The 115,343-nt window shown below is 45.6% G+C and carries 106 protein-coding genes and 1 tRNA gene (1 of these 107 running past the window's edge); 31 read left to right on the top strand and 76 right to left on the bottom strand.

What is annotated here, in order from left to right:
- The 5 genes from ASG89_RS38430 to ASG89_RS06745 all read left to right on the top strand — a co-directional run.
- Positions 1–105, top strand: partial view of an aminotransferase class IV gene (locus ASG89_RS38430; protein WP_321166480.1) — the 3' portion only. Its footprint begins 285 nt before the window's first position; 105 of the gene's 390 nt are visible here — the last part of the coding sequence; its start codon lies off the left edge, out of view; its stop codon occupies positions 103–105.
- 17 nt (positions 106–122) lie between these two features.
- Positions 123–521, top strand: coding sequence for an aminotransferase class IV (locus ASG89_RS38425; RefSeq protein WP_321166479.1), 399 nt, complete (start codon positions 123–125; stop codon positions 519–521).
- A 360-nt stretch (positions 522–881) separates the two neighbouring features.
- On the top strand, positions 882–1,892 hold the full coding sequence (locus ASG89_RS06755) for an ABC transporter substrate-binding protein (RefSeq protein WP_082592806.1): 1,011 nt from the start codon (positions 882–884) through the stop codon (positions 1,890–1,892).
- 75 nt (positions 1,893–1,967) lie between these two features.
- A complete protein-coding gene (locus ASG89_RS06750) occupies positions 1,968–2,882 on the top strand; it encodes an ABC transporter permease (RefSeq protein WP_057309837.1) in 915 nt (304 codons plus the stop codon).
- Positions 2,882–3,676: an ABC transporter ATP-binding protein gene (locus ASG89_RS06745; RefSeq protein WP_057309836.1), complete on the top strand. Its 795-nt coding sequence runs from the start codon at positions 2,882–2,884 to the stop codon at positions 3,674–3,676. Before ASG89_RS06750 ends, ASG89_RS06745 begins: the two co-directional genes overlap by 1 nt.
- 128 nt (positions 3,677–3,804) lie before the next feature.
- On the opposite strand, the gene ASG89_RS06740 is transcribed toward ASG89_RS06745, so the two are convergent.
- Positions 3,805–4,644 (bottom strand): biotin/lipoate A/B protein ligase family protein, encoded by an 840-nt coding sequence (locus ASG89_RS06740; RefSeq protein WP_057309835.1) that lies wholly within the window; start codon positions 4,642–4,644, stop codon positions 3,805–3,807.
- Positions 4,645–4,858: 214 nt separating this feature from the next.
- On the opposite strand from ASG89_RS06740, the gene ASG89_RS06735 reads away from it, so the two are divergent.
- From ASG89_RS06735 to ASG89_RS06725, 3 genes are all read left to right on the top strand, one after another.
- Positions 4,859–6,649: a DEAD/DEAH box helicase gene (locus tag ASG89_RS06735; RefSeq protein WP_057309834.1), complete on the top strand. Its 1,791-nt coding sequence runs from the start codon at positions 4,859–4,861 to the stop codon at positions 6,647–6,649.
- Positions 6,646–7,647 (top strand): YqhG family protein, encoded by a 1,002-nt coding sequence (locus ASG89_RS06730; protein ID WP_057309833.1) that lies wholly within the window; start codon positions 6,646–6,648, stop codon positions 7,645–7,647. The genes ASG89_RS06735 and ASG89_RS06730 overlap by 4 nt, the downstream gene beginning before the upstream one ends.
- A gap of 116 nt (positions 7,648–7,763) precedes the next feature.
- Positions 7,764–8,708 (top strand): hypothetical protein, encoded by a 945-nt coding sequence (locus ASG89_RS06725; protein ID WP_057309832.1) that lies wholly within the window; start codon positions 7,764–7,766, stop codon positions 8,706–8,708.
- 107 nt (positions 8,709–8,815) lie between these two features.
- Here the strand turns inward: ASG89_RS06725 and ASG89_RS06720 are convergent, their stop codons facing one another.
- Together ASG89_RS06720 and ASG89_RS06715 are read right to left on the bottom strand one after the other, a co-directional pair.
- The gene (locus tag ASG89_RS06720; RefSeq protein ID WP_057309831.1) at positions 8,816–9,007 is read right to left on the bottom strand and encodes a YqzE family protein; all 192 of its coding nucleotides are present in this window, start codon (positions 9,005–9,007) and stop codon (positions 8,816–8,818) included.
- 89 nt (positions 9,008–9,096) lie between these two features.
- Entirely contained in the window at positions 9,097–9,378 is a 282-nt protein-coding gene (locus tag ASG89_RS06715; protein WP_057309830.1) for a hypothetical protein, read from the bottom strand.
- Positions 9,379–9,545: 167 nt separating this feature from the next.
- Between ASG89_RS06715 and ASG89_RS06710 the strand changes: the two genes are divergently transcribed.
- Positions 9,546–9,770, top strand: a complete 225-nt coding sequence (locus ASG89_RS06710; protein WP_057309829.1) for a hypothetical protein — start codon at positions 9,546–9,548, stop codon at positions 9,768–9,770.
- 112 nt (positions 9,771–9,882) lie between these two features.
- Here the strand turns inward: ASG89_RS06710 and ASG89_RS06705 are convergent, their stop codons facing one another.
- Positions 9,883–10,536, bottom strand: a complete 654-nt coding sequence (locus tag ASG89_RS06705) for a Bax inhibitor-1 family protein (RefSeq protein WP_056615922.1) — start codon at positions 10,534–10,536, stop codon at positions 9,883–9,885.
- Between the two features lie 140 nt (positions 10,537–10,676).
- Positions 10,677–10,760, bottom strand: a tRNA-Leu gene (locus ASG89_RS06700).
- A 112-nt stretch (positions 10,761–10,872) separates the two neighbouring features.
- Between ASG89_RS06700 and ASG89_RS06695 the strand changes: the two genes are divergently transcribed.
- Positions 10,873–11,058 (top strand): hypothetical protein, encoded by a 186-nt coding sequence (locus tag ASG89_RS06695; RefSeq protein WP_057309828.1) that lies wholly within the window; start codon positions 10,873–10,875, stop codon positions 11,056–11,058.
- Between the two features lie 252 nt (positions 11,059–11,310).
- Here ASG89_RS06695 and ASG89_RS06690 read toward each other — a convergent pair whose 3' ends face one another.
- Positions 11,311–12,096, bottom strand: coding sequence for an adenosylcobinamide amidohydrolase (locus tag ASG89_RS06690; RefSeq protein ID WP_235549643.1), 786 nt, complete (start codon positions 12,094–12,096; stop codon positions 11,311–11,313).
- Entirely contained in the window at positions 12,083–12,346 is a 264-nt protein-coding gene (locus tag ASG89_RS06685; protein WP_057309826.1) for a hypothetical protein, read from the bottom strand. The genes ASG89_RS06690 and ASG89_RS06685 overlap by 14 nt, the downstream gene beginning before the upstream one ends.
- Positions 12,347–12,520: 174 nt before the next feature.
- Between ASG89_RS06685 and ASG89_RS06680 the strand changes: the two genes are divergently transcribed.
- The gene (locus tag ASG89_RS06680; protein WP_057309825.1) at positions 12,521–12,838 is read left to right on the top strand and encodes a hypothetical protein; all 318 of its coding nucleotides are present in this window, start codon (positions 12,521–12,523) and stop codon (positions 12,836–12,838) included.
- Positions 12,839–12,913: 75 nt separating this feature from the next.
- Here the strand turns inward: ASG89_RS06680 and ASG89_RS06675 are convergent, their stop codons facing one another.
- Both ASG89_RS06675 and ASG89_RS06670 read right to left on the bottom strand, forming a co-directional pair.
- Positions 12,914–13,240, bottom strand: coding sequence for a hypothetical protein (locus ASG89_RS06675; protein WP_057309824.1), 327 nt, complete (start codon positions 13,238–13,240; stop codon positions 12,914–12,916).
- A gap of 80 nt (positions 13,241–13,320) precedes the next feature.
- Complete coding sequence (locus ASG89_RS06670; RefSeq protein ID WP_057309823.1) at positions 13,321–13,890, bottom strand: xanthine phosphoribosyltransferase; 570 nt, start codon at positions 13,888–13,890, stop codon at positions 13,321–13,323.
- Positions 13,891–14,276: 386 nt separating this feature from the next.
- Between ASG89_RS06670 and ASG89_RS06665 the strand changes: the two genes are divergently transcribed.
- Entirely contained in the window at positions 14,277–14,993 is a 717-nt protein-coding gene (locus tag ASG89_RS06665) for a hypothetical protein (RefSeq protein ID WP_057309822.1), read from the top strand.
- Positions 14,994–15,044: 51 nt separating this feature from the next.
- On the opposite strand, the gene ASG89_RS06660 is transcribed toward ASG89_RS06665, so the two are convergent.
- A complete protein-coding gene (locus ASG89_RS06660; protein WP_057309821.1) occupies positions 15,045–15,677 on the bottom strand; it encodes a DedA family protein in 633 nt (210 codons plus the stop codon).
- A gap of 147 nt (positions 15,678–15,824) precedes the next feature.
- On the opposite strand from ASG89_RS06660, the gene ASG89_RS06655 reads away from it, so the two are divergent.
- Positions 15,825–16,865: a hypothetical protein gene (locus tag ASG89_RS06655; RefSeq protein WP_057309820.1), complete on the top strand. Its 1,041-nt coding sequence runs from the start codon at positions 15,825–15,827 to the stop codon at positions 16,863–16,865.
- Here the strand turns inward: ASG89_RS06655 and ASG89_RS06650 are convergent.
- The 5 genes from ASG89_RS06650 to ASG89_RS06630 all read right to left on the bottom strand — a co-directional run bounded on the left by ASG89_RS06650 (position 16,797) and on the right by ASG89_RS06630 (position 23,319).
- Positions 16,797–17,234, bottom strand: a complete 438-nt coding sequence (locus ASG89_RS06650) for a hypothetical protein (protein ID WP_057309819.1) — start codon at positions 17,232–17,234, stop codon at positions 16,797–16,799. The two genes, ASG89_RS06655 and ASG89_RS06650, sit on opposite strands and share 69 nt — an antisense overlap.
- A gap of 62 nt (positions 17,235–17,296) precedes the next feature.
- A complete protein-coding gene (locus ASG89_RS06645) occupies positions 17,297–17,572 on the bottom strand; it encodes a hypothetical protein (protein ID WP_057309818.1) in 276 nt (91 codons plus the stop codon).
- A 61-nt stretch (positions 17,573–17,633) separates the two neighbouring features.
- A complete protein-coding gene (locus ASG89_RS06640; protein ID WP_057309817.1) occupies positions 17,634–20,855 on the bottom strand; it encodes an AAA family ATPase in 3,222 nt (1,073 codons plus the stop codon).
- Positions 20,852–22,129, bottom strand: coding sequence for a metallophosphoesterase family protein (locus tag ASG89_RS06635; protein ID WP_057309816.1), 1,278 nt, complete (start codon positions 22,127–22,129; stop codon positions 20,852–20,854). Before ASG89_RS06635 ends, ASG89_RS06640 begins: the two co-directional genes overlap by 4 nt.
- A 26-nt stretch (positions 22,130–22,155) precedes the next feature.
- Complete coding sequence (locus tag ASG89_RS06630; protein ID WP_057309815.1) at positions 22,156–23,319, bottom strand: glycosyltransferase family 4 protein; 1,164 nt, start codon at positions 23,317–23,319, stop codon at positions 22,156–22,158.
- Positions 23,320–23,491: 172 nt separating this feature from the next.
- Between ASG89_RS06630 and ASG89_RS06625 the strand changes: the two genes are divergently transcribed.
- A complete protein-coding gene (locus ASG89_RS06625; RefSeq protein WP_063867743.1) occupies positions 23,492–24,628 on the top strand; it encodes a GGDEF domain-containing protein in 1,137 nt (378 codons plus the stop codon).
- A 339-nt stretch (positions 24,629–24,967) separates the two neighbouring features.
- Complete coding sequence (locus ASG89_RS06620) at positions 24,968–25,924, top strand: sigma-70 family RNA polymerase sigma factor (protein WP_057309814.1); 957 nt, start codon at positions 24,968–24,970, stop codon at positions 25,922–25,924.
- A 140-nt stretch (positions 25,925–26,064) separates the two neighbouring features.
- Here ASG89_RS06620 and ASG89_RS06615 read toward each other — a convergent pair whose 3' ends face one another.
- Positions 26,065–26,481, bottom strand: coding sequence for a VOC family protein (locus tag ASG89_RS06615; RefSeq protein ID WP_057309813.1), 417 nt, complete (start codon positions 26,479–26,481; stop codon positions 26,065–26,067).
- Between the two features lie 276 nt (positions 26,482–26,757).
- Here ASG89_RS06615 and ASG89_RS06610 point away from each other — a divergent pair, with 276 nt between their 5' ends.
- Both ASG89_RS06610 and ASG89_RS06605 read left to right on the top strand, forming a co-directional pair.
- Positions 26,758–27,699, top strand: a complete 942-nt coding sequence (locus ASG89_RS06610) for an aldo/keto reductase family protein (protein ID WP_057309812.1) — start codon at positions 26,758–26,760, stop codon at positions 27,697–27,699.
- Positions 27,700–28,077: 378 nt separating this feature from the next.
- The gene (locus ASG89_RS06605; RefSeq protein WP_057309811.1) at positions 28,078–28,326 is read left to right on the top strand and encodes a hypothetical protein; all 249 of its coding nucleotides are present in this window, start codon (positions 28,078–28,080) and stop codon (positions 28,324–28,326) included.
- An 11-nt stretch (positions 28,327–28,337) separates the two neighbouring features.
- On the opposite strand, the gene ASG89_RS06600 is transcribed toward ASG89_RS06605, so the two are convergent.
- The 12 genes from ASG89_RS06600 to ASG89_RS06545 form a co-directional block, all read right to left on the bottom strand.
- On the bottom strand, positions 28,338–28,634 hold the full coding sequence (locus tag ASG89_RS06600) for a DUF6509 family protein (RefSeq protein WP_057309810.1): 297 nt from the start codon (positions 28,632–28,634) through the stop codon (positions 28,338–28,340).
- A gap of 123 nt (positions 28,635–28,757) precedes the next feature.
- Complete coding sequence (locus tag ASG89_RS06595) at positions 28,758–29,231, bottom strand: DinB family protein (RefSeq protein WP_057309809.1); 474 nt, start codon at positions 29,229–29,231, stop codon at positions 28,758–28,760.
- A 3-nt stretch (positions 29,232–29,234) separates the two neighbouring features.
- Positions 29,235–30,404 carry a CaiB/BaiF CoA transferase family protein gene (locus ASG89_RS06590; RefSeq protein WP_057309808.1) on the bottom strand — a complete coding sequence of 390 codons (1,170 nt, stop codon included), beginning with the start codon at positions 30,402–30,404 and terminating at the stop codon, positions 29,235–29,237.
- Between the two features lie 48 nt (positions 30,405–30,452).
- Positions 30,453–31,040 (bottom strand): cysteine dioxygenase family protein, encoded by a 588-nt coding sequence (locus tag ASG89_RS06585; protein ID WP_057309807.1) that lies wholly within the window; start codon positions 31,038–31,040, stop codon positions 30,453–30,455.
- A gap of 14 nt (positions 31,041–31,054) precedes the next feature.
- Positions 31,055–31,840, bottom strand: coding sequence for a CoA-transferase (locus tag ASG89_RS06580; RefSeq protein ID WP_057309806.1), 786 nt, complete (start codon positions 31,838–31,840; stop codon positions 31,055–31,057).
- A gap of 15 nt (positions 31,841–31,855) precedes the next feature.
- Entirely contained in the window at positions 31,856–32,665 is an 810-nt protein-coding gene (locus ASG89_RS06575; protein ID WP_057309805.1) for a CoA transferase subunit A, read from the bottom strand.
- Between the two features lie 66 nt (positions 32,666–32,731).
- Complete coding sequence (locus ASG89_RS06570; RefSeq protein ID WP_057309804.1) at positions 32,732–34,768, bottom strand: ABC transporter ATP-binding protein; 2,037 nt, start codon at positions 34,766–34,768, stop codon at positions 32,732–32,734.
- 3 nt (positions 34,769–34,771) lie between these two features.
- Positions 34,772–35,668 (bottom strand): ABC transporter permease, encoded by an 897-nt coding sequence (locus tag ASG89_RS06565; protein ID WP_057309803.1) that lies wholly within the window; start codon positions 35,666–35,668, stop codon positions 34,772–34,774.
- Positions 35,669–35,689: 21 nt separating this feature from the next.
- On the bottom strand, positions 35,690–36,613 hold the full coding sequence (locus ASG89_RS06560) for an ABC transporter permease (RefSeq protein ID WP_057309802.1): 924 nt from the start codon (positions 36,611–36,613) through the stop codon (positions 35,690–35,692).
- A gap of 21 nt (positions 36,614–36,634) precedes the next feature.
- Positions 36,635–38,278: an ABC transporter substrate-binding protein gene (locus ASG89_RS06555; protein ID WP_057309801.1), complete on the bottom strand. Its 1,644-nt coding sequence runs from the start codon at positions 38,276–38,278 to the stop codon at positions 36,635–36,637.
- A 20-nt stretch (positions 38,279–38,298) separates the two neighbouring features.
- Positions 38,299–39,630, bottom strand: a complete 1,332-nt coding sequence (locus ASG89_RS06550; RefSeq protein ID WP_057309800.1) for an LLM class flavin-dependent oxidoreductase — start codon at positions 39,628–39,630, stop codon at positions 38,299–38,301.
- Between the two features lie 13 nt (positions 39,631–39,643).
- Positions 39,644–40,975 (bottom strand): LLM class flavin-dependent oxidoreductase, encoded by a 1,332-nt coding sequence (locus ASG89_RS06545; protein ID WP_057309799.1) that lies wholly within the window; start codon positions 40,973–40,975, stop codon positions 39,644–39,646.
- A 251-nt stretch (positions 40,976–41,226) separates the two neighbouring features.
- Here ASG89_RS06545 and ASG89_RS06540 point away from each other — a divergent pair, with 251 nt between their 5' ends.
- Positions 41,227–42,126 (top strand): LysR family transcriptional regulator, encoded by a 900-nt coding sequence (locus ASG89_RS06540; RefSeq protein WP_057309798.1) that lies wholly within the window; start codon positions 41,227–41,229, stop codon positions 42,124–42,126.
- Positions 42,127–42,175: 49 nt separating this feature from the next.
- Here ASG89_RS06540 and ASG89_RS06535 read toward each other — a convergent pair whose 3' ends face one another.
- On the bottom strand, positions 42,176–42,451 hold the full coding sequence (locus ASG89_RS06535; RefSeq protein ID WP_057309797.1) for a transporter suffix domain-containing protein: 276 nt from the start codon (positions 42,449–42,451) through the stop codon (positions 42,176–42,178).
- A 12-nt stretch (positions 42,452–42,463) separates the two neighbouring features.
- Entirely contained in the window at positions 42,464–43,426 is a 963-nt protein-coding gene (locus tag ASG89_RS06530) for a helix-turn-helix transcriptional regulator (protein ID WP_057309796.1), read from the bottom strand.
- Between the two features lie 165 nt (positions 43,427–43,591).
- Here ASG89_RS06530 and modA point away from each other — a divergent pair, with 165 nt between their 5' ends.
- Positions 43,592–44,380 carry a molybdate ABC transporter substrate-binding protein gene (modA, locus tag ASG89_RS06525; RefSeq protein WP_057309795.1) on the top strand — a complete coding sequence of 263 codons (789 nt, stop codon included), beginning with the start codon at positions 43,592–43,594 and terminating at the stop codon, positions 44,378–44,380.
- A gap of 2 nt (positions 44,381–44,382) precedes the next feature.
- Entirely contained in the window at positions 44,383–45,060 is a 678-nt protein-coding gene (gene modB, locus ASG89_RS06520; protein ID WP_057309794.1) for a molybdate ABC transporter permease subunit, read from the top strand.
- Between the two features lie 465 nt (positions 45,061–45,525).
- Here modB and ASG89_RS06515 read toward each other — a convergent pair whose 3' ends face one another.
- The 21 genes from ASG89_RS06515 to ASG89_RS06415 form a co-directional block, all read right to left on the bottom strand.
- Positions 45,526–46,500 (bottom strand): formylglycine-generating enzyme family protein, encoded by a 975-nt coding sequence (locus ASG89_RS06515; protein WP_057309793.1) that lies wholly within the window; start codon positions 46,498–46,500, stop codon positions 45,526–45,528.
- Between the two features lie 41 nt (positions 46,501–46,541).
- Entirely contained in the window at positions 46,542–47,078 is a 537-nt protein-coding gene (locus ASG89_RS06510; RefSeq protein WP_057309792.1) for a chromate transporter, read from the bottom strand.
- A 20-nt stretch (positions 47,079–47,098) separates the two neighbouring features.
- Positions 47,099–47,746: a chromate transporter gene (locus tag ASG89_RS06505; protein WP_057309791.1), complete on the bottom strand. Its 648-nt coding sequence runs from the start codon at positions 47,744–47,746 to the stop codon at positions 47,099–47,101.
- Positions 47,747–48,464: 718 nt separating this feature from the next.
- Positions 48,465–49,220 (bottom strand): MgtC/SapB family protein, encoded by a 756-nt coding sequence (locus tag ASG89_RS06500; RefSeq protein ID WP_057309790.1) that lies wholly within the window; start codon positions 49,218–49,220, stop codon positions 48,465–48,467.
- Entirely contained in the window at positions 49,217–51,457 is a 2,241-nt protein-coding gene (locus ASG89_RS06495) for a glycoside hydrolase family 105 protein (RefSeq protein WP_057309789.1), read from the bottom strand. Before ASG89_RS06495 ends, ASG89_RS06500 begins: the two co-directional genes overlap by 4 nt.
- Before the next feature lie 14 nt (positions 51,458–51,471).
- A complete protein-coding gene (locus ASG89_RS06490) occupies positions 51,472–53,241 on the bottom strand; it encodes a hypothetical protein (protein WP_321166478.1) in 1,770 nt (589 codons plus the stop codon).
- Between the two features lie 148 nt (positions 53,242–53,389).
- On the bottom strand, positions 53,390–54,409 hold the full coding sequence (locus tag ASG89_RS06485; protein WP_057309788.1) for a Gfo/Idh/MocA family protein: 1,020 nt from the start codon (positions 54,407–54,409) through the stop codon (positions 53,390–53,392).
- A gap of 28 nt (positions 54,410–54,437) precedes the next feature.
- A complete protein-coding gene (locus ASG89_RS06480; protein ID WP_057309787.1) occupies positions 54,438–55,517 on the bottom strand; it encodes a Gfo/Idh/MocA family protein in 1,080 nt (359 codons plus the stop codon).
- 119 nt (positions 55,518–55,636) lie between these two features.
- Positions 55,637–57,313 carry an extracellular solute-binding protein gene (locus ASG89_RS06475; protein ID WP_057309786.1) on the bottom strand — a complete coding sequence of 559 codons (1,677 nt, stop codon included), beginning with the start codon at positions 57,311–57,313 and terminating at the stop codon, positions 55,637–55,639.
- 64 nt (positions 57,314–57,377) lie between these two features.
- Complete coding sequence (locus ASG89_RS06470) at positions 57,378–58,250, bottom strand: carbohydrate ABC transporter permease (RefSeq protein WP_057309785.1); 873 nt, start codon at positions 58,248–58,250, stop codon at positions 57,378–57,380.
- Positions 58,251–58,295: 45 nt separating this feature from the next.
- On the bottom strand, positions 58,296–59,261 hold the full coding sequence (locus ASG89_RS06465; protein ID WP_414813247.1) for an ABC transporter permease: 966 nt from the start codon (positions 59,259–59,261) through the stop codon (positions 58,296–58,298).
- A 240-nt stretch (positions 59,262–59,501) separates the two neighbouring features.
- On the bottom strand, positions 59,502–61,898 hold the full coding sequence (locus ASG89_RS06460) for a glycosyl hydrolase family 95 catalytic domain-containing protein (protein ID WP_057309784.1): 2,397 nt from the start codon (positions 61,896–61,898) through the stop codon (positions 59,502–59,504).
- Between the two features lie 122 nt (positions 61,899–62,020).
- Entirely contained in the window at positions 62,021–63,034 is a 1,014-nt protein-coding gene (locus ASG89_RS06455; RefSeq protein ID WP_057309783.1) for a LacI family DNA-binding transcriptional regulator, read from the bottom strand.
- 74 nt (positions 63,035–63,108) lie between these two features.
- Positions 63,109–63,927, bottom strand: a complete 819-nt coding sequence (gene iolB / locus ASG89_RS06450) for a 5-deoxy-glucuronate isomerase (RefSeq protein WP_057309782.1) — start codon at positions 63,925–63,927, stop codon at positions 63,109–63,111.
- A 21-nt stretch (positions 63,928–63,948) separates the two neighbouring features.
- Entirely contained in the window at positions 63,949–64,989 is a 1,041-nt protein-coding gene (gene iolG / locus ASG89_RS06445) for an inositol 2-dehydrogenase (protein WP_057309781.1), read from the bottom strand.
- Positions 64,986–65,864, bottom strand: coding sequence for a class II fructose-1,6-bisphosphate aldolase (fba, locus tag ASG89_RS06440; RefSeq protein WP_057309780.1), 879 nt, complete (start codon positions 65,862–65,864; stop codon positions 64,986–64,988). The genes iolG and fba overlap by 4 nt, the downstream gene beginning before the upstream one ends.
- Before the next feature lie 32 nt (positions 65,865–65,896).
- A complete protein-coding gene (locus ASG89_RS06435; protein WP_057309779.1) occupies positions 65,897–67,342 on the bottom strand; it encodes a CoA-acylating methylmalonate-semialdehyde dehydrogenase in 1,446 nt (481 codons plus the stop codon).
- Positions 67,343–67,373: 31 nt separating this feature from the next.
- Positions 67,374–68,384, bottom strand: a complete 1,011-nt coding sequence (gene iolC, locus ASG89_RS06430; RefSeq protein WP_057309778.1) for a 5-dehydro-2-deoxygluconokinase — start codon at positions 68,382–68,384, stop codon at positions 67,374–67,376.
- Positions 68,385–68,391: 7 nt separating this feature from the next.
- Positions 68,392–69,300, bottom strand: coding sequence for a myo-inosose-2 dehydratase (iolE, locus tag ASG89_RS06425; protein ID WP_057309777.1), 909 nt, complete (start codon positions 69,298–69,300; stop codon positions 68,392–68,394).
- Between the two features lie 21 nt (positions 69,301–69,321).
- Positions 69,322–71,187 carry a 3D-(3,5/4)-trihydroxycyclohexane-1,2-dione acylhydrolase (decyclizing) gene (gene iolD / locus ASG89_RS06420; RefSeq protein ID WP_057309776.1) on the bottom strand — a complete coding sequence of 622 codons (1,866 nt, stop codon included), beginning with the start codon at positions 71,185–71,187 and terminating at the stop codon, positions 69,322–69,324.
- A gap of 142 nt (positions 71,188–71,329) precedes the next feature.
- Complete coding sequence (locus ASG89_RS06415; protein ID WP_057309775.1) at positions 71,330–72,319, bottom strand: LacI family DNA-binding transcriptional regulator; 990 nt, start codon at positions 72,317–72,319, stop codon at positions 71,330–71,332.
- 130 nt (positions 72,320–72,449) lie between these two features.
- Between ASG89_RS06415 and ASG89_RS06410 the strand changes: the two genes are divergently transcribed.
- A complete protein-coding gene (locus ASG89_RS06410) occupies positions 72,450–74,756 on the top strand; it encodes an FAD-dependent oxidoreductase (RefSeq protein WP_057309774.1) in 2,307 nt (768 codons plus the stop codon).
- Between the two features lie 377 nt (positions 74,757–75,133).
- On the opposite strand, the gene ASG89_RS06405 is transcribed toward ASG89_RS06410, so the two are convergent.
- From ASG89_RS06405 to ASG89_RS06370, 8 genes are all read right to left on the bottom strand, one after another.
- Positions 75,134–76,681: a response regulator gene (locus tag ASG89_RS06405; protein ID WP_057309773.1), complete on the bottom strand. Its 1,548-nt coding sequence runs from the start codon at positions 76,679–76,681 to the stop codon at positions 75,134–75,136.
- Positions 76,678–78,474, bottom strand: coding sequence for a sensor histidine kinase (locus tag ASG89_RS06400; RefSeq protein ID WP_057309772.1), 1,797 nt, complete (start codon positions 78,472–78,474; stop codon positions 76,678–76,680). The genes ASG89_RS06405 and ASG89_RS06400 overlap by 4 nt, the downstream gene beginning before the upstream one ends.
- 155 nt (positions 78,475–78,629) lie before the next feature.
- Positions 78,630–80,381: a hypothetical protein gene (locus ASG89_RS06395; RefSeq protein WP_057309771.1), complete on the bottom strand. Its 1,752-nt coding sequence runs from the start codon at positions 80,379–80,381 to the stop codon at positions 78,630–78,632.
- 27 nt (positions 80,382–80,408) lie between these two features.
- Entirely contained in the window at positions 80,409–81,668 is a 1,260-nt protein-coding gene (locus ASG89_RS06390) for an efflux RND transporter periplasmic adaptor subunit (protein WP_057309770.1), read from the bottom strand.
- Positions 81,669–81,694: 26 nt separating this feature from the next.
- A complete protein-coding gene (locus ASG89_RS06385) occupies positions 81,695–84,802 on the bottom strand; it encodes an efflux RND transporter permease subunit (RefSeq protein WP_057309769.1) in 3,108 nt (1,035 codons plus the stop codon).
- A gap of 306 nt (positions 84,803–85,108) precedes the next feature.
- Positions 85,109–86,356 (bottom strand): DUF4153 domain-containing protein, encoded by a 1,248-nt coding sequence (locus ASG89_RS06380; RefSeq protein ID WP_057309768.1) that lies wholly within the window; start codon positions 86,354–86,356, stop codon positions 85,109–85,111.
- Positions 86,357–86,372: 16 nt separating this feature from the next.
- On the bottom strand, positions 86,373–86,588 hold the full coding sequence (locus tag ASG89_RS06375; protein WP_057309767.1) for a helix-turn-helix domain-containing protein: 216 nt from the start codon (positions 86,586–86,588) through the stop codon (positions 86,373–86,375).
- Positions 86,589–86,598: 10 nt separating this feature from the next.
- Positions 86,599–87,081 carry a DUF2975 domain-containing protein gene (locus ASG89_RS06370; protein ID WP_057309766.1) on the bottom strand — a complete coding sequence of 161 codons (483 nt, stop codon included), beginning with the start codon at positions 87,079–87,081 and terminating at the stop codon, positions 86,599–86,601.
- Between the two features lie 359 nt (positions 87,082–87,440).
- On the opposite strand from ASG89_RS06370, the gene ASG89_RS06365 reads away from it, so the two are divergent.
- The 3 genes from ASG89_RS06365 (at position 87,441) to ASG89_RS06355 (ending at position 90,699) form a co-directional block, all read left to right on the top strand.
- Positions 87,441–88,400, top strand: coding sequence for a carbohydrate ABC transporter permease (locus ASG89_RS06365; RefSeq protein ID WP_057309765.1), 960 nt, complete (start codon positions 87,441–87,443; stop codon positions 88,398–88,400).
- Positions 88,397–89,218, top strand: a complete 822-nt coding sequence (locus ASG89_RS06360) for a carbohydrate ABC transporter permease (RefSeq protein WP_057309764.1) — start codon at positions 88,397–88,399, stop codon at positions 89,216–89,218. Before ASG89_RS06365 ends, ASG89_RS06360 begins: the two co-directional genes overlap by 4 nt.
- Positions 89,219–89,307: 89 nt before the next feature.
- On the top strand, positions 89,308–90,699 hold the full coding sequence (locus tag ASG89_RS06355; RefSeq protein ID WP_057309763.1) for an ABC transporter substrate-binding protein: 1,392 nt from the start codon (positions 89,308–89,310) through the stop codon (positions 90,697–90,699).
- 105 nt (positions 90,700–90,804) lie between these two features.
- On the opposite strand, the gene ASG89_RS06350 is transcribed toward ASG89_RS06355, so the two are convergent.
- From ASG89_RS06350 to ASG89_RS06340, 3 genes are all read right to left on the bottom strand, one after another.
- Positions 90,805–91,404 carry a response regulator transcription factor gene (locus tag ASG89_RS06350; RefSeq protein WP_057309762.1) on the bottom strand — a complete coding sequence of 200 codons (600 nt, stop codon included), beginning with the start codon at positions 91,402–91,404 and terminating at the stop codon, positions 90,805–90,807.
- Positions 91,401–92,537: a sensor histidine kinase gene (locus ASG89_RS06345; RefSeq protein ID WP_057309761.1), complete on the bottom strand. Its 1,137-nt coding sequence runs from the start codon at positions 92,535–92,537 to the stop codon at positions 91,401–91,403. Before ASG89_RS06345 ends, ASG89_RS06350 begins: the two co-directional genes overlap by 4 nt.
- A gap of 69 nt (positions 92,538–92,606) precedes the next feature.
- The gene (locus ASG89_RS06340; RefSeq protein ID WP_057309760.1) at positions 92,607–93,677 is read right to left on the bottom strand and encodes a fatty acid desaturase; all 1,071 of its coding nucleotides are present in this window, start codon (positions 93,675–93,677) and stop codon (positions 92,607–92,609) included.
- A gap of 320 nt (positions 93,678–93,997) precedes the next feature.
- Here ASG89_RS06340 and ASG89_RS06335 point away from each other — a divergent pair, with 320 nt between their 5' ends.
- A complete protein-coding gene (locus tag ASG89_RS06335) occupies positions 93,998–94,198 on the top strand; it encodes a cold-shock protein (protein WP_056625586.1) in 201 nt (66 codons plus the stop codon).
- Positions 94,199–94,262: 64 nt separating this feature from the next.
- On the top strand, positions 94,263–94,493 hold the full coding sequence (locus tag ASG89_RS35450) for a cold-shock protein (protein WP_082592792.1): 231 nt from the start codon (positions 94,263–94,265) through the stop codon (positions 94,491–94,493).
- A 74-nt stretch (positions 94,494–94,567) separates the two neighbouring features.
- Here ASG89_RS35450 and ASG89_RS06325 read toward each other — a convergent pair whose 3' ends face one another.
- The gene (locus ASG89_RS06325) at positions 94,568–94,786 is read right to left on the bottom strand and encodes a helix-turn-helix domain-containing protein (protein WP_235549642.1); all 219 of its coding nucleotides are present in this window, start codon (positions 94,784–94,786) and stop codon (positions 94,568–94,570) included.
- Between the two features lie 215 nt (positions 94,787–95,001).
- Between ASG89_RS06325 and ASG89_RS06320 the strand changes: the two genes are divergently transcribed.
- On the top strand, positions 95,002–95,382 hold the full coding sequence (locus ASG89_RS06320; protein ID WP_057309758.1) for a helix-turn-helix domain-containing protein: 381 nt from the start codon (positions 95,002–95,004) through the stop codon (positions 95,380–95,382).
- A gap of 241 nt (positions 95,383–95,623) precedes the next feature.
- Here ASG89_RS06320 and ASG89_RS06315 read toward each other — a convergent pair whose 3' ends face one another.
- From ASG89_RS06315 to ASG89_RS06275, 9 genes are all read right to left on the bottom strand, one after another.
- Positions 95,624–96,223: a TetR/AcrR family transcriptional regulator gene (locus ASG89_RS06315; RefSeq protein ID WP_057309757.1), complete on the bottom strand. Its 600-nt coding sequence runs from the start codon at positions 96,221–96,223 to the stop codon at positions 95,624–95,626.
- Between the two features lie 14 nt (positions 96,224–96,237).
- Positions 96,238–97,683 carry an FAD-dependent oxidoreductase gene (locus tag ASG89_RS06310; RefSeq protein WP_063867741.1) on the bottom strand — a complete coding sequence of 482 codons (1,446 nt, stop codon included), beginning with the start codon at positions 97,681–97,683 and terminating at the stop codon, positions 96,238–96,240.
- Between the two features lie 272 nt (positions 97,684–97,955).
- The gene (locus ASG89_RS06305) at positions 97,956–98,645 is read right to left on the bottom strand and encodes a metal-dependent hydrolase (RefSeq protein ID WP_057309755.1); all 690 of its coding nucleotides are present in this window, start codon (positions 98,643–98,645) and stop codon (positions 97,956–97,958) included.
- A 128-nt stretch (positions 98,646–98,773) separates the two neighbouring features.
- Positions 98,774–100,066, bottom strand: coding sequence for an ABC transporter substrate-binding protein (locus ASG89_RS06300; RefSeq protein ID WP_057309754.1), 1,293 nt, complete (start codon positions 100,064–100,066; stop codon positions 98,774–98,776).
- 75 nt (positions 100,067–100,141) lie between these two features.
- Entirely contained in the window at positions 100,142–101,731 is a 1,590-nt protein-coding gene (locus ASG89_RS06295; RefSeq protein ID WP_057309753.1) for a response regulator, read from the bottom strand.
- Between the two features lie 9 nt (positions 101,732–101,740).
- On the bottom strand, positions 101,741–103,582 hold the full coding sequence (locus ASG89_RS06290; RefSeq protein ID WP_057309751.1) for a sensor histidine kinase: 1,842 nt from the start codon (positions 103,580–103,582) through the stop codon (positions 101,741–101,743).
- A 54-nt stretch (positions 103,583–103,636) separates the two neighbouring features.
- Positions 103,637–104,449 (bottom strand): carbohydrate ABC transporter permease, encoded by an 813-nt coding sequence (locus ASG89_RS06285; RefSeq protein ID WP_057309749.1) that lies wholly within the window; start codon positions 104,447–104,449, stop codon positions 103,637–103,639.
- A 16-nt stretch (positions 104,450–104,465) separates the two neighbouring features.
- Positions 104,466–105,386 (bottom strand): carbohydrate ABC transporter permease, encoded by a 921-nt coding sequence (locus ASG89_RS06280; protein ID WP_057309747.1) that lies wholly within the window; start codon positions 105,384–105,386, stop codon positions 104,466–104,468.
- Between the two features lie 89 nt (positions 105,387–105,475).
- Positions 105,476–106,792: an ABC transporter substrate-binding protein gene (locus ASG89_RS06275; protein WP_057309745.1), complete on the bottom strand. Its 1,317-nt coding sequence runs from the start codon at positions 106,790–106,792 to the stop codon at positions 105,476–105,478.
- Positions 106,793–107,165: 373 nt separating this feature from the next.
- On the opposite strand from ASG89_RS06275, the gene ASG89_RS06270 reads away from it, so the two are divergent.
- Positions 107,166–108,149 (top strand): 2-hydroxyacid dehydrogenase, encoded by a 984-nt coding sequence (locus tag ASG89_RS06270; RefSeq protein ID WP_057309743.1) that lies wholly within the window; start codon positions 107,166–107,168, stop codon positions 108,147–108,149.
- Positions 108,150–108,246: 97 nt separating this feature from the next.
- Here the strand turns inward: ASG89_RS06270 and ASG89_RS06265 are convergent, their stop codons facing one another.
- On the bottom strand, positions 108,247–109,332 hold the full coding sequence (locus ASG89_RS06265; RefSeq protein WP_057309741.1) for a threonine aldolase family protein: 1,086 nt from the start codon (positions 109,330–109,332) through the stop codon (positions 108,247–108,249).
- Positions 109,333–109,421: 89 nt separating this feature from the next.
- Between ASG89_RS06265 and ASG89_RS06260 the strand changes: the two genes are divergently transcribed.
- Positions 109,422–109,739: a Rieske (2Fe-2S) protein gene (locus ASG89_RS06260; protein ID WP_157276547.1), complete on the top strand. Its 318-nt coding sequence runs from the start codon at positions 109,422–109,424 to the stop codon at positions 109,737–109,739.
- Between the two features lie 69 nt (positions 109,740–109,808).
- Positions 109,809–110,570, top strand: coding sequence for a MerR family transcriptional regulator (locus ASG89_RS06255; protein WP_057309739.1), 762 nt, complete (start codon positions 109,809–109,811; stop codon positions 110,568–110,570).
- A 171-nt stretch (positions 110,571–110,741) separates the two neighbouring features.
- On the opposite strand, the gene ASG89_RS06250 is transcribed toward ASG89_RS06255, so the two are convergent.
- From ASG89_RS06250 to ASG89_RS06240, 3 genes are all read right to left on the bottom strand, one after another.
- Positions 110,742–112,124, bottom strand: coding sequence for an MATE family efflux transporter (locus ASG89_RS06250; protein WP_057309737.1), 1,383 nt, complete (start codon positions 112,122–112,124; stop codon positions 110,742–110,744).
- Positions 112,125–112,284: 160 nt separating this feature from the next.
- On the bottom strand, positions 112,285–113,304 hold the full coding sequence (locus tag ASG89_RS06245; RefSeq protein ID WP_057309735.1) for a Gfo/Idh/MocA family protein: 1,020 nt from the start codon (positions 113,302–113,304) through the stop codon (positions 112,285–112,287).
- Between the two features lie 2 nt (positions 113,305–113,306).
- Complete coding sequence (locus ASG89_RS06240) at positions 113,307–114,149, bottom strand: sugar phosphate isomerase/epimerase family protein (protein ID WP_057309733.1); 843 nt, start codon at positions 114,147–114,149, stop codon at positions 113,307–113,309.
- A 150-nt stretch (positions 114,150–114,299) separates the two neighbouring features.
- Here ASG89_RS06240 and ASG89_RS06235 point away from each other — a divergent pair, with 150 nt between their 5' ends.
- Positions 114,300–115,208 carry an AraC family transcriptional regulator gene (locus ASG89_RS06235; protein ID WP_057309731.1) on the top strand — a complete coding sequence of 303 codons (909 nt, stop codon included), beginning with the start codon at positions 114,300–114,302 and terminating at the stop codon, positions 115,206–115,208.
- Positions 115,209–115,343 lie beyond the last annotated feature (135 nt).

Raw genomic sequence — 115,343 nt, 5'->3', positions numbered from 1 at the left:
CCTCGCGCACATCCTTTTCCGACACAGGCTGCACCAATTTTACTAGCCTACTGCTCTGAGAGAATGGTATCCAAGCCGTTACACAACCTGATATTCGCTGGTTAAGATGTGATCTCAAGACCTTGAATTTGCTTCCAAATGTACTTGCCAAGCAAACAGCACTCGATCATGGGGTACAAGAAGTCGTACTTCATAGGGAAGGTACGGTAACTGAATGCAGTGCCTCTAATCTGATGATCGTGAAAGATCAGGTTCTCTACACGCATCCTGCTAATCACTTGATTCTGCATGGTATTACACGTGCTGTCGTACTCCGAATAGCTCATGCCTTACAAATACCAGTCAAGGAAGAAGCCTTCACAACGGAACAACTTCTGTATGCGGATGAGGCCTTTATCACAGGGACAACAGTGGAAATCACACCAATCCTTCAAGTAGACGGACTATCCATCGGGACTGGTGCACCTGGTCCAACAACCCAGAAGCTTCAAACTGAATTCGAAAGAACCTTCCTCAATTAGAAGGCTCACACTCCCCCCACTATGCAAGGGCAACCCTAGTCATCTCGAATGGCAACTATGGTTGTCCTCTTTTTTGCGTACAAGTCTTATCTCTTCATTCGTTATAATTTTTCATTCCCTCGGCATATCTTTACAAAAAAATCACAATTTCGGATAAAACAATTGACGGAAACCCACGAGCCAATTAAACTATGGTTAATTAAAAACGAATTTGGACACTCTGCCCACTAATACTTTGCCAAGCAAAAGCGTTAAAGTGGTAGGCGAGCAATACGTCCAAGCAATCATCTGGGAACATAGAGAGGGGTAATTTTGTTGAAAAAGAAAGCACTCGCATCCATCGTATTATCAGCAGCTATCATGTTAGTAGCAGGTTGTGGTCAAAAAGCTGAACCAACTCCAGCAACAGGTGGCGCAGCGTCGTCAGTAACGCCGGCAGCTACGGCAGCCGCATCCAAAACTTATAAGATTGCGATTTCACAAATTGTTGAACATCCTTCTTTGGATGCAACACGTCAAGGTTTCCTAGCTGCACTTAAAGATGCAGGCATCGTAGAAGGAACGAACTTGAAGGTAGACTTCAACAACGCACAAGGCGATCAACCCAATAACTTATCCATCGCTCAAAAAATAGCATCCGCTGACAACGATCTTGTACTAGGTATTGCAACGCCATCTGCACAAGCAGTCGTACAGCAAGTGAAGAAGGCTCCAATTCTTTTCGCAGCTGTTACAGACCCTCTTGCAGCTAAAATCGTAACCAACGTGGATAAGCCAGGTGGCAATGTCTCCGGAGCTTCTGACACGAACCCAATGGCTGTTGCCCAATTAATGGATTTCGTTGCTGCAAACATGCCGAAAGTGAAAACAGTTGGCCTAGTTCTTAATGAAGGCGAGCCCAATGCGGTTATTATGGCGAAAAATGCGGAACAATCTTTAACAAAGCACGGCATTAAGCTTATCAAAGCACCAGTAACGAACACATCAGAAGTGAAACAAGCTGCGCAATCTCTTGTAGGACGTGTAGATGCTTTCTTGATTACACTGGATAATACCGTAGTTAGCGGCGTGGATGGCATCATTCAAATTGCTAACGAGAAGAAAATTCCATTCTTCTCCAGTGACCGTGATACCGTTGAAAAAGGAGCTTTCGCAACAGTTGGCTTCAAGTATTATGATCATGGATACCAAGTAGGCCAAATGGCCGTCGACATTCTCAAGAATGGTAAGAAACCGGCTGACATGAAAGTAACGGTTCCTGACAAAATGGATCTTATCCTCAACCTTAAAGCAGCTAAAGCTCAAGGCATCGAAGTAACAGATGCGATGAAAGCCGCTGTTAAAGATAAAGAGAAAAACATCATTCAGTAAGATCGATGTAAAGACACAAAAGGGGTGAACGTCACTTTCGTTCATCCCTTTTTTTCAAAGTAAGGAGGATTATTCATGATGAGTTCAATGATTGGTGCCACCGAGCTAGGTCTGCTCTATGCCTTGATGGCGCTAGGTGTTTATATTACGTTTCGCATTCTTGATTTCCCCGATCTAACGGTAGACGGGAGTTTTACAACTGGTGGTGCCATTGCTGCGATTCTAATCGCAAATGGCTACTCACCGATTCTTGCTTGTGTAGCCGCTTTTGCAGGTGGACTTATTGCTGGCGCTTGCACAGGACTGCTTCATACGAAGGGTAAAATTAATGGGCTTCTGTCCGGGATTCTCATGATGATTGCCCTGTATTCGATTAATATGCGCATCATGGGCAAGCCGAACATTTCGCTTCTTGGTGTAGATACTTTGTTTACTTCCATGTCACCCATTGCTGTTGTGTTGATCATTGTAATTGTATTCAAATTGTTACTTGATGCTTTCTTGCATACCGACCTGGGTCTATCGCTCCGAGCTACAGGTGACAATGCACGAATGATTCGCAGCTTCGGTGCCAATACGGACCGAACAACGATTCTTGGCTTGAGCTTATCGAACGGGTTAGTGGCGCTATCCGGTGCGCTCATCGCTCAGCAATCTGGCTTTGCTGACATCTCGATGGGTATCGGGATGATCGTGGTCGGACTAGCTTCCGTTATTATTGGGGAAGCGATTTTTGGAGCTCGCTCGGTTTTCCAAGCGACACTAGCTGCTGTACTCGGTTCCATCGTATACCGAATTGTTGTCGCATTGGCGCTCAGAATCGAGTGGCTTAAAGCATCCGACTTGAAATTCATTACCGCGATTATCGTTATTATCGCGCTCGTCCTGCCTTACGTGCAGCGAGCGATTAATCAAAAAGCGAACGCCAAGCGCCGATCTGCTGAGCTCCTCGAGCTCGCGCTGAAAATGAACAAAGGAGGTGAGCGTTAATGCTGCAGCTCTCGAATGTTTCCAAGCTCTTCAATCCTGGTTCCGCCGATGAGAAGATTGCGCTCATCGGCATTAACCTAACCCTGAAGCCCGGTGACTTCGTCACGGTCATCGGCAGTAACGGCGCCGGTAAATCGACGCTGATGAACATCATCTCCGGCGTCATGACGCCAGACGCCGGCGAAGTGCGTATCGATGGTGAAGCCATTCACCATCTGCCAGAATACCAGCGCAGCCGCTGGATCGGCCGCGTCTTTCAAGATCCCATGGCGGGGACAGCTCCTCGAATGACCATCGAGGAGAATCTCGCCATGGCGCACGCCCGCGGCAAGACACGCGGGCTCAGCTTCGGCACCAACGCGCGGAAGCGCGAGCTGTTCCTCGAACAGCTGCAGCGCCTCGGCATCGGCCTGGAGGGCCGTCTGCGCGCGAAGGTCGGTCTGCTCTCCGGCGGCGAGCGCCAAGCTCTCAGCTTGCTGATGGCGACTTTCACCAAGCCGCAGATTCTGCTGCTTGATGAGCACACCGCCGCGCTCGATCCCGCGCGTGCTGAACTGATCACACGATTGACCGAGGAAATCGTGCGCGAAATGAAGCTGACCACACTCATGGTCACGCACAATATGGAGCAAGCGATTCGTCTTGGCAATCGACTGATTATGATGGATAAAGGTCGCATCATTCTAGATGTGAACGAGGAACGGAAGAAGGACCTCACGGTAGCGCAGCTGCTCGGTGAGTTTGAGCACATCAGCGGCAATAAGCTAGCGGATGACAGAGTCGTACTCGGCTAATTACAAAAGGACAGTCCTTTGAGTAGATTTTTCTACCTGCGGACTGTCCTTTATTTTGGATGATTCAGCTAACTGGATAAACTCCAGCTATTTTAGATCATTTTCGGCCAATTTCTCGAATAACTGGATTAACGCCGTAAATTCCACTCATCCGTGCCATATTTCTCAGCAACAAGTCGCTCCGTAAGCTCAATCTCATAGTCCGTCAACGTCGACTCAACAAGTTCAACTCCAAGCCCTAGTGCAATTTCACGTCGGAACGCTTCCTCCACTTCACCAATCATCACTTCCTTCTTCCCTTGTGCACGCAGCAATTCATTAATCGCCACCGCTTTCTTCAAGAAGCTTTGTTTCATACGATCGGCCACCTTCTCATTCGAGAAGCGCAGCATCCGAAATAACTGATCCGTATCCATGTCCAGCAAGATGGAACCATGCTGCAGGACCACATTTTTCTGACGTACTTGTGCGCTGCCAGCCACCTTACGACCTTCAACGACCAGCTCATACCACGATGGTGAATCGAAGCAAGCCGCAGAGCCAGCGGAGGCGTATTTCTCTTTTTCCTCATCGCTAGCGAGCTGCACCATTTCTGCTGCAAGGCCTAGCGCACGAAAACCTTGCAATAGCCCCTCACTCAACACGCGATAAGCTTCCGTCACATTCCGGGGGATGCCTGGATAATCCTCAGCCACGATGATGCTATACGTCAGCTCTTTATCGTGCAGCACAGCTCTTCCGCCAGTAGGCCGTCTCACAAAGCCAATTCCCTCGTTCGCTACCGCTTCCTGATCCACTTCAGCCGCCTTTTGAAAATAACCAATAGATAACGTAGCAGGATTCCATCCATAGAAACGCACCGTTGGTGGAACTTTACCTTCACTGTGGGCGGTAAGTATCGCTTCATCTAAAGCCATATTTTCAGCAGGAGAACGATCCCCTGTATGTATAAATCGCCAATCTGTCATCTCATTCGACTTCCTTTCGTGTATAACGTCACTTTTCCCCAAAAACTAACCTCTATCATATCATATTCAAGTTCCGCGTTCGACCTGTGACCGCAACCCCCAGTAAAACTCTTACATGGGAAAAGTTATGAAAGATTCTTCTCTGGACATACTAAGATGTACGCGACATTTGCGAGGATAAGCACAGTATCAGATCGTTTAGGAGGGCACTGCCATGCGTCAACATGATCAGCAAGAGAACATTCGCCCCATTCATAAACAGCTGGATATGCATTTTGAGAGGGACTGGTTTACCGAGCTGGACAATCGTGTACGTGGAGGAGGTCCCTGGGATGACTGGACCTTATATCAGCTTGCCTACGAATCGGAAGAATCGGGGCTTATTTCTACGTTTGATGATATGCAATGCCTTGCGCACTTAGGGACGCTAGAACCTATGGCGCACCAGATTGATACAGCGAAACGAGTACTCAACGAGATGCGTGGACGTGCTATTTTGGCCGATGAGGTTGGACTTGGGAAGACGATTGAAGCTGGTTTAATTTTAAAAGAATACATGATCCGTGGTCTTGTCCGCAAAACACTTATCCTTGTACCCGCTTCCCTTGTCTTGCAATGGGTTCGAGAATTGAATACCAAATTCGGCATTCCTGCTGTTGCGCATAAGAAAGCCTACATGTGGCAGCAAGCTGACATTATCGTGGCCTCGATGGATACGGCCAAAAGAGACCCACATCGCGAGATTGTGATGGGCCTTGAATACGATATGCTCATCGTCGATGAAGCGCACAAGCTGAAGAATAAGAAAACGACCAACTACACCTTCGTCAACGAGCTGCGCAAAAAATACTGCCTGCTCCTCACAGCTACGCCTGTGCAGAACGATCTCAAAGAGCTCTACAACCTGATTACCCTGCTGAAGCCAGGTCAGCTTGGCGGGCAGAACAGCTTCAAGAGCAACTTCGTTGTTGGCAAACGAACGCCGAAGAATGAGATTCAGCTGCAGCAAGAGCTTTCTAAGGTAATGATCCGCAACCGTCGGGGAGACGGGGGTGTTCACTATACGAAGCGTATTGTGCGTAATATCCCTCTCACTCTCTCGGATGATGAACAAGCGCTCTATGATGGGGTTACGAATTTCGTACGTACACGCTATTCCGAGAGTGGCGGCGATCTCAGCTCTATGCTTTCGATGATTACACTTCAGCGTGAGGTGTGCAGTTCGCGAGACGCTGTGTTTATTACGTTGGTGAATTTATTTAAAAAGACAGCCGAAGACTCGCCAGTTCGCCCCAAAATTTGGGAGCTCGTCGAGCTTATTCGCAGCATTAAGTCTAATAGTAAAGCGGAAACCACGATGCGTCTCATCCAAGATATCAATGATAAAGTCATTATTTTCACGGAGTATCGGGCATCGCAAGAGTATTTACTGAACTATCTCAAAGAACATAAGATTACGGCAGTCCCGTACCGAGGCGGCATGAATCGCGGCAAAAAAGACTGGATGATGGATTTATTCCGTAACCGTGTCCAAGTGCTTATTGCAACTGAGGCGGGTGGCGAGGGCATTAATCTCCAATTTTGCCACAACATGATCAACTTTGATCTCCCGTGGAATCCAATGCGCGTAGAACAACGGATCGGCCGGGTCCATCGGCTCGGACAAACACATGACGTGAACATTTATAACTTATCCACAAGGAATACCATTGAAGAACATATTCTTTCGTTATTGCATGAAAAGATTAATATGTTTGAACTAGTTATTGGGCAGCTGGATACGATTTTGGAGAAAATCGAAAAACGCGGCTCGCTTGAAACATCCCTATTCCGCATGGTGATGGAAGCCGGATCCGGTGAAGATATCCGTCGTAGAATCGATGAACTTGGTCATTCCATCAGCGAAGTAAGAGAAGAAATCGAACAAAACCCGCAATATGGCGCCAAGTTCCAAGACATCCTTGATGCTGTTGGCGGTTCCCAAGGTGTGGAGGTGGGCCCATGAATAAACGAAACATCCACTCGTTCGTGATGCGTTTTCTGGAAGCCTACGATTGTCAGATTCTAGAGAAAACACCTGCCTCTGTGACGGTCAAGCTCTCTCCCGATGCAGATCGGGAACTGACGGGCCGACCCTACTATTGGAGCTTCATTGAGCGAACCGGTGCTGCTGCGGAAACGATGACTTATAAATTCGTGTTCGATCCGGAGCAGATGAAGCTCGAAACGAAACCGAAGGCTGCAGCTGTGACCGCTGTCCAAAACCCTCCGTCCACTGGCTACGGGCCATCGGGTACAGGCGGTGCTGGTGCTCCTGCAGGGAGTGCGCCGGACAGTATACTCGGCCGTTATTTCGGTTTCGTTCCGACGACCATCACGGCGCGAGTTCCACAAGATGATGTCACCTTCGGGAGCCGGCGGCTTGACCAGATCTTCGGTATCGTTCGCGAGCGAGGAAGATTTATCCATTTATTCGAAGAGCCTTTCCCAACGGGGGCGACGTATCATGCTTCCCTCGTCTACAATACGTGGCTCTGTGTGAACTACAAGGTTGAGCTTCTCTGTGACCGTAAACGGACTGAAATTCATTCTCTTGCGATTCAGCTGGGCACCGGTGAAATTCGCGAGCATTTTCATAAGCAAATGCTTACGAAAAGTCTGTCACCGAAGCTCCCTGCGAATAGTCATATCTTACCGGACACGATCTCCATCCCGAAGGCGATTAATGCCCTGGAGATGATGCTCGAGCGTAAAGTCAGCACCTATGACCACCGCTGGGCCGATGAAGCGAATGCCCGTCATCGCAGTGAAATCGATCGTGTTGAGGGCTATTACAATGGCCTTTTACTTACAGCAGAACCTGACAAAAGAGATGAAATCGAAATCCAATGTCGGAATCGCTTAGAAGAGATCGATTGGCAGCATAAGCCGCGGATCGCTGTATCCGTCATCAATGGCGGACTATTTCACTTAAATGCAAGTCGAATCGCATCCAGGAACTGACGCAAGTCGCTAAAACCTCGCAAATAATCCGCAACAGGTTCTAACATTCTTTTTAAGGCATACGCATTACAATAGTCACATACACTAAGAGGTTAGCGAGAGGCAGGTGAACGAAGATGAAATCGTGGACCACTTGGACAGCCACTTGTATTATATTGTGCAGTATTGGCTTCATGCCCCTACACACTTCAGCTGTTGATAACATAGGCGGGACAAGCCCTACTCAGGCGCAAGTGAAGGAACCTACTAAAGCGACAGCCTCATCACCAGACTTGTCGAGTACATCAACTTTCAGTTCAACGATCGATAAGTGGCAGTCAACACTTGCGAAGGAAGATGGTTTCACAGGCTGGCTGCACGCACACTGGAACAGCTACCCACTCGGACCTGGCACTCATGGCTGGGCCGTCATCCTCACCGATCAAGGGCAAGAAGTGGGCTACATGATTGTGCATGCCGTTGATGGCGGCGGTTTCCGTTTGATCGAATATGGGACAGGCTCATCTCCGCTATTTAGTTTAGCTACGTTGTATCGTTCTTTGATACAACGAGAACTCATTCCTTCTACTATCCTTTACGACGAATTTGTGCAAAATGAAACGATTATTAAAGACCGCTTATATATGGATACACTTACTTCTGTTTGGAAAATCGCCCTAGATGACGAGACCTACTATCTCGATGCCAAATCCGGGGAATTGCTCCCGTTGACTGAGGATCCAACGCCACGAATGGCGTATGCTCTGAGTTTTCCCTCCGATTTATCGTATGGAACCGCTCAAACCCTGAAACGCCCCCCAGTCGATCCATATGAACGTATGCCATGGATTGAAGGCACACCGCTTCAAGTGACATCCTTGCCCGAGCTCAAGATTGCATTGGAGCAGCAAGGGGATCTAACCTACGTCACAGAGCTGTACGATGCTCAGGTGACGATGCCGTTAACCGTGTTAGGTTATCAACAATGGATATTTGGGGATAACTATCTCATCCTCGAGCACAATGGCCCGCGATATGTGCAGTTGGATGCTTCGCTTGGGCTTGGGGAGATTTATCCATAGTCAGAGGTAAACCGACTGTTACCCTGTTGCAAAATAAAAAGTGGCTGGTCACAAGTAGAAGATTCATTCTACAAGTGATCAGCCACTTTTCGCACATTGTACCACGCTCATTTTCTCGACTTCGTTCGGTCAAACAACATCCGCGTCGCTAATGGCAGCATCCCAAACCAACGTGTTTGCCAACCCTCGCGTTGTTCCTTCATCGTCGCTTTGGCTTGTTGACGAACTTCCTTCGGCGTGTCGATATAGGTAACGACTTGTTGAGTTATGTACTTCACAAGATCATCGCTTTTTGCCATACCCCCACCTGCCTTTACCCTTATTGTAACCAGAGCAACAGGGCTTTAAACTACTTGAAGACAGGTGGCAGGCGCTTACATATTGGCAGTTACCCTGGTCTTCCGCCGCTCTCCGCAATAATTTTATCAGCAAAGGATTTAATCGTGCCGCAGCCTAACAGCATTGGCTTATTATCACATTGCAACAGCAAAGTTTGAGCACTCGTATCCCAGGCATATTGGAAGCCAACATTCATGCTGACGACTGAAATCGTAAATTTGCCTGATGCTGTGCTCGGAATAGCAAACCCCTGCCTCCTGCCTACCTGCTGCAGTGCTCTGAATACGGAAGGCGAAATCCCTTTGTACATCCACGTGCTACAAGTTGCCATAGGTTTTCTCACCTCTTTCAATTAGGATCATTAAATTGTATGAGGCAAGAGCTGAATTCGTGCTTATTTCAATAAAAAGCCTATAGCCAGATCGTTGCATTTGCTTCTAATCTCGTCCAACCAACATAAGCTAGAGTAACTAGAGAGAGAAAGAGGTGTCCGTTTGAATGTGGGAACTAATGCTTACAACCGAGCAGCTTGACATTTATATGGATGAAGTCAATCTTAGACTCGAGATCCGATTAAAGTCAGAACGAGATTTAGCACCTTTGACCATTCGTATGAACCATACAGACTTGACTCAGTTAATCTATACCCTGTTGGAAATCAACCGAAGTTTTCGAGGAGATATTCCTTTTTTTCATACGAAAAAGCTCCCAGGTAGAGCCTAGCCAGACAGCAAAAAAGCACAATGTACTCCCCACCATCCCGTGGTTCGGAGCCATCGTGCTTTTTTGTATTTCATCGTGCTTTTTTGTATTTCATCGTGCGTAAAATCGATTGTTAGTTTCTGTTGATACCCGCGATTGAAGCTATAAAACGCAGGATATATAGGAACAAGTTAATAAAATCTAGATAAATATTCAAAGCTGCAAGTGGTACTGCTTCCGCTGCGACACCGTTGCGATATTGAGCTACATCGTAGAGAACCCAGCCACTGAAGATCAGAATCCCCACCATGGACCATACCAAATTCATCATGGATCCAAAATGTAAAAACATGCCGAGCACACTCATTAGCACAAGTCCTATTGTGCCTGCAAATAAGAACCCGCCTAAAAAGCTAAAATCGCGCTGAGAGCGGTGTGCGTAGAAAGCCAATGAACCGAAAATCGCTGCTGTTGCAAAAAAAGCGCCCGATACCACGCTAGCCCCAAGCTGACCGCCGTAAGCCATGATGACAGGATATAGCGTCACGCCTGAAATGGCTGTAAATGCGTAGAGAAAGCCGTAGCCAATATTTTTGCCGCGAATTCGAATCACAATAGCGGCTACCAGCATCGCCACCTCTGCAATAACGAAAAGCATAACCATAGATGGCGGCACTACCATCGCACCGATCAATGTTCCAAGAAATGAAACCAATAACGAAATGGCAAACGTTTGAAGCACATGTGCAAAGCTGCCGGATTGTGTGATCGTAACTGTTCTATCCATGAAATTCAGCTCCTTTAGATATAAAGAAATGTACAATCTATCCTATGTATTATACTTGTATTTCATGAAAACCGCTATAGCGGTGCGGTTGGACGTGAAAACACCCTTCTCTGAGAAATCAGAAAAGGGTGTTTCCGCGATGCGATCAAGAGGACTCGAACCTCCACGGGGGTAAGCCCACACGGACCTGAACCGTGCGCGTCTGCCAATTCCGCCATGATCGCGTTTACAAAATTAATATACCATGTGACGCAAAAGCTCGTCAATCAAACTTTTGCTGCTGAGGTATAATTCCCTCGCCACTTCCTAACCCTAATCCCAAAGGAGGGATGATCTATGGATGAAGAAGAAATCAAAGCATTAGAGCCGAAATATACGGGCAATCAGCGTCATTTAACCGAGGGTGAAGCACAGGGAATCGTGCACGATCCGAACTTCAAAAACGAGAATGAAGATGACGATATCTCTGATATCGACGCGCTAGCGGCCGGACTTGCCTACGGCGTGTTTCGCAGAACGTAAGTAGTGTCAACTTCGCAAAAGAGGAGGGTCCTAAGCCAGCAATGTGGCCGTGGACCCTCTTTTGGCTATCCTCCAAACCACTCTGTTTGTATCGCGAAAATAAGTGTGCATTTGCATCTTCGAGCGTTCATTCCGCTGGCAGAGTGGGTAGTCGCAGGAGATTATGCTCCTTCTCACTGCTGTAAGCGTGTTTTTCACGGTTACAGCGACTCAGATGGACGAGGCTCATCTTCGACAGCGTGTCTACGCACGTTATCCCTGTGAAGGCGTCGCTGTGCGCCTGCTCATTTCAAGCTCATATAACTGTCCAGATGCTAGAATAGCTTCATGAACCGTTCTGCCAATCAAGTACCCCAGCGTCGTCGCTGTGCCTGCATAACGGAATGTCGTTCCTCTGCCCGTTGCGGCAATCAACACAGCATCTGTCGATGTTCCTGTTGCAAATTGCCCATTGATCGTGATGTTCAATGCCTGAAGTGCAGCTGCTTTCGCTTCAGTAGCGGTAATAACCGCATTTACCATGGCCGCATCCGTCAAATGACCTTCAATGACAACAATTGTGTTAATCGTCCCTGGATAGAGCGAAGTGGCTGGCAATATGGCCCCTGCTCGTGCTTTATTCCCTAGTCCAACGGTCACCCAAGCAGCAACACGCAGTGATTCATCCTCTTTTACCATTTCTCCAGGCAGTTCACGACCTTCTTCCTCAAGTGGCCAAGCTAACTCCTTGAATCCAACATCATTCACCCATGCCGCGGTGAGCATCCCAGCCGTTTCTGCAGGCTCCAGCCCTTCTTGAGCGATGAAAGCCTCCATTTCAACCAATGGATCTGTCTCGTTGTACGTCTTGTCCACTTGTCGATTCATCAACACCCGATGGTGACCAAATCCACCTCCCCATGGAGAGGAATTCAACGTACGCAAGGGGTTTTCACTTGTAATCTGCATATACCGACCATATGGCGATACCACTAGCTTCATCCCCACACCAGCTATTAAACTTCTAGCCGAAACTCCCCCTCTCTCACTCTGCATCATCGGATAGATCATCCGGCGCTATCGTTTCCTGAGGCAACATAAACGCTGGCGGCCTTTCATTCTCATAAGGCTGATACACGTATCCGCGGGCCAGCTTGACGACTCTTCGGTTTTTTTTGCGAATAAGAACCGTCTCATCATCCCAAGCTACCACTATGCCACGAACATCGTTCACAGGGCTGACATCTCTAATAACTCGCAGCAGCGTACTATCTACGCGATATTGATCCAATTGTTCTTCTGTAATCATCTATGTAGCGCCTCCATCATTAATATCGCAAACTATATATACTTTGTTAGCATACACCAATTTGCGCTTCGTTGAAACTTTACATAATTCCAATCATCTTCGGTTAACTTAACGAGGACGAGGCACGCGATAAGGCAATGGCTAACTCATGCCTACCTTAGGGGGGACATTACAATGGAGAAGAGAACGTACTACATCAATGTAGGCACGGGAGAAGTACTCGAAGATAGCACAGCACTTGATTATGAATTTGAAATATCTGCAACCGAAGATGATATCGCCAAACTTCAAGAGCTTTTTGAGGAAACTGACAATTCGTCTCAAGGCAGCTACGCGACTTCTTGGCTCCCTTGGAAAGTATATTATTCCAATGAAACGAATCAGGAATATGATTACTATTTAACCGAAGTATATCGTACGCTGCACCGACTTGGCTCTGAACAAACCAAACGGCATATCGAAACCATGAACGTGTTAGAAAATGGCATCTAGCTATCGCTTACCAAAACAGTAAAAAGGCCAAGAATCCCTATGGAATTCATTGGCCTTTTGTCATTTATGGTTTATTTAACTTACATGCTCTTTCGAATCGTTCGTTTCAAACCAGAAATCAAGGACTTTGCTTGACATCACACGTTTCTTAATATAATCCGCTTGTGCAACAGAGAACTGCTGTTCCCACTCGATTGTTAGCTCCGTACAAAGCTTCACGATCGTTAACAACTCGGACCAGGCTACATAACGCTTATACCAGAAAAATTGCGGGTGTTCAATCATATACGGATACAGATCATCAAACTCTGTATGTTTACAATCAAGCGCACGTTCAAAGTGAGTCTTTGCTTCTCCTAGCTTTGTCATGAAATAGTCAATGGAACCATTTTCGATACCCATAGATGTCAGCCTCCTCTCTTACCTTGTAATCATTATAAAGGATAAATCGGATTCAGGGAAGTCATTGTCGAGATGTAAAATCAGTCAAAAGTAATCTTCCCGTTCGCGAGTGAAGCAATTCGAGCAAGTGACTCAACGCGGATACCGCGTTCACGAATGGATTTGCCGCCATTTTGAAAGGATTTCTCAACAACAATCCCAACACCGACAAGCTCTGCTTCTGCTTTCTCCACAATGCGAATTAAGCCGCGTGCAGCATCTCCATTGGCGATAAAATCATCAATCAACAGGATGCGCTCCCCTTTACCCAGCAAATGCGAGGACACCATAATATCGGTAACAATTCCTTTTGTAAAAGAAGGAACTCGTTCACTATACGTATCTTGATCCATCGTCAACGTCTTCTTGCGACGAGCAAATACCATGGGAACTTCAAGCTGCAGAGCCGTCGTATACGCAATAGGAATACCGGAAGATTCCACAGTCAACACTTTGTCTGGCTTCGTTTCTCTAAACAATCTTGCAAATTCCTTGCCCATCTCCATGATGAGAACAGGATCTACCTGGTGGTTCAAAATAGCATCAAGTTTAAGTACTTGATCTGAAGCAACGACGCCGACCTCTAAAATCCGCTGTTTTAATAACTCCATGAAACCTGCCCCCTATAGCTGTCTATTATGAGTAAGTTACCATATTGCTCCCGCCTCTTTCAAGTCCATTTAGAAAATAACAAAAAACACTGAAACTTTTTGGGCTTTCATGATGTCTATATATATATATGAGGTTTTCACTCAACTGGAATACGTTCTAGAATTGCTCACATTTGGGCACGAAGAGCTATTTGAAAACCTTTGATAAAACAGTATCATTAATCTTACTGATCTTTTTTACCACATAAGAATTTATAAGTTTCCGATTCACGGAAGAACAATTTCTTATTGGCGATAAAAACTACATTTAAAACGCGGTCGCGCATCCTCGAAGGACTTCGATAGAAGTTTTTCTCACTTCAACTACTCTTCGGAGGAAAGGATAGATGGCAATGAACAACCTAATTAGACCCATCGTTATAGGCTTTATGCCTGTTGCAATTGCATCATTCTTGGTGACTGGATGCCAAGAATCATCTGCTCCTGCTCCAAAGGCTACCATAGACGTAACATCAACGTATGCACCTTCACCAGTAACTGAGGAAACCACGCCTCCCATTATCGTCGTAACTCCGACGGCAACACCTGTGGTAGACGAAAGCATTAAACATGAGGCACAAGTAGCTGGTATTACCAATGTGGATACAAGCGATGCATCCTCATCGCAAGTTTTCACAAGCCCGAAACCCTCCGCTAAACCGAAGGTTAAAGCTGAGGATGCGTACCAGCAAGAAAAGCCTACCTTGATGGGCTTAAAGCTTGGCACTCCGAAATCTACGGTATTGGAACGCTTTGGTAAAGTGAAGAAGCAATTCCTGATGGAAGATGACAACATTGAGGTATACGATTTCAACGACTTTTCGGTTGGTTTCAATAGCAAAGGAATGCTTGAATTCGTAGATGTGCATTCAGTTGACATTGATCCAGGGTTGCATGGCTTGCGTTTAGGGCAAAGTGGGCAGGATGCGATCGCCATCTTAGGTAAACCTGATACGAAATCCACCTACGTATTGTCTTATAAAGCGCAAGGTACGCTGCTTAAGATCGATCTCGACCCCCATGATAATACAATCCAGTCTATTAAGCTTTTTGCAAATTCTTAAACTTGCATGAACTAAAAAAAAGACCATGAATTCACCCCTAGAGGTTGAATCTCATGGTCTTTTTTTCGGTTTACGTTTCAATACAACAATGTGATGGTTGCGAAAACGAAGGTAGATTAGTACACCAATTGCAGCGAGAATGACCAATATGAATAATGAAATCCCCATATAGGTATGCATCAACTGTAAAAAACTTTCATAATTGTTGCCGATAAAGCGGCCTAGTGTCAGAAAGGTTGTACACCAGAGCAGCGCCCCGGTTCCCGCATACAAAATATACTTATAAAACTTCACGCCGCTAACGCCGGACAAATAACAGGTGAAATGACGTACACCAGGTACGAAATAACCGAAGAAAACCGTCCATAGACCGTATTTCTTAAACCAGCCTTCCGCCTGCTCAATTCGCTTTGGTGTGAGTTTAACCCATTTGCCATAGCGTGTAAGAAAAGGCTTACCCACACGGTGCCCGATCAGATAGCTGATCGTCATGCCTGTCATCGTGCCTGCATAGGTAACCGCTAAGGTGGGAGCAAATTCGAAAGGACCTCCAGTTACGGTCAAAGAACCAATGAAAGTCATCAAGGTTTCATCTGGAAGAGGAAGCCCTATGAGTCCAGCTGACATCAAAATATAGATAGCTATATAGCCATATTGACTAACAAAATCAATCAGAGTTTCCATCTCAACCGACACACTCCCGTGCAAATCATCATCTAAGTTAATATCTGAAATAGGACATCATCTAGGGCTTGCCCCAAGTTACAGTCATGCAAGCTTACGTACAAACATACCTTGTACTATATCAAACGAAAGAAAGCGAGGCAATATATGCGAAATCATGCACAGATTGTCCGTGTCGCCTTCACCTACATCGGAACCGTCGTTGGGGCTGGCTTTGCTTCCGGGCAAGAAATCCTTCAATTTTTCACTCGCTATGGCTCGCTGGCAACATTAACCATCGCTTTATCAACCGTATTGTTCATATGGATTGGCATACAACTTATGCTTATGGCACATGACTTGAAAGCAGAATCCTATGAGGATTTGAATAAAGTGCTTTTTGGTGAAAAAATCGGAAAGTGGATCAGCTTGTTTATGATGGTTGTTCTGTTTGGCATTACAACCGTTATGTTAGCGGGTGCAGGGACGGTTTTTGAAGAACAGCTGCACCTCTCGTACACCACAGGGCTACTCATCACGCTCGTACTTTCTTATGTCGTTCTAACACGCGGGATCAAAGCCATCATGACTGTAAACTCCATCGTTGTACCGATTATGCTGCTCTTCAGCTTCGTCATTGTCGTGTACACCTGGCATTCACCAACGTCCGGCAACTGGCTGCGTATCTCAAGCGATGATTCTATGGTTCGTATCTGGTTTGCACCATTTCTGTACACGGCATTTAATTTGGCCATGGCACAAGCTGTGCTCGTTCCAATGGGAGGTGCGATTCGCGATCGCGCTGTGCTCTATTGGGGCGGTTTGCTTGGAGGTGCAGGCATTGGACTGCTTCTTCTATCCGCACATTATGCCCTATCCGCACAAATGCCAGGCATTGCACAGTTTGAAATTCCGATGGGAAATATTATGACAAAACTAGGCTATTTCCCGCAAGTCGCTTATTTACTCGTTATTTACGGTGAAATATTCACGACCTTTATCGGGGATGCCTATGGCTTATCCATGCAGCTCCAGCAACGAATCAAGATACCTCCCAAATTGTTGCTCATCGCCATTTTACTTCTCAGCTATGCCATCAGCCACATCGGCTTTAAAACGTTATTAACCGCTTTATATCCGCTATTTGGCGTAGTCAGTGTCGTTTGGTTGGTGCTGATGATCTGGCGTAACCGCCGAAGTACGTTGTAGTGCACTCGCTGGCAGGAAGCTGAGTACGATAATCAACCGTATGAACAATAACAGCATCCCCATCGCAGAAAGGATAATACCTGTAAGTAAATAAGCCCAATGGAAATTCGCAATTTCCGTCTGATCTCGACCCACAGCCACTAGCACTGCGATCATGAGTAGAAGACCTATGATAAATAAACCAATGACAGAGTAATCCATGATCGTCCATCTGGAGAAATAGGTAACCGCAATCTGGGCTTGGCCAATGGCTCTTGGCGAAGCTGCTTGCTGCCTCCATAACTGATGTACTGTCCATGCGGTATAGATGCCGGCACCTGTCACAAACAGACCGACCACCGCACCTAGAATAGCTAAAAATAAATTCATTCCTGACCCCTCCTTTCATCTGACCATGAAAGCATGAAACCTTGAGACCTTGAGACCTTGTGCTAGTGCTGACGTAATCCGTAAATGAGCAATAACGTGCAGCCAAAGCTAATGACTGGGAGCGCATAAAGCAACGGTAGAATCATTACGTGAGGAAGCTTCATCGCAGGAAACCATAGCAGCTGTAGACGCTTCCTTTCCGTCTCCCCGTCCTCCAGATTGTCCTGATGTGCTCGAAGTGCGTCTGTCGCGCTCTCATTCCACTGAATCTTGCCTTTTTTCCATCCGACTTGATAGGAAATTTCTCTGTGATCTTTCCGTTTCTCGTTTCCTTCCACGTTCCAGTCCCTCCCATCTCATGCCTTCTATAATTGCGTGTTCCAAACATCCGGTCAACCTCTATAATTGAATATACAAGTGATCAGGAATTATCTTAGCTGCCGCATCGCGTACATGACCATGGCAGGTAAATAGCAACACCTGATGACGCTGACTCAACTCAGCGAGGACACGCAAACAACTTTCCATCCGTTCCTCATCGAAATTCACCAGAATATCGTCCAAAACCAACGGTAGAATAGCTTTACCGCCATACTCTTCTACAAGGGCAAATCGCATGGATAAATACAATTGCTCAGCTGTCCCACGACTAAGATGATTCGTGTCGACCTGTTGACCATTTGCTCTTACCGCGAGTAATCGTTGTTCACCGAATGGTGCTTTTACAGCTTCAAATGCACCGTTCGTCATCATTGTGAAATACATAGATGCCCGCTGAAGCACGCCTGGCTGACGATCCTTTTCATATAGTTCACGCGCCTTTTTCAATAAAAGCGCAGCAAACGAAGCCACCGCATATTGATTCACTTGCTGAGATAACGTCGTTCGAATTCCTTCCGCCTGCAATCGCAAATTCGCCGCTTCTGCCCCTTGCTCCAGCTTCTCAATCTGCCCCGAAAGCTTGCCAATGACCTCTCTGTGCTCATTCGTTTGTGTGATGGTCTCCGACAGCTTCTGTTGCAGCGAAGCAGCAAGAAGTGCCAGATCTTCTTCTCCCTGTGATTCCATCAACTCCATAAAGCCCGCCATTAATGATCGGCTTACTAACGATTCAAAGGAGGCATGGAGTACCCTGCTTTCATCTTCCAACCTCTTGCGTTCCAGCAGTTCGCGATCCATAATTCGCAAGTGTTCACCGTCTTGCGCAGTGGCTTCTTGTAATAGTTGATGAAGACGTGTCTGTGTCCGATCCATATGTTGCTGAGCCAGTAACAGCGTTTGTTCCGTTTCTTCAATCAACTGTTCAGTTTGCCTGCGTTCCGCGATACGCACGTATTGGCGCTGCTCATCTTCTTTCCATCGCTTCAATGCAAATAAATAATCTTGGTTGGAAGGGGGCAATTCAAGCAGTTGACGAACCGTTTCTTCATAGGTATGAACAGTTTCAGTTAACATGTCTAACTTTGATGTTATTTTGTGAAGTTGCCGCAACCCTTCTTGTGCCAACTCGATGACCTGGATCGTTTCTAGCAAGGCATCTGTCGATAGATGTGTGCCAACCCCTAGACCTTGCAACCATTCCCCCCAGGCGGTGTAGATCTGAAGAGTGTCTTTCTTAACTTCTTCTGCATGGTGTATCCGCTGCTCGACTTGCTGCTGAAGCAGTTGCAAATTTTCCCGTGCATCCCTTAATTTCTCGAGCTTGCGGAGCTGCTCACTATGTACATGCTTACCTTTATCTATCTCACGGAACCAAGCATCCAGATGTGGTTGTAGGTCTTGAATCGACATACTTGCATTCCGATAAGATCCCTGCTTGATAAATTCTGTTGCAGCAGCAGCTTCTTGCTGGTTGAATTGCTGATCGTACACGTGCTCAAAATGGCGTAGCTGCCCCTGAATGCGGTGTTCCAGCTGCCCAAGCTCCTGCTCCAAACGATGATCATGAACAATCATGGGAGGCATGGCACGGGACGCTCTGCTCCCTTCCACATGACGCCCCATAAGCCAAATATAGCCAGTCACCCCAGCAAAAATAAGGAAAATGCATGCAGCTGCGAGCCAATTTCCCTGCCATCCGATAAATAACGGCAAGATAAGTGCTAGAATGCCAGCTGCTATCATCATACGTTGACGAAATGCACGCGTTGCATCTTTACCGGCTTTCGTCGCATCTTCGAGACTCTGCAAGTATAGATGCTGCTCGGCTTGACGTTCTTGTAGATGTGTAAATTGACTTGTTACTAGCTGCCATCGCGCATAATCCGAAGCTAATTTCTGTAATAAAATCAATGGATCAGCGCCTATCTGCTCCGAGCTTGCTTGTAATCCTTTGCATGCCGTTTCAAGATGACCTACCTGTTCTTGTCCTCGCGCAACCTGCGTATGCATGCTCTCTAACTCTGCTTGGATGCGCAACTCAAGCTCCGTTCGGTTCCGGAATTGCTCCTTATAAGTACGCACTTGTTCACGTAGTGAAATCGTCACGGCGAACGATGCAACATCAGTCTCATCCCATTGCACATCCAAATTGGATAGCAGTCTATCCACTTGAGCTCGTTGATGTGAAACCTCAACCTGAAGCTGCTCAATCTGGCGCTTATGCTCCTCATAGCTAGCCGCTTGCTCCAGCAAGTGGTTCAGCTCGATTCCATGAGTGAGTACTTTGGGCTCCAGCTGGAGCGCAGCCAGCTCTCCGCGCAAGCTCTGCACACGTAGTTGCAGCTTGTCGCATTCTGCTTGGAGGCGCTCCTGCTCCGCCTCGAGTGCCTCCAGCCTTGCCGTCGCCTGCTCCGGAAAGCCCGGCCGCGCCGGCAAGCTCTCCAGCTCGCGGCCGATTTGCCGCAAGCGGCGCCAGCCGCTGCGCGCCTTGCCGGCCAGGCCGAGCTTGTGCAGCTCCGCGCGCAGCGCCTCCTGCTGCCCCTCCAGGGCAGCAACGCGCGCCTCCGCGGCGCGGCGCTCTTCCTGCAGCCGATCGTAGTCGGCTGCCCCATCACGGCTGCGGCGCAGCGACTGCTCCAGACCCTCGAGCTCCTTCAGGAGACGATTCATCTCCTGATTGCGTCCGCGGGGTCTGTACAGGCCGTCGGCCTGCGCCGTCAGCTTACGCTCGGCCTCCATGATGGCCGAGCCGCTTACACCAAGCCCAGCGCTATACAGATAGCCGCTGAGCTCGTCCGTCTGCAGGGAGCGAAGCTCCTGCAGCTCGGTTAAACCAAAAGCGAACAAGCTGCGATAGAGGTCGGCCGAGAGGCCGCCTAGCAGCGTGTTCAGCAGTTCTTCGCCGCCGGTGGTGCCACCCTCGAGTGTGACCTTGACGAGCCCAGCAGAGGCTCGTTTGCCGCCGGTGGCGGGCGCGTCGTAGCGCTCGACGCGGATGCGCTGACCCTGCTCATCGAGCAGGGTTAGCGCGCCTCCGTGGGCGCCGCCGCCCAGCGGCTCGTAGCGCTCCGACCGGTTCGTTCGCGTCGGAAAGCCGAACAACACCGCTCGGACGAAGCCCATGAGCGTGCTCTTACCCGCTTCGTTGGCGCCGTAGAATACGGCCAAATTACTGTCTGTATGCAGCTGCCGATCACGCAAGCTGCCAAATCCATCGACTTGGATGGCGATAATTCTCATCCAGGTCCCCCTCCATCCGTCGTTAGCAAATCTGCAACTAGCACTTCTGCAGAGCGCAGCCATTCGCGCAGTTGTTCATACGTTGCTGCAGCTGGATTCCCAGCAGATTGAGGCATTCCCTGCAAAGCTGCAAGTGCCTCGCTTGCAAAGTCATCCAGAGCCTCCTCATCACTTTGCAGCACCGCCGCATACCTTAACAGATCGCCTAGGAAACTCTTCTCTTCCATAATACCTGCCAGATCAAGCTCACTGGCCGTTCGATCTTCGATCGATTCGATCCACACGAAGCTGCTCCGTTCCACTTCATCTTCTCTTAACTCATCTATCAATTCTTGTAAGGCCAGCCCTTTGCGCAGTCGTTCATGAATTCCACTACGACCTTCCAATACAATGCGTACAATCCCATCTCGGCCGTTAGCGTCTTGGCGAAGCCGATCCAATAGCTCGCCTAAGCTATCCTTTAATACTTGCTCCGATGTAATTGAGGTCACGGATAGTGTTTCTTGAAACCAACGAACTGTGTCTAACGCGCGAAATATAAGCTCTGCTCGTCCATTCTCATCGATGTCTACGAGATAACAACCGCGAGGCCCTGTTTCCCTAATACTCCGGCCTTGGATGTTGCCTGGGTACACAATCGCTGGCTGTAGGTTTATAACCTGTCTTGTATGTACATGTCCAAGAGCCCAGTAATGCATGCCAGCATCAATTAAATCCTGCTTGCTGCATGGGGCATAATTATCGTGATGAGGATCCCCATCGACATTCGTATGCAAAAGTCCAATCTGACAGACCCCAGCCTGTCCTCTTTTAAATCTCAAAGCAAGATTCTCTGTAACCGCTGAACTCCCGTAGGATATTCCGTGAATTTCTGCGATAATGCCACGATCTTCCTTCACAACCTGTAAGGTGTCCACATGCTCAGACGCAAAAAAATGAACGTCTGCCGGCCAAACCAACTTCGCGGCACGTCCATCCTCGGGGTCATGATTACCATGTATAATATAAACGGGAATGCTTTTTGTCGCCAATTGCTCTACTGCTTTCTGAAAACGAATTTGCGCCCGCAGTGAACGATCCGATACATCATAGACATCCCCGCTAATCAGTACAAAATCTACTTCTTCTTGTATCGCAAGCGCCACAAGCTCCTTCAACGCTTCGAACGTCGATTCTCGAACTCGCTCTCGAACCCGTTCAGGAAGCGCCGACATGCCTTTAAATGGGCTATCTAAGTGCAAATCGGCAGCATGTATAAACCGCAGTCGTTTCATGGCTCTAACGCCTTCCTTTATGAACTTTATTCCTGTTGACCTGTTTCTTCTTGACTTATATGTTCCTTCACTTGATAACGTTCATACACACTTTTCAACTGACGAAGCACACGATTTAATGAGTAGGTTTTTTTCGCCTTTTCCCATGCAGCTCGTGCTAAATTGTAGCGGAAGCTAGGATCTATGACGACTTTCTCCAAGGCATGGCTCAATGCCATGGCATCCCCGACAGGTACTAGCAAGCCATTGTGACCATGCTCGATTTGCTCAGCGATCCCACCCACATTCGTACCGATCAAAGCTAACCAACATAGCGCTGCTTCTGCGAATACAGACCCGAAGGCTTCCGCACGAGATGGCAGAACAAACACATCGAAGAATGGCATGAACTCTTCCGGATGAAGCATATATCCATAAAAAATCGTATCTTCATAAATATTATGCTCGATGGCTAATTTCTCAAGTTCTTCACGGCACGGTCCATCGCCAATGATATGCAGAACAAAAGGATGTCCACGTTTCTTCAGCTCGCCGCATGCAATGAGCAATGTATCCAAGCCCTTCGCGGGAACCAAACGACAAACCGTAATAAATTGCGTGACTTGATTTTCATGAGAAATCGGACGAAATCGCTTCTCATCAAAGCCATTTGGAATGACGCCAATGCGTTCACTGTCCTGAACATATTCAGCAATATACTGTTTAAATGAATTTGAAACCGTAATAATTTGATCGACCTTCGCCTCTAACTCCCCATAGATCTGGGTTAGAAATTGATGTTCCACACCATTTTCCACAATGCGCCCATTTAAAATTAGCTCTCGCTCAAAACTGGAGTGAATGGTCAAAATGACAGGTGTATCTGGATAAATTTGTTTCATAACCAGTGCAGCAATCGGATGATGGGCATGTATAATATCAAATTTCTTAGAAATTCTGAGCTTTGTCCACCATACATAATCTTTATAGGTTTGAATGTATTTATCAATAATTGGGTTCCCGGCATACTTCCGCCAATCAAATGTAGCGAATGACACGTCCTCGGTTCCTTTGCCGCGAATACGTTTAGGTAGCGAGAACAGTTCCATCTCCCAACCTTTTTTATTAAATCTTTCCAAAATATAGGGAACCATGGATGATACCCCTCCCGGTTGTTCCGGGGGAAAAAACAATGCTTGCAATATGTTCATTGCATGAGCCCCTCTCCCAAATCCTTGAGCTTACCTTACCTATTGTAACTTGTGTCAGTCGAATAGAAAAGAGAACACGACCTCTACAGCACAAATGTTCTACCCCTGCTCCGTTTTTTCCTTTATAATAGAGTCTACATCTGTGGAAAAATAGACCAACTTGGAGGAACTCATGGACATCATGGAATTACTTTTCGGTGAATTAGCTTCGTTTCTATCCCATGCCATGATCGTCGTTATGGTTGCGCTCATGTTCGTGATCTCACTTCGGTTGTTTCTAGACCGACGCAAAAAAGCGTATATGTCCATGACGATATCGCTCATCTTCGTTGGCATCCATGGCTTACTATCTATTTATTTCTTGCTTAGCGGGATCCACACGAGCCTCGCTGATTATTCGCAGATTATGCTCAAAATCATTTCATTTGTACTTATAAATATGGGAATTTATCAATTATATAATCGTACGAACCGCAAGCAATATATATTTTTCTATGGCTTGATCATCATGGGATTTGTCGTTTCTACGCTCCACTATATTGTTCCAAATATATACAGCGGGACTGCACATCAGGTTCGCCTTCTGCAAGATATTGGTCTTGAGTTATATGTATTCGTGCTCATTTTTCTCTGCTTCTATATGATTCCACCCTACATCGGTCAGCAAATGAAATATCAACTGGCTTTGACGGTTTACTTTTTATTCCAGACGTCTCACCTTCTAAATACGTATGTGTATGATAATGCGCAGCCAGTGCTTATCCTGGCAGTCAATCTACTGCCTGTCATCTATTACTTTCTCTTATTTATGATTCTCTTTGAACGTGTCGTTGAGCTCATGCAAGCCATCTACAATTCATCAATTACAGACGGTTTAACTCGACTCTATAATCGCAAATTTTTCTACAACCGTGTTACACAACACGTTCAGCGCCACTTGCCAGTTTACATTTTGTTCAGTGATATCGATAACTTCAAAAAGTTAAACGATACACAAGGACATCAAATGGGAGATAACGTGCTCAAGCAGGTCGCGCAAATTATGAAGGATGAAGCTGAGGAATGCGGGATTGCCGGCCGTTATGGCGGTGAAGAAATGGTTATCTTGGTGTCCGATCCCCACGTGAAAATGGATGCGTTCGCAGAGCGAATCCGCAGTCGCATTGAGAATGAAACGATTGTAACCGCGAGTATCGGGTACAGCAAATATAAGAACGGTTTAAGCGCGGAGGAACTCATTAAACAAGCTGATGAAGCCATGTATCGCGCCAAAACAACAGGCAAGAACAAGGTTGTGAAGTTTGCCTAATTCGCTAAGTGATCAAGGAAATAAAGTTCGTTAGTGGTCGTTCACTTTTGTGAACAACCACTTTTTTCTAGGTCTAGGGGTTCGTAATTAATGCGGATATAACTAAGTAGTAGTCACACCTCCTGCTCAAGGGCAGGATAGCTCCAGTATTCAGGTCCTGGCGTGAGGTATTGCGAATTATTTCTAAGTTAATTTATTGGTTATTGAATTATTAGTACGATCGTGCTAATTTTTATCCATGAGTACTAAATCCTGCCTATTTATTAGGATTGAGGCTGTCCGCTTCATTGCATATAATGAAGGTACCACCCTTCGGGGAGATTGTTAAGGGAGGCCGCGATGAACGAGACCGCATTTGACGAACCATTATTTGCAAGCTTGAAGCCGGGCTTAACCTCGTTCTGTTACCGAATGCTAGGCTCCATGGACGATGCGGACGATGCCGTTCAGGAGACGAGTATTCGGGTCTGGCAGAGCTGGAGCACGTTCAGACAGGATTCTTCGTTCAAAACTTGGGTCTATCGGATTGCCTCCAACCTGTGCTTGGACAAGCTGAGACAATCCAAACGCCGAGTGCTTCCCGTTGACCTGTTCGACCCGGCCGTCGCCATCGTAGAGCCGCGCGACACGCTGCCGGACTCTGCCTGGATCTGGCCGTCTCCCGACTTTGGGGGCAATCCGGAGGATCGGCTCGTCCGCAGAGATACCCTTCAACTGTGCTTCATCGCTCTCCTGCAGACCTTGCCTCCGCGGCAGCGCGCGGTACTCATTTTGAAGGATGTATTTGAATGGTCCTCCAAGCAGATCGCGGAAACGTTGGCGATGTCGCCGGCAGCGGTGAACAGCGCCTTGCAAAGAGCCCGAGAGACGATGGACCGGGCGCAGCTTCGCTCGGATGAGCTCAGCAGCATGGACGTTCAACCGGAGCAACAGCTGCTGTCCCGGTATGTGGAGGCCTTCGAGCAATTCGATATTGCTGCGCTCGTCGCGTTGTTCCACGAGGAAGGCTGCATGTCGATGCCGCCCTTCGAGATGTGGATCCGCGGCAAGGAAGATTTGTCCGCCTTCTATTCGCTTACTCGCTGGCATTGCGAAGGTTCGCGATTTGTGCCCATTACGGTGAATGGCGGTTATCCGGCGTTGGCCCAGTATATGCCGGACAAAGAGGGCTCTGGCCTGATACCCTGGGGCATCCACGTCATCGAAACCAAAGAAAATCAAATCCTGCACGTTCAAAACTTCATTCATACGCCATTATTTTCGCGATTTGGGCTGCCTGAGCGAATTGACCAATGAATTTCAAGCAGGCTGGCAAGCGATCATGGACAATTTCAAAGCCTATACCGAACAAAACTAATCATCGCGAAGAAGACGCCGGGGAAGATGCCCGGCGTCTTTCTTTTTGAACCCTAGTACGAGCGTGCTCTCCGTTAGCCTTAACCTTGTGCCGCATCCATGTTCATGTAGTTAATGGCCCACAGATGGCCGTCCAAGTCCACGAAGCCCCAATGATACATGAACCCATGATCTTCAGGTTCAGCGTGCAATTTCCCGCCCAAGGAGACCGCGGTATTCACGATTTCATCGACCTTTTCCCGGCTCTCGAAGGCCAATGCGATCGTCATCTGCGCATACTTTCTCGTATCGACGGATTCCTTCTCCGTGAGCGTATTAAAGAATGCTTGATTGATCAGCATGACCTGCAGATTGTCGCCGATCACGATGGCTACCGAATTCTCGTTATCTGGGAATTGCGGGTTGAGCTCGAATCCGAGTCCGGTGAAGAACGCTTTCGATTGTTCTACGTTTTTTACAGGCAGGTTGAAGCTCGTGAATGCGGACGTTAATGCCATTTTCAAAACACCTCTTCGTCAAATTAGTTTGTGTTCATTTATGCCTTCATTTATATAGACGACAGCCGATCCGGGAATTCATCGGTCTCATGGATTCGGAAGCGTAAATATCACTAACGAACTTTATTTTCCTGAATCATTAAGTTGTAAAGTATCGCACCTGGAGGTAAGTAACTCACTTGCATTTCAGTTCTTATGTCTTCTTGCTCCATGCTTTATAATAGACAAGTACAGACTATCCCGTACAAATTCATGTTTGGGCAGGAGGCAATTCAGATGCAATATCGTAAACTCGGTAATAGCGGTCTCAAAGTTAGTGAAATCAGCCTGGGCAGTTGGCTTACCTATGGCGGATATGTAGGGGAAGACCCTGCTGTGCGTTCCATCGAGCAAGCTTATGATCTAGGAGTTAACTTTTTCGATACAGCCAATGTATATGAACGCGGTGAAGCCGAGCAGGTTATGGGTAAAGTTCTAGCCGCATATCCTCGGGAATCCTACGTTCTAGCGACGAAAGTTTTTGGTAAAATGGGCGAAGGTCCTAACGATCGCGGACTCTCCCGCAAGCATATTAAAGAGCAAGCAGAAGCTAGTCTACGTCGACTGAATGCGGATTATATTGATCTCTACTACTGTCATAGATTTGATACTGAAACACCGCTGGAAGAAACGTTGCGCGCACTTGATGACTTGGTAACGCAAGGAAAGGTGCTTTACATTGGCGTTAGCGAATGGACTCCAGCTCAAATTGTGGAGGCTTATGCGCTTGCCGATAAGCTTCTACTCGATAAGCTAATCGTGAATCAGCCCGTGTACAATATGTTTAATCGTTATATTGAAAAAGATATCATTCCACTCGGCGAAACGAAGGGCTTTGGTCAAGTCGTATTTTCTCCTCTAGCACAAGGGCTCCTCACTGGCAAATACCGTGCAGGGCAGCCAATCGCCGCCGATAGTCGGGCCAGCAGCAAAAACTGGGATGAAAAGCAGCTGAACGAAGCTTCTTTACAGAAAGTAGCTCAACTATCCAGTATCGCGGATGAACTAGGCATTAAAGTATCCCAGTTGGCGATCGCTTGGATCCTGCGTCAAAACAACGTATCCAGCGCACTTGTTGGTGCGAGCCGACCGGAGCAGGTTATTGAGAATTGCGGCGCAAGCGGCATTCAATTGACAGATGATGTGCTGAGCAGCATTGAGACTATTCTGCAAGGGTAAGTGAAGCTATAGCTACTTTTGAATTTTGCGTGTTGCGTGAAATGAGAAACCTGCCATTGTGCAGGTTTTTTTCGTGTGTTTGGGTTGGTGGGGTTGGTTTTCGCAAGAGAATATGAAATAACTGGAAAATATACAGCTATTACTGGAAAATAACATCTCTAAATTGATTTAAATGGAAAATATGTAGTTAATTTCACCAAATATGCTCAAATCGATAAAAACTCCTAAAATTAAATGCAGAAAATCCATCTAATCAGAAAACGATGGCAAATTCAACAGAATTAGCTGTAGAAAATACAGCTATTCATTTAGAGCACTCAACTAGTTAAAATCTGACACTTTCAATTCCCGCGAAGCAGTTAGTAGTCGGGGTGTGGGATGCGATTTGTGGTTTGTGGTTTGTGGTTTGTGGTTTGTGGTTTCAGTGTACAGTTTCCGGGTTTCGGGTTTCGGGCTGTGGTTGTGTTTGTGTGTTGTGGGTTGCTCTTTGCTATTTGCGATCGATGGTTGCCTGCTAAGGTTGATATTGATGCTGTTGCTGTTGCTGTTGCTGTTGCTGTTGCTGTTGCTGTTGCTGTTACTCTTGGTGGTGAGCGATACGCAGTGGACAAAAAAAAGAAGAGCTAACTTCGCTCCCCTTATTCATTACCTTCCAAATAATGCTCTTTACAGAACGCTTCCACTACTGCGACTTCATCGTCCTCTAGGTCGAAATCCAGATAAAGCTCGGTCGTTTTTTCGTACAACTCGTACTTCATAAGTGCTGATGTTTCTTCGGTCACATTGTAGATTACTCGGATATATAGGCCGCTCTCGGAATATAACTCATCATCTTCCTCGACTTCGATATCGATGATAAATTCATAGCGTTGCCCTGTCAAAATCCCAAAAGGATCTCTAACCAATTCTACGGTGTAAGTTGTAATCGTAAACATAGTACCGCCCCTTTCTCTTCTGCACCTGTTAGTATAACCGAAATGCGGGCAAAAGAAAAAAGGCACCTCCAGATTGCTCCAGAAAATACCCCTTTTGGTATGCAACAAGAAATGAAACTGCCTTTACTTCACGCCTAAAGCGTCCAAATTACGCCCAATTTGCAGCAAGTGTGTCTCTACATGGCGAATAAAGCCTTGAAACAAATCGGCGATGGAGATTTCTTTGCCGTTATTATTCCCCTTACGTTCCCACTGCTCCTCCGTCAATCGTCCATAGAACAGCGCATTATAGGCAAGTATGGCATCGAACGCAAGTAGAATGTCATTCAGCTCTGTCTGGTTCGCTCGCGAGTCAGCAACCCATGCATCCTGATCATATAGGAGAAATTCTTTGCCATTTTCTGCAACAATTTTACGGATACGGATAGCATGCACGAAGCTAGCATCCACGAGATGTGCTACGACTTCTTTAATGCTCCACTTCTCGGGCGCAGGTTTCCATTCCAACTGTTCACGTGAAAGCTGGCTTATGCGTTGTTTAATTAAGTCCGAAGTTGCAAGGTAACTATCAATATGAAGCCTTGTTGTCTCACTCACGATCTAAACACCCCATTCTCGAAAAATTTCTTCTGTGTGCTCACCCTTAAGCGGCGGTTTACGATAAATCTGAAACTCATAGTCCGTTAGCTTAACGGGATAGCCTACGGTTGTAGTTTGTGTATGATTAGGGAGCGCTAGCTCGTAAATCAAGCCACTTTCCTTCACCGCAGGATCATGCAAAATGTCTTCAAACGTATTGATCGGCGCACAGGGGACACCTCGTCTATCAAAAATGTCGAGCCATTCTGCAGCGGTTCTCAGGTTGAATGCTTCCTGCAGCAGTTGTGCTAGCTCTTTCTGATGCTTCGCGCGTAGCGTCTGATTCTGAAACCGCGGATCGTCCGCTAGCGCCGGCAGTTCCACAGCATCCACCACCTCACGCCACAGCTTCTCGTTGCCAGCTGCAATTACGAATGGCTTATCACTGCCGTGATAACCTTGATACGGTGCATTGCGTGGATGTGCGCTGCCCAAACGCTTCGGTGCCACACCATTGCCATAATACTCGCTCGTCTGCAAAGCGGATATTCCAAGCACACTAGCTAACATGGAGCAATCAATGTAACTGCCTTTCCCGCTTCGAGATGCTTGATGAATCGCCGCAACGACCGTATAAGCACCGTAGAGCCCTGCCACGAAATCAGCCACAGGAACTCCGCATTTGACAGGCGCTCCGTCCTCTTCACCCGTCACACTCATCAATCCGCTAATGGCTTGAATGGTCACGTCGAAGGCGCCTTTTTGTGCGTAAGCACCCGTTTGCCCGTAGCCAGAAATGGAACAATACACGAGCTTCGGGTTCTCTCCAACTAATTGCTCATAGTTAAGGCCGAATTTCGCTAATACGCCTGGCCGATAATTTTCCACAATGACATCAGCTTGTACACATAACTCACGCAATCGTTCAAGGTCCGCAGGCGCTTTAAAATCAATCGCTATGCTACGTTTATTCCGATTTAACGAACTGAAATTGGAACTATAGCCCTCTCCTTCTCCGTTCGTGATAAATGGCGGCCATTCTCGCATACTGTCCCCCACGTCTGGCCGTTCTACCTTGATGACATCCGCGCCCAGATCAGCAAACAACATTCCTGCAAAGGGACCTGCCGCAATTTGTCCAAATTCAATGACTTTGATGCCTGCAAGAGGGCCGTGATTGTTCTTGCTCATATGTGCTCCGCTCCTCTTTATGAAGTAATTAGTTTTATTACCCTGTCATTAGTTAAAAATAGGACTAATATTATCATGCTTTGTAATAACATCACGAGCGTTCCCAGTGGCCACGTCATGGATATGCCTAGGCTGTTTCCCAATATCCGTCCCATAAATATGGATCGTAATGGCGACCTCATCAAATGGATTCGCAACACCATGAATGTCATAATCCGGTGGATATACAAAAGAGATATCACCTTGCGAAGCTGTGACCTCCGATACCTCGCGAATCGTATAGCGTGGCTCTGCAAATTCACCGTGATCTTCACGACGATAGCGTCTCTCAACGACTGAACCGCGGTATACACCAACTAGACCCCATACCAGATGATCGTGCACAGGCGCAACTTGCCCCGCTCCCCAGACGAATGCGATGACGGCGAAGGACTCGCTCTCCGGCCTATACAGCAAATACTGCGCATATTTATTCGGCAGCGGCACTTGCAACTCCGCAGGAAGCAATTCATCACTCGTCAGCAATTGCCGCAAATGCGGCCGCACGTGATCAATAATGGTACGATAGTCCTGATGACTAGCCAGTATTTCTGAAATATCCACTTCCAACTGATGAAAGGGTTTATTTTCGCTCATATCCATCCCTCTTTCTATGATTGAACTGCTGCACGTTTCATATAAGCACCAAAATGCTGCTTCGCAAACAACGGATAAATGCGCCGTAATTCATGGCTTACCTCATAACGAAGTGTTGCTAACTCGATAGGTGAAGGGGCTTCGAGGCTTGGAATCGATGTGTAATCATCGTTGTTCAAACCTAGATCAAAACCCGTTCTCTCCTGTACCTCTGTTGACTTCACACCTGGAACGGTAGCAGCTAGCCTTAATTTACGCTCTGGCCCGTTCGGTTTCATTACACCTAGGGGTGTAAACACGCCAACTAATCCGTTTTGATGATAGATGCCTTTCCCCGAAGAAGGTATCGATGTAACGAAATCGAGTGTTTCAGGGAATCCTTTGAATCCATGATCTGTTTTCCATAGGAAGATGCGTTTGCATGTAAAATAAACAACCCCTGAGCCAGCTCCCCCAGGGAGTCTCACCTTGGGCTTTCCATAGTCACCGATCGTATGCAGATTGATGCGCCCATAGCTGTCGATTTGAGCACCACTTAGAAAGAACACATCCATTTCGCCACGCTGCATGAGATCAAAGAACTCTTTCGTTCCTTGAAAAGGCCAATCACACTGCCCGAGAATGTAAACGGAGGCTTGCTTCGCATGCCTCGCTTTGGCAAGCAATGCAGCCGCAGCAGGGATAGGTGAGTTATTTCCGACTCCGATAACCTCGTGATTGCGCAGCTCTCTTGCCAAGTAACAAATCATCGCTTCCTCCATGGAATACGAAGACAACCTAGCCTGCTCCATACGACTCATACGATACCTCCTCCACTACGAGTTCATTAAGCTCTTTACATACACTTCGAATGAAGCATCCGATCTAGAAGCTTCCATATAAATGGAAATCGCCTGGTCATCTACCTCATAGTAACCTGGACAAGCCGTTGGTATAGCACCTCCACGTGCATGAATGACACCGCTGAGAAACAACGATGGGATGAACGCTACACCATGGTTAGCTTCACGGAGTAGCTCCTCAGGTGAAACGATCTCCTCCACCGTAGCGAACGCCTTCACTGAAGCTTGCGCAAGCAGCCGATTGTTCTGCGCTGGATGAGCAATAACATTGCCAAGCGTATCTGCCTTATACCCGTGAAAAATCGCTACGTCCGGCCGAATCGCTGGCACGATGGCGATTCGCTCCTCCGCATTGTATGGATTCTTGATCTCATGAAAATCCGGTCTAATTTGCATATAATCCGTCCCGAGCAGCCCTCGTACTGGCGTGAAGGGGATACCTGAAGCACCAGCCCCAATTGCTGCAGTCAGCGTCGGACAAGCATGCTCTAATCCGACAATCGCGCCTTGCTCGAATTTGCGCCGGAAGTTCAGTCCAAATCCATACTCCCCCATCGAAATCTGTGAGAATTCAACGGTCGAGACCACGCCAGCTCCGATCAGGAGATCCGCATTCACTGCCGCAGCCCCGGCACAAACTAGATATATCTCACGCCTATTAGCGCGGATGATTTCACGAATGAGGGCCATCGGAGACATCTCCATATTGCCGCTAACGGCAAGCTTCGTACCATCCGGAATCTGTGCGACCGCTTCTTCGATGGATATTAACTTGGATGGCACATACCTCACTCCTTCTAGTCCACTTTTGATCACGAAGTAGTTCTTATTTCAAATAAACTTCCAACCCTACAAGGGATAATGACAAGCCGCATAATGACCAGGCGCAATCGGTGCTAATTCAGGAACAACTTCTCGGCACAGTGCTGTCGCCGCTGGGCAGCGCGTATGAAAGCGGCAGCCCGTTGGCGGCCTCGCAGGAGATGGCATTTCGCCTTCCAATGGCACGAAGCTGCGCTTTCGTTTGGGATCTGGCACGGGAATGGCAGACAGAAGCGCCTTCGTGTAGTGATGCGCAGGATGCCTAAACAACTCATCTGTTGGTGCAATTTCAACTAGCTTCCCTAAGTACATGACACCAATACGATCCGAAATGTAGCGAACAATATTAAGGCCATGCGCAATAAATAAATAAGTCAAATTCATGCGTTGCTGAATATCTTGCATCAGATTGACGATCTGAGACTGGACAGAAACATCTAGAGCAGAAACGGCTTCATCAGCTAAAATAAATTTCGGATTCAGCGCAATAGCGCGTGCAATCCCGATTCGTTGGCGCTGCCCGCCTGAGAATTCATGCGGCAACCGATCGTACCAGGACGGATTCAATCCCACGAGCTCCATAACGGACTCTACTTTGGCTCTTTTGGCGGCTCCGCGTAATGACTCGTGTACCCAGAACGGTTCACCAATGATGTCTCCTACTTTCCAGCGAGGATTAATGGAGCCATAGGGATCTTGAAACACAATTTGCATGTCCCGCCGAGTTTCCTTCCACCCCTGCGAGCCTGATTGAATGAGATCTCTGCCCTCAAAATGAATACTGCCCGCCGTCGCTTTCTCCAGCTGAAGAAGTACTCGGCCTAGCGTGGATTTGCCGCATCCGGATTCTCCAACAAGTCCGAAGGTTTCCCCTTTGCGAATGTCAAAGGACACATCATCAACCGCTTTAATCGAAGCGCGCCCTCGCCCAAACCATCCTTGACGAATCGGAAAATATTTCTTCACATTCTTCACTTGAAGCAATGGCTGTTCCGAGTGCAGTGCCCCTGCATCGTCTCGAAGCCCCTCACTACCAAGTAGCTCGACAGGAGCGGTCGTACCCGTATCCCCGAAAAATTCGGCTGCCAAATGATCAATTCGCTCCGCATTCCAACACGCAACCTCACGTCCGTGAAGCTCCTGCAGAGGTGGATCTTCACTTAAACAGCGATCCGTTGCGTAGGGGCAACGGGGGTGGAAACGGCAGCCGGTCGGCAAATTAGACAAGCTGGGAATCGTACCTTTGATCGTATACAGCTTCAAGCCACGAACATTATCCAGTGTGACAATGGAATGAAGAAGCCCTTGTGTATAGGGATGGGCTGGATTTTCGAACAATTGATGCACGGGCGATTGCTCAACAACCTTCCCCGCATACATGACCACGACGCGGTCGGCCATTTCAGCTGCAATACCGAGATCATGAGTAATCAATAGAATCGACATCTGGAATTCATCTTTGAGCTCACGCAGTAAACTCAAGATTTGCGCTTGAATCGTTACATCCAACGCTGTCGTAGGTTCATCAGCAATGAGCAACTCAGGTCCGCAAGCTAGCGCCATGGCGATCATCACCCTTTGGCGCATGCCTCCTGACAGCTCATACGGATATTGCCCCATCCGAATTTCTGGTTCTGGAATACCTACTCTGCGCAGTAGGGATATCGCTTTTTCTTTGGCCCCCAGCTTCGAAATCCGCTCATGACGGACAATGACTTCGATGATTTGGCTGCCAATGGTGAAGATCGGATCCAGCGCAGTCATCGGCTCTTGGAAAATCATTGCGATTTTCTTCCCACGGAGATCGCTGATTTCCTTCTGTGACAGCCCTACTAAACTTTGCCCATCGAGCTTAATATCCCCATGTGAAATATAGCCGCCATCATAGTTAATCAGATGCATAATCGACAAAGAGGTAATCGTCTTTCCACTCCCTGACTCCCCGACCAAGCACACAATTTCGCCTGTTCCAATGTGTAAACTAATTTTATTTATTGCATTCAGTGAACCGCTGGCTGTTTGAAAATCAACCGACAAATCATCTATTTCAAGTAATGGTTTCATCTGCTATGCCCTCGATTTCTTTGGATCCATGCGATCACGAATTTCGTCACCAATGAGATTAACCACAATCACCAGCAAGGTGATAGCCAGACCTGGGAACGTAGCGACCCACCAAGCAACCGTCATATAGCTGCGTCCTTGAGATAGCATATATCCCCAATCTGGAATTTCCTTTACCACGCCAAGCCCAAGGAAGCTTAAACCAGTACCTACTAGAATGGAGCTCCCGACACCGATTGTCATCATCACGAGCAAGGGAGAGAAGCAATTCGGCAGAATATGACGCAGCATGATTTCAAGATGTGAAGTCCCCACCGCACGTGCAGCATCAATGAATGGCCGATTGCGAATGGAGATCACTTGGCTGCGAACGACCCTTGCTTTGCCAGGTATCGTAGCCACACTAATGGCCAATATGACGTTGAAGAAACTAGGACCGAGGGCAACCGAGATCGCGATCGCCAACAGAATTCCCGGGATCGTCATCAAAATATCATTGAACCGCATGAATATCGAATCAACAACTCCGCCCCAATACCCTGCAATCAGTCCGAATAGTGTCCCAATACAACCGCCAATCACGACGGACACGACCCCCATGACGAGCGACTGTCTGCTGCCGTAGATAACGAGTGTCCATACATCACGACCGAATTGGTCGGTTCCAAGCGGATGCGATAAACTTGGCGATTTCAAGAGTTGATCCGTTAGCATTTCCGTTGGCGAGTAAGGAGCAATCCAGGAGGGAACGATGGCACACAAGATCAGAAAAGCTAAAATAAATAGCGACAGGCTTAGCAGTGCCTTGGATAAGTTAAGCTTTTTCAGCCGAAATCGGAAGCTCAGAAGCTCCTGTCTCTTCCTTAGCAGCCTTTCTGTTGTTACCGTGTTAAACAGCATGAACGCCAACTCCTTTCATCGTTATCCTGACTTACGGACACGTGGATCCACATAGGAATAGGACACATCCACCATCAAGTTGACCATAATATTAAAAAGTCCTGTAATCAGAATCGCCGCCTGAATCACCGGAATATCTTTCTGATTGATTGCGTCTACCACTAATTTCCCTAACCCTTGCCTGGAAAAGACAGTCTCCGTCACAACAGCTCCCGAGAGCATTTCCCCAACTAACAAACCAAGAATCGTGACCGCAGGCAGCAAAGCATTCCGGAGCACGTGCTTGTAGAGCACAATTTTCTCGGACAGTCCCTTCGCCCGCAGTGTCATTACAAAAGGTTCATGAATAACTTCTAACACACTATTCCGCACCATCCGAGTCAACATCCCAGCACCTGTTACCCCTAAAGCGAACGACGGTAGAATTAGCTGTTTGAAGCTGCCATTCCCAATGGCGGGCAAGAGCTGTAAATGTACCGAAAAGACGAGGATGAGTAGAATGCCGAGCCAAAACTTGGGCATAGAGACACCTAGCAAACTAATGACGCGAACGATATAGTCCAACACCCGATTTTTATACACAGCAGATAACACACCTAGAATGAAACCGACAATGATGGCAAAAATAGTGCTTAATAGAGCTAGAGAAAGTGTTGCGGGCAACTGAGCTAGCAGTCGATCTATGACAGGTTGACTATTAGCGAAGGAATGCCCGAAATCTCCCCGAATACTTTTCCACAAATACACAGCATATTGCTGCCAAAGCGGCTGATCTAAGCCAAATTGCTTTCTTAAATAGTCGATGCGCTCAGGTGAGGCATCCTCACCTGCAATCATCTGGGCCGGATCACCGGGAAGCCAGTGAATGATTAAGAAAACAAGCGTCAACGAACCTAGAATAACTGGAATGGACACGATGAGCCTGTTCAAGATATACTTCACCATCCGTGACTCCCCCTCGTGATCTTATTTTTGAATCCAAGCATCGTAGAATACTGGCCATGCCGGCGAATCGAACGTAATCCCCTTCACTGCTTTTGTGGAAGCAACAGAGTAGTTGAACACATAAGCCGGAATCCCGTATACATTATCAATAATGTATTCTTGTGCGTCTTTATAGATCGTTTTGCGCTTCTCAGGATCTGTCTCCAAGTAGCCCTGCTCCAAAAACTCATCTAATTTAGGATCATTCGTTTTGGCAATATTATTTGCCTTAGATGGGCCTTTGGTTGAATATAGTTGTCTGAGCACATCCGGATCACCTGAGAATTGGCTGCCTGCGATCAGGTCATAATCCCCTTTATTGCGGCGATCTGTGTATGTACCTGAAGGCAAAGAAATGACTTTCAGCTCGATCCCTACTTGTTTCAGCTGTTGGGTGAATATGGCAATCAAATCAAGCCGCTTCTCGCGATTTCCTTGTGTATCAATCACTTCAACGGTGAGTCGTTTACCGTCCTTTGAACGGTAACCATCTGCCCCTTTGATCCAACCCGCTTCTTCCAGCGCTTGATTAGACTTGGCTGCATCTACTTTGTAGGCATTCTCCCTACTCGGTGAATAGGCAAACTGCTGGGGAGAAAGCGGCGACCAGCCTTGCTTCGAGGTGCCTAAGTAAATTGTCTTCACAGCCGAGTCGATATCCAAGGCGGAGCGGAATGCTTGTCGTATTTTCAGATCATTCCAAGGTACCTTCTGAATATTTAAATAGAGTGTATAGTTGGCCTGAAGTAGCTCGGTTTCCTGTACATTAAAATTACGATCCGCCTTCAAAGCTACGAGATTCTGCGGAGGAATAATGTCCGCCACTTGAACTTGTTTGCTTTGCAGAACGCTGACACGCGTGGCTTCTTCTTCGACATATTTCACCGTTAATTTATCTAAGTACGCAGGGCCTTGATGCTTCGCATTAGAAGGACCCCAGTTGTAGTCCGGATTTTTCTCAAGTTCAACTTGTGAGCTAGGCGTGATTTTCTTCAGTTTAAAAGGTCCTGTTCCCACTGGGTTTTGCGGAAAAGCATCACCATACTTCTTCACAGCTGTCGGAGAGACGAAGCCCAAATCGACTTTGGCTGCGTTGCTCAGGAACGGTGCGAAGGTCGTCTTAAAATTCACCTTCACGGTGAATTCATCGATAACTTCCGTCGATTGATACGAGCCAAGCTCGTTCAATGCGATGGACGCTTTGGTCGCTGGATCGATAATCCGATCAAAGTTAAATTTCACAGCTTCCGCATTAAATGGGGTGCCATCATGGAATTTCACATCCTTGCGCAGGTGGAACGTATAACTCTTTTTATCCGAGGATAGCTCCCAAGATGTCGCTAGCCACGGCTTAATTGTGTGATCAGGAAGCTCCACAACTAAGCTGTCATAAATCGAGCGCATGACTCTCGTCGTTGGGGCGAAGCCTGCTTTGTGCGCGTCTAAGCTGTCTGATGTCACCGTACCTGCAAGTGCCCACACAAGCTCACCACCTGGTGTCACTGTTCCCGCTTCTTGAGATGCACCTTCCTTAGCTCCTCCATCCTTCGAGGCTTCCCCACAGCCTGTTAATACCAAAGTAGTAATAAGTAAACCGCCAATAATGGATCCGATCCTCTTTTTCATCTCATTCTCTCCCTCTAAGCTTATGCTTGAGCTAATCTCTGTTTGGTATAGCGGTTTACTGGGATTTCAAGACCTAGATTGCCTCGCAATGTATCACTTTCGTACTCGTCCCGATAAATACCCCGTTCCTGAAGAATCGGAACAACGAGCTCCACGAAATCTTTCAGCACACTCGGTATGCCTGTATGAATGATAAATCCGTCGGCTGCGCCTTCTTCAAACCACTGTTGAACCGTATCTGCGATCCCCTCAGGTGTACCAACGAAGGAGCTTCTTGGCGTTGCAAATCGCAGTGCCGTTTGACGAAGCGTCAAATTCTCTTCTTTGGCAATCCGCTTAATGCGATCTGTTGAACTTCGGTAACTATTGCTGCCAAGATCGCCGAGATCCGGGAAAGGCTCATCCAACGGATACTGTTTGAAATCGTGGTAGGTAAATGGACGACCCAGCTGATCAAGCGCATCTTCAAGCGTCACTAACCCTGCAATGGCCTGATATTTGCTCTCTGCTTCTTCTTCTGTCCGACCAATAATTGGGCTAATGCCTGGGAACACGAGGATCTCCTCGCTCGCCCTGCCATAAGCAGCCGCACGTGTCTTAATATCTTGATAGAAAGCTTTTGCTTCCTTGATCGATTCGTGTCCTGTAAAAATGGCATTCGCACTCTTCGCTGCTAGATTACGGCCATCATCCGAACCGCCTGCTTGGAAAATAACCGGCTGACCTTGCTGTGAACGGGCAATATTCAATGGCCCCTGCACGGAGAAATGCTTGCCTTTATGATTCAACGCATGCAGCTTGCTCGGATCGAAGAACTGACCAGTTGATTGATCTCGCGTGAATGCATCATCTTCCCAAGAATCCCATAGACCGCGTACAACCTCCAAATGCTCCTCCGCGATCCGATAGCGCTCATCATGGGCATAATGCTCATCCCTGCTGTAATTGCGAGCAGCACCTTCAAGCCCCGTTGTCACGACGTTCCATCCTGCACGCCCGCTACTGATATGGTCCAGCGAAGCAAACTGCCTTGCCACAGTAAATGGTTGCGTGAAAGACGCAGTTAGCGTCCCCACCAGACCGATCTTCGATGTAACAGCTCCGAGTGCCGATAGGACCGTTAATGGCTCCAGCCTGTTTAAATAATGCGGCGCTGATTTTTCCGTAATATACGTGCTATCTACGATAAAAACAAAATCAAACTTGCCTTCCTCAGCTTGTAAAGCCTGCCCGGCATAATAATCAAAATCGACACTGGCATCCCCCGATATTTCTGGATTTCGCCATGTATATTTGGAAGTACCCACACCTGTGATGGTGGCTCCGAGTTTAAGTTTTCTTTGGTTGGACATGTATTTCTCCTCCTTATGAGTTCAGCACTTTGGCTTTGCTATTCCGATTAACCGGTACTTCTAAACCCAGATGACCACGCAATGTGTCATGTTCATATTCCGTACGATATAAACCGCGTTCTTGTAAAATCGGCACTACCAGCTCCACAAAATCCTGCAAGGCTCCCGGTATCCCTACTCCAATAATGAATCCGTCTGACGCTCTTTCTTCTACCCATTGCTGAATCGTATCGGCGATCTTCTCCGGTGTACCCACGAAATTTCCTTTCGGTGTTGCAAAACGAAGGGCCACTTGGCGCAATGTTAGATTGTGTTCTTTCGCCAAACGTTTAACCTTCGCTGAGCCGCCTTGTTGGCTGTTAGCCCCCAAATCCCCAAGGTCTGGGAACGGTTCATCCAACGGATATACACTAAAATCAAAATCATTGAATGGACGGCCTAGCGCAATAATCGCTTTGTCGATGGATACGAGATTAACCGTTTCGAGGTACTTACGCTCTGCTTCTTCTTCGGTGCGACCAATGATGGGGCGAATACCAGGAAGGATCGAGACATCGTCGGCGCTACGCCCGAAGGATACCGCTCTGCGTTTAATATCCGCATAATAAGCCTTGGCTTCCTCAATATTCTCGTGTCCAACGAAGATCGCGTCTGCATTCTTGGAAGCAAAGTTGCGACCATCCTCGGAAGTTCCTGCTTGGAAAATAACCGGCTGACCTTGCTTCGAACGGGCAATGTTCAGTGGACCTTGTACGGAGAAGAACTCACCCTTGTGATTCAACGTATGGAGCTTCTCCGGGTCAAAAAACTGACCTGTCTCTTTATTGCGTGTGAACGCATCATCTTCCCAAGAATCCCATAAGCCTTTCACCACATCCACGTGCTCTTGTGCAATGCGGTAGCGCTTCTCGTGGGGAGGATGCTCATCTTTGCTGTAATTGTTCGCACTGCCCGATAACCAAGAGGTGACCACGTTCCAACCTGCGCGCCCTTTGCTGATTAAGTCCAGCGAAGCGAATTGCCTAGCGACAGTGAAAGGTTCGCTATAACTGACGGTCACTGTGGCAACAAGGCCGATCCGTTTCGTGACAGCTGCAAGTGCGGATAGAATTGTCAGCGGTTCGAATCGATTCAAGTAATGAGGACTTGATTTTTCAGTAATATGAACGCTATCTGCGATGAAAGCAAAATCAAATTTCCCCGCTTCCGCTGTTTGCGCTTGATGTTTATAAAATTGAAAGTTGGTGCTCGCATCTGTAATCGCATCGGGATGTTTCCAATCTTCCCAGCCTCCGCCTACTCCATGAATCATTGCACCTAATTTAATTTTCTTTGACTTTGCCATTCGAATCAGCCTCCGTTTGTTTATATTTGATAATTCCGATGCACTTAATGGTATTTATCATAAAACAGGATCTTTCTCTTGTACAATTCAAAAAGATGAACGCTTGATTCATTATTTATGAATATACAAGTAAAACACTTGGATTAATAAGAATTCATGTTATGATAGTTGTAAGAGTTTGTAAAATTGAAAAATCCGATCGAGTACTTCACAAATCATGAACTAAATCTTGGGAGAGGATGGGGGTTCCTATGGATATTCGAAATATCAAAACCTTTCAAACCATTATCAGGCTCGGCAGCTTTCAACGTGCAGCCGAGGAACTGCAATACGGCCAATCGACCGTAACCATGCATATACAAAAGCTCGAGAGTGATCTAGGGGTTAAGCTGTTGGAACGCGGGAAAAAGCTGACGCTTACGGAGGCTGGCAGATTGTTTCATCAGAATGCTGATCTATTGCTGAAGGATTATGATTATCTACAAGCTTCGATGGATGAACTCGTCAAAGGGGATGCAGGGATCATTCGTCTCGGCGTCATGGAACCTACAGCCAGCTATCGACTGCCACAGTTGCTTGGCCCCTTCCTGCGTCAGCATCCCAAAGTGAAGATCTCCATTCACATTGGCAACACGACAGTGCTTGGCCAAATGCTCCATGAGGGGAGCATTGATATGGCTATTTGCTCGACGCCCAATACGGGATTGGACCATTCCTTTGAACCTTTTTTCAGTGAAAGACTTGCACTGCTCGTCCCAGAAACCCATTGGTTAGCTTCAAAACCGACCATTCGTTTACAGGATTTGCAGCATGAGCATTTGCTTATCACAAACTCGCAATGCCCTTACCGTCAAAAGCTCGAGAATGCCTTGCTCGAAAATGGCGGCAGCCCCTACTCCGGCATGGAGATTGGTAATATGGCTGCGCTCAAATACTATGTCCAAGCCGATTTCGGCATCGCGGTTGTTCCTGTCATTTCTGCAACGCCTACTCCGCCGGGCACTGTACTTAAAGCAATTGATGATCTGGATTCCGGTTTAGTCACAGGCTTGCTGCGCAAAATGAATGCCAGCACTTTCAGTTTAGCCACGGAGAACCTCGTCGAGATTTTCCGCAAGGAGCTGACAAGCACAGTATCGTCTGCCTCTTGAGGATCGAAACAGAAAAAAGCAGTATTCCTGAGTTAGGAATACTGCTTTTTTATACGTCGTCTTGTTTGATGGAAACTTGATCTGAATTGTCTGGCACGTTCTTTCGTTTCCAGTTTTTCGGGTTCAGGTAGCTTCTATATTTCTTGGCTACCTCTTTGCCTAATAAAATGCCGCCCGTCCAGAAGGTAACCTCGCTGAAAATAAGCAACCCCGCAATCCACTTGGCCATATCGCCTCCCGTATGTACGAAAAATGGAATGGTAAAAGCGCTTAAAAAAGCGATTCCCGATAAAATTAACAAGCTGATGCCTAATTTTTTGGACACATCATTTCCCCCTTATGTTTCAAATAAAACCTGCCCCGTTTGTGAGATATCATAGCCCTGAATCGGACGCAGCTCATGATGAAATGCTTCTGACTGCAGCACTTGTTTAGCTGCTTCAATCCATGCCAAATTATCCGGTTTCTTCAGCATGACAAGATCAACGCGCTCCTTAATCAATGGGATGAAATCAACCCCCCCGACCATATAGGCCGCTTTCTCTATCCCTACACCGAAGTCTGCTTCACCAAGTGCCACTTTGCCCGCGACACCCATGTGGTTGGATTCTTCCTGATCGTACCCCAGTATCTGTCGCCACGGGATACCGTGAAGCCTGAGCTGCTCATCTAAAAGAACGCGTGCCCCAGAGCCCTTCTCCCGATTGGCAAGCCGTAGATGGGATTGCTGGAGATCCGCCCAGCCGCGAAGTTGCTTGGGGTTCCCCTTTTGAACATATAAGCCTGCTGAACGAGAAACCAAATTTATAACGATATAGGAAGATCCGATCAGTAATTTCCGGATATAGGGAATGTTATATTCGCCGGTGTCACCGTCTAATAAATGCGTACTGACAATGTCTGACTCGCCCTTATACATCGCTATTAAGCTATCCAAACTGCCGACGTAGGAGCGGAGTGGTCTGATCTGTGGAGCTTTTTTCTCCAAATGTTTGGCCAAAATATCTAAACTAACATCTTGCCCGGTAATCACTACTGTAGGCTGGGACGCGGTCTTTGTTGTGACATGCTTCTGACTTGGAACGGTTTCGATGGGCTCGGTCTTGATCGCAGCCGCATGTCCTCGACTACTTTTGGCACGTACTTTATAAGCTTCAAGATCCGCGGCATCTACACGCATTTGCTTGCCGACGCGATAAGCGGGGAGATCCCCTTTTTTGATCAAATCATAGACTGTTAGCTTGGAGATTTTCAAAAGTTTGGAGATGTCTTCCGTCGTATAGGATATGTCGCTTGTCATCATTTTCCTCCGTGCATGGAATGTCTCCTTCTATCATAAGCGCAAGACCTATGTAATTCAAACTTTAGTTATTTACGTATTTACGAACATCAACTATAATCATTTATATCTAAATCATACTATTTATAATTAAATAGATAGATAATTAGTTATGGAGGTGTTAATATGCTACAAACCATTATGTTTCGTTCTATCTTATTTCTTCTAATTGTCGTTTGCACCTTAGCAACAGGATGTTCCAAGCAAATGGAACAGTCCAATGTTGAACTAACCATTTCAGCGGCAGCCAGCTTAACAGATGCCATGAAGGAAATTCAAACCAACTACGAGAAGTCACATATGCACATTAAGCTGCAGTATAATTTCGGTGCCTCCGGCGCCCTGCAGCAGCAAATCGAACAAGGCGCTCCAGCTGATGTCTTTCTGTCTGCTGCTAGCAAAAACATGAAAGAACTCGTCGATAAATCGTTAATCGAAGCTTCACAGCAAAGCAATTTGCTGCTTAATGGCTTGGTGGTCATCGTTCCCGCAAATAGCAAATTGAATGTGCAAAAGCTTGAAGATTTATCCGCTGCTGGTGTCACGCATATCGCTGTCGGCGAACCCCAAACCGTTCCCGCAGGCACCTATGCCAAAGAAGCCTTAACGAACGTTAAGCTTTGGGACCCGCTGCAAACCAAAATCGTGCAAGGCAAAGATGTCCGTCAAGTCCTTACCTATGTAGAATCAGGTAATGCGGAAGCAGGATTCGTGTATAAAACAGACGCGTTAACGTCTACGAAAGTGAAAGTTGCCCTCACGGTCGATCCCAAATCATACAAACCAATCGAATATCCTGCTGGGATTGTCAAAGCGAGCAAACATAGCAAAGAAGCAACGGAATTCTACACCTATTTGAAGAGTAAAGAAGCACAGGACATATTCGTGAAATTCGGTTTCACGATTCCTCAATAGCTATGGATAACATCACATGGAGTGAGTTCGCTTCGCCCATTTTGCTATCCTTGAAAGTCGCTTTGGTTGCTAGTAGCTTCGTTCTGTTGCTTGGCGGATCTGCAGCATGGTTTATGTCAAGGCGGAGCTTCCGTGGAAAGTCCTTGATCGAGACGGCCTTTATGCTGCCGTTGGTGCTGCCGCCAACGGTAGTTGGCTTTATTTTGCTCGTGCTGCTTGGCAAGAAGAGCTGGATCGGCACTGTGATGGACACTCTGTTCCAGCAATCCATTATATTCACATGGGGGGCGGCCGTGATCGCTTCGATCGTTGTCGCTTTCCCCCTTGTTTATCAAACGATGAAGACCGGCTTCGCTTCGGTCAAGGCGGATCTCGAGAACGCCGCGCGATCCACTGGAGCTAACGAGTGGCAGGTGCTTTGGTACATCACCCTTCCACTCGCTTGGAGTTCGGTCCGCGCGGCCTATATCCTCGGCTTCGCGCGAGGGCTCGGCGAATTCGGTGCCACCTTGATGATTGCGGGCAATATTCCGCATCGTACCCAAACGTTGCCCACCGCCATCTACATCGCGGTTGAGGCGGGCAATCACACGCTCGCATGGTGCTGGGCTGGCGCGATCATTGCCATTTCGTTCGGCTTCTTGCTGCTGGCGAATCGGCGAGGGCGGAATGAGGAGTGAGACACGATGGATTCGTTTCTCGTGTAGAGCCGGTATGCAAACCCCTGCGCATCCTGTGCGTAGACTGATTACGTCCAGTTTGCTGCCCTATTACAGTTAGTTAGCAAGCCCGCGCGTAACCGTTTTCCAGCCTCCGAACTCCTCTCGCTATATATAGCACGCCTCCCGAGTGAATAAATGGAAAAACTCCATCTATTTCAGCCAAATTAGCTCATTATATTGAAATAGATGGAAAATATGTAGCTAATTTTATGTTTATCCATTAAAAGTAGCATTTTTACTAAAAATAGATGTACATTTTCCATCTAAATCAAACTACAATTGATTTCCCAGGAAATTAGATGTAGTTTTTACAGTTAATCAATTCGCTTTACGGATTTGACAGCCACCGAGTGGCAGGCATCGCGCGCCGTACAGGCAAAAAGCCACCTATTCCCCAACGGAAAAGGTGGCTTTTCATTTCAATTACTTGGCATCCACCGCGCATCGAAAACCGATGTTACCGGTGGAGCTGTCTGGCGTATTTTTACTGCGTGCCGCAACACGATAGCGATTGCAGTATGATCGGTGGCACAAGTATGAGCCCCCGCGAAGAACGCGTGTGTCTCCAGCTGGAGGGCCAACAGGGTTGTCCCTTTTGCCCTTCACATGGTAGTTCGGGCTGAACCAATCGGAGCACCACTCCCACACGTTGCCTGCCACGTTGTACAAGCCATATGCATTCGGCTCGAATGCTTTGACTGGGGCTGTACCAGCGTAGCCGTCACTTTGATTGTTTTTGTCCGGAAACTTCCCTTGCCAAATGTTACACATATGCTTTCCGGCTGGCTTAAGCTCGTCTCCCCAAGGATAGCGCTTCTGGGCTAGACCGCCGCGAGCGGCATATTCCCATTCGGCTTCTGTCGGAAGGCGTTTGCCGGCCCATTTGCAATAAGCCATCGCATCGCTCCATGAAACATGAATAACCGGGTGATCCCAGCGATCTTCAACATGGGAGTCTGGCCCCTCGGGATGCAACCAATCTGCCCCCTCAACCACCCACCACCATGGGGTTTGCTGGACTTTATTCTGCACATGTGCTGCCGTCGTTTCGGACACGAACAAATGAAAAACAAATGACCAGCCGAAGGCTTCGGCCTCTGTTTGGTAATTCGTCGCATCAACAAATTGCTTGAAATCAGCATTCGTTACCGCACAAGTATCTATGTAGAAAGGCTTTACACTAATTTCACGCACAGGCCCTTCTCCATCCGCCGGGAAGCCCTCGCGGTCATCCGTTCCCATTAAAAATTTCCCACCTGGAATGAGTACCATACCTTCTTTACCAGTTGGACCAGCTGCCTCTGGAATCTCAACTGTAATTAATGCTTCCGGATGTGCCGATGATTGATCAGATGACGCACGGCTGGCTGAACAGCAAGTTGGTTTATTCGGTTCCATAACTGTCGTCCTCTCACTTTCGTTCTATCAGATGCATGCTTTTAACTAAATATAGCAATTCCGACGAGTGCCGACAATACAATGGTTGTAAGTGGATGCCATTTGTACTTGTATACAACGATAAACACGCCTGCCGCGATAATAATAGTGAATAATACCTGCCACGAAAATATTTGTTGCGTACGGTCTGAGAAGCCAAAATGGATGGCCGCATAGACGATTAATCCTGTTACAATCGGTCTCAACCCATAAAACATGGTGTGCACCGCTTTACTTTGAACTATTTTATAAAAGAAAGAAGAAATAATAAGGACAATGAGCAGCGAAGGCAAAACCATGCCAATCGTTGAAATTATTGCACCAAGAATACCACCTGCTTGATAGCCGATCAAAGTTGCGGTATTCGTAGCAATCGGTCCTGGCGCCATACCTGACACTGCGACACTCTGAGCAAAATGCTCGGATGTCATCCATCCATGCTGCTCGACCTCATGTTGAATGATCGGGAGCATCGCATAGCCGCCGCCGAATGACATGAATCCTATTTTTAAAAATGTAATAAACAGCTCCCATAACATCTGCTACATCCCCACCTTTCTCATATTCCGTCCGCGATGTAATAATCGTAGTAGGTGTAGCCATTGTAGGAGGTGTGCACAGGTTCTTTGCCTTTTTCCAAGTTAATTTGGAAGCCAAATGTTTCTTTCACTTTGACAAATACAAACCCAATAAATAAACCGATGAGAATCATGAAGAGCGGATTAATCGGAAGTAGCAATAGGATCGCTACCGTACTTATTGCTGTAACTAACGTAGTTTTATCAAAAATAGCCGAACGTGCCATATTGTATGCTGCCAGCACGATGAGTCCAATGATTGCTCCATGGATGCCTTTGAATGCGGCCACGACTTTCGGATCTCCCTGCATAAAAATCAAGAAGATGCTTAGTGTTAAGGCAATTAGAAATGTTGGTAAAGCAATGCCGATGACGGCTGCTGCTGCACCAGGTATTCCCGCCAAGCGATAGCCAATAAATGCCGAAGCATTTACGCCGATACCGCCAGGAGCTGAGCCTGCAATCGCCACGATATTGGATATCTCCTTTTCGGCGATCCATGCCCGTTTTTCAACCACTTCCCTCTCAATGACGGGAATCATTGCATATCCCCCGCCAAACGTGGAAGGTCCGATCTTGAGAAATGTCCAGAATATATCCAAACAAAGATGTAACTGATGATTTCGCATATGGATTCCTCCTCTAGCCCATTTGTATGGTATCTCAATTATACTCCACTTAACTCCAAAATGGAATAAACATTTTGTGAAAATGGGCATACCCGAAATTTTACCAGCGTTATTGACGCACAAATAATTCCTTTAATCCGATCGTTTCACTTAGTTTAATTCAATGTGATTTTAAGTGCTGATTAAGAGCTAGATGAGCGCTTCGGGCGGCTGTAAGTCGATTTTTTCGACTTACAAGGCCTCTAGGTGTCGCTTCGCGCTGCTGTAAGTCGAAAAAATCGACTTACACGGGTCCATAATCTTTTTAATTCGGAAATATCGGTCTAATGCTGCTTTTCGGCGAGGAGCTAATGAGAGCAGTGATGATGGAGTGATGATGGAGTTTGTGTCGCTATACATCTCCCTCTAGAAAGCATAAATAGCCAAGAGATGGATATCCTCTCTTGGCTTCACCTTTTGCTTGTCTCCAAGCCATTATCAATAATTAACTGCCAGTTAGCACCTATCACCTATCATCTGCTACTCTCGCACGCAATCACTCATTACTACTCACTACTCAAATCACTGGAATCAACTTAACATCATGCATTGCATAAGATCATGTGACCAGGCGTAACCTAAGCTTTTACTCTTCCAGCCGACTGTCCAGAGAAGATGGAACGTACCCCCAGCATCTTCGATAAGGAACGGGCCTTATTTACGCAACCTACCCACATCCCTATGCCGCTTGTTTATGAAAGACGAAGTTGGAGGCTTCCATCCGGACGACGATATCCAGAGCACAAATTTGCTCATAAGCCGCAATCAGCTTCTCATGCTTCGGACATCGCAAACTAAACACCAAGTGCATGACGGGGTTTTCCCCTGCTTTCCCTACGATTGGTGAAGGCGCACTCTCTGGCATCATCTTGAGATGAATGACCTGTATGCCCTGTTCCCCGAAGCGAGCAGTTAACGAGCTGAGGAAGCCAGGATGCTCATTAATCATAATTTCGACTTCATGCGTGCGTCGGTGCCTGATGATATGTTTCTCCAACTTATTCAAGACATACAGGCTGATGAGGACTAAAAAGGTACAGACCAGAGCTCCAGTAATAAAGCCTGCTCCGACGCTTAAGCCAATGGCCGCAACCAGCCACACGGAAGCAGCGGTGGTCAATCCTTTAATGACATTGCCGTTTCGTAAAATGGCGCCAGCGCCTAGAAACCCTATGCCACTGACAACCTGTGCAGCTAACCGAGAGGGATCAATTCGGACATTGGCTTCATTGACAAACTCTGAGAAGCCATACTCCGACAGCAGCATGATGGTTGCTGAGCCCAAGCAGACTAGAATATGCGTCCGGAAGCCTGCCGCATGATTGTTCCATTCTCTTTCAAGACCGATCAAACCGCCAAGAATGACCGCTAATACCATCCGAATAATTAAATCCAAATGACTTATTTGCCACACACTATCGGCGGCGGCTATCATTGCGCGACCTCAAGCGGATCTGCCAGCCATTGGTTTAACTTCACAACTTCCGAACCAGCAAGCATCATAATGCCAACCCCATGATTGTCATTTTTGACGGTAAGCAGATCCTTTTTATAATAGTCAGCTGTAAACGCATATCTCGAGCCACTGCATACGCCGTGCACATTTCCTTGCGCATCAATTGCAATGCGGGTTAGACCGTCCCATGCCTTTAATGCCGCTTCTATGAATCGCTGCGGTTCTCTGAGCCAACCAAACCGAACACCTCGTGCAAAGGAATAGGCGAACATCGCTGTACACGAAGCTTCCTCATAAGCATCTGTATCGTTCAACACCTGATGCCATAGGCCGCTTTCCGCTTGAAGATCAGCATAACCACCGCACAGCTCATTGAAGAAATCTACAAGCGCCGGTCGTGCTTCATGTGCAGCTGGCAATGCTTCCAATACTTCCGTTAACGAGAAGAGCGTCCAACCATTGCCACGGCCCCAAGGGATTCCCGTCGGAATGCCATATTTAAAATCGAATACATGCGACATTATGCGTTCTTCCGGCATGTACAAGTACTTGCGGAATAGCAGAAATTGCTTCGCTGCTTCATCGAGCGCTTCCGATACGCCAGTGATCCGAGCATAACGGCACAGAAACGGTGTGCTCATGTAGAGATCATCTGCCCACATCGTATTTTCAGAATATTCATCCTGACATATCCGATAAAATGCGCCGTCCTCCTTGCGTTCCAACCCGTGGAAGATGAAATTTGCGATTCGATTCGCAATGGCCATGAAGCCCTGATCCTCATCTTCCTGATACGCCTCCAACATCGCGGAGCCGAAGGATCCGCAGTTGTCCAGCATTTTCATCATAACCAATTGTTGATTAATCGCTGGGAACCCATACTGTTCACGATCCCAAAGGGAATACCCGAACATGTCTGTACAGCTTTGGACATGGTCCAGCGCATACTGGGTAATGTCTGCTCGCTCTAATAAGCGTCCTGTTTGGAGCAGCCCATAAATTGTAACGCCGAGCGGGTAATCCCAACGTGCATAATTCGTCACATTGCCTACTGTCCATTTATTGCTCAGCATCGCATTCTCATAATAAGGGCGAATCCACGTGTCTGGACAATCCAAGCGCCAATAGGCTTTCTCCTCGGCATTCACATCCAGCGTGTACACACGATCCGTTTGTACGAAGTCCTCGTAACTTAAAGAAACGTTGGCAGCCAGAGGGCCTACGTACAACCAAGGATCCGCAACACCATGCACTTGCTTCGGTAGACGGAGAGGGACAACCTCTTCACCAATGGAAGCCTCAAGTGCGAATCCCCAAGGGTTGTTTCCACAAACACTCCGAATGAGTAGGTTATGTTGACCATAAGTAAGCGGCACTTCGATATGAAAGTTGCCTTCCTCCGTATGATCAAGCACTAACTTGCCTTCCAGCCAAACAGTCAGCGCTCCAGCAGCATAGCCTTTGATTAAGCAGGCTTCTCTACCCGGACGTAGATTGTTCAACTGTGTCCAAGCAAAAGCCTGTTTACCAGGCTGTCTCCCAAATAATCGCTCGCAGTTAGGCAATGAGAGCTCATTCTCATCCCATTCACGGTTTGGCAGCCAACGCAAGCCATTATTCTTCTCGGAAGACATCGCATCCGGTAAGGAACGCCCCTCGAAAATATCATGGTCAATTGGCGAAGAAAACACCCAACCCGCATGTCCCAGACGTTCCGTGAATGGAGCTAGCACGTTTAGAATGCGTACCTTCGCCTCATCCGAACCGAATAAGCAGCCGAAACCAGCAGCTGTATGCTTCGCTTTGATAAAGAGACGATTCCATCCTTTGACGAAATCCAGATTTAACTTCACAGTCGCATCCGGCTTAATCTCGTCAATGACCGTTGAACGATACATAAGCTCATCATTGAAATAAAACTGAATCGGACCCAAACAGTTGAACAATACGTCCAGATTACGCTCGCCATCACTCCAAACTAAGGCATAGGCATAGGAGAATTGACCGGGCTTTGCCTCGGGAAATCTGCGGCCCAAATCGAGATCAAACATCCCCTTTACATTTTGCAAAACGCCCCCTCGGCTGAATGCTCGAAATGCGAAGGGTACAGGTGGGTTCGCACCAATGTAGCGATCAGCAAGCACTTTCAATGTTTGTTTATTGTCTTTCCCTAAACGGGTTTGTATACTATCTTGTTCATTGAAATAGGTCGTCATCACGAACTTCCTTTCTACAGTAGACGGATCTTGAATGTCCGATCATAAGGTGTAACCAAATTAACATGGACATATTGGCATCCAGATGGATGTTGATCTTCACGAACGCTAGGCAGGATATGTTCATAGGCACCTGAGGAAATTTCAATAACATCTCCCTCTGCTTCGTACATCATAGAACCGCTTCGCAGGAAGTACTTACCTTCCTCACCCGCTAGCAAATCATCGCCACTCACCGCACCTTCATTGCCAAAAATGAAGGTCACTTGCGTGAAGACATCCTCACGCTCATCAGATGATACGTGGATCGTCCATTCCGAATCTCCAGAAGTAATTTCGGCTTGCAATTCAAGCTTCTGCAGATGGGTCATCGGCCGATGCTGATGCGGCAGTAAGTACCACGGGCTGAGTGTCGAACCCTCAGTCCCTTCAGGGAGCAAAGGACGCGGGATCGGTCCGTTATAGCCTTTTTCCAACACCGTATCTAGCTTATAGCCGCCATTGCTCACTGTCAGATTCGAGAACTTCACAATGCCAGGTGAGAACGAAGTAGAAAGTTTGACACCAAGCAACCTTGCTTTCCCATGGCGCAACGAGAAGAAGGAAGGAGTCTGCGACATGATCGTTACACTTTGATCTTGTTCACGAATCCGAACCAACGGTGCTCCGAAAGAGAGATGCATACTGCTATGCTGAATGTGCATATGATGGCCAACCTCATCAATTTGCTCCAAATGCTCCTTCATTGGATGTTTGGTATTGATCTCTTTCACATAACGATCAAGCAGCGGCACTCGCTGAATTTGAGAAATATCCGCTTCGGGATACACGAGAATACTCATCAGTGGATGATTGTTCACACCTTCATAGAAGCCTGTGATGGAAGAGCCCGCATAATCAGCCATGGCAGCAAAGATTGGATCCTGATCATGCGCAGCCATTAAGCGGTATATCGGAAAGTAGTTCGCCATCGTAGCTGCCTGACCGAAATCCTGACGTCCAGAGTAATCTGTTACCACTTCGCCAGACGGGTGTATTAAATACATCATCATACGAAGATTACTTCGTACACATGCGATGAGTTCAGGGCGGTTCATTAAACGTCCCGTGTGATAGAGTGCGATATCGCTGACAGCGTTATAGATCCCGTTGCTGCGCTCCGTCCATTCCCCATCTTCGGTGATATCTAATCCTTCAGCTAACCAGTCTTCTGCACGTGCAAGAAGCTCGGGCCTCGGGAAAATTTCATATAATAAACATAGTGCAGCTGTAAGCACCCAGCGATGATTCGGAGTGTGACAACCACCAGTCAGCATGGCTGGTATGGTGCGCTCCAAGAAGAGCTTCAGCTTAGCTGTTACAGGCTCAAGATCAGCCCAGCTGTGTTTATTAAGCAGTTGGTACATCTGGGTTACGCCACCGACTACGAACGCCGTATCGGGGGGAGAATTATAATTCGTAGAACCAAGTGAAACAGTACCATCCGCATGTTGTCTGTTCAGCATGAACGCAACCGCTTTATCCAATGCATTCAATAGAAGGCTATCCTGATAATAACGAGAATCCGGATTTACCAAAGCAGATACCCATCCCGCTATCATACGCGGTGTACTCATGTGATTAGCTCGAGCAATGCCCGTTTCATCCACAATACCACCGTAATATTTGGATTGCGGATCAAGAATCTGCCCTAGAAGTGTAGTTTCCGTTAGTTCATCATTTAAGTTAACTAAGCGTTTATAAGAAGCATCCACGTAAGTCACCTTACCCTTTCCTAGCTGCAATTTTACTGGTGATGAGATTGTGCTCTCATGAATTTCATTTGGCTCGCATAACGATCGGCTAAGCTATGTTCTTCATGTATAAAAGAAAGGTCAGAATTCCCTTACAGCTATGTAGGGGGATGCTCTAGCCTTTCATCGGGAAACGTTTCTATTCTGAAAGGTCACTCAACTTCATCACAGCGCCATAACGCGCTGACAAGGTTGATGCCTCCATTAAACAAGTTAAATCAAAGGCAAGCTCAATATTCTCTGTCGCCGTCGTTCCCTGTTGAATATGGGATACCCATTGCGCGAAGGCGGAAGGCAGCTTGGGTAAATCGGTCACTTCTTGCCACCCCGTTGCTGCTTCACCTGACATTTTGGAGCTGCGAATGCGTAATTTATCATCCGTTCGGGCATACATAAGGTTACCTTCTGTTCCTTGAATCTCCATATCAAATTGCGAGTAGCTGTTAACGAATCCAGCTTCCACAATGCCAAGTGCACCGTTAGGATAACGTAATGTGACTACAGCGCTATCTTCGACTTCACGATCCGTGATATAGCCGAAGCTTGCACTAACGCTTTCCGGTAATCCCAGAAACAATCGAGCTAAGTACATCGGATGACACCCCAGGTCCATCAGCGCTCCCCCACCGGATTGCTCTAAGTTGAAGAAATGGGATGGAAGTGCCCCATCTGGGTGTTTCTCTGTTCGCAGGGCACCATTATGTGCAAGTCGAATACGAACGGTAGTAATCCTGCCTAGGAGTCCTTCTTGAATACAAGTTAACGCTGCTTGTGTGAAGCCCATATAAAGACGAGGTAAGGACACGGTTAGCTTGACCCCGGTTTCCTCTACTACGGCAAGTATTTCTCTACATTCTTTGGTGGTTGTAGCTACAACTTTTTCCGTGAAAATGTGTTTACCTGCTCTGGCAGCTGCGATAATGACCTCATGATGTCGATTCGTTGGTGTACCCACAATGACAGCGTCGATCTCAGGATTACACAACAGCTCATCCAAGCTTCCGTAAAAGGGAATACCGAGCTCCTCGGCCTTTTCTCGGCCTCTCTCCCCAATTTCATCCCAAACAGCGACGATTTCGGTGTCCGTATGTTCGGCAGCTAGTCGTGCATAATCTTTGGCATGGACATGCCAGAAGCTTAACATCGCTACTTTTATCATCGTTCTACTGCCTCTTTTCTCGATATTTTTAGTCAAAATAGACAGCTTTACCCGTTCGATTCGATTCATAGATCGCTTCTAGAATCTCAGAAACGACACAGGATTGTTCAGGTGTTACGACGGGCTCTGTATCGTTGATAATGGCATTAATCCATAAGCGGATTTCTTTATCCTGCATCGTTTCTTTCTTACCATCGTAGAAATCTGCACCTTTCGCTTCGAATTGCATTTGGTTCACATACAGACGGCTGTGCTTTTCACCATTAATACGTAAGCCATCCTGCATATCCGCACCGCCTTCTGTACCGCAAAGCGTACATTTCGCTTCTTTCGTATCAAGCGTATTAAGCGCCCAGCTCGCTTCCACCATAATCGTTGCACCATTTTTCATAACAATCATAGCAAAAGCCGAATCCTCAACCTTGAACTTCTCCGGATCCCAAGGCCCCCAAGAATTTGCTGCGTTTTCCTTACGTGATAATTTATGATAAGCGGTGCCCAGCACCACCTTAGGTTCATAGTTATTCATTAACCAAAGGGTTAAATCGAGCGCATGTGTACCTATATCAATCAGCGGACCGCCGCCTTGTTTCTCTTCATCCAAGAAAACACCCCAAGTGGGAACACCACGTCTGCGAACAGCATGTGCTTTGGCATAATAAATCTCGCCTAAATCCCCATCTTCAATAACTCGTTTTAAATGTTGGCTATCTGCGCGGAAGCGATTATTATAACCAATTGTTAATTTCTTACCTGTTCGTTTCGCAGCTTCCACCATACGACGCGCATCTGCGGATGTTTTGGCCATCGGTTTCTCACACATCACATGCTTGCCCGCTTCCAATGCAGCAATCGAGATTTCCGCATGTGTATCATTCGGTGTACAAATGTGAACGACATCAATCGTTGGATCTGCGAGTAATTCGCGATAATCATCATAGACTCTGGCCCCAGGTGCGCCAAATTTCTCAGCTGCCTTATGTGCACTTTCCGGAAAAATATCAAAAAAACCAATAATTTCGACTTGCTCAATTTTACTCAAACTGGGCAAATGCTTCCCCGTTGCAATGCCGCCACAACCGATGATAGCTACTTTCACTTTGTTCACTGTTGGTTCCTCCCATGATGTAAAGCTAATATCTGCCTATTTAAAGAAGATGCTGGACATCGATAAAGTTCCTGCATACACAGTCAACATTTATCAATATCCAGCAACTGTAGTTACGTTTACTTGTTCACAAATTCCATTTGTTGTTTTACGATTTCTTTCGCATCTTTAGCAAGGAAAGCGGTATCTTTATTTTCTGCATACCATTTGTTCATGAAATCTTCAAGCTGTTTGCCGCCTGCTTTATCCCAAGCTGCTTTTGCATCGCTAATCGCTTGATCTGCGGAATATTTGGAACCGCTAAGGATCGCTTTAACGAATAGATCGTTTTTCTCTTTAAGAATCGTTGTATTAATAACATTCAGATCAGCAGGGTACACTGGCATATGATCTCCTAGTGTAATACCTGGATACTCTCTTGCTGGATCGAAGTAAATCTTCTGAGCAGCTTTGAACAATTCCAATTGAGCTTTTTGTTCAGGTAACAAATCAGGATTGGATAGAGGAGCCAATGCATAGTTACATTTATCAACACCTGATGAGAAGAACATCGCGTAATCCAAAGCGTATAAAACCTCATTTTTGTGCTTCTCCGGATCAAGAATTTGCGGACAGCCGTTTACGCCTTTCTTCCAGTGCGTGCCTTCGTCGCCATAGATTATTTTACGCGCAGTTTCCGGCTTCATCATGAAGTCAAGATAGCGGCCTACCGCTTCTGGGTCCTTTGCCTTGGCATTCACAACGGTTGTCATTTGAATAGGATTATCGATTGCTCCTGTGAATGTTCCCATCGGTGATTTCGGGTAGCCGAGTGGCGCCACTTCACCAGTAGGATTGTTCTTTTTGAAAGTTGTTAAGTCAAGGTCCGCAGAGAATCTAACAAAAATTCCCATTTTACCATTAAGGAAGTCTTGTTTGGCCTTGTTGCCGTCTTTATCATTAATATAGTCTTTGTCTACGATGCCAGCATCATAGAGACTCTTCTTAAACGTAAGGGAAGCTTGTTCTTTGTCCCATGCACGAACAACTTTGCCATCTTTAATATCCCAAGCAAGCAATGTTGCTGAAGAACTTTCACCGAAAATCTCATTGATCGCTTGCTCCGAATACGTACTCATGTTCATGCCGTACGTATCTTTCTTGCCATTTCCGTCTGGATCTTGCTCAACAAACGCTTTCGCAACGTTATATAATTCTTCCGTTGTTGTCGGCATAGAAAGATTCAGCTTCTTCAACCAGTCGGTACGGATGTAAAGAATGTGAGCAGCTGTCGCTTCTTTTACTTTACCGATCTCGTACAATTTACCATCAGGTTTTGTCCCTGCTTTTTTCAATTGTGGATATTGGGCAAGTAATTTCGAGTATTCAGGCATGTATTGTAAAATGTTGTCAATCGGCATCAATTGTTTTTGATCATACAAACTGCCTCTGAACGGTGTATTGTACTCGTTGATGATATCCGGAGCAGAACCGGAAGCGAAAAGAACATTTAACTTTTTCGTAGAATCGCTGCGAAGAATTGGAACTTGCTTTACATTGGCAGGTCCATTTTGGTTAATGAACTTGGTCCAACGATTATCTTCGTAAGTACCTTCGGAAGCTGGTACGCTTCCACGATCATAAATCGTCACCGATACATCCCCACGTTTAGCTGGTGTTGCCGCAGTAGTTGCGCTTGAAGACGTTGGTGCTTTTGACGCTTCTTCTGCTTTTTTGTCACTGCTGCAACCTACTAATGTCGCCCCTAGTGCCATAACCCCTACTGATACGCCAAGCAATAACTTCTTGTTTTCCATGTGCATTTTCCCCCTACAAATTTTTTTATAGTAACGTCTTTGAAAAACGGGAACACCTGATTCATTAACCCTTAACCGATCCAAGCATAACACCCTTGACAAAATACTTTTGCAAGAATGGATATACGACCAGCATCGGTACAACCATAACGACGACACCGACAGCTTTCACCATCTCCGTAGCAACGGTTTGCTGTTCCTGAATATTAAGCGAAGGAGAGTTCAGCAAGTCATTTTTTTGCAGCATCCCTTGGACAACTACGGTTAAATTCATCAATTCACCTTTATTGATGTACATGAGAACGTTCATAAACGAATTCCAGAAGCCAATCCCATAAAATAACGCCAGTGTAGCCAGCATGGGAAGTGATAACGGTAAGATGACTCGAATAAGCAATGAAGTATCATTACAGCCATCGATTCGTGCAGCTTCCTGCACTTCAGATGGAATATTCTCGAAATAACTTTTCATAAGAAGCATGTTGTAGGTACTGATGAATCCGGAAAGCCATAAAGCCCAGTAGGAGTCAATAAGGTGCATGCTTTTAATCACGAGATAGGTTGGAATCAACCCCCCCGAGAACAGCATAGTAAACACCATACCTAGAACCAGATACCGTCTACCCATTAGATAGGATCTTGACAACGGATACGCAGCTAATATGGTACCCAATAAACTTAACACCACACCAATCACCGTGATGATCACACTATTTTTGAAAGCACTCCAAGCAGGGCTGGCAAGGAAGAATATTTTATAGGCTGTAAACTCTATACCCACAGGCCAGAAGAAGACATGACCAGATTCAACAGCAGATCGCTCACTTAGAGATAGAGAAATGATATGAATAAATGGCAGAATACAAGTTAAGGCGATTAATCCGAGTATGAAATAATTGATTGCATAAAATATTTTTTCACCGTTTGTCGCTTTCACACAAATCCTCCTTCCACGGATGTTGAACTTGATGTATACATGATGCTAGAAGAGTGCCTGATCGAATTTCCTAGCGATCCGATTAGCTATAAGTACAAGACTGCAACTAATGATGGATTCAAAGAATCCCATCGCTGTTGTTAAACTAAATTGCGCATTGCCCAAGCCAATTTTATAAATATACGTACTTATAACTTCTGACACATCCGAAACCCCAGCGTTCTGTAAGTTATAGACTTGGTCAAAACCTACTTCCATAATCTTACCCATTGCTAAGATGAGTAATAAGATGATCGTGTGACGAATGCCTGGGATTGTAACGTGCCACATTTGACGCCACTTTGCAGCCCCATCCATAGCAGCCGATTCGTAGAGAGATGGATCAATGGTCGTAAGTGCAGCTAAATAAATAATGGTGCTGAAACCCATTTCCTTCCAAACTCCTGATCCCACGAAAATAGCTAACCAAGATTTGGACTCATACAGGAAAGTAATCGGTTCAATTCCAAAGAGGCCGAGCACCTTATTGATTGAACCGTAATCGGTTGCGAATAGTTCTAATACGATACCGGAAACAATAACCCATGAGAAGAAATGCGGTAGATAGACAATCGTTTGCACCCATCGTTTAAACCAAGATTTCCTAACCTCATTCAGTAAAATAGCAAGGAATATCGGCATTGGGAATCCAAATATCAAACTCAGAAAACTCAACCAAAACGTATTCCACAAAATTTGGAGCGTATTCGAGCTTGAGAATAATATCTTAAAGTTTTTCAGTCCCACCCACGAGCTGCCTAAAATTCCATCTGCAAAATTGTAATTTTTGAAAGCGATAACAAGTCCACCCATAGGCCAGTATTTGAATAAAATATAGTAAGCAATAACAGGAACCAGCATGATAAACAAAGGAATGTTCTGCTTCAGCTTTCTTCGTCGTTTTAGTCGCAAGGCATTTAGCTCACTTTGAGTCATCTGGATGTCAGGAGTTTTAATAATATTCCCATTCATGTTTGCTTCACTCCTTTACTTTAATCTTATAACCCTATGATATAAGTTTTTATAGGAAAAACCCTTAAAATATTATAGAAGAAACTATAAATTCATTGGGTCATTACTACCTTTTTCTGCTTTTTTTACGATGGTAGACAAGCGCACAAAAGGCGAACTTCCCCATACCTCATAGTGGAGTTCGCCCTTGCCTCAAGCATGTTAACCTCAGACAAACTGCTTCCATAAGTGCAATTATTCTCAATCGTTGGAACCCGATTGCGGTACGATCCTGTATCTAGAACCAGCAAATGTTGTAAACGTCATGCAACCTGATTGTTCCAATGAATTAATAGCAACTTGCCTGCCCTCCTCATCCAACACCATTAACGGTATTCGAGAATAAATCGTACACGGTTCGCCGTTCAAAGAATCGATCATCGCTTCGCTCAGACTGCCGCTGTCCCAGTGCAAATTGACCGTGAACCCTCCACGCGCTCGCAACCCGTTAATAGAACCGGAAATCCACGTTTCGGGAAGCGCTGGCAGCAAGTGGATAAACCCTTTATGAGACTGCAGCAACAATTCCGATATGCCAGCTGTAGCCGCAAAATTGCCATCGATTTGAAATGGCGGGTGCGCACCAAACAAATTGGCATAAACGCCGCCCCTCTGTGATTTCCACTTGTCCGGCTTCACGAGCTTCAACATGTTGTAGATAAGCCGTTCTGCGCGATTACCATCTTGGAAACGGGCCCATAAGCCTACTTTCCAACCGAGACTCCAGCCCGTCCCCTCGTCTCCGCGTCTATTTAATGATGTTCGTGCCGCCGTAAACAAATCGGGCGTAACCTCTCCATTAATTTGGCGTCCAGGATATACTCCGAACAAATGTGAAACGTGACGGTGATTCATGTCCTCCTCCTCGAAATCGCTAGACCATTCCTGAAGTTGGCCATACTGTCCAATTCTCAGCGGGAATAGCTTACTTCTCGCCAACATGAGCTCGGATCTGAAATCCTCATCGACATGCAGTACTTCAGCAGCCTCGAGGCAATTCGTAAACAAATCCCAGATCAATAATAAGTCCATCGTCGAAGCTACGCTTACAGCTGCTTTCTCACCGTCACTACTAACAAATTTGTGTTCCGGTGATGTGGAAGGAGCTGTGATAAGATATCCTTCCTGATCTTCAATGAGCCAATCCAAACAAAACAGAGCGGCCTCCTTCATGATTGGATATGCTTTCTCACATAAATACACCTTGTCTCTGCCAAAGGCGTAATGCTCCCAGAGATGCTGGCAAAGCCAAACACCGCCCATTGGCCAGTATGCCCAAACCGGGTCGCCATGTCCATAATCGCCTACAGGTGCACTCTGAGCCCAAATGTCTGAGTTGTGATGCGCTGTCCATCCACGGACACCGTAATTGATCTCTGCGGTACTCTTCCCGTTAACCGATAAATTCCCAATAAAATCGAGTAGCGGTTGATGGCATTCAGGTAGGTTGCAAGTTTCTGCGAGCCAATAGTTCATCTCCGTATTGATGTTCAATGTATAATTACTGCTCCACGGCGGTCTTGTCTCCTTATTCCAAATGCCTTGCAGGTTAGCGGGCTGCGTCCCCTCGCGTGAGCTGGCGATCATCAAATATCGGCCATACTGAAATAATAGTTCTATTAAGCCCGGATCATGAGCCCCAAACTCAGAAATCCGTTGGTCTGTCGGCATATCGGCAGGGCTGATCGTCTTCCCAAGTTGAATGTTGACTCTATCAAACAAGCTACGATAGTCGTTGACATGACCTTCACGAAGCTCCGTATAAGAATGCTGCATCGCCTCTGCGAGGTATGCTTCTGTGATCGCTAGTGGATCCTTACCTTCCCTGCCCGGAGAGCGATTAAAGCCATTAAAACTTGTTGCCGCACTGAAGTAAAGCGTCACACTCGTGGCTCCACGAACATGCAAACCTGCTTGGTCCCCATGCACATAACCGTCATCCAAAACAATCGCGAGTCGACCTACGAAAGACATCGCCTCTCCGTCCTCTTGATCTTCGTATACAATCGGATGGTCAACACCATAATAACTTGGCGCGACCTGCACCGGCGCCTTCCCACGAATGATCCATTGACCATTCTCATGGATCATACTAGCACGCAATAGGCTATCTAAACGCGCAGTAAAATGTAGCGATCCGGCTTGGCTAGACTGCAGACGAACAGCAATAACCTGACTGGGATTGGAAGCAAACATCTCTCGCGTGTACAATACATTACCGATCTGGTACTCAACGCGAGATACCCCTTCCTGCAAATCCAGCTCTCGACGATATGAATGCACGATGTCCCCATGCTCAAATACAAGTGTGAGATCGCCAAACGGCAAATAGGATTGCGTATACGGACCTAACATCTCCTTACACATTCGGTCAGCATCCGCATATCTACCTTCCGCCAAGAGACGACGCACCTCCGGCAGCACTTCCTTGGCACGAGGGTTATTACAATTTTTAGGCCCACCCGACCAGAGTGTATCTTCGTTTAATTGCATTTTTTCTACTTCGATTCCGCCGAAAATCATGGCACCTATTCGACCGTTGCCAATTGGCAACGCTTCAGTCCATTCCTTAGCAGGACTTTGAAATAAAATGTTCATTTCTCATCAACCCTTCAATTACTTTTTTTAACTAAATTTACTTTTATTATATAGATACACTGCACTAAGATATGAAAAACTGCCTCCCCCTAAGGGAAAGCAGTCTTCGCTTCCTTCTACGATCACTTTGCCGGAGCTGCTGTGGATTGCCTGATGATGAGTTCTGGACGCATAACGATGCGTTGCTTGGCTTGTGATTTCTTCTTCAGTTCTAGAATAAGCAGATCGACGACTTGCTTGCCCATCGGCTCAATCGGCTGCGCAATTGTAGTAAGCGGTGGATCCGTCACAGAAGCTAGAATCGTATTATCGAAACCGATCACGGAGATGTCCTCAGGAACACGCAGCTTTAACTGCTTAGCAGCTTGCAAGGCACCAATCGCAAGCATATCATTACAGCAGAAAAGTGCGGTTGGCCTTTCAGCAGGTGATTTCTCAAGAAGTTCAATCGCCTCGCGTTTGCCGTCTTCTACGGTATAACGACAATTACGAACCCTCGCTTCGGGAAGCCCTATACCCGCTTCCGCAAGCGTGGTCATGAACCCTTTGACCCGTTCACGACTACTCGTGACTTTCGTGTGCTCGGCAAGGATCGCCATCCGAGTATGCCCAAGGTCCAAGAGATGCTTGGCAGATAACGTGCCACCGACGAAGTCGTCAACAACAACGGTATGTACAGCCAAATCAGGCATCTCCCGAGCGATCATAACAACAGGAATTGATCGCTCCATGAGTGGTGTAAGCATATCCTTATTATCCATCCCGGTCCCGATAATCATCCCATCCACGCTTTTTTGCTGAAGCAAGTTCAGATATCGTTCTACACGTTCGTCTTTATTATCGGTGCTGCAAATGACGAGACTGTATCCCAGATTATGACCTTGATCCTCAACAGCTCTTGCAATTTCTGCAAAGAAGGGATTGGAGATATCAGGGACAAGCAGGCCTAAAGTATATGTCTTCTTGCCCGTAAGTGCTGATGCGATGACACTCGGCTGGTAATTGAGCTTTTCCATCACTTTCAGAATTTCAGTGCGTCGTTCTTCACTTATTTTCCCTTTACCGTTCATGACTTGCGAAACCGCTGCAATCGATACACCAGCTTCCCTAGCCACATCGTAAATGGTTGCCTTCATCGTACTACCCCATTTTTCTTGAAGAATACAGTTATTCCCCCATTATGACGGGGCTTTCCAGAACTTGCAACCGCCTACGACTCGCGCGGCTTCGTCATGATCCAGGCATGGTCGGGGTCATTATGAAATTTCCATGTCCGTGTAGGTCCAGCCATGACATTCAAATAATACACATCATAGCCTGGAGGTGCAGATACAGGGTGATAGCCACGCGGAACTAGCACGGCTTCACCGTTCTTAACAACTAACGTCTCATCAAGCGAACGATCATCCGTGTATACCCGTTGAATCGCAAACCCTTGCTCAGGCTGGACACGGAAATAATACGTTTCTTCCAAAAAGGATTCTTCAGGAAGGGCATCACGATCATGCTTGTGCGGCGGATAACTGGACCAATGGCCGTTAGGTGTAAATACTTCAACAACAAGCAAACTATCTGCTGGCTCGCTTTCAGGTAAAATATTATGAATATAACGCTCGATATTCCCATACCCGCGCGTCTCAACGCCTACTTGCGCAGGAGCAATCAAGCGTGAACGGTGGTTCCCAGCGCCAGGCGCGGAGCAAACCGCAAGCTCTAGATAAGTTAAGGCCGTCACTTCATAGCTATCATTGCTAGTCACATATACGGAGTACGGAGGAATTTGCTCAAACACGCTCATGCGCTGACCAATCCCAAGCCATTGTTCTTCCTTTGTACTCACATCCGCTTTGCCGCTCAACAATACGAGGCATACCTCTTGATTAGCAGTTTCACGTCGCAAGGTTTCCCCTTCTGCCAGTTGGACAACCTCGAAGCCTACATACTGCCAACCTGCCGATTCCGGCGTCACGTGTAAAAGGCTGCCTTCTTCATTCGGAGATGATGCAGGTGTTACAATTAATTTGGACATCGTAACGTCTCCTTCTTTCCTTTAGACTACGGAAGATTGCTTAAGCAATTCCAAGGCTTCGTTAACTTTCACGGGTCTCCCCAAACGGGAAGATAGCTTCGCAGCTAGTGCAATTCGTTCTGCTTGAACGCCGTCATCCCCACTCACAGGCACACTCGTATCACTCATAATTGCATCAATAAACATTTGCGTTTCTTCGATGTAAGCGGCTTGATAACGCTCCAGGAAGAAATGCAGCGGCTTATCACTTACAATCGAGTCTGCCGTGGAGATCACTGCTGTATTCGGATGATCATTCGCAACGACCACACTGCCCTTGGAGCCGAACACTTCAACACGTTGGTCATAGCCATATACCGCTTGACGGCTGTTATCAATGACACCCAGTGCGCCATTCGCGAAACGAAGTGTCACAACTGCTGTATCTACATCGCCGTGCTGAGCAAAATCCGGGTTAATCAGGACATTTCCAACCGCATATACTTCTTCAACCTCGCTGCCTGATACGAATCGAGCCATATCAAAATCATGAATCATCATATCCATGAAGATGCCGCCAGAAACCTTGACATAATCAATGTGAGGAGGATTCGGGTCACGGGAAGTTATTTTGATGATATGAGGATCACCGATCCCCCCAGCTTGCACCACTTCTTGAACTCGCTTGAAATTATGATCAAATCGACGATTAAAGCCAATTTGCAGCTTCACGCCTGCTTTTTTTACTTCATCAATGGCTGATTCTGTTTTGGTGATATCCATACTAATCGGTTTTTCACAGAATATATGTTTACCCGCACGCGCGGCTTGCTCAATCAACGGAACATGCGTATCTGTAGAGGAGCAAATGAAAATGGCATCGATATCTGGATGAGAGATGAGTTCGTTGCTTTCTTTTGTAACCAAACCGATGTTGCGTGCTGCTGCCCATGCCTCTAATTCTGCACCTGCAAACAAATCACTTACTGCCACAATCTCAACTTGCGGGTTCCGCAATAAATTGTCCGCGTGGATTTTACCAATTCGGCCTGCGCCGATAATACCGATTCTGATCTTCTTCATCCTTCGTTCCCTCCTGCTTTACCTGCGCTACCGAATAACTGAATTTTGGCTCTCACTGATGCAATGATGGCTTCCCGCGCTGGAATTAAATAATTCCTAGGGTCATAGGCATCTGGATGATCATTCAAAAACGTACGAATCGTTGCTGTGCAAGCGATTTGATTATCTGTATTCACGTTAATTTTGGCTGTACCGCAAGCAATTGCTTGTCGGATTTCATCATCTGGCAGACCACTTCCCCCATGAAGCACAAGGGGTACACCTGTCAGTTCCTTAATTTCAGCCATTCGTTCAAAACCAAGCTTGGGCTGTCCGCGATAAGGACCATGAACCGATCCAAGCGCAGGAGCTAAGCAATCGATGCCTGTTTCCCGAACCATTTTCACGCAGTCCACAGCCACCGCATACATGCCATCTGCATCATCTACAACCAGATCATCTTCACGTCCCGTGATTCGACCTAGCTCAGACTCCACAGATACACCAAGCACATGCGCTGCTTGCGTCACTTGACGCGTAACTTCGATATTATGCTGAAGTGAATGATGGGAAGCATCGATCATCACTGAAGTAAATCCAGCGTGGATCGCTTTGATACATACTTCATAGGAGCTGCCATGGTCCAAATGAAGAGCTACCGGCACTGTAATGCCATAATGCTCGATCAAGGCCTTCACCATGCCAGCGATACAGGGAAGTCCTCCCATATATGGAATGTACGCCTCACTTACACCAAGAATCACGGGTGCCTGTTCGAGCCCGGCCGCTTGTAAGATCGCTTGTGTGAATTCAAGATTATTCAAATTAAATTGCCCAACGGCATATTTACCCACTAACGCCGTTTGCAGCATGTCTTTCATCGAGACCAATGCCATGAAATTCTCTCCTTTCTAGCGGAAACTCGCTGTTACCAGCGAGCAGTTACCATCTTTTTACGTGTATAGAATTCCACGCCATCCGAACCGTTGGCATGTAAATCGCCGTAGAAGGATTTTTTCCAGCCAGAGAATGGGAAGAATGCCATCGGCGCAGGTACACCAAGATTAACACCAAGCATCCCAGCATCGATCGTTTCACGGAATTGGCGTACGTTGCTGCCATCTTGCGTAAACAGGCATGCACCATTTGCGAATTCAGAACGGTTGGAAAGCTCAATCGCTTCTTCAAGTGTGTCAACACGAACGATAGAAAGCACAGGAGCAAAAATTTCATCTTCCCAAATTTTCATTTTACATTGCACTTGATCGAAGATTGTAGGTCCTACGAAATAGCCAGATTGCCCAGTTGCTGCGTCTTTACGTCCATCACGAACCATAATGGCGCCTTCATTTTCACCGATTTCAATATATTTCAAAGTACGTTCCTTATGGCCGCCACGAATGACAGGACCTAAGAACACACCTTCATCATTTCCATTACCAATCGTAATCGCATCTGCCGCTTCAAGCAGCTTGCTAACTAGCGTATCCGCTACATCGCCAACAGCTACCACAACGGAACATGCCATACATCGCTCGCCTGCTGAACCGAAAGCAGCGTTCGTGATTTCCTTCACCGCAATGGATAAGTTCGCATCCGGCATCACGATGGAGTGATTTTTCGCGCCAGCTAGTGCTTGAACACGTTTCCCGTTAGCTGCTGCTGTAGTATACACATACTCAGCAACTGGCTGGGAGCCAACGAAGGAGATTGCTTTAATATCTTTGTGCTCAAGAAGGCCATTAACGACATCATGCGCACCATGAACGATATTCAGGACACCAGCTGGCAACCCAGCTTCGTGGAACAATTCTGCAAGTCGATTAGCCAAATGCGGCGTACGCTCCGATGGCTTCAATACGAACGTATTGCCGCAAGCGATCGCAAGTGGGAACATCCAGCAAGGCACCATCATCGGGAAGTTAAATGGTGTGATGCCACCAATAACTCCGATTGGGTAGCGGTACATACCGGACTCCAGATTGGAGGCAATGTCCGGAAGCTGTTTGCCCATCATAAGTGAAGGAGCACCAGCAGCGAACTCCACACACTCGATGCCGCGAAGAACTTCACCATAAGCTTCGGAGTAGCTTTTGCCGTTTTCTTTTGTCACGATTCGAGCTAGCTCTTCCCAATGATCAACGAGAAGCTGTTGATATTTGAATAAGACCCTTGCTCTCTTCGGTACTGGTGTACGGCTCCATGATTGAAAGGCTTCTTGCGAATTACGAACCGCTTGATCGACTTCTTCTTTGGTCGAAATGGGAATATACGCTAGAATCTCTTCTGTTGCTGGATTATAAACAGGCTCCGTTTGTGTTGCGGATGATGCGACCCATTCGCCGCCGATCCAGTTTTTCAATGTATGTGTCATATCGATTTCGCTCCTTTAGGTTAATAAATCATTATGAGGCAGTGATTTCTCCGCGATTGCAACGTTCAATATAATCATCCACTGCAGCAGCAGTTGGCATTGCATCCGAACAGCTATGGCTGGAAATGACGATACAAGCAGCTGCGCTTCCGTATTCCATGCTCTTCTCAAGCGTCCAACCTTGCATAACCCCATAGATAAAGCCTGCTGCGTAAGAATCACCAGCTCCAAATGTCTTAACTACTTTGGCTGGGAAGCTCTTCGCGCGATGACCGACACCATCTGGTGTATAAGCGATTGAACCGTCTTTGCCATGTTTGATAATGACAATCTTCGCAGAATAGTCGAACCATTTGGCCGCCGTGATATGATCATCTTTATCCGGATTATGTTCGAATTTCTCCATCATATCGAACTCTTCACGCGTACCGAGAATGATATCGCATTTCTCAGCTGCTAGATTATAGTACACAGCCGTCTCTTCAGGAGATGTCCATGTGTATGGACGATAGTCAAGATCAAATACGATGATGGCCCCATGCTTCTTCGCATAATTCAACGCTTGGAACACCGCTTCACGTGATGGGCTTTGAGCTAGCGCTGTACCGGAAATCAGCAATACTTTCGCTCCTGCAATCAGTGATTCTTGAACCTCATCTGGTGTTAACTTCAAATCAGCCACGTTATCGCGATACATCAGGATGCTGCAATCTGTCGGGCTTTTGATTTCTGTAAAAGCTAACCCAGTCACAGCGCCTGTGCGATCCGTCACGACATTGCTAGTATCAATCACGTTGCGCTCTAAATAGGAAGCAATGAAACGGCCCATTTGATCATTCGCTATTTTGCCGATAAAAGCGGTTTTCATCCCTAGGCGGGACATACCGATCGTAATGTTTGCCGGCGACCCACCGACATACTTCGTGAACGTCATCGTCTCTTCCATGGGACGGTGAATTTCGTTCGCATTCAAATCGATACATAATCTGCCGATAGCTACAAAATCAAGTGATTTCTCTTGTGGGAATGTCACATAGGTCATGGCCTTATTACCTGCTTTCTTTGATTAATAAAGAATTTATATAGTTCAGTGCGTTACTCGCATATTCATAGGCATTATGGGTTGCAGGGTCTTGCTCGCCTTCGAGCATCGCCCAGCCAGTGTATTCACGAGCCAATAACTCTTTGAAAATGGGTGCAAAATCAAGGCATCCATCCCCTGGTACGGTAAACACACCTTTGCGAATACAAGTTACGAAATCAACTTGCTCAGCGCGTGCTTCATCAAGTACGGCTTGACGAATATCTTTCAAATGGATATAAGCAATTCGGTTGTAATGTTTGCGCAATACAGTCAATGGATCTCCACCGCCATAGTAGGTGTGTCCTGTATCAAATAATAGGAAGACCAAGGAAGGATCTGTTAGCTCCATCAATCGATCGATTTCTTCCGGTGATTCAACTACCGTTCCACCGTGATGGTGATAAGTCAGCTTCAGGCCGTATTCCTGGGCGATGGCTCCAGCGCGATTAAGCCCTTCCGCTAAGCTCTGCCAGCCGGCTTCATCGAGGCGAAGCACTTCTTTCTCGTTCGGCGTACGACGCGGATCAAAATGGAGCGAGCCTCCAACCTCGGCTGTAGAGATTACCGTGCTGCCCATTCCCTTCAGAAATTGTGCGTGCTTACGGTACGCTTCGAGTTCAGCTTCTCTATAAGCAGGATCCGAGAACAGGACCGATTTCCACTGGGATACGAGACTTATTCCCCGCTCCGATAGTTCTTTCTTCAGCTCGTTAATATCAGTCGGATATTTGCGCCCCATCTCCGTTCCGGTTAATCCCAGCTTCTGTATGTCATCAACGATTTGTTCAAATGTGGTATCCGCGCCATGTTCCTTGACGTCTTCTCCCACCCAATTAATCGGATGTATGCCTAGCTTAAACGGTAGTTCTTCCATCGTTAGGTCACCTCTTCTAATTTAAATGGGTTTAGCCGCTTGTATATTTCTCTTCATTTCTTCATGGGCTGCTAGCACTTTGGCACTCTCAGAAACCTCAGGTACGCCAACTTGCCACCAGGACTCGTAGCCGCTTGTGTTCGTTCCAGGTACGACAGGAATTTCAATCAAGGTCGTTACCGTTTCTGCTTTCGCTTGCAGCAATGCTGCTTTAAGCTCCTCCGGATTAGTCGCCTTGTATGATTTCGCTCCCAAGCTGCGCGCATGTGCTGCGAAGTCAATCGGCATATAGTTTCCTGTCAGCTTGCGCGTTCCAGCTTCCCGATAACGGAATTCATTTCCAAAGCCTTCGCTTCCTTGACTGCGTTGCAGATTATGGATGCATTGGAAGCCATGGTTATCGAACAGTAGAATCGTGAATTTCTGACCCTCTTGCAAGCTCGTGACTAATTCTGAGTGAAGCATTAGGTAACTGCCATCTCCGACGATCGCATAAACTTCACGCTTCGGTTCCGCCAGAGCTGCGCCAAAAGCGCCGCTTACTTCATATCCCATACAAGAGAAGCCGTATTCCATATGGTACGTTTTGGGCTGCGTTGAACGCCATAAACGGTGTAAATCCCCAGGTAAACTTCCTGCAGCGCAAACGATAACCGAGGAAGGGTCTATGGTTTCATTGATCACGCCAAGCGCATGTGTTTGAGCAAAGCCTTCTGCACATTCTGCTTGGTATAATCGATCCACTTCACGATCCCATTCGTCTTTCAATGCTGCAATGAAGCCAGCCTCGTAACTGTTCGAATAATCGTGGAATGTCAGTGCTTCATGCAGTAAGTTGAGCGCTTCCTTCGCATCCGCTGTAATGGACAATCCGCCTAGCTTCGAAGAATCGAAGCCGCTGATATTGATATTAATGAATTGTACATCGTCATTCGCAAAGGCTGATTTGGAGGCAGTTGTAAAATCGGAATACCGCGTGCCCACACCAATAATCAAATCAGCTTGTTTCGCTATTTTGTTCGCCGCCAGTGCTCCTGTCACGCCAATTGCGCCGACATGTAACGGATGGTTCCAAGGCAGCGAGCTTTTCCCTGCTTGCGTTTCCGCCACTGGGATGCCGAACACTTCTGCAAATTCTGCTAGCTCCTTCGTCGCTTCCGCATAGAGAACGCCCCCGCCAGCAATAATTAACGGGCGCTTCTTACCCAGGAATACAGCTGCTGCTCGTTCGATTGCTTCCTTCGCCGCCGGGCGACGATCGATATAGTGAACTTTCTTATCGAAAAAGGCTTCTGGATAGTCGTAGGCTTCCGCCTGCACGTCTTGGGGAAGCGCTAAGGTCACTGCTCCCGTTTCCGCAGGATCCGTTAATACCCGCATCGCTTGGGTAGCAGCGCTGATCAATTGCTCGGGACGAACGATTCGATCCCAGTATTTGCTCACCGACTTGAATGGGTCCGTTGCAGATACCGTGTAATCACCAGTAATTTCGAGCTGCTGCAGTACTGGATCTGGCTGTCTCGAAGCAAAATTATCCCCCGGCAGCAGCAGAACCGGAATACGGTTGACGGTTGCCGTTGCCGCAGCCGTTACCATGTTGAGTGCACCTGGCCCGATGGAGGTTGTGCAGGCATAGATTTGTTGACGGTTCTTCTGCTTTGCGTAAGCGGTTGCAGCGTGGACCATACCCTGCTCATTCTTGCCTTGTATATACGTAAGGTCACCTGAGCTATACTCCAACGCTTCTCCAATCCCAGTTACATTGCCATGTCCGAAAATCCCCATGACACCTCGAACAAATTTAGTCTCTTGTCCATCGATGGATATGTACTGTTGGTCTAGAAAGCGAAGTAATGCTTGTGCCATTGTTAATCGAATTGTACGCATGTAAATCTCCCTTCTACTCAGAGGTTAAGCGCTTAATCTTTTAAGCTTTAAGCGCTCGCCCCTGTCGGGTTAAGCGCTTAATCCGATCATACAGCATTTTGATTGGACTCGCAACGACTTTTTTTGAATTTCACTAACAGATCTAACTCGAGCTCCGAATTAATAGGTGTCCCGGAAGTATTCGCGAAGCCACCTGTCGCTTCTCCAATAACTCCTTCATCATTTCCATGGTAAGCTTCCCTACTTCGTCCCTCGGGTAATGAATAACGCTCAAGCTAGGCTCGGTCAGTGTTGTCATCATAATATTCTCTGAGCCGAAGATCGCTAGCTGCTCCGGAATCTGAATGCCATTCTTCTTGCAAACATCTAGAATACCTGCAGCCATCAAATCATTGGAGCAGATGATCGCGCTGAATGGCAGACCTGAGGGGTGGTTATCCACATACTTTTGAAAGACCGCAGATGCCTGTTCTAATCGGCCCCCGCCGCTTAGCAAAGCCTCATGTTGCAGCTCCTCCTCCTCAGCCATCATAGCTTCCTGAAACGCATGTAACCTAATCATATGATAGGATGACGATCCCGTATCGGTCATGTACCCGATGCTTCTATGCCCTTTCTCCTTCAAATGTTGAATAACCTGTCTATATAACGTAGTCCAGTCTATATCTATATATGGAATTTCCTTTTCTTGGGCATTTGGACTTTGGGTCACAGATAAGATAGGGACATCCCAGTCTTGAAGCCGATCGTAGGTCTCCACCATCAGCTGCTGACCAAGCAGAATAATACCATCTACCCGCCCGCGCAATGAGGATATTAATTGCTCTTCGGTATCCGGCGTATAGCTCTGGAAGAATACGAGAAACGCTTCATCTCTCGCAGCATTTTCGATATGTAATAATAAACCTGCCTCGAACGGATTCCCTAGATAGTTAACCAGTACTGCCAATTGTCCTGTCTTTTTCGTTTTTAAACTTCGTGCCAAGAGATTAGGTTCATATCCCAATTCTTTCATAGCTGCGAGAACTCTTACGCGTGTTTCCATTTTCACGTTGGTCTTGCCGTTCAGCACGTAAGATACTACAGCAACGGAAACACCTGCGCGTTCTGCTACTTCTTGACGACTAGCCATCCTATGATCCCCCCGAAATTTCTACTCGAGTAAATTATACTTATAAAATGCTTGGCAAGCAATAAATGGGATGCTACAATGTGCTCAAGAAATAGAATTTACTCGAGTAAATATGTAGGAGGCTATACGAATGAAATCTATTCAACAAGCGTTTGATGTTGTCGTTTGCGGTGGAGGACTCGCCGGCTTCTGTGCTGCTGTGGCATCAGCAAGACATGGCGCAAAGACTTGTCTGATACAAGATAGACCTGTATTTGGCGGCAACAGCTCCTCCGAAATTCGGGTAACACCACATGGTGCTGCTGCCTTTCATGCCTATGGCAGAGAAACAGGTATTATCTCGGAGCTGCTTATTCAGGAACGAGCTGTCAACCATGAGAAAATTCGCGAAAATGGTTGGACGAATAGCGTGTGGGATATGGTTATGTACGACATGGCTGTCCAAACGCCGAATCTGAGTTTCTATTTGAATACCACTGTAAACAGCGCACAAGTAACCGACGGTAAACTCACCTCGATTAAGGCCGTAATCGCAAATGCGGAGACGGAGCTTGAAATCCAAGGACACGTCTTCATCGACTGTACCAGCGATGGTGTCATTGCGGACATGGCAGGCTGCGAATGGCGTTGGGGCTCGGAAGGCCGAGATGAGTTCAACGAACCTCATGCTCCACTTGTTGCCAGCTCTGATACCATGGGGAACTCCATCCATTTGCGCGCCAAATATATGGGGCGTCCTGTACCTTACAAAGCACCTGGCTGGGCGATCCATCACGAAAATGCTGACTATTTTTATAAACAAGGTCGTACTTTCTATGACACGGAATCCGGCTATTGGTGGATTGAGATCGGTGTCCCTTATAACACCATTTATGATAATGAACAAATTCGTCACGAGTTGACGCGACATACCCTCGGCATTTGGGATTGGATGAAAAATCGCGATCCACTGCTGAAAGAACAAACAGCGAATCTTGCGCTTGATTGGATCGGTCAAGTTCCGGGTAAACGAGAGAGCCGCCGAATTATGGGCCGTTACTTCATGACCGAACACGACATTCAAAAACGTACCGTATTCGAAGACGAAATCGCCTATGGCGGCTGGTTCGTCGATCTTCACACGCCTGGCGGACTTCTGGCCCCAACCGCAGAGCCAGCAAGTGCTGAAGGCTATAACGAAACGAGCGACTATGCCCAAAAAAGCTACTGTGGACCTTACGGGATCCCTTTCCGTATCATGGTTAGCAAAGATATTAGCAACTTAATGATGGCGGGACGTAATGTCAGCGTTACCCACGCAGCTCTCGGTACTGTCCGAGTGATGTCAACGACAGCCCTGATGGGGCAAGCAGCAGGTACAGGCGCTGCTTATGCGCTGAGAAATCAATTGCGTCTGTCCGACATATCAGGCGAACATATCGCTCATGTACAGCAAACGCTGCTCCGCGACGGATGCTTCCTTCCTAACTATAAGAATGAGGACGCCGCGGATCTCGCTAAAACGGCAACAATTAGTGCGAGCAGCACTGCCGCCATTCATGGTGTCGGACCTGAAAGCCGCGATTTCACCTTCGGCTTCCGTTCGAAAGCTAAGCAAGAAGCGAGGAAACATAAAGCTGAGCCGCTAACCTTCAAACGCGGGCAATGGATTGCCATCGAGAAAGGCCGCATTGAAACCATCTCTGTCTGCCTGAGCAACAACACGGATCGTCCCCAACAACTATCTGTCCAAATAATTCCAGTTGATCACATTTGGGATTATCGGACAGATACGGGAATCATTTATGCAGAAACGACTTTGACGGTCCCAGTCGGACGGCATGTTTGGGTGGAATGGCCGTTGAATTGGCATGATCCTGCAATTGGCAGCCGGTACATTCAACTTCAACTAGGTGTTAATCCATCGGTAGAATGGCATTCGGCTAACCATATCGTGCCTGGCCACATTTCTGCTTACGATATGGGCAGCGGGAAAATGCGGCGCTATCTGAATGATGGGGGCACGCTCAGCTACCGCATAACGCCAGCTCAACAATGCTATGGTGCGGCCAATGTTACTAGCGGTGTAACTCGTCCTCACCAATACACCAATATGTGGATGTCCGATTCCGCGCAACCCCTGCCACAATATGTGCAGCTGCAATGGGCGAATGCGCAATCCATTCGTGACATACATGCCACCTTCCCAGGGCATTTGCTTCAAGAATACCATCGCTATGAGCCATTCTATCGTGATCCTCAATGCCCTAAAGACTATACGATCGAAGCCTATATACAGGGGCAATGGGTTGCCATCGTAAATGTTGAAGGGAACTACCAACGTTTAGTAAAGCATACGTTAGATCAAAAGATACTAACTGACCGCATTCGTTTGACAGTGAAGGCGACGAATGGGGACTCCTCAGCAGCCATTTATGAGATTCGCTGCTATAGCTAGGCGACGAATGCGCTGGTTTTGGGTGAGATAGTCAATTTTTTCGACTATCTCAACCCTGGCGCGCGCTGCTTTTACCCGACATAGTCGTTTTTTTCGACTATCTCAACCCTGTGCGCGCCGCTTTTACCCGAGATAGTCGATTTTTTCGACTATCTCAACCCTGCGCGCGCTGCTTCTGCCCGAGATAGTCGATTTTTTCGACTATCTCAACCCTGCGCGCGCTGCTTTTACCCGAGATAGTCGATTTTTTCGACTATCTCAACCCTGCACGCGCCGCTTTTTCCCGACATAGTCGATTTTTTCGACTATCTCACCCAACAAAAAAACTTGCTCATGTTTGAGCAAGTTTTTTGATGTTTATTTCATACACGTAATAATCACTTACTACTTCTATATTCTTTAGGTGACATTTGGAACTGCTGCTTGAATACATTCGTGAAATAATTCGGTTCATCAAACCCTATGGCACAAGCAATTTCAAATATTTTCATATCCGTATTCCTCAGAAGCAAAGCCGCTTTATCCATACGTACCCGAGTAACGAATCGTGTAAAACTTTCTCCCGTGTTTTTTTTGAAAACAACACTGAAGTAACTTGGATTTAAATGAATATGAGAAGCCACATCCGTCAAACGGCATTCCTCATTGTAGTGTTCCTCAATATATTTAATAGCTCGCTCGACCACATTATCACTTTTGGATGCCTGCCATTGATTGAATTGGAGCAGGAAATGCTTCACTTGCTCAGACGCCCAATCCAGCACTTCCTTCGAGGTCCATTGGATTTGAGGCATTTCATTCGGGAGCCTAGCCAGCGAATTCTGATCGTCAGGATCAAACTGTTTCTGTATCGTTCCATGCATTGCAATAGACAGAGACAATGCGCCAAGTCGCATCTCCTCTGGGGATGTGAGGCTCAGCTCATGTATCAAGCGATTCAACAGTACATTCAGGCTGTCTTCTTGTCCCACTAGAATAGCTGACATGAGCTGAACTTCCATTTCTCTGACCCTTGCCTGATTAAGGGAGAGCATGATGCCGGATCCCGCTTCACTTCCACTTAAGGAAGGGAGCTTAATAGGATCTGCGACAGCCTCTTTCGTTATCAGATACAATTGTGCCAAATCAATCGCGGAAGGTGCTAGCCCCATTGAAACCATGCCTGTACGAATTTTCAAATATTCAAATGATGCCGTTGGAATACTGCTTTGCAGCGTTTCCTCCACCGTATGCAATCCTGCCACTAAGAGGAACGTATCATGCTCTACTAGTAAGAGGCGTGCTTCCACACCAGCTACTTTCATTAGCTCTTCCACAATGTTGGATAAGGCAAATTGCAGCAAACTCATGTCTCTCTTACTATTCGCTTTATTGGCTAGATCCTCATTGTTCATTTGCAACAACCACAATTCTTTACCCGACAACATTTGATTCAAGCCAGGTAATGTGCTCATTTCATAAGGAAGGTCCAGCAATACCGCTCGAAGTTCTTGATCTTGCTGCAACTGATTTTGCAAGTGCTGTTTCTGCTGATGCGCATACTTCTGATAGAACCGCTCGGACGCTTTGTTCATGATCTGACGGACATCCTCTTCCGTGCACGGCTTGATTAGAATATCTAACGCTCCCAGCCTTACAGCGGCTTGCGCGTATTCGAAATTTTTGAATCCTGTCAAAATAATCACTATCATATCCGGATAATTTTTCCTCAGATGCCCTACGAATTCAATACCATCCATAATTGGCATCCGAATGTCCGTTAAGACCAGATCAGGCTGAAGCTCATCAAGCAGTATCAAGGCGTCCTGCCCATTACCCGCCTCTCCGACCACTTGCCAACCGAGCTCTCCACCTTGGAGCATCTTGACTAGCCCTTTTCTAAAATTCAACTGATCTTCGACAATCAACACTCTTCCGCTTCTCATTCCAGTGATCTCCTTTCATCATTCGTTAGAAGAGGCAGAATAAGGCGCATGTTGGTTCCACTTCCTATGACGCTAGCGATTTCCATTCGGAATGGCGGGCCATATACCAACTCAATCCTTCTCACAACACTCCGTACGCCTAGACTTTCTCGTCCATCTGTACGATAAGGTAATGAAGTGCCCTGAACCCCCAATATTTGTGAAATAGCCTTCTCATCCATGCCACACCCATTATCGGTAACATCAATCTCAAGGTAGTCGCCGCGGCTGCTTGCCTTGATGATCAATACTTTATGTGAAACCATATTGCGAAAAGCATGCATAAATACATTTTCAACTAACGGCTGCAACAGTGAACGCATTACCTGAACGTCCATGACATCCTCATCTAGTTGAATGATAGTTTCCAAATCCTTCTCAAACAGTTCCTTCTGTATTTTCAAATAGTTACGGATCTGCTGGAATTCTTCCTTAACCGTCGTCAGTGTTCGAACAGGCATCAAGGAATATTTGAGCATCTCCGAAATGGCAGCGATTAAGGCGGCAGTCTCGGTTTCATCTTGCAGGTATAGCTTCCAATAAATTTCATTGAACATGTTGTGCAGAAAATGAGGATTCAATTGCGCCTGTAAGGCCTTCAACTCAGCTTCTTTCTCACTTAATTGTGTTAGATATACTTCCTTAATTAGCCGCCCAACTTGTTCAGCCATTGCATTAAAGCTTTCCCCCATATAGGCCAACTCATCGTGGGTACGTATTTCAATTCGTGCATCGAAATCACCTGAGCGGACTTTGCGGAGTCCTAGCATTAAATCCTTGAGCGGTCGGAGTAAATTCCCCGTGGAAAGTACAATTAGCACACTGGCAAGTATAATACTAACCAAACCAGAATACACAATCATTTTGAACAAATCGCGACTTCTAGATTGAATCTCAGTTAGTGAAGTTCCACTAACGAGCTTGAAATTGGTTACTTCGGATTCTCCTTGCACATACAAATGATGCTCCATTAATTGGGTTGAATTCATATTTTGAAGCAGCGATAACTGATTTAATTGAACGGGCGAATTCGTAAATAACAGTTCTCTATTCTTATTAAACAAATACACTTGCCCCTGGCCTGCCTTCGTCAACTCCTTGAGAGAGCCTGAGAAGAAAGATTCGTCGAAAGCCATAACGAGTACACCGTAAGTCGTCAAACTACTATTTTTCATAAACCTTGCCACAATGATCGTATTTCTATAACCACTTGGCTCAATAGATGATGCTAATGGTACGCTAATCCACACGAGATCGCCAGAGGTATCGCTAATTTTGGAACGAATCACTTTGAATACATTTTCGTCAGGAACATTAATGGCAGCAGTCGTATAGCTGAAATACGATGGATTCCCATTCAAGTCATATAGGTACATCCCTGTAATATAAGGCGCATCCGATTTGAGTTGGTAGACCTGATCCTCGATTAACTTCTTATCGTAATAGCGGTCAAAAGCATCCGAATCTTCGTTCAGATTAATGCGTGAAATCACTTTTTCAATCGATGGATTAAATACAACCGTTTGTGAAATACGAACAACTTCTTGCACCTTAAGGTCCAGCTTCGCTAACGCTTCTTCGTTCGTGCTTGTAAATTGCTTACTGATCTCTTCCTCGAACAGCTTTAAGTTATAGCGGTACGTTAAATATCCGGTCAAGCAAAATGCCAATAAAATAATGATGGATAAACTGAGAATAAGTTTCACCCTGAAGCTGCGATTAATCATAATTACATTTCGAATCCAGGATAGCATCTCATTGACCCCTTTGTTCTTAAGTGACCGTGACCGAGCCTTAAACGATATTATAACAACAATAATCGCATTCCCGCTAATTTTTTAGTTTCGGAACCATTACAAAGCAAAACCGATGTTCCCAAGTTAAGGGGACATCGGTCTATTATATCGAACTATTGTTTGAAAGAAGTCAACAACCGCTTAACGGATTCACCATATTCGTTCGTAAACATCTCAAATACTTTGACTTGAATCGGGAAATCCAGCTGGTTCGATCTCGCGTTTAGATTTATCGTGTTTGTACCATTGTACAAACGACCTTCACCTGACAATGCTTCTACTGTTTTTCCAACTGGGTTTCCAACATTATCAAATAATTCGAATGAGAGCTTACTGTTAAATTTATCAACCGTAACGTTTTTATCTGGCTTAATACTCAAATCCAACTTCAATTTATAATCATACATCATACTAGCTTGGTAAATAGCTGAAATTGACCAATCTTTAATGGTAATTTCATAAGGATAAACGTTAAGCGTTTTACCCCTCAGGTCATTCTCCTGAACAGGTACCTTTGCTGAGGCAAGAAGTGATTTATATGCTAGTTCTCCATTCGATTGTTGGCTGTAGAGGTTCATTTTAAGACCTTCACCTGTCTCTGAAGCTGGAAGTGCATACGAATAACTCACAACATACGAAGCATTAGGAACAACACTTAGAGCTGTAGATTCCTGTCTTCTTCCGCCATAAGCGTATCCATCTACACTAACAAGCTCAGTTTGGATAGCTGGAATTGGGATCGGACGGTCACTGTTGTTCGTCAATTTAAATTTGGCCACTGCCGTATTGAATCCATCGTCTTCATTACTTGTTACATGTAATTCAACTAAAGACAGATCGACATTCGAAGGAACGAATTTATTCGTTGAATCTAGTCTAACTGGCGTACCTAATGTATATTCGGGTGCTGGGATGACACCCTGTGTTACAGCTCCTGATGGCAGAAGAATATTGAGACGACCTACACGGTAGGTATCTTCAAGGAACTTACCTTCAGCCAATGAAACAGCAAAACTCTCTGGTGTAACGACATTCAGACTGGTGAATTTCGTATCTAGATCTGTTGGTATGACAATATGGATATATTTCTTCTCACCTGGATCTAACGTGACCGCAGCTTCGGCACGACTGCCGGAATAAATCTTACTTTCTGACTTTCCATCGATCCCAAAGTTAGGTACAGTCTGACGCTCTTTGGTTGGATTTACGACCCCAATTTGAACAACCGTAGAAACGCCTTTGGCTGTAATTTCCTTATGAATGTCTACAGGAACGAATTCAAGGGTCGAGCGCAATGAAGGTAAGGTAAATGCTTCTCCCCATTTAAGAATTGCGGATGAATTCATAATTGTACTATCACTGCCGTACCAAACGATACCAGCATCGACAGGTATCGTAAGCAATGTTGTTTCTTCCTTCGGATACACTTCCATATCCACATCTATAAAGTTGAGGCTTGTTAAATCCACATCGTCACTCCGTTCAACTATGGACAAGTAGCTGAGCTCCAGTTGACTCTTGGGTTGAATGGACTTCGCGTTTTTGGCACTAGGCTGCAGTGTATATTCGATACCGTCTGCCATCAGAACGCGTAGTTCAAAATCAGGTACACGCGTGATTTTATCACTCGTATTTCGAATTCGAATGACTGTGCCTAACCTTGTCGAATCCGATTCGTGCTCATTTAGCATGCTTTTGATTTCAACCTCAATTTTATTGGAAAGCGTGTAGCTAGCATTCTTACTTGCTGCAGCAAGTGCTCCCAAGTTCTGACCATCCGCAGCCCATGCAGGTAAAGATGCTGCAGATAAAAGTACAGCTGATAGAACAAGAGTTGCCAGAGATCTCTTCATCTTCTTATTCACTTATGTCTCCTCCTCAAACTAATTAGGTTAGTTACTCACTTTTATCGTGTCTTGATCTTTCAGTTGATGTTGTCCGGAGATTACCAGAATCTCGCCTTCTTTAACTCCTGAAATAACTTCCTGATTCGTCTCATTCAATCGACCAAGTTCAAGTTTACGCTTTTGTACCTTATCGCCACTTACAACATAAGCAAAGTTATTTCCGCCTTCACGAACGATGCTAAGGCTTGGAATGACGGGTACGTTTTGTTCATCATCTTTGGTTAGTTCCACTTGTGCCTTAGATCCTGGTTTCAGCTTGCCATCTGGATTCGGAACTTCCAGTTCCAGATCATAAGCTTTGGATTGACCATTCATGACATCCGACAAGTAGGTTACCTTGGCTCCGGCTTTCGTCGTTACTCCCGGGATGTAGAATATCAATTCACTCTTACCTCTAACAAGGTTAGCTGACTCTTCACTAAGTTGGGATTTGATTTTAACTGGATTCGTTTGTTGAACTTCCCCTACACGACCGCCTGGCGCTAATGTCTGACCGAGCGTAATAGTAAGATCCGTCAACACACCAGAAGCTGGTGCTTTTATCTCAAGATTACTAAGAGCTCTATCGATATTCTTGGCACTTACTTGCGCCGATTCCAAACTGGACTCCGCTTGTGCCAATGAATTCGTCTCCTGCATGGTTTTCAGCGATCTACGTTCGCTGGCCAGATCTTTTTTGGTATTGTTTAGCTTCGTTTCCATCTGTTCTAAATCGGATTTCGTTGCTGTTCCTAGATCGTATTCATTGTGAACCCTGCTATAGGCTTTCTCCAGGTCACTAACCGCGGTCTCCATCTTAGCAACACGGTCTTTGGCATCTTCGATACCATTCGATGTATTTTGCCTAGCCGCTGTCAGTCCAGCCTGTGCTCCTTTGATGCTTACTGCATTCAAATCCCTTTGTATCAGCACATCCGTTGGATCCAAGCGGAGAAGCACTTCGCCCTTCTCAACGATATCTCCACGTTTTTTCACGATTTCAATGACTTCGCCCCCCGACTTGGCGACAATATCTAATTGAACAGATGATACAACATCACCCACCTGTTCGACGGGTTCACCAATCTTTTGCTTCGTAACTTTTGCGGTTTTCACTACTTTATCCCCTTGCTGGGCAGCTGTTGTTGCCGCAGGGCTTACTGCTGGTGATGAGGAACATCCTACGGCTATCGCCGCGCTAAGCGCGAGGACACCGAATATCTTGGTACTCTGTTTGATCATAAACAACTGACGTTTCATATTCATTTTCCCCTTTTCCCCTTGATAGATGATTATTGTGCAGATGATACTTGCTCTGATTGAATGACATTCGGTTTTCGTTTTCTCTTGAAGAAGCCGCCTTCTCTTTTCTTAAATAGAATCTCATACATAATTGGCACGATCACGAGCGTTAGTAGCGTTGAAGTCGTAAGACCGCCAATAACGACAACTGCCAAACCTTTGGAAATGATTGTTCCTTTGGATAACCCAAGTCCTAATGGCATCAGTGCAAGTATCGTTGCACCTGCCGTCATGATAATAGGTCTTAACCTCGTAATCCCAGCTTCAATTAGTGAATCACGAATCGAATAATCTTGCTCTCTTAGTTGCTGCACGCGGTCTACGAGTACAATCGCGTTGGTTACAACGATACCGATCAGCATGAGGAAGCCAATGAGTGATGTTACATTGATCGATTCACCCGTTATTAGTAGTCCTAAAAGGCCTCCAATAGCTGCTAGCGGCAGTGAAAACAGAATAGCGAGCGGCGCTCTAGCATTACCAAAGGCAATAACCATAACCATGTAAACAATGAAAATAGATGCAATGATGGCCATAAACATTTGCATGAAACTTTTTTGAATATCGTCGGATACACCCTTTACTTCACGAGTGACGCCAGAAGGTAGTTCTAACTTGGCTAATTCTTCCGTAATTTTCTTGCTGACGCCGCCTTTATCCGTGGATTCAATTTTGGCTCTTACACTAACAATTTGTTCTTGATCTTCACGACTAATGCTATTCGGTGCATCAATCTGTTCAACGCGAGCTACTTCATTTAACTGTATCGTTTGCCCAGTAGGCGTCTTAATCAAGAAAGTACCCAGTTTATCTACAGAGTTTTTGTACACAGGATTCAACATAACTTTAGTTGCATAAGTAATGTTATTAAATTTCAGATCGCCAAGCTTCTCTTCTGCTATCCATGCGTTGACAGATTGCAAAATTTGAGCACTGGAAAGTCCGTATAAGCGTGCTTTATTTTGATTTACAACAATCTCGACTTCGGTTTTGGAATCACTCAAGCTGTCTTTAATGTCGTTCAGTTCAGGGAATTCTTTCATTTTATCTTTGATTAACTCTGAAGCTTGCTTCAGATAAAGCTGGTCATCCCCTTTCAGGGAGTAGGAGAAATCAGCTCCAGTAGAAGTAGGAGGCCCTCCAGTAAACAATTGTATATTCACATCTGACCCTTGAGGCATCAGTTTCAACATATCTTCCTTATATGCTTTGACACCTTCAGTCGCATTTGTTTCCGCTGTTAGCTCGAAGAACATCATCGCGCGATAAGCAAATCGATCACTGCTTTGGTTATATCCAACAAGAGATTCAATGTACTTGAATGCAGGTTTACCCGCTTTGTCAGTGTGTAATTTCAAAGCTTTTGCAAGTTCTTTGGACTTCTCATTCATCATCTCAATGGATGTTTCTCGCGGCATTTTAATCTCAATTACACCTTGTTTGACAGCTTCACTATCCGGCATGAAAGCTACTGCTAAATTAGGTACTGTAATGAAGATCGAGATAATAAGGGCAACCCCAGCCATAAATAACGTTTTGATCCGGTTATTCAAGGACCAGATGAGCGCTTTCTTATATTTCATACCCATTGGACCCACGTGATTGTCATCGTGACTTGCAAGCTTCTTGCTTTTAAGAACCATAATCTTCGCCAACATTGGAATTACCGTTAATGCCACAATTAATGAAGACATTAATGCTACGACAAGTGTTATAGCAAATGGACGGAATACTTCACCAACTACCCCACTTACGAATCCAATAGGACCAAATACACCGACCGTTGTAATTGTAGAGGAAGTAATTGCGCTGGAAACCTGTTTCGTTGCTAGTTTAATCACAGATTCATTTCGATCTTGAGCTTTTTGCAGCTGACTATAAATATTCTCAATAACGACGATACTGTCATCCACGACTCGCCCGACAGCAATGGCCATTCCACCTAATGTCATGATGTTGAGGGAAATACCTAGAGGACCCATAAATAGTAACGTAACAAGAATGGAGAGAGGAATCGATACGAGTACGATGATTGTCATACGTGCATTGCGTAGGAAAAGCAAGATCATCAATGAAGCAAGTATTGCTCCTAATCCTCCTTCTTGCACCATTCCGTGGATGGAATCTTTAATATCGTTGGCAGAATTGTAGATTTTGTGGAATTTCACACCAGGCAGCGTTTGGCCCCAGTCTGTCATAAGCTTGTCAGCACTATCTGCAAATTCTACCGCATTCGCAGCTTTTGTTTTGTAAAGCAATACGCCGATGGCTGGCAGTTCATCTAATCTTGCAATGAACTTGGACTCGCTGATCGCTTCCACTTTGGCAATTTGTTTGAGAAGCAATGTATCGCCTGTTTTTGTTGTGATTTTCAAATTATCTAAGTTATAAATTGTATCTAGTTCACCTTTGACTCGAACCATCTGTGTATTTCCATTGAAATCTACCGTACCTGCCGGGCTAGATACCAATGCGGCTTTGATCAAAGTAGAAACCTCTGATGGCGTTAGGCCATAATTATTTATCGCAGGCGCATCAAGCTTAATGGTAAGTACCGCATCCTGATTACCTACAGAGTCTACATGGTCGATTCCCTTGAGCCCATTAAAGCCGGGAAGAATTGTATCTTTGTAGGCTTTATCCAGCTCGGTTTGGTTCATTCCAGCTTCACCGTAGACTGCTAAATAATAAACAGGGTCAGATGCAAAGCCAGCTGTTAACACTTTGGGTTTCTCAGAACCTTGAGGCAGCTTAACATTAGAGATCAAGCTCTCAACATCTTTCTTAACGTCTTCCGGCTTCTTATCTTGGTCTAACTCCAGGATAATCTGTGAGTAATTGTCCTGTGATCCGGAGCTTAGCGTTTTGAGTCCATCCAACCCCGCAACAGCCTTCTCTAATGGCTTCGTAATTTCGTCAAGGACATCCTTCGGAGGTGCTACATAGGTAGTGCTAATAATGACAACTGGAAATGTAATGTCTGGCATACTTTCTACCTTCAGTGTGGTAGTAGAATAGGTTCCTCCTACGACCAACAGCAGCATGACGATGAAAATCGCCGCCACATTTTTCATTGAAAACTCAGTTAACTTGGACATTCTCACTTCTCCCCTATCACCAGCTTTAATGCTTACATTCTTACTACTCACTCTTTCATCATACATGGAATTATTTAACAATAAATACACTGAAATTGACAATTCCATGTACACTCGATCAGGATTTATTATAACTTTTCATTTTGATTTAAACAGGTGAGTAAAGTCATATCTAAGTCATATTTTGGTAATACGAACAGCTAAGACTTTTGTGACTTCATGTGATCAAAAATTCCAACACAACAAAACAAGCCACCGATCTTCCGGCAGCCTGCTCTATCACTTAAATTTAATTCTTCAGTTGCATTACTTAAAAAATAAAGGAAACGTAAATGTAACAAATGCTGCCCACAGTCCGTAGATCGGCAAATACTTCGTAACGGCATCCTGGATTGCCAACGGTCCTGTTTTGTTTTGCAGAAACCGAAGATAGGACAGCATAATCCAAATGAGATTGGCCCAGATTAAGATGTTTACGCCTAGAACGGCAAGTCTGTTTGGCGATATCCCATAGGAAGAAAGCCTGAACACAATGGCGGATAAAGCCACACTGTCAACAATCAGAGCAAGGACAATGAGGGCAAAATTAATATAATCTGAAATGTTCTTCTTCTCGTCTTTGCTGCTTTCGGTAATAGAGAATATGGTGACGGCCAATACAGCAAGGAGTACTCCGTTAAAAGATAGGAGAAAATCTCGATCTAAGAATGGATTTTTTCCGACCACTATAACCGTTATGAGATAGACCAACAAGGTTACTAGAACAAGCGGACTAAAAATTTTGGCAATATAGGGAGCTATATTTTTGGCAAGCTTAAGGTTTCTAGAGACGAGGTATGTAGCCACAAGAGTCATCGCGGCAGCACCGAATATAACGACATTTTCAAAATAAAATTCAGATATATCCATGCCTACAAATTTAAATAACTGCATCGTTAAACCTGTTAACAGCATTCCGCTAATGGCCATGCAGGCGTAAAGAATAGCGAGTTCGCCATTAAATTTAAGATAGGCTAATCTTGTACTGCCGTTGCCATACTCATTTCCTGTAAATGCAAGCCCTACGACTACCCATAAGAATATGGGAAGGTGAATATATGCCAGAATAATACTGTCAGTCCACTCTACTGGCAACAGATTCAGGAATATCCCAGAGATAAGGAATGACGATGCAAGGGTGTAAAGAACCTTTTTACTCGGAACATTATTGGTTACAAAATAGATAGCAATTAAGAGAAGTACACCAATCACAATATTAATTGGGGCTATCGTATTATCGTCGGCAAAATGAAAGAGGATTCTTGTAGTTATCCCGGCCAAAATGGCTAAGATACCCATGGATATGAAATCTTTCTGAAACAAGGAAGTTTTCTCGGTAAGTATCTTTTCTTTGAAATACAACCTTTGATACCATACGCCAAGTACCTGTGAATCCGGGTTTTGTTCCCACGCGTATGAAAACGATTGTTTAAATGCATCGGGTTCTTCTCTATACATTCGCTCCAGCTCATGGGGGTTAGCGATATTGTCAATAATCGGATTGTTCATGTCCATGTTTATTCCCCCCTTATTAAGTGCTTCTATCCTCTCGGTATTCCAATATATCGCCTGGCTGACAATCTAAAGCCTTACAAATCGCCTCTAACGTCGATAATCGAATTGCTTTTGCCTTTCCATTTTTCAGTATAGAAAGGTTTGCCATTGTGATTCCAACCTTCTCTGCGAGCTCTGTTACGCTCATTTTCCTCTTCGCCAACATCACATCAATATTAATAATTATCGCCATAGTAATCACCTCAGACTGTCAAATCATTCTCAGATTTTATATCAATTGCCTCTTGCAAAAGCTTCTGGAGAACAGCAGCGAAAACGGCAATCACCATAGAAGCAAAAATTATAACCATGCCAATGACGATGACACCTGGGGCATCGTCTCTCTCAGCAAAGAGATAAAAAAGTGGCATCCCTAACACATACAAGCCGCTGATCGTGATTGCACAACGTTTAATTATCTTTAAAACACTCACAGATAATTCCGAGAAAGCTTTGTTCTTGTCAATATAGCCTAGAAGTTTAAATGTTTGGTACAAAGCAATGTAAAAAGGTATCGCCGATGCATACAAATCAATCGTAAAGAGATATTTCAGATACGAATGATCTGGATATAGTTCTACTGCATAACTCGCGATCTCAGGCACTGCAAATATACACAAAGCAAGCACGGGGATTCCCATAAGAATAACAGCTATCTTTAAAAAGAGTGTTGATCCACGTTCCATAAAAAAGTCCCTCACTTATCATTTAAATTTGATTTGAATTTATCACATTATTTATTGTTTTGCAATAAATAAATAATGATATTTAACACATTGTTGTTGTTATATGCACAAACTCACAAATAAAGATGACATGAGTAGAACCAGTAAATTCAACGTTTATTGGTTCTTCTCATGTATTCTTCTCCGCAGGGTAGCCAAGCAGATTCCGCAATCGCACCGGCGCAAGAAATTCTATTGTTTTTGTAAATTTATCTAAAAATATACAAAACCTTCATCTGAATTTGACATTGGTTAAATAAACAAGCGTTAGTCTAGTAACGTGGTGTACAGGTTTAATAATGGTCATGGAGGAGCATGAAATGAATGCAGTAGAGAGAGATCTACCTCAAGCAAGAAAATCACAAACGATTGTAAAAGCAGTGCATCCTCGCAAGGCAGCGCTCAACCAGAGCTTGACGGAGACAATCCTTGGTTATCTCTTTTTGTTTCCATCTCTTTTATTGTTTGCCATCTTTTTGTTCTACCCCCTGATACAAACCTTTTATCTAAGTTTACACGAAACCGATCCCAGGGGTAGGATTGCTGCTTACGTTGGATTCGACAATTTCACGGCGATATTCACCTCAGAGCGATTCTATCAGAGCTTAGGCGTGACAGGCCTATTTACACTACTAACGGTGCCTACCGTGATCGTAATTGCCCTGATGCTTGCCGCACTTACGCACAATCAGCTCAAGGGGATGCGAATCTTCCAATTCATTTTCTCACTGCCAGTAGTTCTCTCTGTCGGAACATCCGCCGTGATCTGGATGATGCTGTTTCATCCCAGTGTCGGCATGCTGAATTACTTGCTCCAGCAAATCGGCTCAGAGCCTGTGGCATGGCTGACTGCCCCGCGATGGGCCTTGCTTTCTGTTTCCATGATGACGGTCTGGATGAACCTCGGCTTCACCTACATTGTCCTGCTAAGCGGGTTACAAGGTGTTCCGGATGAGATCTATGATAGTGCCAAAATCGATGGCTCTGGCCCCATTCGTACCTTTGTCCAAATCGTCCTGCCCTTACTATCACCGACGGTCTTCTTCGTCACGATCGTGTCCATCATCGGTGCTTTTCAGTCCTTTGGACAAATTCATATACTAACCAAAGGCGGGCCAGTCAACTCCACGGATGTACTAGTTTACACTTTATATCAGGATGCCTTTATTAACTTCCGGTTCGGTACCGGCAGCGCGCAAGCACTTGTCCTTTTTACCATCATCCTTATTTTCACGGTCATTCAGTTTAAAGTATTTGAAAGGAAGGTGCACTACCAATGATCACTCGTTTGCAACATACTTTCGTCTACATCCTATTGATCATCTGCGCCGCACTTGTTCTTTATCCGATCTTCTACACGTTCTCATCGGCATTGATGACGCCTGAGGAAGCTTCGGCCTACCCGCCTCACTTCTTGCCTAGCCGCTTCTATATCGGCAGTATTATCGCTGTTTTCCAGCTTGTGCCTATTGCTAAATTTGTTACCAATAGTCTCATTGTCTCCATCGTTATTACACTGGGACAGCTGATTACCTCAAGTATGGCCGCCTATGCCTTCACTAATATTCGATTTAAAGGCAAAGCCTTTATCTTCGCGCTCTTCATGGCTACTATGATGATTCCGTGGGAAGTCACCATTATTCCCAATTACTTGACGATCAAAAAATGGGACTGGCTCGATAGCATGCAGGGGCTAACCGTTCCTTTCCTAGCTACTGCCTTCGGAACCTTCCTTCTGCGGCAATTCTTCTTGCAGCTGCCCAAAGAGCTGTTCGAAGCTGCACGCATCGATGGATGCGGACACTTTCGCATGTTCCTTCGAATTGTGCTTCCACTCGGACGTCCAGCCTTGGCAACGCTAGCCGTTTATGCCTTTTTAAATGCATGGAACATGTATCTATGGCCACTGCTCATCACGAACAGCGAAGCCATGCGTACCGTGCAAATTGGTATCGCAATGCTGCAATTCGAAGAATTAACCGTATGGAATTTGGTTCTGGCAGGTGTAAGCATCGTCTTGCTGCCATCCCTCTTGTTGCTCGTTCTTGGTTTAAAACAGCTCGTTCGCGGACTTACGGCAGGTGCTGTGAAAGGTTAATCCATCCTTGATGGCTGCGCTGTTCAGCAACATGCTGAATTAGATTTCCATATATTTCACAAAAGAGATAAGGGAGAGAAATGAAAACTATGAAATCATTGCAAACGAAAAGCTCCATCCTTGCTATGACGGCAATTATGGTGCTGCTAACTAGTGCTTGCGGCAAGGCTGAAACAACGACTTCTGGCAGTACGGCAGAAAGTAAACCAGCGGCAAGTTCTGCTGCAGCAGATGTTAAAAAAGGGGCCGAACCCGTTAAAGTGATCTGGTGGCACTCCATGAGTGGAGAGCTTGGCAAAGCTGTCGATAAATTAGTGGCTGATTTTAATAGCTCACAGAAGAATGTACAGGTTGAAGCTGTATTCCAAGGTACCTATGATGAGAGCATCAACAAAATGAAAGCATCGATGGATACCAAAAGCGGCCCGTCCCTCATTCAAGTTTACGAAATTGGCTCCCGCTTCATGATCGATTCCAAAGCCATCACTCCGGTTCAAAAGTATGTCGATGCCGATAAATTCGATCTTTCCCAACTCGAAGAGAATATTCTGAATTATTATAAAGTCGATGGCAAACTGAATTCCATGCCTTTCAACACTTCTAACCCTATTCTTTATTACAACAAAGACATGTTCAAAGCTGCAGGTCTTGACCCAGAGAAACCACCGACTACGTATGAGGAAATCACGAAAGCTGCTGTGGCGCTTAGTAAAGATGGGAAATCCGGCTCATCCTTTGCCATCTACGGCTGGTTTATGGAGCAATTCTTTGCTAACCAAGGTGTTGAATACCTCAATAATGGGAATGGTCGTACCACTGCTGCCACAGAATCTATGGTCAACAATGAAGCCGGCGTCAAAACTTTAACCTGGTGGAAAGAAATGGTCGACAACAAAACATCCGCCAACCTAGGCCGTAAAACCGATGATACAAAAAAAGCTTTCTTGGCTGGTCAAATTGCCATGACCTTGGATTCCACAGCTTCGCTTCGCGGGATTGTAACCGGCGCTGAAGGCAAATTCCAAGTAGGTACAGGCCCGCTTCCTAAGCCATCCGATGCCAAAGAAGGCGGTGTTGTTGTTGGCGGTGCGAGTCTTTACATCTTGAATAACAAATCAGAAGCTGAGCAACAAGGCGCTTGGGAATTCATTAAATTTCTAACTACACCGCAAACGCAAGCATGGTGGAACGTGAACACAGGCTACTTCCCAATTACGAAGAAAGCGTATGACGAAGCAATTATCAAAGAGAACCTTGTGAAATACCCGCAATTCCAAACAGCCATCGATCAATTGCACAAAACGAAAGCCAACACAGCAACCCAAGGAGCGGTTATGGGGGTCTTCCCAGAAGCCCGTCAAATCGTCGAAACAGCGATTGAAGAGGCTCTAACTGGCAAAAAGGCGCCTAAGGATGCGCTGGATAACGCAGCTAAGAGTATTACAGAGAAGATTGGCGCTTATAATAAGACTGTTAAATAGTTAATCCAGGAAAATAAAGCTCGTTAATGCAAGATACCCATAGATTGAACACCTTTTTTCAAAGTGTCCAGTCTATGGGTATCCTTTTTACCTTTTTGAGGCCTATCATTTGAACCATCCCTTCTCTTTGAAACGCATAATAGCCTCAATTCGGTTACTGACATTGAGCTTATCGAGAATAACGGAGATGTAGTTGCGAACAGTGCCTCTTGTTATGAACATGTGATCAGCGATTTCCTTCGTATTTTTACCGTCGGCAATCAGGTTCAGTACTTCCTTTTCTCTCTCGGTCAAAGGATTTTCTTCATTGTAAGTCTCGTCTACTAGCTCTGAAGCATAGATTCGCCTGCCTGCCATCACACTCCGAATCGAGGTAGCCAGTTCCTCGCTCGGGCTATCTTTCAACAAATAACCGTTGGCCCCTGCCTTCACGGCCCTTTCAAAATACCCGTATCGGGCAAACGTGGTCAATATAATGACTTTGCAGCCCAATCCCTTTAGTTCTTCCGCCGCGTCTAAACCGTTCATGATTGGCATCTCGATATCCATGACACAAATATCTGGCTTATGCTGTTTAACTAGTTTTACAGCATCCTCGCCATTGCTTGCTTTCCCAACGACCTGCATATCCTCTTCCAAATCAAGTAAGGATGCAAGTGCGCCGAGCAGCATCCGTTGGTCCTCGGCAATCACAATTCGAATCATATCCGCACCTCCCTTTCTGGTGGTATGATGGCATTCGGCACTTTGATAACAATCATGGTTCCATTGGCTGAGACGATTTCCATACAACCGTTTACAAACTCAAGTCGCTCTTTCATGCCCCTTAATCCATTGCCAAGTAACACAAGACATTCTTTCGTCATGCCAATCCCATTGTCCTCGACCTTGATAACAAGATCGCTTGGCGATGGTTCAATGGAGATCGAACACGTAGTTGCAGAGCTATGTTTAATAATATTCGTAATCGATTCCTTCAAACACATGCTCAATACATTTTCATTAATAAGGGACGTGTTGGTTAATTTCGGATCTCCCTCCAGAACGAGGTCGATCTCTGCAGCCTTCAAAATCTGTTTGATTCGAAAAATCTCTTCCACTAGTCTCGTTCCGCGCATTTGCGTTACGATTTCCCGGACTTCCTTTAACGCTATTCTAGCTGTCTGACGAACATCATTAATTTCGATTTGTGCTTGCGCCGGATTTTTGCTAATTAACTTCCCAGCCAAATCACTCTTCAAACCAATTAACGAGAGCTTCTGACCCAGTGTATCGTGTAAGTCGCGGGCAATTCTTTGACGTTCTTCTAGCTTCACCAACTCGGAAATCCGTTTATTAGCATCCTCTAGTTGCCCCTGAAGCTGCTCACTCCTGTTACGGTTGAACGTGGTGACTGGAATGAGAATAACGGCAATGACACTAATGATAATAAAAGGCAATTGGTCAAAATACACAGGATTCTGGGCTACCAAGCCATAGTTAATCGTGACAATCGTTGTTACTAGATGAATACAGTACAACGTAATAAATCCTGCCTTACTTTTCATGGTGCCAATAAAAAATGCCAAAAACAAAGAGAAATACACATAGCTGAATACGACAGCCATGATAATCGAAATAATAATTTGTACGCTAGTCCAGAAGTAGACAATCCATCCTTTCGATACGAAGGACAGCACATAGCAACTAAAGAAAACCATAATCATGATTGTGCCTAATACAATATGGTAGGTCGTCGAAGAACGAAATATGAAATAAAAAGGGAGGATATAAAAGACAACCCACACATACGGACTAAGACCGGTGTTTTTGTGAAAAATTTGATACCACTTTTGCATAGTCCGTTTAGCCTCTTTTTCTTCAACATAGATTTACTTATATTTTAGCACAAACAAGTAACGATGTATTTATTGCCCTTGTAAGCTCGATTTACGGACTTTTACTTTTAATTTGGCAGCCAAGGGATCTTGCTCATCTTCCTTACGGTGCACCTGTATACTATTTTTATAACCGACAAACGTTTTGTTACGCTCATCCCACAGACGGAATCGTAGCGACTTCAAACTGGTGCCGATTGTTATGGTCGTTGCTTTTTGAAGAGGTGGCGTTGCATTATGCGCCTTTTCCAAATTATAATTGGGCACTTTCGGACTCAAATGATGGACATGATGAAACCCAATGTTGCCAGTAATCCATTGCAAAAGCTTCGGCAGCTTATAATAGGAGCTTCCATCTACCGCGGCTTTCACGTAACTCCACTCATCTTCATTTTCGAAGTAGGAGTCTTCAAACTGATGTTGCACATAAAAAAGCCAGATTCCTAATAAGCCCGCTACGAACATAATTGGCGCTTGGATCAGAACAAAAGACTGCCAGCCAATTAACCAAACCAGTCCCCCATACAGAGCAAGAATGGAGACATTTGTCAAATACGTACTGATTCTCTCCTTGCGTCTTGCACCTTTCGTATTAAAGCGGTTCGTTATTAGAAACAAGAAGATGGGACCCAATCCGAACATAATAAATGGATTCCGATATAACCGATAAGCCATTCGAACCCATGTGGAAGCCGCCGCATATTCGTCAACGGTAAGTACCCACATATCACCTACTCCACGTTTCTCGAGGTTACTGCTCGTTGCATGATGGATAGAATGACTATTCTTCCATTGCTGGTAGGGAAAGAGTGTAAGGACACCCGTAATCGTACCGATGATTTCGTTAGCTCTACGGCTTTTGAAGAACGATTGATGACAACAATCATGGAAAATGATAAAAGTTCGTATCACGAAACCGGATGCGATGATCGTAATCGGTAGTGTGATCCAATAAGAAATAGATAGGCTTAGATACGCAGCTAACCATAGCACGAAGAGAGGTCCTAAGGTGTTAATTAGCTGTTTGATACTAGCCCTCGTATTTGATATTTCATAAGGGGCAACCTGTTTTTTCAAGTTAGTTAGTGTGGATTGTGTCATCTTCTAGTTCCTCCTCGATATAGTGCGCAGGGCATGTAAGCGAATATCAGTTGTCATTTCCTATCTTCATTATAGATTTCGCTTACAATTCGTTGCAGTCATAAACATCATGTAGACGGTATGACATATGTCATATAGGAAAGGGAGAACAATACAAATTTGCTTATTACTCTTTTGTATGCTACTATAAGATTATAAAACAGCTTTGACATAAACTCACATATTGAAAAAGTGATCATTTGTGTAATGGTACCTTTTTCAATGTGTGATTTTTTTTGTTTAAAAAAGCATGTTAATAACAATTTGGAGGTAATTATATTATGGAAACAGGTACAGTGAAATGGTTTAACGCAGAAAAAGGCTTTGGATTTATTGAAATGGAAGGCGGAAATGACGTATTCGTTCATTTCTCCGCGATTCAAGGAGATGGATTCAAATCGTTGGACGAAGGACAACGCGTTGAATTTAATGTAGCTCAAGGCAACCGCGGTCCTCAAGCCGAAAATGTTGTCAAACTGTAAATCACAAAGAACTGTCCTTAACACGTGTTAAGGACAGTTTTTTTATTATTAGGAGGAACAAACCATGTATTTTCGAAGAAAATCGGTTGAGGATCTCATTCAGGAAAACACGAAAGTCTGGGCATGTAATAATGAAGATTGTAAGGGTTGGATTCGGGACAATTTCTCCTTTGAATACGTACCAACTTGCCACCAATGCCTTTCTCCCATGATTAGCAGTTTGAAAATGCTCCCTATAATTTCTAACTCCAATAAAAATTTGAAGTCTCTTCATAAAGGAAGACTGATCTCCTAGTAATAGAGCTTCATATCTCCCTTATTAAGCAAAACCGATGCTCCCCAAGTTAGGGGGCATCGGTTTTCTGATTGTCAAGCAATATGGATATGGAATAACTCTTCCAACTCCATCTCTAGTACTTCGCTTAATCGCTTTGCCGTGGATGGACCCACTGATTTAATTGATCGTTCAAGTAAACTTATGTACGCATGGCTTACACCTGTGTGCCTCGCCAGCTCTCGTTGTGAGTAGCCTTTCATGACCCTTGCCTTAATGAATACATCTGTCTTGGCTTTGATTTGAATATGCATCGGCGTTGAATGTCAGTCCCCCATCCTCACTTCGTCCTATTTAAAATTATACCTCATTTATTCACTAATGCAACAAATAAAGTTTACATTAGTAATCAAATGAACGAGCATTCATTATTTAAAGGTCCGAAACTCCATGATTGTAATTACTATAGTAAACTGGTAGTATTAAAACGTTTACTAATGTTTACTTTACAGAGTGAGGATGAGCAGGTATGTACTTTTACGATAAATTACGAGATATGCGCAAAATGAAAGGCTTCACAATCCGCGAGCTAGCTGATCGTTCAGGTGTGTCCGCGGCATACATCTCACAGCTAGAGAATGGCAACCGTGGGATACCTTCTCCCGACGTCTTGATGAAATTATCTGAGGGGCTTAACACGTCTTACTCGGAGCTGATGGATATTGCCGGCTATCTCGAGTCCTCTCAAGCGAACCAACAGTTTGAAAGCAATCCTGTTAATCTACGGCGTTTTCTTCGTGAAAATGAGCTAATGTTCGATGGCTTTATCTTAACTCCTGATGATAAGGAATGGGTAGAGCGCATGCTCACCGTCCTATTCTGGAAAGAGCGTCAAGGGAGTAAAACTTGAATAATACAAAAGAGGAGTTGCTTGTAGCAAGCTTCTCCTCTCTCAAATAATTCATTGCTTTCCAAGTAAGAAGATGTAGTCCATCTGCCTGCTGGTAATCTTTAATATGTTGCTTGACATCCTCTTGGGGGAAATCCCTATGAAGCGGAACATAATCGTATCCTGCCGAAAGCAGTGGTGGACGCCAAAAACAAATGAGCTAAGCAGATACAAGCCGCTTAGCTCTTTTCCATTCAAGAATTCACTTATCCGGAGAAATCATCCTCAGTAGCACGTCAACTCTCGGATGCTGGTAGCCCCCAATCTTCTGTACATTAAGCACCATCAGACCGGAGAGAACCGATAGGTAAGAGGAAATCATTTCGTCTAAATCGCCATTCACAATTTCTCCGGCTTCTTGTCCTTCCCGAAATACTGACTGCAGTTGCTTGACGTAATTGTCCATTGAGTATTGCTTCATCAACTCTAATACCTTCACAGGCACTCCATCTGAAGTTCTCGCCTGATGAATCAGCAGAAAGTAGTCCGTACCACCTTCATCCAACATGTCATGCGTTAACGATCTGATTTTATCGATTGGTGATCCCGGTAGCTCATAAATACTTTGCATCGCCTCATCCGAGGCGATCATGGCTCTTTCAACAAGTGTTGTGAACAGCTCCTCTTTAGACGCAAAATAATGATAAAGCAACCCATGGCTAATCTCGGCCTCAGTTGCAATCATACTCATTTTCGTCCCAGTAATCCCTCGCCTTGCAAAGACTTTAAGCGCAGCACTCATAATTTGTTCCCTGCGTTCATCTCGAATCTGATGCTGTTGTTCTTTATTTAACGGAGACAATAGGTCTTTCACCCCTAACTTGGAATCATTTTAATCAATGCTTCTTCTAACGGCAGCTCGTATTCTTTCAGGAGGTCTGCAAGTAGTTGCTGTCCTTCCTCCGATGCCTCTAACACCGACTTGACCATCTGTGGATTAAACAACTCATGAAGCGATAAAGATAACGAATTAACTCCCCAGTACAAACCAAATAGTTTGAAATTCTGATTCGCAGTCCCTTCTTTCAGGATCAAATTCATATATCTGCTGCCAAAAGCAACCCCTTTGAGTGGCTCTGTTCCAGCCTCATATTCGACGCCATCCCACTGCAAATCCGCCGCACAATTTAACCACCAGGCAGGAGTAATGGCCTTATCTTGTATCTTTCGAAGTACCTTTTGTTCGAAATGTGGCTCTGGGTTATGCTGTCGCTCTTGCAACATGGTGTTTAGTAAATCCACTTCTATAGCAGCTACCGTCATCCCTTGACCAAAAATAGGGTCATAAATACAGAAAGCGTCGCCTAAAACCAACAATCCGTCTGGCCATCTTTCCATTTGCTCAAAATGATGACGATATAGTTCTGCTACGCGAAACCCCTTAGGCGTGCTGATTGGTTCTAGCTCACACAGGATTTCTGCAATCATGGGGGTAGGAAGCTGAGCAACTTCCCTTTCGAAATCTTCCGCATCCGTTGGTGGATACTGCCCACCTGGACGATACAGCAACATTTCAGCTACCTGATTCTCTATAAAGGAAAATACTCCCGTAAACGTTCCCTTGACGGGTTGGCCCATGATGTTAATCACATCCCATTTCTCGGTTAGGTGCTTCAAATGTGCAGGTACTTTATACCGACGTGTACTGTATCCGATAGCTGCTTTCATTCGGTCAGGGCTAGGTACGTCATATCCAAACTCCTTTAACCAATTCGTCAGTTTGGAGGCACGGCCACTAGCATCCACTACAAGATCTGCCATGAAATCGCTCTTCACTTCCACTCCCCTACCTCGAACTTGGACGCCGGTAATGGCCGAATGATCCGGAGTTGCGTGAAGCCCAATGACTTCATGCTCCACTAGCAGCCGTATATTGGGAATCTTCTTTATACGTTCACGAATAACCCATTCCAGTACAGCACGGCTGAACTTGATATCGTTCCGTTGATAAGGTCCGGCTACTGTTCCATATTGATTCATCATATGAACGGTTTTATGGAGTGAGCTTGGTGAACCAAGTGCTACCAGTTCTTCCTCATAGCCAGGAAAAAGCTGCTCCGTAATCATTTTACCACGTTGTGTGAACCTATGGGGATGAAAGCCATGCGGAGCACCATTCCGCTCTGCGGGATAATCCGGAAATTTGTCCTTGTCGATTAGGAGTACCTCTTTGTAATACGACGAGAGGACCCTCGCCGTCATTAAACCTGTAATGCTGCCACCGAACACGATAGCCTTGCCTTCTTTTTGTATATTTTTCATTTCATTCTCCCTCTCCATTTATCGATTGACTAAGTCAGTCAATATTAGAATAGGCGATTATTTTCCGTAAGTCAATAAGTTATATGCCTATTTTTTACAAAGCTAATCAATTAAGCAAAAGGAAATAATACGCCCTGTTAGAATTTCACAATAAAAATAAGGATACCCTCCACATATACGTGTGGGTATCCTCTTCGCATTGAATCTATACCTTCTGTTCTTCCTTAACTGCCTCTCTCATATCCGCTTGACTCGCCTTTTCGTCAATTCAACTAAAGTGTAATTTGTTGCCCAGGTGTCATCACTAAGCCTTTGATACCTTCTTCTTCCAGGCTTGCAACAAAAGCATCCGGATCTTGTTCAATCACTGGGAACGTATTATAGTGCATTGGGACAACGGTTTGAGCTTTCAAATATCTCGCAGCGATAACGGCATCTTCCGGCCCCATCGTGTAGTTATCCCCAATCGGCAGAAAGGCCAGATCAATCTCGTTCATTTTGCCAATCAGCTTCATATCTTTAAATAAACCCGTGTCCCCTGCGTGATAAATGGTTTTCCCCTCTACCCTAATCAAGAATCCACTCGCCATGCCTGTATAGATGTTTTCTTTCGTGCCTGGCGGATTATAGGAGGAATCGTGTAAAGCTAGCGTCAATTTCACTTTGCCAAAAGGAAACTCAAAGGCCCCGCCGATTCCCATTCCGTGTGTGTTGGCCCCCTCAAAGCCTAAATATCTGGCCAAATCGTTAGGAGCAATAACAGTTGCCTTGTTGCGCTCTGCAATAGATATCGTGTCCCCAACATGATCTCCATGTCCATGGGTAACAAGGATATAATCGGCCTTGATGTCTTCCGCTTTGACCGTTGCTTGCGGATTACCAGTAATGAAAGGGTCTATAATCAATGTGTGCTGCTCCAAGCGAATTTCGACACAACTTTGCCCGTGGAAAATAATGTTCATTGAAATTGATTCAGCTCCTTTGACATGTATATGTTCCTTTTAGTATAGGTGCCGCTTCGAATTAAAATACGCCCAGATCACCAAATATCCCCTCCCGGATAGTTCCGAAAGGGGACACATTGCTCAGCCTAGTTGGCCAACACACTATTCATTTTCTTCTCGAGTTGTACTAGCCCTTCTTCCGGATCTATTCCTCCCATTACGATGCTTTGAAGCTCTTCTGACAATGTTGTAAACATTGTCGCGTATTTATCTGTCTGTGGTGCAAATTTGACGCCATGCTGCGCTTCGATGAACAGCTTCCGATAAGGCAATTGCCTATATGCTTGACTTTGAAGAACCGCTCGATTGGCAGGTACATGGCCGGCTTGACCCCATAGCATGGAACCAACCTTCGAGAAATAAGACATGAATGCCATGGCAGCACGTTGTTTATCCTTCGTTACATAAGTCGGAATGACAAGTGTATGCGAGCTCCCCCACTGCATCGAACTTCCGAATAAGACGGGAAGCGGCATGATCCCCGCAGGAAGGGAGGCTTCACTTAAATGATAGCCTGCCTCCCAAACACCGCCCATCCAAAGCGCAGCTTGGCCATTATGAAACGTATCCCATGGTGTTTTATCGTTCACATCGGAGAGCTTGCTATCATAGATCTGTTGATAAAATTTCAACACGTGAAGCGCTTTGTCATTGTGGATGTTAATCTTCGCCTTGCTCTCATCGAGTAACTCCCCGCCTGCTTGATAATACATATTGAGAAATGGCTCTTGGAAATACGGCGTATTGACAGCAAATGGCTCCACATTCGGTACCTTAGCTTGAATCTGTTGCAGCATCTGAATAAATGCCTCCGGCGTTGAGACGGCCAGCTTGGGCGTTTCATCGTCATTCAACATTCCTGCTTTTTTCAAAATAGCTTTATTGTAATATAACATGTGAAAATGCGTGTCTAATGGGAGTGCATATGGCTTGCTCATGAAGCTTACACTTCGAACATTACTCTCCTCTAATTCCTTGAAATCAAATCCAACCTCACTCGCCAAAGTGTCCAATGGCATAATTTGCTTCGCCTTTACGAACGGTGACATCCGGTCAACATGAGCAACAGCCACATCCGGACCTTTCCCCGAAGAAAGAGCGGTACTCAATTTCACATAATATTCATTCGATTCTAACCGAAGCTGCTTCACGTAGACGGCCTTCTGCGAAGAATTGAAATCTTGAACAATGCGCTCTACGAACTCCCCTTCACCACCGCCGAATGGATTCCAGAACGAAATTTCCACGGGCGATACTGCGCTTTCCACGATTTTCTTATTCTTAGTATTGGACAGAATGGAGCATCCAGTAAGCACGAATGCGAGCGTCCATATACATCCGATTCCGACGATCCGTTTGAACTTTTTTTTATCTAACAATCCGATCCCCCTTCCCCCACCAGCCTGACAATAAACAGTTCCATAGTAAGCGTTTGCAATCAAGGGTAAGAAGACTTACGTTGACTTGTCTTCTTTGACTCGCACACGATATTCTGACGGGGATAGACCTGTTATTTTCTTAAATACTTTCGAGAAATATTTTGGATCTGGAATACCTACCAAATGGCCAATATCCGCGGTCTTGAGCTCACTTGTTAATAAGCTCATAGCTTTCTCAATGCGAATCCGGGTCAAATACTCCAGGAAGCTTTCACCCATTTCCTTTTTGAACAGATTGGCAAAATAGTTTTTGCTTAAGTGCACCAAACTGCTAATCGATTGCAGCGAAATCTCTTGTTGGTAGTACTGCCCGATATATTGCGCGGCCTTAATAATGCCATTGCGATCACTATGATACACGCCGATCATATGCCGAACGAGTTCCTCAAATGCTTGCAGAAACCATGCTTTACTCATCTGAATCGTCTCAAGTTTGGATAATTGCTCATAGTACTGTTTCTTTAATTGGAGGATGCTTTGCTGATCACTTGCCACTTCTGACCATAATGTCGTTAGGAGGATGAGCAGCTCCAGTGAAATAATTTCCACGAGATCATAATCTTTACGTGCTGTAAGCTGTTCGAAAATATCCTCTAAGTACACGTGCAGCTCTTTCGTTTGAAAAGCATACACCATCGCATGGATATGCGTTGTGCTCACTTTGATATTATCTGCCAACTGGCTTGACAGGGGGATATAATCAACACCATACAGAATGGCTCGTTCCGGTCCAATGAACATTTTATATTTCGCAGCCGCTTTCGCTTGCTCGTAGGCTTGATGAAGATTAGCCCAATGGGACACACTCTTACTTACACCTATTGTACATGACATTGCATAAGATTCCTTGAGATCGTGAAGAACAGCTTGCAACCATGCCTTCCTCTCAGCCATGCCCTCAACCTTCATTCCCCTTGCATAAAGAAGCACATTCATTTCTCCTTGCCGATCCGGAAAAGCCTCATAAGCATCCTCTGAGGAATTCGCCATCACTTTTGCAAACGCCTTGCGTATCAAGGCTTGCCCCTCCTCAACACTCTGCGTCCACGCATTCTTCACAATATGGAGCACATACAGGGGCAGCTTAGCTTCGGAGAGCCTCAAGCTTGCTACGATTTCTTGACTGCGCGCCGGATTCGTTTCTTCAAGGAGCTCAATCATCCGCTTTTCTTTGACGAGAGGCTCCACTTCGCTTACCAAATCCTTCTGCTCTCTAACAGGTGACGTCGTGAAGATCGATTCCCTCACTCGTTGCAGCGTTTCCTCAAAGTCACGAGGCATCATATCTGATTTGATCATATATTCGGACACCCCATTACGAATCGCCTCTTTCGCATAGTGGAAATCCTCCAAATTGCTCAGAATAACTATTTTCATATGCGGATAACTTTTACGAACTTCCGTAATTAGCGTGATGCCATCCATGATAGGCATTTTGATATCTGTGATGAGAATATCAGGCGGGTTCTCGCGGATCAATGTCAGCGCTTCTTGCCCATTCGCGGCTTCACCGCTAACCGATAACCCAAGCTTATCCCAATCAATCATCGAACGAATACCGAACCTCACGATATATTCATCTTCCACTATCACAACTCGAAACATGCTCTGCACCTACTTCATTGCTGGAAGTCTGATATGAATATGTGTACCAGCACCAGGATCACTTTGAATGTCTAAACCATAGGACTTCCCACAAATGAGTTTAATTCGTTCATCCACATTGGCTAAGCCAATCCCACTTACTTTATCAACAGAGGGAGCAACATGTCGATTAAGACTTTGAACCAAGCTTGCGTCCATACCGCGTCCATTATCCTCCACCTCAAAGCGTATCCCGCCATCTGAGTGGATACCGCACCGAATGTGAATTTCTCCAGTTTCTCTGTCTGTAAAAGCATGAAGAATCGCATTCTCCACAATGGGTTGAAGGATCAGCTTTGGTGTACGATACGAACGCACCTCTTCGTTCAAATGAACGAACGTCTCGATATTAAAGTTGAATCGGAATTTCTGAATGCCCAGATAGCACTGCACATGCTCGATCTCCTCTTCGATGGTCACTGTTTCTTCGCCTTTACCCAAGCTAATCCGCAACAATCGGGATAGGAGACTAACCATTTCAGCTGCATGATTGGCTTTCTGCAGAAGCGCCGTCCATTTAATAATATCCAGTGTATTATACAAGAAATGCGGATTAATTTGCGCTTGTAATGCTTTTAATTCGGCTACGCGCTTATGATTCTGCTCCTCATAAACAGTTTCCAATAGTCCATCAATTCGTGTAACCATGTAGTTAAAGTTTTCGCCCAAAATATCGAATTCATCATTTCGACGCTTCGCTTTGAAACGGACAGTCAGGTCACCTGACATAACTTGCCGCATCAATCGAATCATTTTCAGAATCGGCTTGGAGATCGAATTGGTTAGCAAGATTGCCGTCAATATGGAGAATAAGATACATATGAAAGCGATCACCATAATAATCTGCAGCAATCGATTAGAATCTTTGTACAGGGAAGCCTCCGAAATGACATTGACGACAATCCAGTCGTTTGTATGCAGTTTTTTATAATTTACAATCAATCTTTCACCTTGATATTTCAACGGAAAGACAGATTCGTCTGTCGTAGAACGAAACATCTCCGTGTAACCATCTTCGCCTAGCACTTCTTTCACACTTTTGCCCAATACGGTGCTGTCTGGGTAAGAGATGATATGTCCTGAACCATCAATCACGAAGCTTTCAATATCCATATTACTCTTGGTCGTTCGAGCTCCGATTTCTTTCAGTACATCCTCGCGAATGTCCAGCACGGCAATGATCCCAACAGGACTATCGTCTGACATTTTGTATATTTGCTTGGCCAGTGAGAAGACGTGAACATTTTGCGTATTTAAACTATCTACATAAGTTCCCAGTCGCGTGGAGAACCACCGAAAATTGCTGCCATCCTCCAAGGTCTGAAGGAACGGGGATACCTTCTCGCTTGACCGATCGTTCCATCTATAGATACCTTTGATATAATGCCCAGGTGAAAGGAACGAAATCGACTGTATATCCTGATTAATCGCGATAATGGTCGATAGCTTCGTCGTCAGGGATAGACTATCTAGATCATATTGAGCAGGATCCGCGCGATCCAAAGTCCGCAGCATCGTAACAATCTCATTGTTATTGACGACTTGCATCATCATATCTTTGTAAATGCCAAGTCTCGTGTCGATATTCTCCGCGGTCTGCTTCAAGAGTTGTTCCGAGTATTCCGTTACTTTATTGTTGATCGTTGACTTCGATATCGAATACGAAATAAACCCCAAGGCAAGCAAGGGAGTTAGCGAAAAGAGGAACAACAACAGCATCCACTTATAGCGAATGCTGCTCGTCCATGTATGCATCCATGAAGGAAGTCGTTTGTGGCGTTGTCGCGTCGCAACCTCTGATGCTTGGGTCATCGTTGTAGCAACCCTTTCTGGGAAGAGAATCTGAGTCTTATAAATCCAAGCTTATTAACCTTTAATACCGGACATTGCCACGCCCTGCACGATTTGACGCTGCAGGATAGCAAACACCAGGATCGTTGGAATTGCCGCTATTGCGCTGGCTGCCATGATCAGATTCAAGGACATCGTATTATTCGACAAAAATGTCGGTAGTCCTGCTGATAAGATCATGTTCTCTTGCGAGGTAATGGAAAGATAAGGCCACAAGAAATTGTTCCACGATAAAATAAAGTAGAAAATCCCGACAGAAAACATAGCAGATCTAGTAAGCGGCAAACAGATGCGATACCATAATCCAAAATTTCTACAACCATCGATTTGTGCTGCTTCGATATAGTCCTTCGGGACGCCGTCCATGAACTGCTTCAACAGCAGGATCCCAATTGGATTCGTGAGCCCAGGTAGAATAATCGCCCACATGTTATCAATTAGTTTCAGATGAAGCGTCGTTTCGTAAAGCGGAATCAGAATCGCTTCCGTAGGAATTAATAAGCCGGAGACGATGACCAGGTAGAACAATCCTCTGGACTTGAAAGGCAGCTTCGAGAAGGAGAACGCCGCTAAGGAGCTGAAGATAAGCGAAATAACGGTTGTCAGAACTCCGATAACAGCACTGTTCCACGTCCAACGCAGGATCTGCGAGTCTTTGATCACCTTCGTATAATTATGCAAATGTAAATCCGAGACATTCACCCAGTCACTTAGTGCGGAGACATTTACCCCGTCCGGTTTAAGAGATACAATAAGCATCCAAATCAATGGAAACATAAATAAGAGGGCCAGCATCACAGCGATGATGTTAATTGCAAATCCTTTCATGTTCAACCAACCTCCGTCAATCTTTTCTGTCTGTTAATTTGAACTGTACTGCTGCGAGGAGCAGCATGATGACGCAGAATACGATCGACTGCGCTGAAGCAAGTCCGAACATATCCTTTTTGAACCCTGTAACATAAATGTAGCGAATCATTGTATTCGTGGAGTCCCCTGGACCTCCGCCGGTCATGATCTGTACTTGCCCGAACAACTTTAAACACGAGATAATTTGATAGAATACTTGTATTTGCATGACTCTCGACAGTCCTGGGAGCGTAATATGAATGAATTGCTTCCAAGCGCCAGCGCCATCTATTTTCGCAGCTTCATAATGATCCGTAGGAATTTCTTGCAAGCCAGCTAGGAATAGTACCATCACGAAACCTACTGACCACCAATCGGTTGTAAGGGTAATGGCCCACCAAGCGAAATGTTTATCCGTCAGCCAGTGAATGTCACCAGGTAAACCAATGAGTTTCAAGAACGCGTTAATCGGGCCATACTTCGAGTCGAAGAGTCGGAGCCATATGAAACTGATGACTGAAACGGAAAGTACATAAGGCAGGAAAAACATAGAACGAATGAGCGTTCGAAAGCGGAGATTCTGATTAATCAGCAATGCTAAAACAAGACCAAGCACGATAATTGTCGGTGTACAGATGATAACAAAGTAAATCGAGTGCCACACATACAGATAAAAATTAGAATCACTAAAAATCTTTTTATAATTCGCTAAGCCAACATACTTCTGCATCCCCTGAATGCCCCAAACGTGCAAGCTCATCCAGGCGCCTCGCCCTACAGGCCACAGATAGAAGATGGCAAAAGGGATCAGAAACGGCAGCAGATACAACATGGCCTTCAATTCCAAAGCTATTCGTAACGGTTTACGTTCGCGGAGGACCCATGTCCGTTCACGCTCACTTACTTTTGTCTCCATTGGCTCTTCTCCTTGTTCTTTTTCTGTATAAAAGCGGGTGAAGCCGCCGCTAGCTTTAATGGAAGCTTCACCCGATTTGAAACGGCGTCTTAATTCGTTAAAATATCATTGATTTCCTTATCCATACTTTTCAATCCATCTTCCGGAGATTGCTTACCGAATAGGATGTTCTGTAAAGACTCTGACACCGTCGTGATAATCGTTGTGTACTTATCTGTTTTTGGTGCGAATTTCACTGTTTTCTGCGCTTCGATAAAGAAATTACGGTATGGCAGCTTTTTGTACTCATCGCTTGTTGTAACTGCGCTGTTAGTAGGTACATGTCCGGCTTGCCCCCACGTTTTGCCACCTACCTCAGAGAAGTACTTCATGAATTTCGCTGAAGCTTCTTGCTTCTCTGTTGTTACGTAAGACGGTACGACGAGCAGGTGTGAGCTTCCCCAGTGTGTTTGGCTGCCGAAGATTGCTGGCAGCGGCATTGCACCAATATTCAAAGCTTTATCGCCCAGCAAGAGTCCCGCTTCCCACACACCACCGAACCAAAGTGCTGCTTTGCCGCTGTGGAAGGAATCCCAAGGTGTTTTATCATTGAGATCAGTGTATTTGTTTTTGTATAGATCCATGTAAAACTTAAGAACATTCAAGGCTTTTTCATTGTTGATCGCAGATTTCGTCATATCACCATTCAAAATATCGCCGCCTGCTTCATAGTACAAATTCAGGAATGGCTCTTGGAAATATGGTGTATTCACGGCTAACGCCTGCACACCCGGTACTTTAGCTTGAATTTGCGCTAATGTTTTCTTAAAGCCATCCGGCGTCAAATCTCCCAGCTTCGGTGTGCCATCGTCGTTCAGCAGCTCAGCTTTCTTAAGCAGATCCTTGTTGTAATAGAACATATGGAAATGTGTATCTAACGGCAGTGCGTAAGGCTTTCCGTCATAGCTCACGCTTTTGATGTTGGAATCTGACACTTGCTTCAGATCAAATCCGACCTTGCTGGCAAGCCCATCAATCGGTAAAATTTGCTTCGCTTTGACGAAGGGAGATATCCGGTCCACGTGAGCCACGGCAACATCTGGCCCCTTCGAAGATGATAGTGCTGTACTTAGCTTCGCATAGTACTCATTCGATTCTAAGCGCAGCTGTTTCACGATAACTTCCTTCTGGGAATCGTTATAGCCTTTGACAATCTGATCTACGAAATCGCCTTCACCACCGCCGAACATATTCCAGAAAGTGATCTCTACGGGATTCGCTGCTTTGGTTGTCTCTACGGCTTTCGTTGTCTCGGAAGCTGTCGTCGTTGTTGTTTTGGTATCGCTTTCTTTTGTGCTCGAGCAGCCTGTCGCTACCATAGCAAGTGCAATACTTGCGGTAAGCAAACTAGTTAATTTCTTTTTCATTGTGATGAACAACCCTCTCTCATTCGGTTTATGTTAGTTGCGAAAGCCCTTTCATTCGGATATAAGGGCTTTCCTTGGTTCTAACTTTACAGGGAATCGCTCCGCGTCTAAACCGATAAAACCGTCAACTTTAGGGAACAAACGTAAGATATCATCAGACTACATTTAGGGTAAAAGGTGACGATGTTACGATTGGAGGGGTAAATCGTACGTTCGAAAAGGGTGATTCATCTCTAGCGGTCTAGTAGATTTAAATATATTAATCCGATAAGTTTAGCTATAATGTAACAGACTACATAAAGTCTGCTTTGACTGTCAGACACATTATCCCAGCAACTTTATATTCCATTAAGAAACTCAAGGAGGAATACTCATGTCGACCAAGCCCAAAATACTCGTTACCCACAAATTACCGAAATCCGTTCAAGATTATTTGAATCTCCATGGTGATTGTACGTTCTGGAATCAGGAAGGCAGTATGCCTCGTAGTGTCATCTTGGACAAAGTCTCTGATGCGGAGGGAATCCTAGGGGGAACAATTGACGAGGAACTGTTAAGTTGCGCACCAAAGCTTCGTGTGGCGAGTACATCTTCCGTCGGTTACAATCATTTTGATATAGATGCAATGAGATCCCACGGTGTAATCGGTACACATACACCTTATGTACTGGATGGCACCGTAGCCGATCTGGTTCTCGCTTTGATGCTAAGTGCAGGGCGAAGAATTGCTGAACTGGACGCTTATGTGAAACAGGGGAAATGGCAAAAGGGAACGAACGGTACGGAATTATTCGGTGTAGATGTACATCATTCAACGCTAGGAATTATTGGCATGGGACGGATTGGCGAAGCGATCGCCCAGCGAGCTGTTTTTGGCTTCGATATGAATCTGCTGTATCACAGCCGCCGTCCAAAAAAAGATGTAGACGAACGATTCAATGCCCGTTTCTGCGAACTGGATGAGCTGCTAAGTGAATCAGACTACATCGTAGTGATGACTCCTCTAACGACAGAGACGAAACATATGATCGGCGAGGAGCAGTTTAATCTTATGAAGCCGTCAGCGATCTTCATCAATGCCTCCCGAGGAGCAACCGTAGACGAACAAGCGCTGATCAAGGCGCTTCAGCAAGGAAAAATTCGAGGAGCTGGTCTGGATGTTTTCGATATCGAGCCAACTCCTACTGATAATCCGTTGTTGCGTATGCCGAATGTAGTCACTTTACCTCATATCGGTTCTGCGACTGCAAGAACTCGTAATGATATGGCTGAGCTTGCAGCTAGGAATCTTGTGGAAGCTTTGAACGGTGGTCAGGCTTATGTTGTACAGGAACTAAAGGATTTGGTTCCTAATTAACGTGTAGCTTCCCTTTTACTCCAAGACGATATAAAAAGGATCTTCACAGCCTGAATGAAGGCACGAGGATCCTTTTTTCACATTAACATGTATACATTCATTGCAGCATTGTAGCCAACCGCTCAAACGTCAACTTCAGCAGATCCTTCGGAATTTGCGCGAATGCATCGCCAATACTTACTTCGAACGAACAAATCCCCTCACTCGATTCACGTAGATAATGGATCAATCCTACACCTGTCTCCATGTACAACCCGACAAGAATTGGCTCAAGCTTCTCTTTCGGCATCGCGATATGAACGTGGAACATATTCGTTACCGGTATCCGCGGCAAGGTAGTCACGAGATGACAACTATTATATAGTGCAGCAAGCTCCACGGCTTCTACATAGTATTGCCCCATTTTCGGCTCACGCTTCTTGAAATAGTAGCTTGCGCTAAGGTAATAAGGATACAGGCTAATTAGATCGCCACCATGCCGCCTTTTCCATACCTTCGATTTCGCCGTAAACGCCTCATCACCTGCCAGAATCGCACCGGCAACACCGCCAATGCCTTTGTAGAAGGAGATATACACACTATCGAAAAGCGAACACAATTCCGCCGCGGACTTCTGATAATACGGCAGCACCTCATACAATCTAGCACCATCCAGATGCAGCTTGATTCCTTTGGCACGACAATGTGCCGAAATCATAACGAGCTCCTCGAAGGACGGCAGCTCACCACCAATTTCTCGCTGTGGCAACTCAATTAAGAGACACGCGATTTCTTCTTTGAGCTCAAGAATCTCCTCCAATCGAATCAAGCGATCCTTCTCGCCAAGCAAAATAGATTCAATCTGGTGCAGCTCCTTCAAGCCGTACTCTTCATGAATTTCCAAATGGCTTAATGGATGATACGCGACCTTGCGGATTCCCTTCTCATCACACCAAATTCGTAGAGCAATCTGCTGTGCCATCGTCCCGCTGGGGAAAAAAACTGCCTTCTCTTTGCCAAGATAAGCGGCCATTTCTGCCTGAAAGCTCTCTATACTTTCGCCAGTTCCATACATATCATTCTCAATCTTGCCATCGAGCCCATCTAAGGCATCTTTTAAAATTTGAATATTTTTGCGGCCGTGCCCACCTACTGGATACGAGGTTTGGCGGAAGGCTGCTGCTAATGGAGATAATGTAGGCATGTGGATCGTGCTCCTTTGTTTTGCCATCTGCTTAGAGATCTTTGCTGTCGTTTGGATTATAATAAAATTAATGAAGAAGATATCCCCTTTTGAATAGGAGCATCCCCATGAATGAAATCCTGATTGGTTCTAAGGAACAGTTTACTGCAAACCCGTCCGAAGTGAAAGTGAATGGCAAGCGATTCTTCCTTACGGAAGCGGATGGTGTCTACTCCTTGCTCTCTAGTCGATGCCCCCACGCCGGTTATGCGGTCGAACTAGAGAATGGTGAACTGGAATGTCCGCTGCACGGCTGGACCTTTGAAGTGCACACAGGCCGTTGTCACAATGTCCCGAATGCAAGGCTTCAACCCTTTGATGTCATCGAAAAAGAAGGTCTTCTATACGCACTGATGGACCTGTCATAAAAATGCGAAAAAGGTATTGACATTAACGCTACGTAAACCCTTACAGTTAAGTTGTCAGGAGGTGATCAGATGGAATACACGGTACAGCACTTGGGGAAGTTGGCTGGAATCAGCACTCGTACACTTCGCTATTACGATGAGATTGAACTTCTTATGCCGGCAAGAATCAACTCATCCGGATATCGCATTTACGGGCAATATGAGGTGGACCGACTGCAGCAGATTTTATTTTATCGGGAGCTAGGCATCCCACTGGAGCAAATCAAAGACATCATGTCGTCCCCTACTTATGACGGAACCCGTGCACTGATGAACCATCGAGAGCAGCTTCTCGACAAGCGGAAACAATTGGACATTCTCATTGCCAATGTTGAACAAACCATTGCTTCCAATGAAGGGAGACTTACCATGTCGAATAAAGAGAAATTTGAAGGCTTCAAACAAAAGTTGATTGATGATAACGAGAAGAAATACGGGAAAGAAATTCGTGAGAAATACGGCGATGACAAAGTGAATAAGAGCAATCAGAAGCTTCAAAACATGACGCAAGAGCAACACGAAGAGGTAACTCGCTTAGCGGAGGAAGTTGCGGAAAACTTAGCGGAGGCTTTCAAGCAAGGAGATCCCGCAAGTGAATTAGCACAAAAAGCAGCTGATTTGCACAGACAATGGATTACCTACTATTGGACGGAGTACAGCAAGGAAGCTCATGCTGGAGTGGCTGATATGTATGTAGCTGATGAAAGATTCAAAGCCTATTATGATGTGAATCAACCAGGTACGGCAGAGTTTTTGAGAGATGCGATCCATATCTATACAGGGGTACACTAGCACGTTTTCTATGATTTTTCTATGATTTCCTACAAACATCCAATTCTTTTACAAGAAACTGAATATAGTATGATTACCAGCCGCCAGCTACAACCCTCATGTCATCTTTTTCATAATACGAAAGAAGCCTAGAACCCTCTAATCGAGAGTTTTAGGCTTCTTCATTTACAATCAAGCCGAATGGGCCAATGCCTCGCCGCTCGGTTTTACCAGTGATTTACTTTGCCAAACACGGCTTCGCCAACGCAGATACATCAGCAAACCTCTCACCCACTCATCAACTGTAAAAGCAACCCATACACCCAGTAGGCCCATCTCTAAATGAATCCCCAGATAGTAAGCTAATGGAACAGCAATCCCCCACATCGAGACAACCCCCATCATCACCGGGAATCTAGCATCTCCAGCAGCACGTAATGAATTAATGACAACCAAGTTAAACGTTCTACCGGGTTCCAGAATGATAGAAAGAAGTAGAATGGTCGATCCCATAGCAATGATATCGGTATTATCCGTAAATAGTCCTAGCAGTTCTTTCCGGAAAATCGACGTAATCCCCACGATAACGAATGTCAGAACGAAAGTAATCTTCAAGCTTCGAATCAATTTATGATAAGCCGCTTGAAACGCCCCGGCACCCACCATGTGCCCAATGATGATTTCCGTCCCCATGCCAATTGCCATCCCCAGGGCCATGAAATAATTAGTCACATTCATCACGTACACATGCGCACTTAGAGCCGTAGCCCCGATAATATTAATAAAGCTGAAAATCATCAAATATTGGGACTGCCATGAAATATGCTCTCCAGCGGAAGGCAATCCAATACTAAGAATTTGTTTCACAATCTTAGATTTGAAGCTCACATAATGCTTGAGAAGAATCGGAACCTGTAAGCGACGATATAAAATGACCACAAGAACAATAAGTCCTAGAAGTCGACTTACAACCGTTGAAACAGCCGCGCCAGTAACCCCCCATTCGGGGAATCCCAGATTTCCAAAAATCAGGAGACTGTTACCTACGATGTGGATCACGTTAACCCCCAGCGTAACGAACATCACGTCTCGGGTCTGACCATTGGAGCGCAGTACCGAAGAAATCGCATACGACAACGCTTCAATCCAAATAAATGCGGAGATGATCGTTAAGTATTTTTTGGCGATCGCAATTTGTTGAGGATCCAAATGCATCACATGCATCAATGGCTCGCCAAACACAACTAACGCGATACTCACGATAATGCCGAAAATCAAATTAATCGTAATGGCCAACGCAGAAATCCGACTTGCTTCCTTCACCTTGCCTGCTCCCAGATGCTGAGCAACAGCCACACTCGTCCCTATACCTACAAAACCAAACATCAGAATACAGAACACGATAATTTCATTCGCTAAACCCACGGCTCCCGTTACTTCATCCGAAATTCGGCTTAACATGAAGACATCCGCTGTACCTAACATCATTCGTAAAACAGAGTCAATAAAAATCGGCCAAGTGACTGCGAATAGACGGAGTTTTTGCCACGATGCTGTTGAATCTATGTCTTTCATTCGTCTTCACCTCTAGTTATTGCAAATGCAATTAGCATAGAATACGTAAGCGATTGCAGTCAAATGAAAATAATTAACACTCTGATTTTCACCTAGCTCGCTCTTTCTGGCTTAGTAAAAAAACCTTAGAAATCAGGATCGATTTCCAAGGTTTTATCATTTATTTCACTTCTACCCAAGCGCCTTGCTTGTCTGCAGATGCCATCTCAGCGACAGCAATTTCAATTGTTTCCCGTGTACTAGCAGGCGTTGCCGTCGTAACCGATTCTCCTGCGAGAAGCGTCTCAATGAAATATTTCAACTCCAGATAATAGCCCATCTCTGGCGATAGCTCCGGACTGAATCCAGGTGCATCATTCAGGTTCACTTTCAACCCACTCGCGCCAAAAATAATGTTCGCTTTCTCAAAATTAACACGATACTGCATGTCAAAGCCATAATCACCTTCCAGCGTCCAGTCGGCTTGCGCATTAATAACTTTGCCATCCCCGTACAAATAATTCGTAGATACGACATCATAGCCGCTGCCTGGAACTACATTTCGTGCCAAACAAGAAACGGATTCTGGTTTTCCGAACAGCCAGTTGACCATATCAATATCATGTACATGCATATCGAGTAAAGCTCCGCCGCTCTTCTCCTTATCGATTAGCCATGGTCCCCAAGTCGGGGTAGCGCCGCCGCGGTAGAAATAACCGCTCGTCACGTTTCCGTATGTCCTCTTCTCCACAGCTTCTTTCAAGTATACATAAGCTGGCCAAAAGCGCAGACACTGTCCAATCATCAACTGTTTACCATTCGCTTCAGCAGCTTCAATCATCTCTGCACACTCTTGCGGATTTGAAGCCATAGGCTTCTCACACAGCACGTGCAGACCTTTATTTAGACATTCTATTGTAATATCACGGTGTAAGTATGTCGGGAGAGCTAGATCTACGTAATCCAACTGCTCTTTCTCAATCATCTCGGACACACTCGTATACTTCGCGTAGAGGTTGAAATCGATCGCCGAATCACCTGTATCAATATTTCCTGCAATCGCGTTGCCTTCTAGCTTCACAGGGTCAATATCACATAAGGCAACAACTTTAATCGCAACACCTTCTGCTTCCAGTCTTACATAATTCTCTAGATGTGTTCTTCCCATGAAACCTAGTCCAACGAGTCCGATTCTTAGCATGATTATTTCCTCCCTAGAATAGCATCCATCGCACCGGAAGTATTGTATACAATTTGCTCACCGTGATGCGTATAGCCTGGGATCATTTCAGCGATCACATAATCTTCATACCCAATCGTTTGAAGAGCCTTCATTACTTCCGGATAATTCACATCGCCTGCAAGCAGGTCAACGAAACCATGTAAACCGCCCGCAGCGCGGCGATAGTCTTTGAAATGTACTTTTTTGATACGATGGCTCAAGATTGAAATCCAATGTTCCGGATACCCCGAGAATATCACATTCCCTACATCGAAATATGCGCCTACATAAGGTGAGTTCACTTTATCAATGAAATCTCGCATTTCCAGCGGTGATAGTAGAAATTTGTTCCACACATTTTCAATCCCAATCGAAACCTTCAAGGACTCTGCAACCTTTGAGAGCTCCTGTATAGCTTCAAGCGAGTAGTCATAGGCTTGGTCATACGGAACTACTTCAGAATCAGGAATGAAATCAACACCTACCGCACCAGGTACGACCAAAATCGTGTCAACTCCAAGTGCCGCGGCGTGCTCAAGCTGCTTCTTCACAATGTCCTTCGCTTTTTGACGCGTTTGCGGAGCACTGCTTGTCAAGGAATAGGACCAGAATAAGCCTGTTGCAAGGCTGCTTACCTCAATTCCTGTTTCGTCAGCATGCTGGCGATATGCACGAACTTCACTTTCCGTGCTTTCCAGACTAAGCTCACCTGTTTCGTTCAAAGCTAACTCAATGCCGTCGAACCCGGCTTTTTTCGCAGTTGTAATACAATCTTTCACGCTCATGGAGCCTGGAAATGACCAAATATTGATCCCTTTTTTCATTGTTATCTCCTCCTCTTCTTTCCTTTATTATAAAAGAGAGATGTCACATTGGATTTATCTATTAAGCCGAATTATTTGCACTTTAGCTAAATTGAATGTGGTAAAATGGCTGTAATCGGGAAGAAAATCCCCTTAGAGAGGACGGACAGCATGGATTTCCCAAGGATCTATTTACAAGAATCTCTTTCAATCGAAGCACTCATTTCCTTTCACTATTTTGAATATGCCAAAGGGTTTGTGTTCGACGGTGAGCAGCATGACTTCTGGGAAATTCTTTACGTGGACAAGGGGGAAGTTGAGGTTCGAGCCGATGATGTCATCCATACCCTCCAGCAGGGGAATATGATCTTCCACAAGCCTGAAGAGTTCCATACTGTTCATGTCAGACATGCGCATAAGCCGCCGAATCTCATCGTCATCGCCTTCGCATGCCATTCTGAGGCTATGTCCCAGCTAGCTAATAAAGTCGTATCGTTAGGCGATCGCGAACGCAATATGCTTTCGATCATCACGCAAGAGGGATTTCATGCGTTCCTCCCTCCCTTCGACTCTCCTTCCGTTCATTTGTTAGAACGAAACAAAGAGGCGTCCTTTGCTAGTGAGCAGCTCATCAAAGCTTATTTAGAAATCCTCCTCATTACCCTCATCCGTAAACAAGAAGCTCGGGGAACCGTTCAGGAAGCTCAGAAATGGAAACAATCCTCTTTGCAAAAAGAGAAAGCTGAGGTTGGGCTTGTCGATCAGATTATAGCCTATTTGAGTGATCATCTGGCAGATTCGTTTACGCTCGATGACCTCTGCCAAACCTTCCATCTGGGCAAGAGTCGGTTGAAGGAGCTCTTTCAATCCCAGAGAGGAATGGGCATTATGGAAGCCTTCAAACTACTCAAGATCGAGCAAGCCAAAACCTACATGCGTGAAGGACCGTATAACATAACAGAAATTGCGAGCTTACTGGGTTATACAAGCATTCACTATTTTTCTAGGGATTTTAAGAAAACCGTCGGCATGTCACCCTCTGATTATGCCAAATCTGTGAAAGCTAGAGTGCAGCGATAAACGACATACTAACATGAGAAAGCAGCCTACTAGTAGATGAAGTGACCCCTTAAAGTTAGACATATATATTAAGCAACCTGTTGGGCATGGGCTCGGTATTGTACTGGGCTCATGCCTTTTAATTTTGACTTTATC

This window comes from Paenibacillus sp. Soil766 (genome assembly GCF_001428105.1).
Lineage (GTDB): Bacteria > Bacillota > Bacilli > Paenibacillales > NBRC-103111 > Paenibacillus_E.
Note: the sequence above shows the minus strand (reverse complement) of the source record. Positions and strands in the feature narration are given on the sequence as shown.

Excerpts from the sequence above, each read along its gene's own strand:
- ASG89_RS06755 (WP_082592806.1), top strand. The coding sequence starts at position 882 with ATGTTAGTAGCAGGTTGTGGTCAAAAAGCTGAACCAACTCCAGCAACA.
- ASG89_RS06750 (WP_057309837.1), top strand. The coding sequence starts at position 1,968 with ATGATGAGTTCAATGATTGGTGCCACCGAGCTAGGTCTGCTCTATGCC.
- ASG89_RS06745 (WP_057309836.1), top strand. The coding sequence starts at position 2,882 with ATGCTGCAGCTCTCGAATGTTTCCAAGCTCTTCAATCCTGGTTCCGCC.
- ASG89_RS06740 (WP_057309835.1), bottom strand. The coding sequence starts at position 4,644 with ATGACAGATTGGCGATTTATACATACAGGGGATCGTTCTCCTGCTGAA.
- ASG89_RS06735 (WP_057309834.1), top strand. The coding sequence starts at position 4,859 with ATGCGTCAACATGATCAGCAAGAGAACATTCGCCCCATTCATAAACAG.
- ASG89_RS06730 (WP_057309833.1), top strand. The coding sequence starts at position 6,646 with ATGAATAAACGAAACATCCACTCGTTCGTGATGCGTTTTCTGGAAGCC.
- ASG89_RS06725 (WP_057309832.1), top strand. The coding sequence starts at position 7,764 with ATGAAATCGTGGACCACTTGGACAGCCACTTGTATTATATTGTGCAGT.
- ASG89_RS06720 (WP_057309831.1), bottom strand. The coding sequence starts at position 9,007 with ATGGCAAAAAGCGATGATCTTGTGAAGTACATAACTCAACAAGTCGTT.
- ASG89_RS06715 (WP_057309830.1), bottom strand. The coding sequence starts at position 9,378 with ATGGCAACTTGTAGCACGTGGATGTACAAAGGGATTTCGCCTTCCGTA.
- ASG89_RS06710 (WP_057309829.1), top strand. The coding sequence starts at position 9,546 with ATGTGGGAACTAATGCTTACAACCGAGCAGCTTGACATTTATATGGAT.
- ASG89_RS06705 (WP_056615922.1), bottom strand. The coding sequence starts at position 10,536 with ATGGATAGAACAGTTACGATCACACAATCCGGCAGCTTTGCACATGTG.
- ASG89_RS06695 (WP_057309828.1), top strand. The coding sequence starts at position 10,873 with ATGGATGAAGAAGAAATCAAAGCATTAGAGCCGAAATATACGGGCAAT.
- ASG89_RS06690 (WP_235549643.1), bottom strand. The coding sequence starts at position 12,096 with ATGATGCAGAGTGAGAGAGGGGGAGTTTCGGCTAGAAGTTTAATAGCT.
- ASG89_RS06685 (WP_057309826.1), bottom strand. The coding sequence starts at position 12,346 with ATGATTACAGAAGAACAATTGGATCAATATCGCGTAGATAGTACGCTG.
- ASG89_RS06680 (WP_057309825.1), top strand. The coding sequence starts at position 12,521 with ATGGAGAAGAGAACGTACTACATCAATGTAGGCACGGGAGAAGTACTC.
- ASG89_RS06675 (WP_057309824.1), bottom strand. The coding sequence starts at position 13,240 with ATGGGTATCGAAAATGGTTCCATTGACTATTTCATGACAAAGCTAGGA.
- ASG89_RS06670 (WP_057309823.1), bottom strand. The coding sequence starts at position 13,890 with ATGGAGTTATTAAAACAGCGGATTTTAGAGGTCGGCGTCGTTGCTTCA.
- ASG89_RS06665 (WP_057309822.1), top strand. The coding sequence starts at position 14,277 with ATGGCAATGAACAACCTAATTAGACCCATCGTTATAGGCTTTATGCCT.
- ASG89_RS06660 (WP_057309821.1), bottom strand. The coding sequence starts at position 15,677 with ATGGAAACTCTGATTGATTTTGTTAGTCAATATGGCTATATAGCTATC.
- ASG89_RS06655 (WP_057309820.1), top strand. The coding sequence starts at position 15,825 with ATGCGAAATCATGCACAGATTGTCCGTGTCGCCTTCACCTACATCGGA.
- ASG89_RS06650 (WP_057309819.1), bottom strand. The coding sequence starts at position 17,234 with ATGAATTTATTTTTAGCTATTCTAGGTGCGGTGGTCGGTCTGTTTGTG.
- ASG89_RS06640 (WP_057309817.1), bottom strand. The coding sequence starts at position 20,855 with ATGAGAATTATCGCCATCCAAGTCGATGGATTTGGCAGCTTGCGTGAT.
- ASG89_RS06635 (WP_057309816.1), bottom strand. The coding sequence starts at position 22,129 with ATGAAACGACTGCGGTTTATACATGCTGCCGATTTGCACTTAGATAGC.
- ASG89_RS06630 (WP_057309815.1), bottom strand. The coding sequence starts at position 23,319 with ATGAACATATTGCAAGCATTGTTTTTTCCCCCGGAACAACCGGGAGGG.
- ASG89_RS06625 (WP_063867743.1), top strand. The coding sequence starts at position 23,492 with ATGGACATCATGGAATTACTTTTCGGTGAATTAGCTTCGTTTCTATCC.
- ASG89_RS06620 (WP_057309814.1), top strand. The coding sequence starts at position 24,968 with ATGAACGAGACCGCATTTGACGAACCATTATTTGCAAGCTTGAAGCCG.
- ASG89_RS06615 (WP_057309813.1), bottom strand. The coding sequence starts at position 26,481 with ATGGCATTAACGTCCGCATTCACGAGCTTCAACCTGCCTGTAAAAAAC.
- ASG89_RS06610 (WP_057309812.1), top strand. The coding sequence starts at position 26,758 with ATGCAATATCGTAAACTCGGTAATAGCGGTCTCAAAGTTAGTGAAATC.
- ASG89_RS06605 (WP_057309811.1), top strand. The coding sequence starts at position 28,078 with ATGCGATTTGTGGTTTGTGGTTTGTGGTTTGTGGTTTGTGGTTTCAGT.
- ASG89_RS06600 (WP_057309810.1), bottom strand. The coding sequence starts at position 28,634 with ATGTTTACGATTACAACTTACACCGTAGAATTGGTTAGAGATCCTTTT.
- ASG89_RS06590 (WP_057309808.1), bottom strand. The coding sequence starts at position 30,404 with ATGAGCAAGAACAATCACGGCCCTCTTGCAGGCATCAAAGTCATTGAA.
- ASG89_RS06585 (WP_057309807.1), bottom strand. The coding sequence starts at position 31,040 with ATGAGCGAAAATAAACCCTTTCATCAGTTGGAAGTGGATATTTCAGAA.
- ASG89_RS06580 (WP_057309806.1), bottom strand. The coding sequence starts at position 31,840 with ATGAGTCGTATGGAGCAGGCTAGGTTGTCTTCGTATTCCATGGAGGAA.
- ASG89_RS06570 (WP_057309804.1), bottom strand. The coding sequence starts at position 34,768 with ATGAAACCATTACTTGAAATAGATGATTTGTCGGTTGATTTTCAAACA.
- ASG89_RS06565 (WP_057309803.1), bottom strand. The coding sequence starts at position 35,668 with ATGCTGTTTAACACGGTAACAACAGAAAGGCTGCTAAGGAAGAGACAG.
- ASG89_RS06560 (WP_057309802.1), bottom strand. The coding sequence starts at position 36,613 with ATGGTGAAGTATATCTTGAACAGGCTCATCGTGTCCATTCCAGTTATT.
- ASG89_RS06555 (WP_057309801.1), bottom strand. The coding sequence starts at position 38,278 with ATGAAAAAGAGGATCGGATCCATTATTGGCGGTTTACTTATTACTACT.
- ASG89_RS06550 (WP_057309800.1), bottom strand. The coding sequence starts at position 39,630 with ATGTCCAACCAAAGAAAACTTAAACTCGGAGCCACCATCACAGGTGTG.
- ASG89_RS06545 (WP_057309799.1), bottom strand. The coding sequence starts at position 40,975 with ATGGCAAAGTCAAAGAAAATTAAATTAGGTGCAATGATTCATGGAGTA.
- ASG89_RS06540 (WP_057309798.1), top strand. The coding sequence starts at position 41,227 with ATGGATATTCGAAATATCAAAACCTTTCAAACCATTATCAGGCTCGGC.
- ASG89_RS06530 (WP_057309796.1), bottom strand. The coding sequence starts at position 43,426 with ATGACAAGCGACATATCCTATACGACGGAAGACATCTCCAAACTTTTG.
- modA (WP_057309795.1), top strand. The coding sequence starts at position 43,592 with ATGCTACAAACCATTATGTTTCGTTCTATCTTATTTCTTCTAATTGTC.
- modB (WP_057309794.1), top strand. The coding sequence starts at position 44,383 with ATGGATAACATCACATGGAGTGAGTTCGCTTCGCCCATTTTGCTATCC.
- ASG89_RS06515 (WP_057309793.1), bottom strand. The coding sequence starts at position 46,500 with ATGGAACCGAATAAACCAACTTGCTGTTCAGCCAGCCGTGCGTCATCT.
- ASG89_RS06510 (WP_057309792.1), bottom strand. The coding sequence starts at position 47,078 with ATGTTATGGGAGCTGTTTATTACATTTTTAAAAATAGGATTCATGTCA.
- ASG89_RS06505 (WP_057309791.1), bottom strand. The coding sequence starts at position 47,746 with ATGCGAAATCATCAGTTACATCTTTGTTTGGATATATTCTGGACATTT.
- ASG89_RS06500 (WP_057309790.1), bottom strand. The coding sequence starts at position 49,220 with ATGATAGCCGCCGCCGATAGTGTGTGGCAAATAAGTCATTTGGATTTA.
- ASG89_RS06495 (WP_057309789.1), bottom strand. The coding sequence starts at position 51,457 with ATGACGACCTATTTCAATGAACAAGATAGTATACAAACCCGTTTAGGG.
- ASG89_RS06485 (WP_057309788.1), bottom strand. The coding sequence starts at position 54,409 with ATGATAAAAGTAGCGATGTTAAGCTTCTGGCATGTCCATGCCAAAGAT.
- ASG89_RS06475 (WP_057309786.1), bottom strand. The coding sequence starts at position 57,313 with ATGGAAAACAAGAAGTTATTGCTTGGCGTATCAGTAGGGGTTATGGCA.
- ASG89_RS06465 (WP_414813247.1), bottom strand. The coding sequence starts at position 59,261 with ATGAATGGGAATATTATTAAAACTCCTGACATCCAGATGACTCAAAGT.
- ASG89_RS06460 (WP_057309784.1), bottom strand. The coding sequence starts at position 61,898 with ATGAACATTTTATTTCAAAGTCCTGCTAAGGAATGGACTGAAGCGTTG.
- ASG89_RS06455 (WP_057309783.1), bottom strand. The coding sequence starts at position 63,034 with ATGAAGGCAACCATTTACGATGTGGCTAGGGAAGCTGGTGTATCGATT.
- iolB (WP_057309782.1), bottom strand. The coding sequence starts at position 63,927 with ATGTCCAAATTAATTGTAACACCTGCATCATCTCCGAATGAAGAAGGC.
- iolG (WP_057309781.1), bottom strand. The coding sequence starts at position 64,989 with ATGAAGAAGATCAGAATCGGTATTATCGGCGCAGGCCGAATTGGTAAA.
- fba (WP_057309780.1), bottom strand. The coding sequence starts at position 65,864 with ATGGCATTGGTCTCGATGAAAGACATGCTGCAAACGGCGTTAGTGGGT.
- ASG89_RS06435 (WP_057309779.1), bottom strand. The coding sequence starts at position 67,342 with ATGACACATACATTGAAAAACTGGATCGGCGGCGAATGGGTCGCATCA.
- iolC (WP_057309778.1), bottom strand. The coding sequence starts at position 68,384 with ATGACCTATGTGACATTCCCACAAGAGAAATCACTTGATTTTGTAGCT.
- iolE (WP_057309777.1), bottom strand. The coding sequence starts at position 69,300 with ATGGAAGAACTACCGTTTAAGCTAGGCATACATCCGATTAATTGGGTG.
- iolD (WP_057309776.1), bottom strand. The coding sequence starts at position 71,187 with ATGCGTACAATTCGATTAACAATGGCACAAGCATTACTTCGCTTTCTA.
- ASG89_RS06415 (WP_057309775.1), bottom strand. The coding sequence starts at position 72,319 with ATGGCTAGTCGTCAAGAAGTAGCAGAACGCGCAGGTGTTTCCGTTGCT.
- ASG89_RS06410 (WP_057309774.1), top strand. The coding sequence starts at position 72,450 with ATGAAATCTATTCAACAAGCGTTTGATGTTGTCGTTTGCGGTGGAGGA.
- ASG89_RS06405 (WP_057309773.1), bottom strand. The coding sequence starts at position 76,681 with ATGAGAAGCGGAAGAGTGTTGATTGTCGAAGATCAGTTGAATTTTAGA.
- ASG89_RS06400 (WP_057309772.1), bottom strand. The coding sequence starts at position 78,474 with ATGCTATCCTGGATTCGAAATGTAATTATGATTAATCGCAGCTTCAGG.
- ASG89_RS06390 (WP_057309770.1), bottom strand. The coding sequence starts at position 81,668 with ATGAATATGAAACGTCAGTTGTTTATGATCAAACAGAGTACCAAGATA.
- ASG89_RS06385 (WP_057309769.1), bottom strand. The coding sequence starts at position 84,802 with ATGTCCAAGTTAACTGAGTTTTCAATGAAAAATGTGGCGGCGATTTTC.
- ASG89_RS06380 (WP_057309768.1), bottom strand. The coding sequence starts at position 86,356 with ATGGACATGAACAATCCGATTATTGACAATATCGCTAACCCCCATGAG.
- ASG89_RS06375 (WP_057309767.1), bottom strand. The coding sequence starts at position 86,588 with ATGGCGATAATTATTAATATTGATGTGATGTTGGCGAAGAGGAAAATG.
- ASG89_RS06370 (WP_057309766.1), bottom strand. The coding sequence starts at position 87,081 with ATGGAACGTGGATCAACACTCTTTTTAAAGATAGCTGTTATTCTTATG.
- ASG89_RS06365 (WP_057309765.1), top strand. The coding sequence starts at position 87,441 with ATGAATGCAGTAGAGAGAGATCTACCTCAAGCAAGAAAATCACAAACG.
- ASG89_RS06360 (WP_057309764.1), top strand. The coding sequence starts at position 88,397 with ATGATCACTCGTTTGCAACATACTTTCGTCTACATCCTATTGATCATC.
- ASG89_RS06355 (WP_057309763.1), top strand. The coding sequence starts at position 89,308 with ATGAAATCATTGCAAACGAAAAGCTCCATCCTTGCTATGACGGCAATT.
- ASG89_RS06350 (WP_057309762.1), bottom strand. The coding sequence starts at position 91,404 with ATGATTCGAATTGTGATTGCCGAGGACCAACGGATGCTGCTCGGCGCA.
- ASG89_RS06345 (WP_057309761.1), bottom strand. The coding sequence starts at position 92,537 with ATGCAAAAGTGGTATCAAATTTTTCACAAAAACACCGGTCTTAGTCCG.
- ASG89_RS06340 (WP_057309760.1), bottom strand. The coding sequence starts at position 93,677 with ATGACACAATCCACACTAACTAACTTGAAAAAACAGGTTGCCCCTTAT.
- ASG89_RS06335 (WP_056625586.1), top strand. The coding sequence starts at position 93,998 with ATGGAAACAGGTACAGTGAAATGGTTTAACGCAGAAAAAGGCTTTGGA.
- ASG89_RS35450 (WP_082592792.1), top strand. The coding sequence starts at position 94,263 with ATGTATTTTCGAAGAAAATCGGTTGAGGATCTCATTCAGGAAAACACG.
- ASG89_RS06325 (WP_235549642.1), bottom strand. The coding sequence starts at position 94,786 with ATGCATATTCAAATCAAAGCCAAGACAGATGTATTCATTAAGGCAAGG.
- ASG89_RS06320 (WP_057309758.1), top strand. The coding sequence starts at position 95,002 with ATGTACTTTTACGATAAATTACGAGATATGCGCAAAATGAAAGGCTTC.
- ASG89_RS06310 (WP_063867741.1), bottom strand. The coding sequence starts at position 97,683 with ATGAAAAATATACAAAAAGAAGGCAAGGCTATCGTGTTCGGTGGCAGC.
- ASG89_RS06305 (WP_057309755.1), bottom strand. The coding sequence starts at position 98,645 with ATGAACATTATTTTCCACGGGCAAAGTTGTGTCGAAATTCGCTTGGAG.
- ASG89_RS06295 (WP_057309753.1), bottom strand. The coding sequence starts at position 101,731 with ATGTTTCGAGTTGTGATAGTGGAAGATGAATATATCGTGAGGTTCGGT.
- ASG89_RS06290 (WP_057309751.1), bottom strand. The coding sequence starts at position 103,582 with ATGACCCAAGCATCAGAGGTTGCGACGCGACAACGCCACAAACGACTT.
- ASG89_RS06285 (WP_057309749.1), bottom strand. The coding sequence starts at position 104,449 with ATGAAAGGATTTGCAATTAACATCATCGCTGTGATGCTGGCCCTCTTA.
- ASG89_RS06280 (WP_057309747.1), bottom strand. The coding sequence starts at position 105,386 with ATGGAGACAAAAGTAAGTGAGCGTGAACGGACATGGGTCCTCCGCGAA.
- ASG89_RS06275 (WP_057309745.1), bottom strand. The coding sequence starts at position 106,792 with ATGAAAAAGAAATTAACTAGTTTGCTTACCGCAAGTATTGCACTTGCT.
- ASG89_RS06270 (WP_057309743.1), top strand. The coding sequence starts at position 107,166 with ATGTCGACCAAGCCCAAAATACTCGTTACCCACAAATTACCGAAATCC.
- ASG89_RS06265 (WP_057309741.1), bottom strand. The coding sequence starts at position 109,332 with ATGCCTACATTATCTCCATTAGCAGCAGCCTTCCGCCAAACCTCGTAT.
- ASG89_RS06255 (WP_057309739.1), top strand. The coding sequence starts at position 109,809 with ATGGAATACACGGTACAGCACTTGGGGAAGTTGGCTGGAATCAGCACT.
- ASG89_RS06250 (WP_057309737.1), bottom strand. The coding sequence starts at position 112,124 with ATGAAAGACATAGATTCAACAGCATCGTGGCAAAAACTCCGTCTATTC.
- ASG89_RS06245 (WP_057309735.1), bottom strand. The coding sequence starts at position 113,304 with ATGCTAAGAATCGGACTCGTTGGACTAGGTTTCATGGGAAGAACACAT.
- ASG89_RS06240 (WP_057309733.1), bottom strand. The coding sequence starts at position 114,149 with ATGAAAAAAGGGATCAATATTTGGTCATTTCCAGGCTCCATGAGCGTG.
- ASG89_RS06235 (WP_057309731.1), top strand. The coding sequence starts at position 114,300 with ATGGATTTCCCAAGGATCTATTTACAAGAATCTCTTTCAATCGAAGCA.